Below are 107,919 nucleotides of genomic sequence, written 5' to 3'. Positions count from 1 at the left end.
GTCACATTGCACCGTCACATGTGACCGAGCAACGTCACCCAGCCCGCCACCGGACCCGCCTCGCTCCGTGCCGACCCCGCTCCCGCGCGGCCCGTTCCCACCGTCCCGTCCCGGTCCGTCAGGGGGACCGTTGGCACCACAGTGCGCGCCCCGGGCCCACTCGGCACCTCGGCAGCTCCGCCCGCCCCGCGCTCCGGCCTCTCCCCCACCCCCTGACAGGCGACGCCCAGGGGCCCTCCGGCTGCCCGGAAAGGGACCTTCGGCAGTCATTCCACCCGTTTTGCGCTGCCTATATTCGGGCCATGACCCAGTCCACGGGGTGGCGGCCGTCCGGCCGGTCCGATCCCGAAGCAGCCCGCCGCGTGCCGGCCATGGAGTCGCGGGAGCGGCTCCTCGCCCTCCTCGCGCGGGCCGAGGAGCCGGTACCGGCCGAGCGGCTGGCCACAGAGACGGGATTCGCGGTGACCACCGTACGGAACCAGCTCGCCGCTCTGCGGGCAGCCGGGCTGGTCCGTGCCGAGCGGGCTCCCGGGCAGGGACGCGGCAGACCCCGACTCCTCCACGCCCTCGCTCCGGCAGCGGCGCACGACACTCCTGCCACATCCCCCGCCCTCGCCACACCCCCCACCCCCGACGCCCCTCCCGATCTCGCTGCCGAACGCCTCCGAGGACTGACGGCCGCGCTCATCGAGGCCGTGGGCGGGGACAGCGATCGGGCCCGGAGGGCAGGCACGGCCTGGGGACGCCGCCTCGCCGCAGCGGGCGATGACAACGGCAAGGGCAAGGGCATTGACGACGCCTTCGCCCTGATCACCGCACACGCGGCACGGATGGGCTTCGCCCCGCACCCCGTGGCCGCGGATCCACCCGAACAGGACGGACCACAAAGGCTGTTGCTCACCCACTGCCCGTACCGGGAGCTGGCCGCGGCCAACCCGCTCGTGGTCTGCACCCTCCACCAAGGCGTCCTGGACGGGCTCCTCGACGGCGCGGCCGTCCGCGCGGTCATCCGCCCCTTCGCCTCCCCGCCCGCCTGCGAGGCGGAACTCCGCCCCACGACGGCCCGAGCCACTGCCTGAGCGGCGGCTTGGACCGCGACCTGGGAGAACCCCGTCCCCCACTGCCATGTGACCCACCACCCCACCACTCCACTCCGCCCCATCCCAGCAGCACCCACACCCCTTCAGGAGACCCTCGTGTTCGGCATGACCATCGACACCACGCACGCCACCACCACCGCCACGAGTACCGGTACCGACGCCGCGACCGGCAGCGGCCCCGTGCTCCGGCTCGACCCGCAGGGCGGGCCGTTCCGGGCGCTGGCGGCCGTGCGCATCCAGGTGCCCGCCGGCGGCACCATCCCCGCGCACGGTCACGGCGCCTCCGAGCTGCTGCTCACCGGAATCGCCGGAACCGTCGAGGCGTCGTGCGGCTGCGGGGCGAAGACGGTCACCGCCGGCACCTTCGCGATGCTTCCGGCGGGCAAGGAGATCACCCTCATCAACCACGGAACCGAGGACGCGACCCTCCTCGCGGTTTTCTCCCAGAGCGAGTTCACCGACAGCCTGCCCCGCGCGGGCGCTCCCGGCTGCGGCTGCAAGCACTGAGCCCCCTCGCCTGCCCGAGAGCCGGGGCTGTGCGTCGACCGTTCCGCACCCCGCTTTCCGCATTCCGCTCTCCGTTCCGCCCCTGTCTCCCCCTTCCGGTGGAGGCGGGGGCGGTCGGGCGCCGGTGGCCTCTGCCTTTTGGTAGAGGGCGGGTCGGTCTCGGGGTCCATGTCCGGGCCCGAAGCGGGATCGATACTGGTCAGCGTGCCAGGTTCCGCTTCCGCTCCCCCACCGCCGCCGGACCCGGCGCGTCCGCCGGGCTCGGCCCGGCCTTCGCGCCCGGGGCCGGGCGTCGGCTCCCGTCCCGACGGGCTCCCGCCGCCGCATCCCCTCTCCGACCTGCTGCGCGGTGCGCTCCGCCGGCCCGCGACCCGGGGCGCGGTGGAAGCCGCCGGAGCGCTGCTCGCCGGGCTGGTCACCTTCACCGTGGCCCAGTACCTGTGGGGGCTGCCGCACCCAGGGTTCCGCTTCCTGCTGCTCTGGCTGGGTGCGGCGATCTTCCCGTTCCACCGGCGGTATCCCGTGCCGGTGCTGCTGGCCCTGGCCGCGCTCACCGGGCTCGCCCCGGAACTGGGTCCGGCCACGGCCGCGGCCTCGTACGCCACGGCCCGGCGGACCGGCGAGCCGCGTCCGCGGGTCCGGCTGCTGACCGCCGCCGGGGTGCTGGTGACCCTGACGGCCACGGCCGCCGGGCCGCGGATCGGACCGGGCTCCCTGTCGTACGGGCTGGCGCTCGGGGCGGTGCTCGTGGCGACCGCGGTGGTCGTCCCCGGGCTGGCCGGTACCGCGCACGGGCAGCAGGTACGGCTGCTGCGGGCGTTGCGCGAGCGCGGGGACGCGGCCGAGCGGGCCCGCCGGTCGGCGGAGACGGAGGCCCGTACCCACGAGCGGTCCCGGATCGCCGCCGAGATGCACGACCTGGTCGGGCACCGGCTCAGCCTGATCTCCCTCCACGCGGGCGGACTCGAAATGGCCCTGGAGCACTCCGCTCCGGAGCTGCGCGAGGAAGCCGTGCTCGTGCGGCGCACCACGCGCGACGCCATGCGTGAACTCCGGCAGGCCCTCGGGGTACTGGGCCCCCTCGGCCGCGACACCGGTACCGACGCCCTCACCGATGCCACGGGCACCCGCCCCGACATCGAGGGCCTGGTCGCGGAGTCCCGGAGCGGGGGCATCCCGGTCCGACTGGACTGGACCGGCCCGGACCTGGACACTCTGCCCGCGGCCGTGCGGCGGGCGGTGCACCGGGTGGTGCGGGAGTCGCTGACGAACGTGCACCGGTACGCGGCCGCCGCGCACGTCACGGTGATCGTGGCGCACGGGGCGGAGGACGTGCTCGTCACCGTCCGCAACGGCGCCCCTGCCCGGCCGCCCGGCGTCGCCGGCGGCCGCGCTCACGGCGCACACGCCGTCGCGTCCACCGCCGGTCCCGGTGATCCGACCGCCACGAACGGACCGGGTCGCTCGGGATCCGGGTCGGAATCCGGGTCCGGAACCGGAACCGGATCCGAGGTCCGTACCGCCACCGCGTCCGGCGCTGCCACCGGTGCGACGGGCGCGACGGGTGCGACGGGTGCGACGGGTGGGACAGGGGCAACGGATACGGCTCCTGCGCCCGGGGCGGCCGACGGGCCGGGCACCGGTCGGGGCCTGACCGGGCTCCGCGAGCGGGTGGAGGTGCTGGGCGGCAGCTTCGCCGCCGGCCCGGTCCCCGGCGGCGGCTTCCGCGTGGACGCGGCACTCCCCTCCGACCCTCCGGAACCGGCTCCGCCCACCGCGACCCGTACGCTCACGCCCCTTAAGCCCGCGGCCCATACGCCCGCGGCCTGGGCACCGCCGCCACCCTCTGGAACCGCGGCCGGAACTGCCGCACCGGCGCCCTCCCCCTCCCGACCGGCTACGGCAGCCGCGCTGATCTTCGTGGCGGCCGCGGGAGCCCTGTGGCTGACGATGCTGATGGGAATCGGCTTCGTGTACGTGGCCCAACCCGACGGCCACAGCAGCGGTCCCGCTCCCGCACCCCGCGTCGGCATGACGTACGAGGAGATGGCCGGGCGCGGCATGGTGGACAACCCTGCCGTACGGGCCGCTGCCGCCGGTCACGAGCCGCCCCGCCCGGCGGACGCGGCGGGCTGCACCTTCCCCATCGCGGGCACGGATCCCGCACCCGGCGGGCTCACGGTCACCCGCTACTGCTTCGACGGGGACCGACGCCTGACCTCCATCACCCCGTTCACCGTCCCGACCGTCCACGACGGCCCGCCCTGGGAGACCCCGTGACCGACTCCGCCCCTCCCCGCGCTCCGCGCCCCACTCCTCCACCCGCCGCTTCCGCTCCCCCGGTGCGCGTCCTGCTGGCGGACGACGAGACGATGATCCGGCACGGGGTGCGGCTGATCCTGCGGTACGCCGAAGGGATCGAGGTGGTGGCCGAGGCCGCCGACGGGCTCCAGGCCGTGGAACTGGCCGCCGTCCACCGACCCGATGTGGTGCTCCTGGACGTCCGGATGCCCGTCCGGGACGGCCTCGCGGCCATCGCCCCGCTGCTCGCGCTCGATCCTGCGCCCCGGGTGGTGATGCTGACGACCTTCGGGGACGAGGAGAACGTGCTGCGCGCCCTGGCCGCGGGCGCCACCGGCTTCCTGCTCAAGGACGAGGGCCCGCAGGAGCTGATCCGTGCGGTGCACGCGGCCGCCGCCGGCGACGCGGTGCTCTCGCCCGGGGTCACGGGTACGGTCATCGCCCGCATGCTCAGCGGCGGCATCGGTATCGGTATCGGTGGTACTGGTGGTGCCGATGGTGCCGGTGGTGCCAGTGGTGCGGGCCGAACGGTCACAGGGATCGGTGTCACTACCGGTTTCGGTACCGGTTTGGGTACCGGTTTCGGTGCCCCGGGCGGCGGCTCCGATGAGGGTTCGGGCCCGATCGCGCTGATCGCCCGGCTGACGACCCGGGAGCGGGAGGTGTTGGGCATGCTCGGCGAAGGGCTGTCCAACCAACACATCGCGGACCGGCTCGGTATCGGGCTCGGCACGGTGAAGACGCACGTGGGCGCCGTGCTGGAGAAGACGGGCACGTCGAGCCGGGTGCAGGCGGCCCTCCTCGCGCACCGGGCCGGCCTGGCGAACTGAGGTCCCCGCGCCTCCCTCTGTCCTTCGGCAGAGGGGGGCCGTCCGGGCATCGGCCGGAAGACAGGGGACAGGGGCCCCGAACCCCTCTTCGGACAGAGCTGCGAGCCCTCCCGCGGGCTGATGTTTCCGCAGGTCAGCGGCGTGAGGATGGGATGCGTCCCCGGCCCGGCAGAGCTTCGGCGGGCCGTCCCCTCCTCCGGAAGTCCCCACCATGTCGCAGTCGTTTCCTCCGTCCTCCGCACACCCGTCGTCCATGCATCGGTCCTCCGTACACCCGTCCTCCGTGCATCCGTCGTCAGTAACCCCGTACTCCGGGACCCCGTCGCCCGTCGCCCCTTGCGCCCCGCTGCCGCCTGCCGCCGCCCGCGCCACCGGTCTGACGAAGGTGTACGGGCGGGGCGAGACGCGGGTGACGGCCCTGGACGCGGTGGACGTGGAGTTCCACCGGGGCCGTTTCACCGCGGTGATGGGGCCGTCCGGCTCCGGCAAGTCCACGCTGATGCACTGCCTGGCCGGATTGGACAAGGTCACCTCGGGTTCGGCGCGCATCGGGGAGACCGAGCTGTCCGCGCTGACGGAGCGGCAGCTCACGGCCCTGCGGCGGGACAAGGTCGGGTTCGTCTTCCAGGGCTTCAACCTGCTGCCGACGCTCACCGCCCTGGAGAACATCACCCTTCCCCTGCGGATCGCAGGACGCGCCCCCGAACCGGCCTGGCTGGAGGCCGTGGTGGCCACGGTGGGTCTCGGCGGACGGCTGGACCACCGGCCGGCGGAGCTGTCCGGGGGCCAGCAGCAGCGGGTGGCGGTGGCACGCGCCCTGGTCTCGCGCCCCGAAATCGTCTTCGCGGACGAACCCACCGGAAACCTCGACTCGCGCGCGGGCGCGGAGATCCTCGGCTTCCTGCGCGACTCGGTACGGGAGTTGGGCCAGACGGTGGTGATGGTCACCCATGACCCGGTGGCCGCCGCGCACGCGGACCGGGTGGTGTTCCTCGCCGACGGACGCGTGGTGGACGAGCTGTACGAGCCCACCGCGCCGGCCGTCCTGGACCGGATGCTCCGCTTCGAGACCGCGGACTCCGCCCCGACCCCAGGCTGACCCACCCCCCACCCCCACCCCGCACCCGCCACAGCTCTCCGAAAGCACCCCCTCACCCCATGCTGCGAACAGCCCTGCGCAACGTCTTCGCGCACAAGGCCCGTCTGGCCGTGACCGTCCTCGCGGTCTGTCTCGGTGTCGCCTTCGTCTCCGGCACCCTCGTCTTCGCCGACTCCACCGCCGCCGCCTACCGCGCCGCCGCCTCCAAGAACTTCGCGGACATCGACGTCACCGTCACCCCGAAGGAAGCCCCCGAGGGCAACCGGCGGGGACCGGAGGACCAGCAGGACCGGGGCAACGTCCTCGACGACGCGCTCGTCCGCGAGCTCGCGGCCGTCCCCGGCGTCGCCTCCGTCCGGCCCTCCGCCGACGGCTCGGCCACCCTCACCGGTTCCGACGGCTCCCCGCTGCGCGCCGGGAAGTCCTGGGCGAACCTGGGCGCCGGATACGTACCCGGCCCCGACGGGACCGACAGCCGGTACCCGCTCGCCGAGGGCCGGGCACCCCGTGGTTCCGGGGAGGTGGCCGTGGACCGCGGCACCGCGAAGGCCGGCGGCTTCACGATCGGCGACACCCTCACGCTCGCCACCGACGGGCCCGTCCTGCACAAGAAGCTCGTCGGGATCGTGGACACCCGCGACAGCCGCGTGACGGCGGGCGGCACGCTCGTCCTCTTCGACAAGGCCACCGCCCAGCAGCTGTACGCCACACCCGGCCACTACGGCTCCATCGACCTCACCGCCACCCCCGGCACCAGCCAGCCGGAACTCGCCGCACGCGCGGCGGCCGTGCTCCCCACCGACCGGGCCGACACCACCACCGGCCGCGCGCAGGCCGATCAGCAGGGCATCTACGTGAACACGATGACCCGCGGCTACGCGAAGCTGCCGCTGGTCTTCGCCGGGGTCTCCCTCTTCATCGGCTCCTTCCTGATCGTCAACACCTTCACCATGCTGGTGTCGCGGCGGACCCGGGAGATCGCCCTGCTCCGGGCGGTCGGCGCCTCGCGCCGTCAGGTCACCACCTCGGTGCTCGCCGAGGCCGCTCTGACCGGACTCATCGCCTCCGTGGCCGGGTTCGCCCTGGGACTGGCCATCGCCACCGGACTTCCCGGCCTCCTCGGCACCGCCGGCGACGCCCTGCCCGAAGGCCCCCTGGAGATCGGCCCGCTGCCGGTCCTGGCCGCGTTCGCGGTGGGCGTCGGCGTGACCGTCCTGTCCGCCTGGCTGCCCTCCCGGCGGGCCGCCCGGATCGCCCCGGTGGAGGCCATGCGGTCCGCGGAGGAACAGCGTCCGGCCCCGGGCGCCTCGCGCGTCCGGGCCGCCGTCGGCCTGGCGTTCCTGCTGTTCGCCGCCGCGCTGCTCCTCCCCCTCGGCGACGCCCGGGACGCCTCCGAGGCCAACCTGCAGAACGCCCTCTTCGGCTGCGCCGGCCTCGCCGCCGCCCTCATCACCCTGGCCCCGCTCCTGGCCGGACCGGTGATCCGACTGACGGGACGGCTGACGGAACGGCTGACGGGAGCACTGACCGCGACACTGGCCGGAGCGGCGACAAAGCGGCACGCGCGAACGTTCCCGGACCGCCGCGCACAGGGGACGACCCCCGAACCGGCGGGCTCCGGCTTGGCCGGCCGGCTGGCCCGCGAGAACGCCCTCCGCGACCCGCGCCGCACCGCGGCCACCGCCTCCGCCCTGATGATCAGTACCGCCCTCGTCGCCGGACTCGCCGTCATCGGCCACTCCGGCTCCCAGGCCCTGGACCGGCAGGCCACCGCCGGACTCGGCGCCGACTACGTCATCGGCACCCGCACCCCGACCACCGGCATCGCCCCGGCCGCCGCGGAACGCGTGGCCGAGGTGCCGGGCGTGCGCACCGCCGTCGCGGTCTCCGACGCCACCTTCTTCACCGGCGGCGGGGTCCGCACCATCGCGGGCGTCGACCCGGCCGCCGTGGACCAGGTCATGAGGCTCCACTACCTCTCCGGCTCCGCCGACAAGCTCGGTCCGGGCCGGATCCTCCTCTCCGCCACCCTCGCCCGCGCCCAGGGCCTCACCACCGGCGGCCACCTCAACGCCCGCCTCGGCCTCGGCGGCGAGAAGGACTTCGAGAAGTACGAGGTCGTCGGCGTCTACCAGGACAACCCGGTCGCCGGAGACGCCCTCGGCGCCCGCGCCGAGGTCCAGGCCGCCACCTTCCTCCCCGGCACCGCCCAACGCATCCTGGTCCGCACCGACGACGGCACCGTCTCCGCCGCCCTCGCCACCCGGCTCCGCACTGCCGTCGGCGACAACCCCCTCCTCCGCGTCCAGGACCGCGAACAGATCGTCCGCGAGGCCGCGGGCACCGTCGGCGACCTCCTCACCCTGATGTACGGGCTGCTCGGGCTCGGCGTCGTGATCAGCGCCCTCGGCATCGTGAACACCCTGGCCGTGTCGGTGGCCGAACGCACCCGCGAGATCGGCGTCCTGCGGGCCCTCGGCATGGACCGGTCCACGGTCCGCCGGATGATCCGACGCGAAGCCGTCACCGTGGCCGGCTTCGGCACCGCCTTCGGCCTCGCCGGCGGCCTCACCGGAGCCTGGGCCGTGGGCTCCCTCGCCCACGGCGCCATCGCCACCTACACCTTCAGCCTCCCCTGGGGCACCCTGCTCCTCGTCTGCGCCCTCTCCCTGACCGCCGGCGCCGCCGCCTCCGTCCTCCCCGCCCACCGAGCCGCGTCCCTGAGCCCCCTGGAAGCAGTGGGCCGCGGCTAGCCCACCGCCCGAACTCCTTCCACGATCCGCCGTCCCGGTCCGGAGAACTGCCACATCGTCAACCCGCCCAACGGGTATGAAGGACGTGGCCGTCCTCACGGCCGGGACGACGGCGGTCGGGGGGCGGCGGCATGGCGGGCAGGGGCGGAAACACGGACCGCTGGATCACCGGTGTCACGGGGACGGGCGCCGCTGTCGCCGTCGCCACCGCGGTGAACACTCTGACGGTCGAGAAGGTGGCGACCACGCCCGCCGCCATCGTCGTGTTCTTCGCCGTGTCAGCGGTCAGCGCGTTGCTACTGCATCTCGCCCTCCGGGGCTACACCCGGAGGAGCAACCACGAGTTCGACTATCTGTCGCACATCCAGGAACGGTCCCTCCCGTTCGGCCCCGGTGGTGAGACCCTCGGGCCCGAGCACTCCCCGCGCAGCGAACCGCTGCCCCCCATGAACGTCGCCGAGGCCGGACGGGCAGGGCATCGGCCGCTGACGTACTACCTGCGAGCCCCCGAGCCAGTGGTTCTGACGCTGGTCGGCGGACCTGGCACGGGCAAGACCTCGGTACTCAAGCAGCTCGCTGCGGAGACCACACGGAATCCCTCCCGCGGCCTGCCCGTCCTGCTGCGCCTGCCGGACTGCGGGACGGCCATCACCGCCGAACCCCGGTCCACGCTCGTGGACATCGTCCGGATCTCCGTGAGCGAGGACGGGGACAAGGGCCGCTCCTGGGACAGATGGTTCGAACGGCGGCTCCGGAAGGGGCGGTGCCTGGTGCTCCTGGACGCCCTCGACGAGGTCGACCCCGCCCGACAGCCGCTCGTGTCGGCCTGGATCACGGCCCAGGTGAGGCACTACCCGCGCAACGACTTCCTCATCACCTCCAGAAGCCTGCCCACCCCGTGGCCACGGGACTTCGGCGGCGCGATCCTGACCGTACGCCCTCCCACGGACGCGCAGCTCAGCGCCTATCTGGAGCGGCGCCTGCCCGATGTGGACCAGCGGGCCCTACTCGCCCGCTGGAGCCTTTCGGAGCTGGCGGACAATCGCACGTTGCTCAGCGCCCTGCTGCGGAACTACGACAAGAGCCGACGGATCCCAGGCAGCCCTGCGGTCCTGTACGGGGAGCTCCTCCAACGCCTCCTCGACGATGCCCAGCGGGCCCAGGGTCCCTCCTTCGGGTCGTCACCCACGGGAAAGCTGCGCGTCATCCGGGTCCTGGCCCTGGAGATGGCGGAACTGGATGTCGACCGGGCTCCCGAAGCGGTGTGCGTCCGGTTGATCGAGCAGATCCTGCGCAAGACCGTCCCGCTGCGCCCGGGTGAATTCCTGCGGCTGTTGGTCGAAGACGGCATCCTCGTCGAGCGACTCCCCGGTGAGTTCGCCTTCGCCTACCGCGGCTTCCGGGACTACCTGGCCGCCGAGCAGATCCGCTCGCAGGGATCCGTCCGCCTGCTCGTCGACCACATGAGGGATCCCGGGTGGCGCGACATCATCCTCGCCTGGGCCGCCTCCACGGACGCGAGCCCCTTCATCGAGGCCTGCCTCAGGCACAGCCGCGAGGACGTGCTCCGGCTGGCACGCGAGTGTGCCGAGGTCAGTCCCCAGGTCGAGCCGGAGCTGCGCGCGCAGCTGTCGAGGTCGTTCCGGCAGGCACGTCCGGGCCCCGGGCCCGGCCCCTCGGTGCCGGTGGACGCGCTCACCGCTTATGTGGAGAAGCTCCACTCCGTCCCCGCGCGTAGGCTCCTCCAGCGTGCCCGACGCGAGGACCGCCCCGTCAGCCGCGAGGAGGCCACCTCGCTCCTGGTGCGGGCGCGATCCCGTGCCGTCCACGAATCCACCGGAGCGGACGCCGACGCCTTCTTCTCCGCCGCCGTCCTCGCCACCGAACGCGCCGACCACCGTGCGGCGCAGACCTACCGCTTCCAGGGTCTGGCCGCCCTCTCCCATGCCGTGCGCGGCGAGAGTCTGGCGTCCTCCCGGGACCTGGCCATCGCCGCCCTGCGCCTCCTCGACCCGGACGAACCCGACCCCACCCACCTGCGGACGGCCTGCCTGGCCTACCTCGGCTCCCCCGCCGACCCCAGAAGTCCCGACGCGTTCAAGGCCGCCGTCTGGTCCGCCTGCCGGGAGGCCGAGGGCCACGCCTGCAAGCTGCTGGTGCCCTTGATCGCCACGCACCGTCGGGCCGCGCAGTTGGTGATCGGCACCCTGAGCGGGGACACGGACCTACTCCACGCCGTGGCGGACGTCCTCGGCACGGACCCGCCCGGGGCGGGGAGCGTCACCGGCTGGGACACGGCCGTCGACTCCTGGCTCCGGACACGCCGGGATCTCGTGTACGAGCTGGGCGCGCTGGCCCACCTGGAGGCGAAGCCCGAACCGCTCCGGGACGCCCGCGAGCTGGTCGCCGATCGACTCAAGGACCCGGGGCCCCCGGTGGCGGGTCTGGACGGACTGGGCCGGGCGTTGGACCGCCTCGCCGACTACGTACGGCTCGCACGCTTCGACGCACGCGATGCGGCCTTGCGCGCGGCGGCGCGACAAGCGGAGCTGGTGCGGGCCACCGTACGCGCGGCCCCCACCGAACTCGCCGTCGAACTATCCGAGCCCACGGCCGTACGCATCGAGGAGCTGGTCCAAGAAGCCCAGCTCGGGCTCGTCCGGGACTTCCCGCCGCGCCCTCTCATCGGGTTGACCCTGCCGGCCGCCCGGATCGTGGGCCGGACCGTGACCGTGCTCGTGGAACTGGAGAACGAGGACGAGCACAGCGCCCCTCTCGAAGGCGCGGCACTCACCGCGTCGGGGGATCCGGCCGTCGTCGTGCCCGCCGCGGACGCGTGGACGGAGCCAGCCGCATCCCTCCCCGGCGGAACGGCGACGACGGTCCCGCTGCGACTGGAACTCGCCGGAGTAGCCGAAGAGCCCGGCGAGTTCGAGGTGCGGGTGACACTCCGGTACCGTCCGCGGAACACCACAGAGCCGGTCCTCCGGCAGGCATCGTTGACCGTAGCCTTGGACAGGTCGCACCGCCCCATCGATCCCAACCCCTACGCCGGCGGCAACACCGGGCGGCCACTCCGAGAGCCGGACATGCTCTTCGGCCGGGACGAACTGATCGAGAAGATGCGCGAGACCCTGCGCGTCGCGTCCACCCCCGGCACGGGCATCGCGTTGTTCGGCCAGCAGCGCACCGGTAAGTCGTCCATCGGCGTGGAGCTGGCCCGACAATTGGGCACGAGCGACGGGCTCCCGGTCGTGTACATCGAGAACCTCGGCGCGCTGGCTCCGCGAAGGCGCTCCGGCGCCGACCAGGCGGAAGTGTTGGGCACCCTCCTCTGGCGGATCGTCGAAGGGGCGCAGGAGACGGCCCCGGCCGGGACGCGTCTGGTGCCCGAGGGGTTCGACCGCAAAACGCTGATCGAAAGCCCGGACCCGGTCGGAGACTGTGCGCGCATCTTCAGGACGTACCGGGCAGCGGTGCCCGAGAGCCCACCCTGGGTCGTCATCATCGATGAATTCCAGTACATGGACGTGTGGACCCGGCAAGGGCGCGTCCTGGCGTCCTTCATGCAGACCTTCAAGGCCATCATCGAGTGCCGGCTCTTCCACATGGTGCTCCTCGGGCAGAGCCGGGTCGAACGGCTCGTCGAGGAGGACCCGAACGCCTTCGGCGTCTTCGGTCTCGAACGGGTCACCTGTCTCGCCGAAGCCGACGCGCGGGCGCTCATCGTGGAGCCGATCCTCCTCAAGACCCCGCACGGCCCCGTCAGCAGACACCACGAGCGGGCCGTCACCGAAATCATCCGGCTCACCGGCGGGAACCCGTTCTATACCCAGAAGATCTGCTACGAGCTCGTCCGACACCTGAACCGGGAGAGGGCCACCACGGCCACGGACTCCGATGTCCGCCACGTGACACAGCTGCTGCTCGCCAACCCAGGGCGCAACTTCTTCCACGGACTGGAGTCACCCGACGCCGGGGACGAACGATGGACGGCGGCTCAACTCAAGTCCGCTACGCGCGCGGTGGCCTGGGCATGCGCCGGCGGATCCGCGTCGCCGGAACGCATCCACCACTGCCACGAGGGCGAGCTCCCGCCCGGGATCCTGGACCACCTGGTCTCCCGGGAGACTCTCCGGCACGTCGGTGACCGGTACGAGTTCGTCGTCGGCCTGTTCGAGGAGTAGCTGCGGCGGTACTGCCCGGCCCCGGAAGGAAGCCAGTGAGCCCTGCGAATCCCTATGACGACACGAGCGGAACACCGGCCGGCAGGGTGGGCGGCAACGGCTTCGTCGATCGGACCGAACTGATCGAAGCGATCGAGGAGGTGTGGAAGGACGGCGGATGCCCGGGGAACCTGAGCGTCCTGGGCCAGATCCGGTACGGCAAGGCCACGGTGATCGAGCAGGCGCTCCGCGGAATCGATCGGGCCGCCCGTGCCGACCTGGCGATCGTCCGGATCTCCGTGGACCATCACGACTCGGTCTTCCGGCTGTTCCGCGCCCTCACCGATGAGGTCACCTCGCAGTTCCCGGGCTTACCGGAGCTGGAACGGCTGGAGGCCACCGTGCGGAACGCACACGGCTGGTACGACCTGCAGAGCGCCGTGACCAGCTACTTCGCGGCAGTGCGGACGGCCGGTCTGCACGTGCTGCTCATCCTGGACAAGTTCGACAGCGCGCCCCGAGTGCTGGCCGACCTCTCCGGGTACCAACTCCTGCGGTCGCTCGTCAGCGAGCCGCGCTACTCCATGGGCCTGGTGACGATCTCCGCCCGTGCGGTCTTCGACATCGAGGTGGACGCGGCCGGGGGATCACAGCTCGACGGCGTCATGCCCGCGCGCTGCACCGTCGGCCTGTTGGAGGCCGACGAGGTCTCCGCTCTGCTCGCCCTGGCGACGGCCGCGGGCGTCAACCTTCAGAAGGTGAGGCCCGAACTCCTCGCCCGGGCCGGCAACCACCCGTACCTCCTGAGGATCCTGTGCCGACGCGTGGTGCGGGAGTACCTGGAATCGGGCTCCGTCGACGTACCGAAGGCCCACGAGCTGGAAAGGAACGCCTTCCGGACGTACTTCGACCAACTCGTCGAGGAGGTCGACCTCGCCCTCTCCGGAAGAGGCTCGAACCTACTCGAGACGGTGGCCGGCGGCGGGGAGGTCCCCGCCGACTCCGCCGCGGACGTACAGGACCTCGTCAACAAGGGGGTTCTCCTCCGCGAGGGCGAGTCGGTCCGGCTCTTCTCGGACGCCTTCGCCTCCTACTTCAGCGAACCGGCACCCGATCCGGCCCCCCGGGAGCAGGAGGCTGCCGCGCCTCGGTGCACGGCCCTGGTCGTCGCCACCGAATGGGGGTCCGCGCAGGGCGGCCTCAGCACCTTCAACCGGGAGTTCTGCCTCGCCCTCGCCCGCCAGGGGGTACGCGTCCTGTGCCTGGTCGTGCGGGCGGAACAGCGCGAGGTCGATGCGGCGAAGGCCGCGGGAGTGACGGTCCTGCGCTGTGAGCTCGTGCCCGGAACCGACGAAATGGGCAGCATGATGGCCCCGGCCGACCTGCCCGAGGGCGTGGTACCCCAGCTGGTGATCGGACACGGCCGGATCACCGGGCCCGTCGCCCAGGTCCAGGCGAAGGTCTTCCGAGAGACCAAGCCGAAGACGCTGCACTTCGTGCACATGGACCCGGACGAGATCGAGTGGCTCAAGCTGGACAGGCAGGACGACGCCATGGAGTCAGCCGACAACCGCAAACAGATCGAAGTGACCCTCGGCCGTGCCGCCGACCGGCTCGTCGCCGTCGGCCCCCGTCTGAGGGGCGCCTTCGCCGGGTACTTCACCAAGCGCGGACAGGTCGAACCCTTCCAGTTCGACCCCGGTTTCGACCTCACCGACCTCGACGTGCGCACGGCTCCGGACGGGGACCCGCTGACCATCCTGCTCATGGGCCGCGCCGAGGACTCGCACATCAAGGGACTCGACATCGCCGCCGCGGCCTGCGGTCTGGTGGCAGGTTGGCGTCGCGACAGGAAACAACGGGACATCGAACTCGTGGTGCGCGGAGTACCCAAGGGCATCGCTGACACTCAGAAGGCCGAGATGGAGGAGTGGGCGGACAATGGACGGTTGCGCATCGTCCTGCGCCCCTACAGCATGCGCCCCGAGGATCTGGAGGACGACCTCTTCCGGTCGAGCCTCCTCATCATGCCCTCCCGGGCCGAAGGGTTCGGGCTCGTGGGACAGGAGGCCATCAAGGCGGGCACGCCCGTGCTCGTGAGCGACCGCAGCGGGCTCGGCACCCTGCTGCAGGACGTGCTCGAGGAACGGGCCGCGTCATGGGTGGTGCCGATGCAGGGGAACAAGGAAGTGGACATCCAGACCTGGGCCAGGATGATCGACGGCATGCTCACTGACAGCGCGGCCAGGTTCGAAGCGGCCGAGAAGCTCCGCGTCGAGCTGGCGGAGAAGAAGCCGTGGTCGGACGCCGTCGAGAAGCTGCTCACCGCGATGGGATTCTGAGGCGGGGCGGGCGGGGACCCGCTAAGCGGAGTCGCGGGCGGGGCGGGCTGTCGTGCGGACGGCGCCCGTCGTCGCGGCGACGATCAGGGCGATGGCGGCGCACTGCCGGAGCGTGAGCGACTGGTCGAGGACGAGGTACCCGGCGAGGGCCGCGAGTGCGGGGGCCAGGCTCGTCAGCACCGCGAAGGTGGCCGCGGGCAGCCGGCGCAGGGCCAGCAGCTCCAGGGTGTACGGCACTCCGGAGCTCAGGACCGCGACCGCCAATCCCAGTGCCAGGACACCGGGTTCGAGCAGGGCGGCACCCGCGGAACCGATGCCGAGCGGCAGGCTGACGAGGGCGGCGACGGCCATGGCGATCGCGAGGCCGTCCAGCCGCGCGAAGCGGGCGCCCGCCCGGGCCCCCTGCACGATGTACGCGGCCCACATCGCGCCCGCCCCCAGCGCGAAGGCCACCCCCGCCGGGTCCAGCCCACCGAGCCGCCCACCGCCCAGCAGCCAGACCCCGGCCAGGGCCAGCGCCGCCCACACCAGGCTGACCGCCCGGCGGGCCGCGTACACGGACAGCAGGAGCGGGCCGACCACCTCGAAGGCGACCGCCGGACCCAGCGGGATGCGGTCGATGGCCTGGTAGAAGAGGAGGTTCATGCCGCCCAGCGCCAGGCCGTAGGCCACCGCGACCGACCAGTCCGCCCGGCTCCGGCCGCGCAGCCGGGGCCGGGCCACGGCCAGCAGCAGGAGGGCGGCGAACCCGACCCGGAGCGCGACCGTGCCCAGGGCCCCGGCGCGCGGGAACAGCAGCGCGGCCAGCGCCGAACCGAACTGCACGGTGACCGCCCCGACCAGAACCAACCCGACCCCACCGAACGTCCCGCGCCCGGGCGCGTGCCGGAGCACCGGGGGTGTGGGGGTGGACACGGCCACGGACGGCTGGGCGGGGGCGGTGGGAGTAGCGACGGGCGTGGCAGGAGGCGTGGGAGCAGGGGTGGGGACGGGGGCCTGGGCGCGCGGCGGATGCGTCATGAGTCACACGCTAGGAAGCTGCTGACCTGCTGTGAAATGCCACTTCCCGCTTGGTTATGCTCCTGAGGCATGACCATCGAGTTGCGGCACCTCAGGGCCTTCCTCGTGATCGCCGAGGAAGGGAACCTCACCCGGGCCGCCGCGCGCCTGCGCATCACGCAGCCCGCGCTCTCCCGCACCCTGCTCCGCCTGGAGGGGCACCTCGGCGCCCGGCTCGCCGACCGGTCCACGCACCATTTCGTCCTGACCCCTGAAGGCCGCGTCTTCCGCGACAAGGCGGCCCTGGCGGTGGCCGCCGTCGAGACCGCCCTCGATCCGGCGGGGCTCCGGTCCTGGCCGCTCCGTCTGGGTCACACCTGGGCGGCCCTCGGAGACCGGACGGTCGCGCTGCTGCGCCGCTGGGACGAGACCCGCCCCGGTACGCCCCTGGAGCTGCTGCGCGTCGACGACCCGACCGCCGGGCTGACCCGGGGCCGGGTGGACGCGGCCCTGTTGCGCGGCCCGGTGACCGCGCCGGGGCTCCGTACGGAGGTGTTGGCCTGGGAGGACCGGGTGGTGGTCGTACCGGCCGACAGTCCGCTGGCGGCCCTGCCCCGGGTGACCCTGGCCGATCTCGCCGCCCACCCCATCGCCCTGAACACGGTCTCCGGGACGACGACCCTCGACCTGTGGCCGCCCTCGGCCCGCCCCACGGTCACCCTTGAGGTGACCAACACCGACGAGTGGCTGATGACCGTGGCAGCGGGCCGCGCGGTCGGGGTCACCACCTCGGCCACCCAGGGCAACCACACCCACCCCGCCCTGGTCTACCGCCCGCTGAGCGACGCCCCGCCCGTTCCGGTGTCCCTGGCCTGGCGCGAGGGCCCGACCCACCCCGCGCTTCCCGCCCTCCTGGCCCTCGCCCACGAGGTCCTCACCCAGAGGGGCCCGGCGCACGAGACCCAGGCGCACGAGATCCAGGCGCACGAGGTCCCCGAGGGGCCCGTGTGACCCCTTCAGCAGATCGGCCGTAGGGGCCCGCCGGTCGGACTCCCCCGTCCGACCGGCAGCCCGGAATCCGGGTCAGGCCCCCACGTACTCCGCCAGGTGCTGGGCGGTGAGGGTGGAGCGGTCGGCGACCAGGTCGGTGGGGGTGCCTTCGAAGACGACGCGGCCGCCGTCGTGGCCCGCGCCGGGGCCGAGGTCGATGATCCAGTCGGCGTGGGCCATGACGGCCTGGTGGTGCTCGATGACGATCACCGACTTGCCGGAGTCCACGAGCCGGTCGAGGAGGCCGAGGAGCTGCTCGACGTCGGCGAGGTGGAGGCCGGTGGTGGGCTCGTCGAGGACGTACGTGCCGCCCTTGTCGGCCATGTGCGTGGCCAGCTTGAGGCGCTGGCGCTCGCCACCGGAGAGGGTGGTGAGCTGCTGGCCGAGGCTGAGGTAGCCGAGGCCGACGTCGGAGAGGCGGGTCAGGATGGCGTGGGCGGCGGGGATGCGGGCCTCGCCCTCGGCGAAGAAGCGTTCGGCCTCGTCCACCGGCATGGCGAGGACCTCGCTGATGTCCCGACCGCCGAGCTTGTACTCGAGGACGGCGGCCTGGTAGCGCTTGCCCTCGCACTCCTCGCAGGGGGTGGCGACTCCGGCCATCATCGCGAGGTCGGTGTAGATGACCCCGGCGCCGTTGCAGTTCGGGCAGGCGCCTTCGGAGTTGGCGCTGAAGAGGGCGGGCTTGACGCCGTTGGCCTTGGCGAAGGCCTTGCGGATCGGTTCGAGCAGGCCGGTGTACGTGGCCGGGTTGCTGCGGCGGGAGCCGCGGATGGGGCTCTGGTCCACGGAGACCACGCCGACGCCGGGCGGGATGGAGCCGTGCACCAGGGAGCTCTTGCCGGATCCGGCGACGCCGGTGATGACGGTGAGCACGCCGAGCGGGATGTCGACGTCGACCTTGCGGAGGTTGTTCGCGGTGGCCCCGCGGACTTCCAGGACGCCGTCGGGCTCGCGGACGCTGTCCTTGAGGCTCGCGCGGTCGCCGAGGTGGCGGCCGGTGAGGGTGTCCCCCTTCCGGAGCTCGTCGACGGTGCCCTCGAAGCAGACGGTGCCGCCCGCGGTGCCGGCGCCGGGGCCGAGGTCCACGACGTGGTCGGCGATGGCGATGGTCTCGGGCTTGTGCTCGACGACGAGGACGGTGTTGCCCTTGTCCCGCAGCCGCAGCAGGAGGTCGTTCATCCGCTGGATGTCGTGCGGGTGCAGGCCGGCGGTGGGCTCGTCGAAGACGTAGGTGACGTCGGTGAGGGAGGAGCCGAGGTGCCGGATCATCTTGACGCGCTGGGCCTCGCCGCCGGAAAGGGTGCCCGCGGGGCGGTCGAGGGCGAGGTAGCCGAGGCCGATCTCCACGAAGGAGTCGAGGGTGGCGCCGAGGGCGGTGAGCAGCGGGGCCACCGCGGGCGCCTTCAGCCCGCGGACCCATACGGCGAGGTCGCTGATCTGCATGGCGCAGGCGTCGGCGATGCTGATGCCCTTGATCTTGCAGGAGCGGGCGCCCTCGCTGAGGCGGGTGCCGTCGCACTCGGGGCAGGTGGCGAAGGTGACGGCCCGCTCCACGAAGGCGCGGATGTGCGGCTGCATGGCCTCCTTGTCCTTGGACAGGAAGGACTTCTGGATCTTGGGGATGAGGCCCTCGTAGGTGAGGTTGATGCCCTCGACCTTGACCTTGGTGGGCTCCCGGTAGAGGAAGTCCTGCATCTCCTTCTTGGTGTACTTGCGGATCGGCTTGTCCGGGTCGAGGAAGCCGGATTCGGCGTAGAGCCGGACCGTCCACCAGCTGTCGGACTTCCAGCCGGGGATGGTGAAGGCGCCCTCGGAGATGGACTTCGTGTCGTCGTAGAGCTGGGTGAGGTCGATGTCGGAGACCTTGCCGCGGCCCTCGCAGTGCGGACACATGCCGCCGGTGCGGGAGAAGGTGGCCTTCTGGGCCTTCTGGTTGTTCCCGCGCTCCACGGTGATGGCGCCGCTGGCCTTCACCGAGGGGACGTTGAAGGCGAAGGCGCCGGGCCCGCCGATGTGCGGCTTGCCGAGGCGGCTGAAGAGGATCCGCAGCATGGCGTTGACGTCGGTGGCGGTGCCGACGGTGGAGCGCGGGTCGGCGCCCATCCGCTGCTGGTCCACGATGATCGCGGTGGTGAGGCCGTCGAGGACGTCCACCTCGGGGCGGGCGAGGTTGGGCATGAAGCCTTGGACGAAGGCGCTGTAGGTCTCGTTGATCAACCGCTGGGACTCGGCGGCGATGGTGTCGAAGACGAGGGAGCTCTTCCCGGAGCCGGAGACCCCGGTGAACACCGTCAGGCGGCGCTTCGGGATCTCGATGCTCACGTCCTTGAGGTTGTTCTCCCGGGCGCCGTGCACCCGGATCAGGTCGTGGCTGTCGGCGGCGTGCTGCGCAGGCGACTGCGGTCCCGGCTTGCTGGCCCTGCTCATCCTGACTGCCTCCATCGGTCGGGCGGGCCGCACGCGGTCCCGCCGGTGTCGCCTGGCGCGCTTCACGCTACCGGCCCCCACTGACAACGGGCGCGTCGGCGGGCGGATCGGTGCGCACCAGCGGGCGGACCGGGTGGGGGGATCGGTGCGGACCGGGTGGGGGGCAGATCAGGGCGGACCAGGTGGGGCGACTACTCCGCGGCCACGATCCGCTCGACGGCCGCCCGGACGAGCACGTCCCGTTCCTCCTCGGTGAGCACCTCGGGGAGGGTCAGCTGCTCGACGATGAGCCAGTTCAGGGCCAGGTAGAGGAGTTTGACGGCGGTGGCGTCACCGGGGAGGCCGGAGGCCAGGTGGTAGGAGACGTTCGCCTCGACGTCGGCGCGGACCCGTTCGGTGAGGACTTCGCGCAGGGCGGGCCGGCGGGTGGCCTCCAGGCGGAGTTCGAGGAGGGCGAGGTAGCCGGTGCGGAAGGAGGAGACCCGGCCGACCAGTTCGCGCATCAGCTCGACGTAGGTCTCGCGGTCGCGGCGGGCCTCGCGATGACGGGTGATCGTCGCCTCGTCGGGCTGGAGGCGTTCGTAGACGCGGGCCCCGGCCTGGGTGAGGAGGTCGTCGCGGTTGGCGAAGTAGTTGGAGGCGGTGCCGTTGGGGACGGCCCCCTCGGTGTCCACCGCGCGGAAGGTGAGCCCGCGGGCGCCCTCCCGGGCCAGGACCTCGATCGCCGCGTCCACGAGGGCCGCGCGCCGCTGATCGTTCCTTCTCGCCATTGACACCACTCCGTCTGTAGTACTACGTTCACACCACTACAGTCAGAGTACTACGCAGGGAGACCCCAAGAGTGCGCAAGCTCGTCTACTACGTCGCGATCACCCTCGACGGCCGCATCGCCGGCCCCTCCGGCGAGTACGACTTCTTCCCGATGGGCGACGAACAACAGGCCGCCGCCTACTCCGGCTGGACCAACACGATCTACCCCGACACGGTCCCCACCCCCGCCCGCCCCCACGCCGGCCTCGCGGACGCCCCCAACCGGCACTTCGACACCGTCGTGATGGGCCTCGGCACCTACCGCCCGGCCCTGGACGCCGGCATCACCAGCCCGTACGCGCACCTGCGCCAGTACGTCGTCTCCAGCACGCTCAAGCCGGACACCGACCCGGCCGTCACGGTGGTCCCCGGCGACCCGCGCGCCCTCGTCCGCGAGCTCAAGGCGGAGGACTCCCCCCTCGACATCTGGCTCTGCGGCGGCGGCAAGCTCGCCGGAGCCCTGCTCCCCGACCTCGACGAACTCGTCGTGAAGAGCTACCCGGTGGTCGCCGGCGCCGGCATCCCCGCCTTCGACGGCACCTTCGACCCCACGGTCTTCGCCGTAGCGGAACGCACCACCTTCCCCAACGGCATCACCCTCACCCACCTCACGAGGCGGTAGCGGAGCCGCGCAGGAATGCGACCTCAGGGGAGACCGCAACGGAGGGCACGAAGCCGGCCCCGCATACGCGGGGAGCAGCCGCCGCATCCGCCTGGATCTCTGCACACGCGGGGAGCAGTGCCGGGACTCCGCCCGGTCGGTCACGATCCGGGGACCATCCCCGCGTGCGCGGGGAGCAGAGGACCCCAGCCCCCGGGACACCTACCTGACGAGGACCATCCCCGCGTGCGCGGGGAGCAGCGATACGCGAAGTTCCCCGCACGCGCGGGGAGCAGCCGCCGCATCATTGCGCCGAGCTCGGCGTGGAGGGACCATCCCCGCGTGCGCGGGGAGCAGCTCGGCGCCGTCACGTCCCTCCTCGCCTGCCTGGGACCATCCCCGCGTGCGCGGGGAGCAGAGGAGTTGAGCTGGGAGTTTAGACGGCGCCAGGCTCGTTCTTGACCAGTTTCATCGAATCCCACATTCAAGACTTTCAGCTGATACAGCCCGAAATCGGGCAATCGGTCTGCCCCCTGGGGACCGCGTGGGCCGCTACTCCCACCGCCCTCAGGGCCTCGGCCAGTTCGGCTGCCTCCGGGAGGGTCGCCTCGTGGTGGCCGGACTCGATCTCCGCGAGGAGGGCTCGTGCCCCGGCCAGGTCGAGGCCCAGGCGGGCACGGAAGACCTTCATCGCGACCACCGACCGCCCCGAACCCCCCTCCCCCGTCAGCACCAAGCGTGCCGGGCTCAGCTCTCCCTCCGCGAGGAGCCGTTCCCGCAACCAGGACGGTGTCTCCCCGCGCCCGCACGTGACCGTCCGGCGGCCGCACCCGCCGCAGCGGATCTCCTCGCTCCACTCCAGCCGGCCGAAGACCAGCCCCTGCCCGCCCACGGCCTCGGCCGTCCCGGCGCACCCCTGGCACGGCACGCGGAACCGCACGGACTCCCAGACGATCCCGTTCCCCTCGCTCACCCGTCCGCCACTCCGATCCCCAACTCCCTCGCCACGCCCGCCCATCAGGGTAGGCGGATGCACGAGTCCACGTTGCCGATGCCCGTCGCGCCGGACCTGTTGGATGGGCTCATGACACCGGATCCCACGGACCTCCGCCCGCCCTCCGCCTCCGCTGCCCCATCCCCCGGCACGGCCGCCGTCCCGCCCCCCAGCACGACCCCTGTCCCAACCCCTGTCCCGACCCCGGCGCCTCCCCTCGACCTCATCGTCATCGGCGGCGGCCCCGCAGGCTGCGCGGCGGCGCGGATGGCGGCGAGCGTCGGGATGCGGACCGTGCTCGTGGAGCCCGAGCGGCCGTGCCACCACCTCCACCGGATCCCGGCGCTGGACAACGTGCTCGGCGGGCACCACGGCGGCCCCGCCCTCGCCGCCGCCGTCACCGCCGAGCTGGCGGCCACCCCGCTCTGCCGCCTCCTCCTCGGGCGGCGCGCCGAGGGCATCCGCACCCACGCGGACCACGTGACGGTAGCCCTGGACGACGGGACCCTGCTCACGGCTCCCCACGTCATCGTCGCCACGGGTACGGCTCCTCTCCGGCCCGCCGACGCGCCATGGATCTCCGCACCCGATGACCTCCTCCCGTCACCCCTCTGGGAGGCCGATCCCGGATCCGCCGAGGGCCGCACCCTGCTGGTTCTCGGCGGCGACCGGCCCATCGGCACCTTCCTCCGATCCCATCCGCACCTGCGCACAAGGCTGTTGGTGGCCCACCCGGCGGCCGACGCCTACAAGACCGAAGAGGTGCGGAACGACCCTCGCGTGACCCTTCTCCCGGTCACCCACCTGAGCTTCGCCACGACTCCCGGCCTCCACCCGGTCACGGCCGAGTGGACCGACTCCGACGGCAACCTGCACCCCCTCACCGCCGACTCGGTGCACCTCAGCCTCGGGAACGCGCCCGTGGCACCGCCCGGCGACCTGGTACGGGATCACGACGGCCACTGCCCACCCGCCGCCCAACACTCCCGCGTCCTCATCGCGGGCGACCTCCGCTCCGCCCGCTACCAACGCGTCATGACGGCCCTCGGCTCCGGCGCGGAAGCCGCCCTCACCGCCTACTACGCGGCCCAGGACCTGCCCGGCTGACCACAGGCACGCGGGCGCCGACCGCGACAGGCAAGCCCCCACTCAGGCGACCCGCCCCCGTTCGAGCGAGTTCGGCGGACGCCGGCCCACGCCCCAAGCCCGAGAGCCCGCCAAGGAACACGCGTACGGCCCTACCGGCCGGACAATCACCCGTTCGGCCGTAACGCGAACCCTCCCGAGCGCGTTTGGGAGCACCAGTGCTGCTCCAGGACCCGTTCGGAGGACGCCATGAATCCCGTACCCGCGCCCCGCCGGAAACGCCCCTCGTTCGAACAGACCCCGCCCTCCTCCCCTACCCCAGGACGCCCCCGCACCCGACGACACGCACTCACCCGACCACCCCGACGACACCGGTCACCCCACGGACCGCCCCCGGACCGACACCTCCGCCTCTGGGCACTTACTCTTCGGCGGCCCCCTCGCCTACGACGTCGGCTAGGACCAACACGAGGGCGCCTGGCTCCGCCTCGGACTGTGGCGCATGGCCCTCGGTCTGCCCGAACTCGTCGGCACCGCCCTGAGCCTGGCCCGGCAGGCCAAGGCGGAGCCAGGCGCCTCCGAACCGTCCTCGGCGCCGAGCTCGAGCAGGGTTCCGTCCAGGCCGCCGGACTCATCGCCGTGAGCTCCGTCCTTGGACACACCTCCTCTCCCCCGACCCGACCACCGAACGGCTCACTTCCGCGCTGCCCACCCTGGCCGCCGTGGCCGGGACCACTGTCACCGGTTCGCTCCTCCCGTCGGCCTGCACGGCCGCGACCGGCGCCCTGGAACCGAAGGTCCAGCGGCTCGCCACCGAGCAGCACCTGGGGCACGTCCACCGCGTGGAGCTCGCCGCCATCGGGGACGACGAGTTCCAGCGCCTCCTCGACGCCGCCCGCTACGGCGCCGACTCCGCCCGCCGGATGATCCGCTACTGCACCAACGTCCTCAACTCCTTCATCTCGCTGGCCGCGGCGGCGGGCGTACTGACCGTCCTCCCCCCTCCTCGTCCTCCCCAGTGCCTGGGCGCCCTCGTCATCAGCCGCCAGCGGTACGTCTCCTTCCGCACCTTCCTCCAACACGCGCGCGCCGGGCATCTCCTGGGCCAGCTCCTCACCGAGCAACAGGCCGCCGCGGAGGTCCGCGTACACGGCGTCGGCCCGTTCCTCCTCGACCACTTCCGAGGCATGGCCGAGACCAGCGAACGCGAGCAGACCCGCGTGGCCCGGCGAGCCGCCCGTACCGGCCTCGTCGCGGACGGCGGTTCCGGCCTGGCCGCCCTCGCCACGTACGGGGCGCTCGGGCTGCTGCTGTGGTCCGGCCGGATGGAGCTGGCGGTGGCCGGTACGGCCGTCCTGGCGACCCGTACAGGCGCCTCCAGCCTGGACGGCCTGGTCCTCCAGGTCACCGACTTGTACCAGGAGTTCCTGGGACCATCCCCGCGTGCGCGGGGAGCAGTGGGGGCCCTTTCCGGGCTTCCCGGCCCCGGTGGGACCATCCCCGCGTGCGCGGGGAGCAGGCGTCGGCCTGGTACCAGCAGTACCGGAACACGGGACCATCCCCGCGTGCGCGGGGAGCAGAGGGCGCGACCTGCGGGTTTGTCAGGCGGAGGGGCTGGTTCTGACCACTTTGCAAGAGTCTGGCATTTCGGGATAGTTGCGATGAAACCCTCGAATCACCTCTACCTCCCCCCGAAGCGGCGCCGCTTCGCGGCCTTGCTCCAGCCCTGGGTGGGTGGGGTGGGGGGCCGGGGCGGGGCGGACGGGGACGTCGTACCGGGTCGTCGGAGCAGCGTGAGGCCCTCGTGGTCGGTGGGGTGCCAGGCGTGGTCGTACGTCTCGAACGCGAAGCCTTGCTCGGTGTCGGACTGGTAGGCCAGGAGGGCCCGGCCCCGGTCCGCGTACTGGCGGACCTCGTTCCACAGTTGCTCGCGGATGCGGGCGCTCGGAGCACCGAGGAAGACGCCCGGTGAGATCTCCAGAAGCCAGCGCGTGAGGAATCCCCGGAGGCCGGGCGGGCAGTTGGCCAGGACGATGACGGTCACCAGAGGGGCTCGTCCCCATGGTTGCGGCCTCCGGCGACGTGCTCGTCGCCGTCGGACTGCAAGGTGACCCGGTCCTCGCCTACGTCGCCTACGTCGCTTCCATCACTTCCACCACCGGCATCGCCGCCGTCGCCGGTGTTCCGCGTGCCGTCGTATCCGAGGACGGATTTGATGTCGTCGACACACCGATCCAGCAGGCGGGTGCGCTTGATCCGGTCGCGCAGGGCCCGTCTGGTCCGGGAGGCGATGTCCTCCGTTCCGTCGACCGCCGCGTCGAAGGCGGCGGGAATGCCGACCTCGGTCTTGTAGAAGTCCGCCACGTCCATGACGAAGGAACGTGCGTTGCCCGAGTGGACGAATCCGAGAGCCGGCGAGAGCCCGAGCGCGGCGACGACGGCATGCGTGATGCCGTACATGCACTGCGCCGCGGCGGTGACCGCCTGGTTCGGGGCGTCGCCGGCCGTGAAGTCGTTTCGGTTGTACTCCCGCCGCTTCCACGGCACACCGGTGCGCACCGACTCGCTCCGGTAGCAGTCCTTGAGTCTCTGGCCCTCCATCTGGAGGAGCTTCCGCCGCGTGCAGCCGGACGGGTCCTCGTCGGGGAACCGCAGCCGGTACATCGCGCGGGCCACCTCCAAGCGGCTTCTGCGGCCGGCCCAGGCTTCGGCCTGTGCCTCCGCGAGCCCTGAGGAGCGGGTCAGGGCCCGGCCGCCCGCGTAGTAGCGCACGCCCTGCTCGCCGACCCACACCACACCCGCTCCGCTGTCCCCCAGGACGGACATCGCCTGATGGGTGATCTTCGTGCCCGGCCCGAGCAGCAGTGCCCCGATGGTCGCGGACGGAATGTGGACGACGCCCTCCGCATCCGTGGCCGTGATCGCGTTGTCGGAACGGTGGACGGTGCACCGCTCCAGGTAGACGAAGGAGATGCGGTCGCCCACCCGACTGAGTTCGCTCGGGGTGGAAGCCCGCCGTTTGCCCACCGTGCTCACGGGTCACCTCACCGGAGCCAGGGTCATCAGCCCGCATCCGTAGGCCTTCGCCTTGCCCAGACCCTGGGTCAGGGTCCGGCGGAAGGAGGGCAGGTCCGTGATGCGCAGCAGCCCGTCGTACGTGACCCGGGTGATGCTGACCTGCCGCCGCGGTCCGCCTTCGCTGCGCTTGCCGAACTGCTGTGGAGTCCGGTCGTGCAGGACGATCTGGTATTCGTCGTCGTACTCGGTGTGCTGCCGTTCGGCGGGCTTGCGCACCACCTCGAAGCCTGCCTGTTCTTGCTTCTTCAACAGCCATCCGAGCTGGTGGCGCGGCGTGACATGAGCGGTGCGCTTGGTCTCCGCGCCCTTCGGGTCGTCGGCCTTGCGCACGTAGTGGACGGGGTTCGCGGTGAGCCGGAAGCCCCAGGTGTCACCCTCGGCGAGCCCGTCGAGGAATTCCCCGTACGCGAAGGTGGTCCAGCCGGGCTCTTCCAGCGTGGGCCAGCCGGCCTGTTCCACGAGGTGGGTGAGGTCGGGTCGGGTGGGGCTGACGATGAACAAGTCGGTGCGGCCGGCGGCGTTCACATCGGTGCGCCACAGCACGCGTGGTCCCTGCCCGTCCCGAGCGGGGGCCTCGGGGAAGGACATGCACACGGCCCCGTGCATGCGGTGAGGTGAGCCGAGGAGCCTTCTCGCATCGGCCCGGGCGGAGTTGAGTGGCAAGCGGGTCAGGTACATCAGCGGTTCCCGTGGGGGTCTTCGGCGGACCGCGTCCGGGCGGCGGGCGGGGCCGGACGGAGTCCTGCGGTGGGGTCGTGCCCGGGCACCGGCGCTGCCGCCGCCGCGGTGGAGGGTACGGGGACGTGCTCGGTGCGCACGCCGCGGAGTCCGTACTGACGGTGCTCCGGGGCAAAGCTGAGCGGCTGGTCCCGGAACTGCAGGTGGGGGATCTCGGACGGCAGGCAATCGATCATGAGGTCCAGGTCTTCCGGTGCGCGCCGGCTCCCGGTCCGCCGCGCTGCCCGATCCTGCTCCCGGACGTACCAGGGCGAGGCCTGCCAGGCGGCGGAGGACAGCGCCTCTTCGAGGGTGGCGTCCTCGATGGGGTCACCCATGCGGATCGGCCGGGACGGCGGGCAGGACCTGCGCCCCAGGTACGGCAGGTAGTACGGCCGTGTGAGAGCCAGGTCGAGCCTCATGATCAGGCCCCGGTCCCCCTCGACCGCGGCCACGAACACGGCGTCGGTCAGGTAGAAGCGCTCGGACAGGGGCATGGCCTTGCCGGAATCGGCGTGGTGGGCGGTCTGGAAGTCGCGTAGCCGGCTGCCGGGCTGGTCGATGCGCACACCGAAGCGGAGGGCGGCGAGGTCGGAGAGGTCCGCTCCCCTCGGCCGCCCCTCGGCCGCGGCGAGGAGGCCCAGCACGCCGCTCTTGGTGGGCGCGTTCTCGGTGCTGCGGCGGGCGAACCGCGCGGCCGAACCCCAGGACTGCAGCGGGCCCGCGAGCCTCAGCAGCAGGACGGTCACGCCCGGCCTCCGAGCCGGGCAGCGAGGGTCTCCTGTACCTGGGTGAGCATGGTGGCGAGGGGAACCCTGGTACCGAGCGGGGCGAGCGCCCGGGTGTCCTCACCGACACGGACCACCCAGCAGGGGTCGCCCGACGTCAGCCCGTACTGCTGCTCCAGGTCTTCCACGAACTCCGCAAGTTCCTCGCAGGCGCCCTGGAGGAACCCGCCTTCGCTCACCTTGGCGACTGGCTTCTCGAAGGCACCCACGAAGCTGACCGGCCAACGGTCGCGGACCTTCACGATGACCGCGGAGGGCAGGGTGTGGTTGCCGAAGGTGTTGATCTTCCCGGTGGGGAGCGAGGTCACGAACGCCTGGAGGAAGGCCGCCGCCGCCCTCGCCGCCGGAGTACTGGGCTCCTCGTCCTCACGGAGACCGAGGCCCAGGTTGCGCTGGAGGGCATCGACGTCCACGGAGGCGTACCGGTACAGGGTCGCCGAGTTGAAGTCGATGCTGCCGATCATTCCGGCTCCGGACTCGTCTTCGCGGTTCCGATCGTCCACGGCGGTGAAGTAGTCGGACTCGATGTCGGCCCGGTGCACGCTGAGGGCGTGCGCCACCTGCGTGGCGGCGTCCACGTTGAGGTCGGCGGAGTCCGCGACCATCCGGCCGAACAGCGCGATGTCCACGGAGTGACGGGTGTCCACGGCCTGTCGGGCACGCGCCTTGGTGTTCTTGTCCTTGAGGTGATCCTTCAGTACCGCGAGGTCACCACCTCCGCTCCCTTCGAGGGCGAGGGCGGCCAACGCGTCGAGTTGACGCACGCTGAGGAACATCAGGTACTTGGAAACGGGGGACGCAGAAGCGGCGTCGGCTTCACCCGCCTTGGAACGGCCCCGTGTCGGGGCCTCGATGGCGGACCCGGTGGCCGCCTTCAGCACCTCCGCCGCGAGGGCGACCGCAGTGGACTCCGCGAGCGACTTGTCCTGGAGCAGGATCCGCTCGGCCAATGCTTCGGCGACTTTCTTGGTGCGGACCCCGAGCTCCTCGGCGGGCAGGATCTCACCGAAGGCACTCCGGGTCGCCCGCTTCCACGACTGGCTGGAGACCCTGGCCCGTCGGACCCCTCCGAAGAAAGCGGACTTGGGGCTTCCGGTGTCGTCGCGGTTCAGATTGCTCGGCGGAACCGTCTGCAGGACGTGGATGTCGAGGATGGTGCGGGGGTTGCGCGTGGTCACCGTCGGTTCCGTTCTTTCGTGTCGTCGTTCGTGCGGGTCGGGAGGCGTTGCGGGCGTTGCAGAGCTTCGATGGTGCGGAGCTTCGATACGGACGTTCGACCGGGTGGCCCCGTGAGGAGGACCAACCGGAGCCCTGGTCCTGGAGCCCCGGTCCTGGAGCGGGCTAGTCCGCCCCGTACACGTCGAGGTCGGCCTCCAGGGGCATCTGCTGGGACGACCGCTCCGGGTCCGGCGCGGCCTCCTCTTCCCCGTCGGCATCCCGGACGTACGGGCGGTAGGTCCGGTGGAACTCCTTGCCCCAGGCCCGCGTGACCTCATCCCTGCGGTTCTCGTCCTGCCAGATGACCAGCTGATCGGCCAGCAGGCCGTAGTCCAACGGAATCCGCGCCGCCCGGAGGAGGAGCACCACTTCGCGCAGTCGACCCGCGAGGACCTCGACGTCCGTGGAGGCCGCGACCCGCACGAAGCGCTTGCGGATCGTCCTGCGGGCCTCCTCCACGGGCTCTTCGGACGGGGCAGGCACTTCGTGTGCCTCCTCGACCCGTGCCGGGGACGGGGCCGCTGCTTCCGCCGCGACGGCGGACGGCGGGAGATCGGTCGTGCCGGTCCTCCCGTGCGCGAGGCGCCGCACCGCCCGACCGAGCGGCCAGCCGGGAAGGCACATGCCCTCATCGCGAATCGACTGCTGGTGCAGGGCCCACAGCGTGAGCGCCAGGTGCACCGCGACATCCTCGCGTTCCTCCTGAGCCCGCGACCGCTGCCAGGCTCTGGACCTGTACATGCCGGCACTGTCGGCAGCACGGGCGCGTCCGTTCGCGGCACCCTCCTGTTCCTCTGCCACCCGCCGCTCTTCGCGGGCGTCGCGGAGCGCCTCCAGGTGGTCGGCTCCCCAACTCTCGGTCGCCGTGTAGGGGTCACCGCCCGCCGAGCGGCGAAGCCGCGCAACGGAGGCGACAGCGCCCGGGGCATCGTCCCGGTACCCGGCGTAGAGCCGTGCGATGGTCCGAATCGTCACTTGGCGGGGAAAGGTGAAGCTCTGGGGGATGCGTCCGCGGTGTGCCGGCGCACCCGCCCCTCCGGTCGGACCGGAGGCCGTGCCGAGGGTCATGGTCTTCTCTCCTCATCGGATGGACATGCTGTCCGCTCCACGTTCGTCGGAAGCATGTGTCGGCCCGGAAGTCGGGCGCTCTGCGGGGTGGCGAAGGCAGAGGCGGCCGAAAGAAGGTCAGCCGTTCCCGCGCCCGGTGCCGACCGCGGCCACCGGGCCGAGAACCTTCTCCAGGCGGGCGAGGAACCACTGCTCCGCCCGGCCCGCGTCCATCAGCACGACGCCCAGGCCGGGAAGTTCGACGGTTCTGCCCTCGATCGCTGCCGGGCCGGCGGACACGATCAGCTGCCGGCCGAGCCGGAGGACCGTCCGGCGGACGGTGTCCCTCCACGCCTGCCGTGCGGCTTCCGTCCCCTCGTGTTCCAGCAGCCCGCGCAGCCAGCTCCGGTACGGACCGTCCAGGGCACCGAAGCCGAGATCGCGCGCCTCGTCCGCCGGTCCGGTCGACTCCGAGCCGGTGGCTCTGGCCAGGTGCCCGGCCAGGTGTCCCAGCGCCGAGACAGCCAGTTCCGCGTCGGAGACGGCGTCCACCGCCACCGCTCCGTACTCCGGATTGCCTGCGTGCAACGTGATCACGGGCAGGACCACCGCATCGTCCATGACCTCGTCGATCACGGACTGCTGGGTTCCGTACGAGACGCCGGTCAGTCGCAGACGGACCAGCCTGTCGGGCCGGAACTCCGTCTCCGTCACCACCTGAGTGAACCAGCGGGAGACGCCGGAGCGGATCCGATTCGGCGGCTCCGCTTTGCCACCCTGTTCACCCGGCTGCGCCCGGGAGGGGAGCAGGGCGCCCAGCCCTCGCCAGGCGGCCCTGCTGGGATCGTGGCGGGACGACCCGTACACCGGGGCACGCCCCTGCTTCTTTTCGAGGGCGGCACTCCGGCGCCAGGCCGACATCGGTTCGAGAGTGTGGGGGGACGGAAGGACGAGGGGGTCCCCGTACCCGAGGACGACCCCGGTGACGACGCCGTCCCTGGCGTGGAGCCGGATCCGACGCGATTGCCACGTGTACAGGTCACGCAATCCGTCGGGGAGCGGTCCTGCGTCGCGGGGCCCGGCTCCGAGGGGGGTTCGGCGCCATACCGGCAGGTCGGCCCCGCGCCGTGCTGCATCGGTGTAGGCCTCTTCGAACGGGATCAGATTGAGCAGCAGGGTGTCGCGAAGGTTGTCGCCCTCGGCACAGACGCCGCCCAGGCCCCCGACGGAGCCCACCCCGAGCGGGTAGACCTTGCCCGCCTTGGCCCGCCCTTCGTCCCCCACCATGGCCGACTTGATACCCGAGGTGTCGTAGGCGTGGGCGTGCACGAGCCAGCGGGCGGCTTCGGCGTAGGAGAGGTTCTCGGCTCCGCGGAGCCTCATGGTGAAGAACGGGGATCCGGTCGGGACGTCGGCCACGATCCGACCAAGCGGGAAGACCTCGTCCTTCGCTGTCCGTAGGCCCGCGACCTGGTAGAAGGGCCGCTCGGGGTGGAGGAGGTCGAAGGCGGGGCGGTGCTCCGCGAGGTACTGCTCCACGGCGTCGAACGGCGTGGGCGAGTTCCAGAGGTCTTCCCAGTCCTCCATCTCCCGCGGCCCGTCCAGCGCGTCGTACAGGATCGCGAGGAGGAGGCGTAGCAGGGCGAAGTCCTGGGTGGGCACGTCACCCACGGTGCGGCGGAGCGTGGCGGCCTCGGCGAAGAGGCCGCGGAGCGAAACTTCGGTGGCCGTCCCGTCGTGACGTTGCACGGGGATCCAGGGACGTGAGACGAGGTCGAAGGACGAGGGTTCCTGCTGCGCCGCGGGAAGGATCGGATCGGCGACGGGCTCCGCCGGACGCGCCGTCACCGTGGCCGTCCCGCTGTGCGGGCCGTCGTCTCGCACATGGCCGTGGTCAGTAATGGCCGGGTGGCCGGCCCCCTCCTCGGATCCACCTGAGTGGGCAGGCCCGGTAAGTGCCTCGCCCTTGCCGTCTTCACCGTTCTCGTTCTCCCTCCCCCGGTCCTCCGGTGCGGCGTCGGCCCGACGCCGCGCCCAGGGGGCGGGCATGCCGGGGGAAGCCACACGGAGACCGTCGGCCTTGCTGTAGTACAGATCGAACCCTGCCAGACGGGTCTGACAGTCGGGGTCCAGAACGAGGAACAGCTCTCCGGCCAGCCAGGGGCATTCCTTCACCTGCCAGGCCGGAACGAGGAATCTCTCCAGGTCAGCGATGGTGCGATCGGCCATCCACGGGGTGCTGAACATGCGGGGCAGGGTCAGGGCGCTCGCGGCGACGGCTTCGGCGGCCCACCGCCCGGGTGGGAAGTCCTCAGAGAGGGGCAGGCGGGCCCGCGGTCGCCTGTCGCCGTGCCGGTCCGGGGGGCCGTCGGTGAGCCAGGGCACGGTGGTGAGGGTGCCGTCGGCCTGCCGCTGGACGACGAGGACCTCGATGGTCTCCTCACTGTCACGGACCTGGGCACGGCCCGCCGGACTGTCGTCGCTGTCCCCCGCGTCGGCTTCGAGCCACCCGTACAGGGGGCGTCCCGGGCGCCGTACGGGTCCGAGGAGGAAGTCTTCCGCCTTCTCTTCCTTCATCCGGGTCAGGTTGTTGTGCTCCACCTGGGCCGCCGCGAACGCCTCGGCCCAGTCGTCCGGGCCGACCGGGTCGGATCCGTATGCGGCCTGCACCAGGGGGCTGATGTCGGTGGGCAGTCGGAGAGGTCGTCCGTCGAGGTGCGGAACGAGCACGGCGAGGGCCCTGAGGAGGGTGAAGCGGCCCGGATACACCGCGCTCGTGCCGGAAACGGGCGTGGGAGGGGCGGCCTGCCAGTCCGTGCCGGTCACGAGGCAGCGGGCCTGCCGCAGTCGGTGTGGCAAGGGCCGGGGGTGCCGGTGCAGACGCCCCATGCGCTGCAGCATGAGGTCGACGGGGGCCAGGTCCGTGACCATCAGGTCGAAGGAGACGTCCAGGGAGCTCTCGACCACCTGGCTCGCGACGACGATGTGCCGGCCTGGCCTCCGCGTTCCCACCGGACCGAATCGGTCCAGGAGGTCCGCGTCGTTGGCCGCCCGGTCGGCTGCGAGAAAGCGGGAGTGGGTGACCGTCACGTGCTCGTCGCCGAAACGGGCGCGGAGGAGTTCCGCGGCTTCCACGACACGGGCGACGGTGTTGCGGATGACGAGAGCACAGCCTCCGTCGGCGAGTTCGCGTTCGAGTCGGTCCGCGAGTAGTTCGAGGTCGTCATCGAGTCGTTCGACGATGACGGAGGTGTTCCGGCCGGATGCGGCCTCGGGCTGTGCGGTGCGTATGGCTCCGTCAGGCGCTGCCGCTGTGATCAGGGGGTACGCGGCCGCGTTCTTCACCAGCCCACGGACGGCATCCGGTGAGATCCCCGCGTACGCGGCCGCGAGGGCTTCGCGGCGGTCGGCCGGGAGGGTCGCGGACAGCAGGACGACCGGAACACGGTAGGCCGCGAGCCACTCCAGTACCCGCTCCAGGTACCGGCTCATGTACGCGTCGTAGGCGTGCACCTCGTCGATGACGACGACCTTGCCGACGAGTGCGAGGTGGCGGAGTGCGAGGTGGCGGGTCTTCAGTGCCGCGAACAGCACCTGGTCCACCGTGCCCACGGCGAAGGAAGACAGGAGCTGCTTCTTCCGGCCCCGCAGCCACTGGTGGGCGTGGAGCCCCGTCGGATTGCGGACCGTCCGGGGGCCCGGGGTCTGGGTCGACCTGATGTCCTCGCAGTCCTCCCCGCAGTCGGTGTCCACGGCGGCCAGGACCCTGCGTCCTTCGGCGAGGAACCCTGACCAGGTGTCGTTGAGGGCGGCCTTGGCGTGGGCGAGGGTCACGGAATGCGACCCGTCGAGGGACGGGTCGAGGACCTGGTCGAGCCAGTCGAGCAACCGGGGAAACATGGCGTCGGCCGTCGCCCTGGTGGGCAGCGCGAACAGGATCCCGCCCGCGCCGGTGCCTGCTGCGAGCACCTCTGCTGCGGCGAGGGCCGCCTCGGTCTTCCCCTCCCCCATCGGTGCCTCGATCATCAGCAGCCCGCCCTCGGGCAAGCCGCGGGCCATCCTCACCGCTTCGGCCTGGACCGGGCGGATGCCGCTGTGCACCAGGGTGGGGAACCTCTCCGCGAAGAACTCCTCCGGTGACCCTTCGGGCTTTCGCGGCTCCCAGCGATTCGGCAGGTCGACGCCCGCCCAGGCCGCCCGAAGACGACGACGTTCGGACGAGGGACCCGTAGGCAGCCACGACTCGGGTGCGTACGGGAACAGTTCGGAGGCGCTGGCCAGCCAGTCGGCCATGATCACGACACCGGTCAGCACCACCTGCGCGGGCTGCGAGAGCCTGACGCCCACCCAATGCGGAAGCCTGTCGGTCACAGCCGCGAGTTCGGCACAACCGTCGATGAGTTCGTGCTGGACCTGCCGCCACAGGGGTGCGCTGGGACCTTCGGTGCGGAGCAGGCGCGGTCGTAGTTGAAGGTCGTGGATCTGCTGGGAATCGGGCGGTGTCCCGTGGTGGCCCCCGACAACGACGGCGAACTGCCCGGCCGAGCGGGCGTCGAACCCGTAGCGCTCCTTGAGCCATTCCTGGAGGAGCAACTGCCCGGCGAGACCGTGAGGGGCCATCCGTCGATCGGACCCGTACTCCTTGCGGGTCGGCATCTCCAGACCGAGGTCCCGCATCCGGTCCGCGAGCTCCGGTACCTGGCAGGCGAACGGGCCGGTGCTCTTGCCGCAGTCGTGCACGGCGGCAAGGAACCCGACGAGCAGCGCAGCGTCCTCGGCCCCACCGGGCAGTACCTCCGCGACCAGCCTCCGCGCCGACAACGGGACCCAGTGCTCCCACAACATCCCCGCGACAGCGTGGCTGTCGGCCATGTGCCGCCACAGCGGCATGAAGCTGTCGCTCTTCCGATCGTGCTTGGCCCAGGCGGTCCGGGCCTCGGACGAGAGCCTTCCCAACAGCTTCTCTATCCCATCTTGATTCCCCGGTGGTATCGGCCCTGAGGACATCCCTACTCCTATCCCTCGGGTACGAATGCACACCCGGATCGACGGCGTCGTGCGAACCGGCCGGGGTGCGCAGGTAGGGACACTCTGCGCACCCGCTCAGCCACAGGATCAGGCGAGGTCAGATGCCTCGGCGGCCATCACATGATGAACCGGTCCTGGAGGAAGCGAACGGCTCCGCCGAGCAGCTTGCACGCCTTCGACGTCCCCATGCAGGACAGAGGGTCACGACGAGCACAAGCACGAGAACAAGCGCAACACCCAGGACCTCATCAGGCACAGATCCCTTCAGAGACGAGATCGATGCAATGACGCCGATACCGGACAAAAGCACCTCGCCTGGTAAGGCGGTAGGTGCAATGCGCAATCTTCTGATAGACATGAAGCTCCCCTTCCAAGGGTTGACGGCCGACTCCTCCTCCGTTGCAGCGGAGGTACACAGGAGTTGGCCGTCGTCGTCTCTGTCGACGACTGACTGCCCCCGACTGTAGGGCAATTTCCTTGCCTCGTACGCCAGTTGAAGAACATGACCTTGAGGCGCCATCTAGTAACCTGCTTACAGCAGGAGATGCACTGTTAGGGCTTCCTGTGAAAGCTCTGGTGACGGCGGACTCGCCTGGCCGGGCCAAGTCTTGCGGGGGCTCCGCGGGGGCGAGCGCACCGTGGAGTCGGCGCTGAGGTCGCAGACATATGACGCCATTCACCTCTGCCAGCGACTCGAACCGAGTCAGGTTCCCCTAGCAGGCAGCGTTCCGCTGGGACCGGCACAGCTCACTGCTCGTTCGTGAGGCCCCCGCCATGAATCTTGATCATTCACAACCCAAGATCCATTTGCGACACGCGGCCTGGTGACACACTCGATTACGGAAAGGCAGCCAGAAACTCAACCCCGCATGCGTGGGGAACAAGAGCTCTCAGTAACTGCAGCTGAGGAAGCACTGGGATCAACCCCGGTAGCGGGGAGCTCCCGAGGGAGCAACGACGACACCCTATCCAAGGCCACTCCTGGCAAGGCCACCTTCAGACGATCCTGCAAGCGGCGGGGACGGGTGGTGGGCTGAGGTGTGGTGGCCGGATGTGGGTGGTGGGTGGTGGCCGTGAGGGCTTCCGGTGGTTCGGGCTCTGGGGGTGTGTCGGAGGTTGGGTCGCTTGGGTCGCTTCCGTCGCTGGGGGTGTGCACGGGAGAGGGAGTCGGTCGCTTCGGGGTTGACGGTTCAGTCGCTGCGAACTCCTTCAGTCGCTCCCGTCGCTGCACCTCAGAGGCGTAGCGACTGAACCGCGAGCGACCCAAATGGTTCAGTCGCTGGTTCAGTCGCTCGGAGTTTGTGCAGGTCAGAGGGGTATTGATGGATGCATAGCGACCGAAGCGACCGAAGTTCCTGCATATGAAGACATTCGCGTGTGCGTGTGCGTGTCATAGATGGGACCCTTCAGTCGCTTCGGTCGCTTTTTGAGGGTCCGGATGGGCTCTGAGCTGGGAAGATGAGGTAGCGACCGAAGCAGCGACTGAAAATCCTCAGTCGCTGCCCCCCTCGGTTCGGTCGCTGAAGGGGAGCGTGGGGTGGGCGGTGCCCCGGGAGGGGGCGAGGGAGCCTGAGGAAGGTTCGGTGGGTGGGGTCCGGGAGACGGGGTGGACGGTGCGGAGGCGGGTGGTCCGGAGAGCGTGTCGTTGTCACCCGAACGCCACACCGACACGCTCCCGTCCCCATGGGTGATCGTCCGCTAGTGTGTCCTTGCCCCATTGTTGAGTTTCAGTCGCTTCGGTCGCTGTTGGAGTCGCACATGCCCCCTGAGCTGCAGTTTTTGTGCAGCGACCGAAGGGCCGGCTCAGTCGCTGACATACGGGAAGCCCCGTGAACCGCCGCGCCGCAGGATTCGACATGCCCGAGAGCCGCACCGTCGCGCGGTGGTGTGCCGAGCGGGGTTGGCCGGTGCACCCCCTGGCGGCGGGACAGAAGACTCCGCCCAAGAACTGCATGCTCTGCCAGGGCCACAGTCACCAGCCGGCCGAATGCGCCTGCATCCCGGCCGGACGTTGGTGTCACGGGTTCCACGCCGCCACCACCGATCCCGCGAGGATCGACATGTGGTGGGGCGGCCAGCCGAACCTCGGTGTCGGAGTCGCGACCGGAGCCGCGGGTCTCGTCGTGATCGACATCGACGCCCATGGTGGTGAGGTTCCCGCGCGGAACCGCATCCTCCCCGGCATCGAGATCGGTGACTACGTCGACCTGACCGGACTCGCCAGCGGCTACCACACCCTCGGCGTGCTGGCCGCGCTGCGCGGAGCGCAGGACCCGGCCTGGGACGAGGACACCCTGCGGGTCCGGACGCCTTCGGGCGGATTGCACCTTTGGTACCGGGCCGGAGAGGGACGACAGTGGCAGTGTTCCTCCGGTTCGAGCCGGACGCGTGCACTCGCCTGGCAGGTGGACGTACGAGCTGTGGGAGGGTATGTGGTGGCACCGGGGACGGTGACGAAGGCCGGGGCCTATGAGGTGCTCGGTACTTGTCGCACGCCCGCGGAGCTACCGGAGTGGCTGGCGGGGGAACTGGTGCGTACGGGACACCTGATGGAGAGCGGCGAGGCCGAGCCTCGTGCTGCGGTCAGGCGGACGAAGGCTGTTGGGACGGGTACGAGCCCCGTCGGACGGCCTTCTCGGCGGAGCGTAGGGGCGTTGACGCCCCTGGAGGCCCCTCTGGGCGCTTCAGGGGGGTCGGTCGGCGCCGGAGGGCCCAGTGCGCCCCGAGGGCGTCAGAGGGGCCCTGTGGGGCCGCAGAAGGCTGCTGTGGCGGCGCTGTCCACCGTGCTCGCGGAAGTCGCGGCGTGCGGGACCCAGAGCCACGGCACCGGTTTCTCCGAGAAGTTGAACCGGGCTGCTTATACGGTCGGCGGTCTCGTGGCCGCCGGACACATCGAGGAGGCGGCCGGCGCCGAGGCGTTGCGCGTCGCCGCCGAGCACGCGCGCCCCGGTCAGGAAGCCCGTGCCCGTCAGATCATCGTGAGCGGCATGAACGCGGGCCGGATGAAGCCCCTGTACGCCGGAGGCCGTTCATGACGCCGCCGAACGGCAGCGGCGACTTCGACCCGGTCGCCGTGGCACGCCAGATCCTCCAGGGTGCGCCCGTCCAGCTGGAGTTCCCCAACCAAACGGCACAAAAGGCGCAGAACGCCCACAACGGATACGACGGGTACGAAGACGAAGGACTCTTCGACGAGGACCAGGAGCAGGACGAGCACGGAGACGGCGTACCGGCCGACGGAGCCCAGGAGTTCCTGCCGGTCCCCGCCCCCGCCCGCTCCTCCTCCCCCGCACCCGCCCGCCAGGCAGCCAACGGCCTCATGCCCGACAGCCTCACCGACCGCGGCAACGCCAAGCTGTTCGTGAGGCTCTACGGGCGCGAGTACCGGCACGTCCCCGGGCTCGGCTGGTACCGCTGGATCGGACACCGCTGGGAGCTCGACGAGGACGACACCGTCATGTGGGCCGCCGGCGAAATGGCCGAACAGCTCACGGAACACGACCCCGAGGGCCTGTACACCACGACGAACCTCCGCCAGCACCGCCGCCGCGCCCTCTCCACCTCGGGCATGAAGGCCATGCTGATGCAGGCCAAGTCCGCACCCGGCATGGTCCTCAGCGCCACCCAGCTCGACGCCGACCCGTACGCCCTGTGCACCCCCGGCGGAGTCGTCGACCTGCGCACCGGAATCGTCAGCGCCCCCGACCCGGGCAAGCATTACCACTCGCGCGCCACCTCCGTGGCGCCCGAGGACATCCCCACCCCCCGCTGGCACATGTTCCTCCAGGACACCTTCGGGGAGGACGCCGACGGCGAGCAGGTCATCAGCTTCCTGCACCTGCTCCTCGGCTACTCCATCACCGGCGACGTCGGCGCGCAGATCATGCCCTTCCTCTACGGCATGGGCAAGAACGGCAAGTCCGTCCTCCTGGACGTCATGGTGAAGCTCCTCGGGGACTACGCCGACGCCGCTCCCCCCGGCTTCCTCATGGCCAAGCCCTTCGAGGGCCACCCCACCGACCTGGCCGAGCTCCACGGCCGCCGCGTCATCGTCTGCTCCGAGCTCAAGCCCGGGGACCGCTTCGACGAGGCCCGCGTCAAGCTCCTCACCGGTGGCGACCGCATCAAGGCCCGGCGGATGCGCCAGGACTTCTTCAGCTTCGACCCGACCCACAAGCTGTGGCTGCTCGGCAACCACCGCCCCGAGGTCGGCACCGGCGGCTTCGCCTTCTGGCGTCGCATGCGGCTCATTCCGTTCGAACGCGTCGTACCCGACAGCCGGAAGGTCGACAATCTGGCCGACGCCCTCGTCAACGAGGAGGGACCGGGCATTCTGGCCTGGCTCATCGCGGGTGCTCGGCGCTACCTTGGCGGGGAGAAGGACCTCACCGGTCCCGACAAGGTCCGCATCGCCACCACCGCGTACGCCGAGACCGAGGACCACATGGGCCGCTTCATTAGCGAGGCCTGCGTCCAGGAGATGGGTCTGCGCGCCGAACAGACCCGGATGTACCAGGCATACCGCCAGTGGTGTGCCGACGAAGGAGCCAACCCCGTGACCTCGCGTGCATTTGCCGCCCGCGTCCGGGAAACCCTGGGAATGAGCAGTCCCAAGGGCATGCTCACGTCCAATCAGAGGAAGTACTACCCGGGAATCGGCCTGCTCGCCGACCCGATAGAGGAGGAGGGAACGTGAGCGCGCTTATCGAACCCCAGCAGATCGCTCACGAATCCGAGATCGTGTGGCTGGAGTCGATCGACGGTCTCGACTACGTACGGCAGAGCCTGGACCGGCTGCAGAACCGCCGCGGCCGGCCGCCCTACCACCGTGACGGCCGCATGGTCGGCTACGCCACCCTGGCGTCGAGCGCCCGCGCCTCCCGCGCCTCCGGCACCTTCCTGCGCCGCGTCTTCTGGCTGCTCCCCCACGACCGGGACCAGCAGCCCGAGGGCAGCTACGCCTCCAGCTCGCCTTCGGAGGCGATCGACCCGCGGACGATCTCGCCGAAGGTCACCGGCCACAAGACGCAGCGCTCGGCGGGCCCCCCGAGCCCGGCCATGCGCGAGCTGGGAATAACGCTCCCCGAGGGCTAGGCACGTCGGCCCGGGATCTCGGCTCCCGGATCGGCTCCTGGAACTCCCGGACCTCGGCGCACGCCCCCGCACGGTGACCCTCACCATGCGGGGGCGTCGTCGTGTGAGGGCGTCGTCGGGTGGGGTGGCCGTGGCCGGCCGACCGGCTGGGTGCGGGCAGGGCGGGGACCCTGTTGCGGCGTCGGCCGGAATTCCTTCGACCGGTGGGTGGAGTGCGGGCTAGCCTCGGGAGGCATGAGTGACGTGCAGACGATCCAAGGCGTACCCGTGATGATCTGGCCCGAGGACGGCCCCCTCATCGGCGGTGAATCCGATGCCATGGATTACGTGGGGAACGCCATGTACGGCGGAGCCGCCTGGGCCGTGATCCCCGCGGGCCGGTTCGCCGAGGACTTCTTCCGGCTCCGGACCCGGATCGCGGGGGACATCGTCCAGAAGTTCGTGAACTACCGGGTCGGGCTCGTGGTGCTCGGGGACATCTCCGCGCACGTGGCGGAGAGCACCGCCCTACGGGACTTCGTCCGGGAGTGCAACCGGGGGCGCCAGACCTGGTTCCTGACCGACTTCGACGAGCTGGAGGCGAAGCTCGGCACAGGCTGAGCGGCGGGCGGACCACGCGGCCGACCCGGGGTCGAATCGGGCTCGACGCGAAGTCGGTCCGAGGGTGAACTGGGCTGTGGGAAGGCCCGGTTTCAAAACCGGGTTTTGAAAGCAGGGCTCCTGGAGGGGCGTTGTCGCGTGCCGAGACCGATCGGCGCGGGGCGGCGCCCCTTTCCGCGTGCGGGTACGAAGCGCGGTGGGGGCGGTGGGTGGGGGTCAGCGCCACTCGGGCGGGATCTTGGCCAGCTGGCGGAGCAGGTCCCAACCGCGCTGCTTCTGCGCCCGCTCTTCCGTGGGGTCCCACCACGGGGCGCCGTTGCCCACCCAGTAGCCGCGGTACCCGCGGACGCCCATGACGCTGGCGTCGCCGATGTCGGACTCGTTGCCGCAGCAGGGGCAGATGGCCTCGGTGGGCCAGCCGTCCTTCCAGAAGACCTCTTCGTCGTATCCGCAGACCCTGCAGATGCTCTCGGTGTCGTCGTCTCGTGCTCGGTCCGTGCTCATCTCGGACTCAGCCTAATGGCCGCGCTCAGGGGGTGGGCGGCGCGGCTTCGTGGGTGCGGCGGCGCCGGGTGAGGGCGAGGTGGGCCGTACCGAGGGCCGTCACGACGGCCGTGGCGGCCCCGAGGTACAGGGCTGTCCTGTTGGGCTCCGAGCCTTCCCCGGGGTTCGGAGTGCTGCCGTCGGAGTCTTCCTGAGTTCCCTCCGGCTGTTCGAGGAGCAGTCCGGGGACCGTGAGAGGGGCTGCCCTTCGTGCCGTCGCCGGGGCGGCGGATGCGAAGGCAACGCCTGCGGCGGTGGCCGGGGTGGCGGGTGTCAGGGGGCCGAGGGCCGTGAAGCCGGCCAGGACGGCGCTGATGGTCAGTCGGAACGCAGGGGACTTCATGCTTGGTTCGACCGCTGGGGGCGGGGCGAAGTTGCCCCTTCGACGATCAAGATCAGGCCAAGGCTTCCGGATCGGCATCCTCCGGGGAGGCGCTGCGGGGGTGGATTTCAAAACCCGGTTTTGAAGCGAGGGGTTGTGGTGCGCCCGGCGACGGCTCCGAGCGGCGTGCGGTCACGCTCCACGGGGGCGCTCCTGAGGGCCCCCGGCGCGTTGGGTCGAGGCTCGGGCGAGTGTCGCAGGGGGGCGATTTCAAAACCGGGTTTTGAAGGAGGGCTCGGAGGTCGACTCCTACTCCCCCGCTCCCCCGGCGTCGGCGGGCTTCCAGAGGAGGACGCCGTCCTCGGTGACGGGCAGCTGTTGCTCGAAGGCACGGCCCTGTTCCAGGGCCTCCGCGTAGTCCGCCAGGAGGTGGCCGAGGGAGGGCCAGTCCGTGAAGGCCGGGAAGTCCTCGTCGACGTACTCCCCGATCTGGCCGTGGTGGGGGCCGGGGAGGCAGGAGAGGAAGAGGCCGTCGGTGGCCTGCCAGCCGATGCCGAGGGTGATCAGCACCCACTGCGGATGCCAGGCCGCTTCCTCTTCGTCCCCCTCTTCGTTCTCTTCCTCGTCTTCCCCATCGCTCTCGGGGCTGCCTTCGGGGTCGGTGCCTCGGGTGGCGAGGGTCGTCTGGACGAGCTCGGAGAGTGGGGCGAGGGGACCGAAGTAGGAGAGCTCGGGTGTGCCGTCGGCCTGCTCGACTCCGTCGTGGCGGAGCAGGGAGGCGATGAGATCGGGGTGGAAGCGGAGGCCGAGGGTCTGCTCGGCGGCGGATATGTCCTCGGGGCGAGCGGGTGGGCGCAGTCGAGTACGGCTGAGAGGAGCGTGCTCGGAGAGCCAGTTCTCGATGCGGGTCCAGGACTCTTCAATGGTGGCGGGACGCATGATCGGACCGTAGAACGAGGCACTGACAGTGGCCTCGGGCGGGGCGCGGTCGTCCCGCTCGGGGTGCCCCGTGTGCCGGCTCTGACGGTGGGTGCCGCCACTCCCCCGCCCCTTTCGGCTGCCGTCGTGGGCCTGTCGGGCCGGCCGGCTGAGGGGTCTTCGGGGTGCGGGTTCAAAACCCGGTTTTGAAGGAGGGGCTTTGAGGGCGGTCCGGCAGGGGTGGCGGCGGGTCCGTGGAGGGTCGCGAGGGCTCGGTTTCAAAACCGGGTTTTGAAGATCCGAGCCCTCGGGGGTCAGCGGCAGAGCTTCTGGATGACGTCCTCGAAGTCGGGGAACTCCGTCACCGCCGCTGCGTGGACGGCGATCGCCGAGCGGCGGGCCTGGGGCGCGAAGCGTTCCGCGAGGGCGGTCAGCTCGCGGTTCGGTTCGCTCTCGTGAGCCCCGTACTCGACGACCTCCATCGGGCCGAGGCCGCCCGCGAGGAGCCAGAGGAAGGAGGCGAGGTCGGGGGCGACCGGTCCCGTGGCGCCCTCGGAGCCGAGGAAGACAACGGGCTGTTCCTCCACGGGACGGCCCTCGCGGACCATCCAGAAGGCGGCGTAGCCTCCGGTGCCGTCCTGGCCGAAGACCCTGAACCGGTCCCCGTCGAGTTCGTCGTTCCCGGTCCAGGAGCGGATCCAGTCGGTGGTGTCCTCTGCGGAGAGGAAGGCGTCGTGGGGTTCGTAGTCGATGTTGCTCTCGTCCTCGCCGTACGGGAACTCGACGGCGGCGATGGCGGTCAGGGCGGCCGGGAAGGCGCGGTCTTCAGGGTGATCGGTCACGGGTGCAGGCTAGCCACGGGCTCTGACAGGGCGTGGTGCGGGGCGCGCGGGCGGGGTGTGAGGGTGGCTGGGGGGCCTGTTTTCAAAACCCGGTTTTGAAAGCGGAGCATCTGACTCCCCCTCTGTTGCCCGAACTGCCCGGGATTTCCTTGAAAGTACCGAGCTCTGCGGCGGTGTGAGATTCCTGAGGAGGGGGTTGACGTGCAATGCTGTCCCCGTCCGCAGTACCGGCCGGACGGCTGGGAAGCACACGGAACCTGATGGAGAAACACCCATGGCACGGATCACTGCCGTCATCAACCGCAAGGGTGGGGTCGGCAAATCGACCCTCACCGTGAACGTGGCCGCCGTCGCGGCCGAGGTCCTCGGCGAAGCGCCGCAGGGCGAGCCCGACTACGTGGTCGCCGTCTCGAGCGACCCCCAGGGCTCCGCCACCTGGTGGTCCGAGCGGGTGGGGAACGACCTTCCCTTCTCGTTCATCCAGACCAAGTCGCGCAAGGACCTGACCTACTTCCCCGAACTCAAGAAGACCCGCAAGGTCAAGCACGCCTTCATCGACACCCCCGGCTGGATGGACCTGCCGGATGACGAGGTGCAGCAGGCGGGCGACCCGTTCGGCGACAGCGCGGCGGCCGACGCCATGCGCGCCGTACTGGCCAACGCCGACGACCTGATCATCCCGGTGGAGCCGGAACCGCTCGGCTTCATCCCGACCCAGACCACCATCGAGGAAGTCGTCAAGCCGCTCGGCCTGCCGTACTGGGTGGTCATCAACAACTGGGATCCCCGGGACGGCATCGCCGACCTGGAGGACACCCGCGCCTTCATCGAGGGCAGCGGCTGGAACCTCGCCAACACCGTGATCCGGCACTACAAGGTGCACGCACGGGCCGCGGTCGAGGGCACGGTCGTCACCCGCTACAAGAAGAACCGCGTGGCCATGGAGGCCCGTGAGGACTTCTACAAGCTGGCCCTCGAGATCGGAGCGGGAGCCAAGCGCCGATGAGCAAACGCACCAACTTCGCCAGTCTGATCGGTGAGAAGGCTGCCGCTGCGACGGCCGGCGGGGCGGAGCCCGAGAAGAAGCTCCCGCCGCACTCGGCGCTGATGCACACCCTCGTCGGCAACCCCGACAACCCGCGGGGGGAGGGGGAGTACAGCCCCGACGACCCCGGGTTCGACGAGCTGATGACCACCCTGAAGGAGGTCGGTCAGCTCCAGCCCGTGGCCGTGGTCTCCCGCGAGGTGTTCCTCCGGCTCAAGCCGCACCACGCCAAGACCATCGGTACGGCGGACTGGGTGGTCGTCAACGGCAACCGGCGGCACGCCGCGGCCCGACAGCTCGGCTGGACCCGGATCGACATCAAGGTCCAGGACCATCTCGGTGACGGCAAGGGCCTCCTCGACGAGGCCGTCATCATCGAGAACATCCACCGCAAGGACATCGAGCCCTGCAAGGAAGCCGCCTTCCTCCAGGTGCTGGTGGAGAAGTACGGGTCCCAGGAGAAGGTGGCGCAGCGCATCGGCAAGTCGCAGATGTACGTGTCCCACCGGTTGTCCCTGCTCCGTCTGGCTCCTGAGCTCCAACGCCGGGTGGACGCCGGTACGTTCAAGCTGAAGGCGGCCCGGGAGCTGGCGGCCCGGACGGCGGACCACGAGGAGCAACTGGCTCAGTTCGCGGAGCAGTTGCGACAGGCCCAGCTTCCCAAGCCGAAGCCGGCCCCGGTGGCTCCGGTGGCCGCTCCGGCTGTTCCGGTGGCGGCGGCTCCGGTGGCCGCTCCCGCTCCGGTGGCTGCTCCGGCCGTGGCTCCCGCGCCGGTGGTCGAGTCGGCCCCTGTGGTCGAGTCGGCTCCGGTGGCCGCGCCGCAGGCCGCTGTCCCCGCTCCGGCGGGGGAGGCGACCGTGACTCCGGCCGCTCCGGCGGTGTCTCCCGTCACGCCTCCTGCGTCGGCATCGGTTCCCGCTCCGGCAGCCGTTCCCGAGGCGACTCCCGTGCCCGAAGCGGCAGTCGTACCGGTGGTCGTACCGGAACAGGTGGCGCCGGTGGCTCCCGTCGCGGCGGTCCAGGAGGCGGGGGTCAACTCCCTGCCCCTGCTCGGTGCCGTATTGGAAGCGGCGGACGGACCGGAGGATCTGGTGCGCGGACTGCGCGAGTTGACGGACGACTCGTACCGTCAGCGGCTCGCGGAACTCCTCCTGGAACAGTTGTAGACGGCACGGAGTTCAAAACCGGGTTTTGAAACCCGGGCGACCAAGGGTCCGTTCCTCATCGGGGAGCGGACCCTTCTGCGTGGGGTGGGGGAGGGGTTCGGGCGTCGGCAGGTGCGTTTCGGGCGTCATGGGGTGCTCGGAAGCCGCTGGAGAGGGGCGAAAACGGCTGTAGGGCCGCCTAGCGGCCTATCGTGCCCCGGGTGACCCAATCCCACCGGGGCCCCTCCGAAAGGGGCTCTGAGACCCCATTCTGTCGGTCGCTTTTCAGGCGATTTGCCGCCTTCTTTTGTTTTGACCGAAACTACTGACGAGTCAGGTCAATCGCAGGGGTATGTCGCCGGAGGGCGGAATGTCAGTGGGGTTGCTTAGGGTGACGAAGGTCCCCGTCCCGCACCCGAGGAGGAAGCGTCCGTGATCGTCGAGAGAATGCGCGTCCACCGGGAGATGCTCAGCCCGGAGCAGCTCTCTCGGTGGCCGTGGACCGTGCCCTGTGTCGAGGAGCTGTTCGGAGCCGGTATCGGTCTCGGTGCTCCGGTCACCTTTCTCGTGGGCGAGAACGGCTCCGGGAAGTCCACGCTCGCGGAGGCGCTGGCGGAAGCCTTCGGGGTGGACTCGTACGGCGGACGGGCCGGATCCCGCTACGCCTCCCACCGGGAGCGCAGCGTGCTGGGGGAGTACCTGCGGCTCGGCTACACCCCGCGCGGGCAGCGCATGGCCACCGGGCCCCGGGAGAAGCGCCGCGGATTCTTCCTCCGGGCCGAGAGCGCCATGCAGATGATGGAGGAGAAGCAGGGCGCGTACGGCTACTGGAGCGAGCGCACCGACCTGATGAGTCACGGCGAGGGCTTCCTCACCGTCTTCGAGTCCATGTTCCAGGAGCCCGGCCTGTACGTGCTGGACGAGCCGGAAGCCGCGTTGTCCTTCACCTCCACGCTCCGGCTGGTCGGCCTGCTCGATCAACTCGCCGCCACGGGCGCCCAGGTGGTGTGCGCCACGCACTCCCCGATCCTGGCGGCCCTGCCCGGCGCGGCCGTTCTGGAGGTGGGGGAGCACGGCATCCGGCCCACGAAGTGGGAGGATCTCGCCCTCGTCGACCACTGGCGGCGCTATCTGGAACGCCCCGAGGCGTACCTCCGGCACATCATTGATTAGGGGGTGGGCAGGCGCGGGTGCGGCCTGGGGCATAGGCTGCGGGAATGGACTTGCAGGCCATGGAAGATGCCCGGCAGTGGCTCGCGCAGGAGGGGGTCACGCAGGTCGGTGAGGACGAGTGGACCGACGGCGGTTCTCCGCCCGGACGACTGACCTCCAGCGAGGTGGCCGTCGCCTGGGCCGACCAGGTGTTCGCCGACGAGCGCCTCGACGACGCCGGGTCGCTGCGGCTCGCCTTCGGCCTGCTGGACCTCCTCGACGCCTACGGGGTGACCGTTCCGATCGGATTCGCCCTGCGGGACCCCGAGTTCGGCGTGCCCATCGCCGAGTTCTGGGAGGCGTACCGGGGACGGCTGGAGGCGCCGGAGGCCTGTCAGGCCGTCACCTACTCGCTGTGGGTGGACTGGTTCGAGGATCCGACGACCTCGGCCGGTGCCTTCATCGAGGTGTTGGGCAACGACGCCGAGCTGCTGTGCGCGGACGCCCCGGTGGCGCTGCTGCGCCGGGCGGAGCGGGTGTTGGAGAACTCGGGCCCCGTGCGCTGGTCCGTGAAGGAGCGCGCCTACCGGGCCGCCGCGGAGGTCCCCGCGCTGCATCCGGCTGTCTTCGCCGCGCTGCTGCACAGCTACCACGACATCTACGGGGACCTGGAGCCGGAGCCCGCGCTGGTCCTCCTGGAAGGGCTGGACCTGCGCCCGGACACGGAACACCTGGCCGTCCTGCGGACCGTTCTCGCGGCCGGCCACCGCAACCACTACAGCAGCCCGGACGCGTGGACGGCCGACGCGGTCACGGGAGGGGGAGCGGGAGCCGGTGCCGGAGCCGGGGGAGCGGGTGAGGGTGTTCGGGACGGTGGTGCGGGTGGTGGCCCGGGGTCGGGTGACGACATCGGAGGGGTCGGGCTCGGCGCCGGGGGTTTCGGTGCCGAGGACCGTTCCGTCTTCGTGCGGTTGAGGGCCTTCCGCAGGCGGGCGTTGGGTTCCTTCCTCAAGCCGTCAGGGCGTTGACGACCAGATCGGCGAGGAGGGCGCCCGCGGTGCCCCGCGGGTCGAGGTCGGGGTCGTAGATGGTGACGTTGAGGCCCACGCATCGGGGTGAGCCGAGCAGGACCCGCAGCAGTTCGGCGAGTTCGTCGGGCAGCAGCCCGCCCGGGTCGGGGCTGTCGACGGCGGGCATCACGCTCGGGTCGAGCACGTCCGCGTCCAAGTGCACCCAGAAGCCGGCGGTGGCGTGCGGGTGCGGGTCGTGGAGCGCGGTACGGGCCAGGGCCTCCGCCCCCCGGCTCCGGATCTCGCCCACCGTGGCGGTGAAGATGCCCGCGGTGCGCAGCTCGGGCAGGTCCTCGTCCCCGTCCCGCAGGCCGAAGAGGCGTACGTCCTCTTCGCGCAGGTAGGGGCCGAGGCCCTCCAGGTCGGTGAGGTCGGACTGCCCGCGGCCGGTGGCGAGGGCCAGTTCCTCGCCGCCCGCGGCCCCGACGGGCCCGTTGACCCGCTCGTTCCCCGGGTGTCGGAAGTCGGCGGAGCCGTCGATCGCGGCGAGGCCGTAGCGGCCGATCCGGCGCATCGCGAGGGAGGCGCCGAGCTGGATCGAGCAGTCCCCGCCGAGGACCACCGGGAACTCGCCGTCCCTGAGGTGCCCTTCGATGCGGTCGGCGAGGGTGCGGGTGTAGGCGGCGAGGGGAGCGGCGTGGAAGACGCCGTCGCCCTCCCGCCAGTCCCCGCGGTCGTAGCGGGGCGGTACGACCACTCCGCCCTCGCGTGCCCCGAGGCGTTGCAGGATCCCCTGCTCGCGCAGGGCGCCCGCCAGCTTGTACACCCCGGGCACGGTGCCGGGAGCGGGCGGGCGCAGACCCAGGTTGGACGGAGCGTCGAGGAGTACCAGGCGTCGCATGGGTCCATCCTGCGCCAACGACGCGGCGGGGACCACGGAATTGCCGGGCTCGGGGGGACGGGTCGGCGGGTCCACGGGTGTGTGGGCCCACGGGTGGGGGAGTGGGGTCGGTCAGGGGGTGCGGGGGCGGGAGAAGCGGATCTGGTTGCCGGAGGGGTCGCGGAAGGCGCAGTCGCGGACCCCGTAGGGCTGGTCCACCGGCTCCTGGAGCACTTCGCCGCCCGCCGCGCGGATCGTCTCGAAGGTGGCGTCCACGTCGTCGGTCCGGAAGATCACCCCGCGGAGCATGCCCTTGGCGAGGAGGTCCGCCGCGGCCTGGCGGTCGGCGGGGTCGGCGTGGGGGTCGGCGACCGGGGGTTCGAGCACGATCTCCACGTCGGGCTGGGTGGGGGAGCCGAGGGTGACCCACCGCATTCCCGCGTAGCCGACGTCGTTGCGCACCTCCAGCCCGAGGGCGTCGCGGTAGAAGGTGAGCGCCTTGTCGTGGTCGTCGACGGCGATGAAGCACTGGGAGAGGTTGATGTCCATGTGTACGACGCTAGGAGCCCCGGGCGGATTCCGCTTCTCCGATCCTGATCGATCGGTGGGGGGAGCGAGGCGGAGGAGGAGGAGGGGTGGCTGTCCGGCCTTCGGTGCTAGCCGAGCTCGGTGGCGGGGGTGACGGCGGTGTTCTTGCTGGGGCGGGTGTGGACCTTCGCCACGCAGGCGGGTACGGCGGCACCCGCTTCGTGGGACCGGGCCCGATAGGCGCTGGGCGTCTCGCCGACCAGCTCGGTGAAGCGGGAGCTGAAGGAGCCCAGGGACGTACAGCCGACCTCGAAGCAGACCTCCGTGACGCTGAGGTCGCCGCGGCGGAGCAGGGCCTTGGCCCGTTCGACCCGGCGGGTCATGAGGTAGCTGTACGGGGTCTCCCCGTAGGCGGCGCGGAAGCTGCGGGAGAAGTGCCCGGCGGACATCAGGGCGAGCCCGGCCAGGGCCGTCACGTCCAGGGGCTGGGCGTAGTCGCGGTCCATGGCGTCGCGGGCGCGGCGCAGCCGTTTGAGGTCCTCGATGTCCATGTTCCTCAGGATGGCACGGCGGGCGCGGTCGGCGGCCGGTCCTCCGGGGGCAGGGGGAGGGACTGGGAGTGGGCAGGGGGAGGGATCAGTGGTCGGTGCCCCAGCGCCAGAGGAGGGTTCCGCCGGGCGGGAGGGCGGTCCAGCGGGCGGCTGCCGCGTCCAGGGGTGCGGTGGTGCGGGCCAGGGCCTCCTCCGTGAGGGGCGACCGGCCGACGCCACGGCCTTCGGTGGGGAGTCCGCACCAGGCGCGGTAGGCCCAGTTCACGGACAGTTCGGCGGCGAGGACGGCGTCTCCGCCGCGGCGCAGCACCTTGAGCCCGGAGCGGCGGTGGCGACCCGTTTCGATCGGTTCGAAGCCCTGGAAGGTGGCTCCGCGGGCCGTCGCGCCCCAGAAGCCGTCCTCGATTCCGAGAGCCGTCTCGACGACCGCGTGCACCAGGTCGTGCGGCATCGTGGGGCCGGTGGGCTGCGCGGTCAGCCGGACCTCGGGGCCCTTGCGGGCCCGTACCAGTATCTCGTGCCGCTGGTCCGGCAGCTTGCGGAAGTGGATGTCCATCGGGTCCGACGGTAGGGGGTGGCACGGTCGGTCCACAACGGATTTGAGGGGAGGGGAGGGGAGGGGAGCCGGCGTCGGGGGAGCCGGCATCGGGGGTGTGGGTGGGGGTGGGATCGGGCGGGGGAGGGCGGTCGGTCGGGCGGGTGTTCGGGGCCAGAGCGCCGAGCGGCGGCCCTGACCCCCGCGCGGCGACCGCACGCGACCACAAGGGGGCTCAGCGGCGGCCGCCGCATTCCCAGGGGTGGATCTCGACGGCGGCGTAGCGTTCCACGGGCAGGACGCGTCCTGCCGCGGCCGCGTCGGGGGCTCTGACCAGGGCGACCGTGCCGAGCCAGGCCGTCGCGTCGTCCGAGAGCAGGGGCCCGTAGGCGAGCAGGTCCTCCCGCAGGGCGGGCGGCGGGCCGTCGGGGATCGCGGAGGGGCCCACGGCGGGGGCGAGGCCGAGCACCAGGTAGCGGTCCTCGCCGGTGAGGCCGCCGGGGAACTCCCACATGGTGCGGCCCAGCAGGTCGCGCCAGCGGTGCAGGAGGACGTCCCGGTAGACGCCCGCCTGCTGGCCCGGCTCCTCGAAGGCGAAGGCGCGGGCCGCTGCTGCGTCCGGGAGCGAGGCGATGTGCACGCTGCCGCTGGGTGTCCCGTCGGCGGCGAAGGTCGGGCCGCGGGCGATCAGTTCCTTCTCGTACTGGTCCATGTACGACCAGTGCTCCTCCAGCAGGGCGCGGCGCAGCGGGAGGGAGCCGGGGCGGTCGCGGTGGTAGCAGAAGTACGCGGGCGAGGTGGGTGCGACGGGTGCGGGGGCGGGGTCGGCGGGGCTGGGAGAGCCGGGTGACGTGGGCGATGGTGTCATGATCACGGACTCTCTCCCAGGTGGGGCGGGATGGCAACGGTCGGGAGCCCGCGGCACCCCTCGGGAGGGGCGCCGCGGGGTGCCGGTGGGGCCGCTCCCGAGAGGGGCGGACCCCACGGCCGGCAGTCGGTGGTCAGCGGTCGGCGGAGAGGCGGAGGAGTTCGGCGAAGGTGCCGTCGGGGCGGTGGGCCAGGTCCTCGTACGAGCCCTGTTCCTTGATGCGGCCCCGGTCCAGGACGATGATGCGGTCGGCCAGGCGGCAGTTCTCCATGCGATGGGTGACGATCATGGTGATGCGGTCGTCCTTGGTGTCGCGGAGCCCGGAGAAGACCATGTGCTCGCCGCGCGGATCCATCGCGGAGGTGGGCTCGTCCATCACCAGGAGGCCCGGCTTCCGGTGGAAGGCGCGGCCGCAGGCGAGGCGTTGCCACTGGCCGCCGGAGGGCTCGTGGCCGCCCCAAAGGGAGCGGGCCAGGAGGGTGTCGAGGCCGTTCGGGAAGCCTTCGACGGTCTCCTTCATGCCGACGGCGCCCAAGGCCTCCCACACGGCTTCCTCACCGCGCGGATCGGGGCGGCCGAGGGTGATGTTCTCGCGGGCGGAGAACGGCCAGTGCCCGTAGGACTGCGTGACCAGCCCGACGTGCTCCCAGGCCGAACGCTGATCGGACTCGGCCGTCGGGACGCCGTCCCAGGAGACCGTGCCGGAGGTCGGGGCGGTGAGGGAGGTGAGCAGGCGGATGAGGGTGGACTTGCCCGCCCCGTTCTCGCCGATCAAGGCGATGACCTCGCCGCGGCGCAGGGTCAGGTCCACCGGGCCGAGCGCCGGGGTGTCCTTGCCCGGGTAGGTGTACGTCGCTCCCTCGAAGCGGATCTCGGCGGGTGCGTCGAGCCGCTGGGGGCCGCGGGGGCCGGAGCGTTCGGCGGCCTCGGCGACGAAGGCCGTGTAGTCGCCGAGGTACAGCGCGTGCTGGAACATGGCCGCCCCGTACACGACCAGTTGGGAGAGGGCCGCCGTCGAGGTGCGCATGGCGATGATGGCCGTACCCGCTGCCCCGAGGGCCATGTACCCGCCCATGACCAGCCCCGCGAGGGCCAGCCAGGTCGTGACGGTCAGGAGGCCCGAGATGACGGCGGCCGTCAGGTACACGGTCAGGTAGCGGGGCGCGGAGCCGACCATCCGGGCGTCGATCCGCGCGCACACGGCGGCGTACCAGTGGTGCGCGTACGGCCGCATGCCGTTGCCGCGCAGCTCGTCCGCGAGCTTGGGGGTGGTGAGGTGCCAGCGCATCATGTGGCGGATGTTCCGAGAGGCCATGGTGGCGTTGTGGAGGCGGTAGTCGAGGCGGGCCGCCAGCACCGAACCGATGCCGCGCGGCAGTACGGACAGCAGGAGCAGCGGCAGGAGGACCGGGTGCACCACCGACAGCACGGACGCCACCGCCACCATGTCGATCAGCCCGCTCGTGAAGCCGAGGGCGTCCTGGAGCAGCATGCCCGAGCGCGCCGAACCGATCTCCGCCGCCTCCGAGCGCTCCGTGAAGTCCGGTGCGTCGTAGGCGGCCAGCTCCACGTCCATGTGGGCGTCGACCATGGCCAGGTCGGCGATCGTGGACATGCCCGGGTTCAGCCGGCGCGCCGCGCTGCCCGCGACGATCGAGGCCACCGTCCCCACCGCCGTCATGGTCGCCGCGAGGGCGAGGGGCCAGGCGGCCGAGGAGACGCGCTGTTCCACGGTGCCCGTGGCGAGCAGCGGGCCCATCGCGCGGGCCACGGCTGCCAGCGCGCCGGCCGTGCACACCCCGCCGAGCACCTGTGCGGTGACGAGGACCAGGAAGGCGGCGCGGTTGACGGCCCAGGCCAGGCGGGCGGTGTGCGCCAGGGCGGCGGGCACCCGCCGCGCCATCCGCAGCAGCGACAGCTGCTCCATCGCGGTGCTGTGCTGACCCCAGGTGTACGTGAACTCGGGTGGCGGAGGCGGCAGTTCGGCTGGAGTGGGGATGGCGCTCGGATCGGGTGCGGGGGCCGAGGGGTGGGGTGGGGCGCCGGGGGCCGGGATGGGTGCCCCCGTGGAGGCGGAGGCGGAGGCGGAGGTGGAGCTGGCTGCGGGTGTGGCTGCGGGTGTGGAGCCTGGCGCGGTGGGGTCGGTGGGGTCTGTCGGGGGTGGGGACTGTTCGGCTCGCTGCTGTGACACGGGTGTTCCTTCCACTCGGGGTTCGGGTGGTGTCCGTGCTTCTCCGCCGGGGCGGCGAGGCGGTGGGGTGGGTCCGGTCCGCCGCCCGTCCTCCGGGCCGTCCGTCGGTGGGTCCTCGCGGCTCCGGGCAGGAGTGGTGCCGGGCATGGCGAGGAGACCCGCCCGCAGGCTGCGGGGACGGGGCGGAGCGGTGGGTGGGAGGAGAACCGGAAGCAGCGAGTAGACACCCGTCGGGAACCCGGAGCAGCCGGAACTGGCCTTCCTCGTCGGGCTGTCGGGGCCGGAACGGCCACTGATCGTTCTCGGTCGGGGCCCGGTTCCGGGGGCGGAGCGGAGGCCAGGATGGCCGGAAGCGATGGGTGCGGGGAGGGCGTGCGAGGAATTCGGTTGCGGGGGTGGTTTGGCCTCCGGCGGTCCCTCGGCCTCGGCCCTCTCCGGCTCTCCCGCGGCCTCGTCCCCTCCGCGTGACCTGCGGTTCCGGTCCCTACGCGTGGCCGTGGTGGCGGGGCGCAGGGCCGGGAGTCCGCCTCGGTGCCCGGGCGCTGTCCTGCGGATGTCCGGTTGGGGAGATCCGGTGACGGAGGGGCGGCCGAGGGCCGGGAGGAGGTCGGGGTGGCGGAGATCGTGGCAGGGTGGGCACGTGACCATCGAAGTGCGCCCCGCGACCGTCTTCGAGGACGTGCGCGCCGTGATCGGGCCCAAGTCGCCGACGGCGAACGTCTGCTGGTGCCTCAGCTACCGGATCCCGTCCAAGCTCAACAACGAACTCCGCGGTCCCGAGCGCGGCGAGTTCGTGGCCGAACTGTGCAAGGGCGATCCGCCGCCGGGAGTCCTGGCGTACGAGGGGGACGAGCCGGTCGGCTGGGCGGCGGTGGCCCCGCGCACGGAGACCTCCTTCGCCCGCAGCCGGAAGATCCCCTTGCTGGACGACCTGCCGGTATGGGCGCTGTGGTGCGTGCGGGTCCGGCCCGGCCACCGAGGGCAGGGCATCACGCACCCGCTGATCACGGGCGCGGTGGAGTTCGCCCGCTCTCAAGGAGCCCCGGTGGTCGAGGCGTACCCGTTGGACAGCGGGGACGCCAAGGTCGACCTGACGATGGCCTACGCGGGCATCCGCAAGAACTTCGAACGGGCCGGGTTCGTCCATGCCGCCGATACGACCTCCGTGCTGGCGGGTCACCCCCGGGTCCTGATGCGACTCGACCTGCGGTGAGGGGTTGGGGCTGGGGCTGGGGCTGGGGCTGGGACTGAGGTTGGGGCTGGGACTGAGGCTGGGGCTGGGGTCATCGTCGGCGAGGGAAGAGTGGGGCCAGGATGAGCGGGGGAGTGGAGTGAGCGGGTTGCGGGTGCCGTTCGGGGAGGCGTTGCGGGCCGAGTGGGGGGCGCCCGGGCGGTCGAGGCTGCTGGAGAGCAGTCCCCGCTCGCGGGTGTGGCGCGTCGAGTTGCCGGGGGAGCGGCCCACGGTCGTGGTGAAGCAACTGGTCGGCGGGACCGACGCCGACGAGCGGTACGCCCGGGAGGTGGCCGCTCTGCGGATCGGCTCGCGCGCCGCGAGTCCCGTCGTGCCCGGGCTGCTGGCCGTGGATCCGGGTGAGCGGGTCCTGCTGCTGGAGTACCTGGAGCACCGGCGCCCGGCGGGCGACTGGATCGTCGACTACGCGACGGCCCTGGCCCGCCTGCACTCCGCCGCCGGCCCGGAGGACGCCGGAACGCTGCCGCGGTGGCGGGGGCCCACCGCCGCCGACATCGCCTCCTTCCTCGGGTTGGCCGAGGCTCTGGGGGTGCCCGTCCCGCCTGGGGTGAGGGGCGAACTGGAGGGCCTGGTGGAGCGGCTGGGCCGGGCTCCCGGGCACGCGCTGCTCCACGGGGACCCCTGCCCCGGGAACGACCTGCACACCAGTGCCGGGATCCGCTTCGTCGACTTCGAGCAGGCATGCCTGGGCAGCGGCCTCATGGAGCTCGCGTACCTGCGCATCGGCTTTCCGACCTGCTGGTGCGTCACTTCGGCGCCGGAGGCCCTGCTGGAGCGGGCGGAGCGCGCCTACCGCGAGGAGTGGCGCACCCTGACCGGCGCCGGAGTCCCCTTCGGCGCTTCCGCCCCGGGAGGCTCCTCCGGCTCCGAAGGCTCCGCGGGCTCCTCGGGCTCCTCGGGCTCCGAAGCCCCCTCCGGCCCGGCCGAGGGCGCGCTCGTCGACGCGTGTGCGGGATGGCTCGTGCGCGGGGACGCGTTGGTCCAGCGGGCCCACCGGGACGGGACGGACCACCTGGCCCGGATCCCGCGGCGGGACTGGACCTGGGGCACCGCGAGCGCCCGGGAGCGACTCCTCCACCGGCTCGGTGTCGTCGGTCGGATGACGGTCGGACACGAGGCACTCGGCGAGCTGGGACTCCTCTGCACGGCCCTGCGCGGCCGCATGCTCCCCCGCTGGCCCACTCTGCGGCCGGTCCCGAGGGAGCGACCGGAGGAGTAGGGGAGCGGCCGGAGTGGTGCGAGCGGCGGAGGCGGTTCGAGCGGCGGGACGGGCGGAGCGGGCGGGTGCGGAGGTTCGGTGGGGGGTGGGGAGGTGGGCGGGCACGGTGGGTGGTCGGGCCGGCATGATCCCGTCATGGACATAGAGAACGGGCCCGGACTGCGCCGTCAGCTCGTCGCGGCGGTGGGCCTGCTGGCCACGCACGCAGCCCCGCAGGCCGAGTGGGTGGCACGGTACGGGGTGCACTACGACGAGATCGCCCTCAACTTCGACGACGCCGCCATCATGGCCCCGCAACTGGCCGAGGCCGACCTGATCGACCCCGTGGTCCTCGAAGGACTCGCGCGGATCGACGCCCTCTTCTTCCGCCTCGCGGAGGACGGTGACGACGACGTGTGGACGGCCGAAGCCCTCGACACCGACCCCCTGTGGGAGGAGATCCGGCAGGAGGCGCGGAGCGTCCTCAAGGACCTCGGGGCCGAGGCACCGGACGAGGGGGACGGGGAGGGTGCCGGGGGCCTCGACGGCGTCGGGGGCGGTGGTGTGCCGCGGCCCGACATCATCGTCATCCCCGGCTGACCTGCTCGTACCCGCCCTCCGCGCGCACCGCTGATACGTGGTCGACACGAATCCGCGCGGCGGGGGATGCACGGCCATGAACGGCCGGATGCGAGCCCCGCCGAGGGTGGACGACGTACGCGGAACCCCGCGTACGTCGGTCTGCTGCGGGAGGTGGCGTCGGTGAACGGGCGGAACGAGGAAGGAACGCCGCGGGGAGAGTCCTCGCGGAAGGGGGAAGCGTCGCCGCGAGAGGTTTCGCGGGGAGAAGCGCCGCGAAGGGGAACGTCCCAGGGCGGCAGCGCGGGGTGGGGCGGGCTCTCGCCGCAGGGCGGGGCGGTCGGGCGCGGGGTGGCGGGGCTGGGCTCGTACCCGGCCTGGGTCCGGGGGCGGGCCGGGTTCGCGGCCGTCGTGGCCGTCGGGCTGCTGGTCACCGGGGTCGGCGGTTGGGCCGCCCTCGCGGGGAGCCGGAACGGGGACGGGAGCGGCGGCGCAGAGAGCGGGACCGGGGGCGGGCTGTCCGCCGCCGCGCGGTCCGAGCTCGCGGAGCGGCTCCACCTGCCCTGGCCCGACGAGGGCCAGACCAGCATCGAGGTGGAGGGCATCGGCAGTCTCGGCAGCCGGGGCGGGAACCGGCCGGTGCCGATCGCCAGCGTGGCGAAGGTGATGACCGCCTACGTGGTCCTCGCCTCGCACCCGCTCCCCGACGGCCGGCCGGGCCCGGAGATCACCGTGGACGCGGCCGCCGCGAACGAGGCGCTGTCGCGTTCCGAGTCCACCGCACCCGTGCGTGAGGGCCAGCGGCTCACCCAGCGGCAGCTGCTGGAACTGCTCCTGCTGCCCTCGGGCAACAACATCGCCCGGCTGTTGGCCCGTTGGGACGCCGGCAGTGAGGAGGCGTTCACCCGCAAGATGAACCGGGCCGCCGAGGAACTCGGCATGACCCGGACCCGGTACACGGGCGCCAGCGGCATCGAGACCGACACCGTCAGCACGGCCGAGGACCAGGTCAAGCTGGCCCGCGCGGCCCTCAAGGAGCCGGTGCTGCGGAAGGTGGCCGGGCTGCGCAGCACGGAGGTACCGGGCGTACCGGGGCCCGTGGTCAACACGAACCGGCTGCTCGACAAACCGGGGGTGCTCGGACTGAAGACCGGCTCCAGCACCCCGGCGGGCGGCAACCTGATGTGGGCCGCCGAGACCGATGAGGCGGGTGGGGCCGGCAGGACCGATGGATCGGGTGAGTCGGGTGGCAGTAGTGCACAGGGCAGTGGTGCGGACGGCGGCGGAGGCGGCGAGGGTGGTGGTAACGGCGCGGGAGCCGCCAAGCGTTTGGTGATCGGGGTGGTGCTCGGTCAACGGGCCCGCACGACGCCCATGGAGGGCCTCGAAGCGGTCTTCCGGCGCACGGGGGCGCTCATCGACGCCCTGCAGCGCGAACTTCCCACGGCACTGGCCCCGACTTCCCCCTCCCGCTCCGGTTCTGGTTCTGGTTCCGGTTCTGGTTCCGGTTCCGCCTTGGGGCCCGCTCCCCTCGCCCCGCGCACCGCCTCTGCCCTTGCCCCTCGCGCCCTTGCCCCTCGTGCCCTTCCCGGTGCCGTGCGGCCGACGGCGCACCTGATCGGAGGCCGTTCATGACGGCGCCCGCGCTCCCGACGCCGCCTCCCGCACCACCGGCATCTCCGACGCCTCCTGCGCATCCGACGCGGGAGATCGCCTCGGGCGAGCCCTCCACGGGTCCTCTCCGTCGCGCCTGGCGGTTCCGTGGCCGCCGCGGGTGGATCCTCGCGGTCGTGGCCTTCCTGCTCGCCCTGTTGATGCTCGTGCCCGATCTCGTCCCGAACGGGTTCGGACACCTCGGGAGCCTCCTGCAGACCGTGGTGCCGTGGCTGGGGCTCGGGGTTCCGGCGGTGCTGCTGCTCGCGGCGGTGCGGCGGGCACCGGTCGCGGCGGTGGCGGCCCTGGTCCCCACCCTCGTGTGGTGTTCGCTGTTCGGGGGCACGGTCCTCGGCGATCGGACGGGCGGCGGAGGCGACCTCACCGTGGTCAGCCACAACGTCCACGACGCCAATCCCGACCCCACCGGCACGGCCCGCGCCCTCGCCGCCTCCGGTGCCCACGTCCTCGCGCTGGAGGAGCTCGGCCCCCGTACGGCTCCCGTGTACGAGCGGGCGCTCGCGGGCTCGTACCCGTACCACGCGGTGGAGGGCACGGTCGGGATCTGGAGCAAGTACCCGCTGCGGGAGGTCAGGCCGGTGGAGATCATGCCGTGGACCCGGGCCCTGCGCGCCACCGCGGACACCCCGCAGGGCGAACTCGCCGTCTACGTGGCCCACTTGGCTTCCGTACGGGTCAGCCCCGGCGCAGGATTCCTCGTGGAGCGCCGCAACGAGTCCGCCGCCAGGCTCGCCGAGGCCGTACGGGCCGAACCCCTGCCCCGTGTCCTCCTCCTCGGCGACTTCAACGGGGCCACCGGCGACTCCGCCCTCGCCCCGCTGACCGACCGGTTCCGCTCGGCGCAGGACGAGGCCGGTGACGGCTTCGGCTTCACCTGGCCCGCGGCCTTCCCCCTGGTCCGGATCGACCAGGTCCTCGTCCGGGGCGTCGAGCCCGCCTCCGCCTGGACCCTGCCGCGCACCGGCAGCGACCACCTGCCGGTGGCCGCGTCCCTGCGGCTGTGATCGGGCCGCCCGGTACGGTCGGTTCCGTACGGCACCGCGGCCCCGTCCTCACCCGTACCCACCCGTACCCCGCAGGTCCCACACCCCGTAGTCCCCGAATCCAGGCGAAGCAGATGACTGATACAGCACCCGCCCCCGTCCGCATCCTCCTCGTGGAGGACGACGAGGCGATCCGACGTTCGGTGGGGATGGCCCTGGAGAGGTACGGGTACGAGGTGGAGTCCGCCCCGGACGGGCTCTCGGGACTGGAGGCGTTCCGGGCGGCCGGGCAGCCCCCGCAGCCCGGCCCGGACTCGGGCACCGGCACGGCAGGGCGGCCGTACGACCTGTTGATCCTGGACGTGATGCTGCCCCACCTGGACGGCATCGGGCTGTGCCACCGAGTCCGTGAAAGCAGTCAGGTGCCGGTGTTGATGATGTCGGCGCGCGGTGACGCGCTGGACGTGGTCGCCGGATTGGAGGCCGGCGCGGACGACTACGTGGTCAAGCCGGTGGAGACCAACGTGCTCGTCGCCAGGATCCGTACCCTCCTGCGGCGGGCCGTGTTCACCGCGCGGCCCGGGTCTTCCGGGACGGACGGCCGGGGCGGCGCGGGCGGCGGCGGAACGGGTGGCGGCGGAACGGGCGGCGCGGACGGGAGCGGGAGGACGCTCGTCTTCCGGGATCTGACCGTGGACACCCTCGGGCTGGAGGTCCGCAGCGGCGGCGAGCCGGTCGCGCTCACCCCGACCGAGCTGCGGCTGCTCCTGGAGTTCGTCGCGGAACCCGGAATCGCCCTGGACCGGCAGAACCTGCTGCGGAAGGTCTGGGACTACGGCTGGGACGGCGACAGCCGAGTCGTGGACCTGACCGTGCAGCGACTGCGCAAGAAGATCGGCGCGGACCACATCGAGACCGTGCGCGGCTTCGGCTACCGGTTCCGGCGCTGACGTGGCGGGCGAGGGCGAGGGAAAAGGCAAAGGCACCGGCAAGGGCAAGGGCAAGGACAAGGGCAAGGGCAAGGACAAGGGCAAGGACAAGGGCGAAGGAATGGGTGAGGGCGCGGGCGAGCGCGGAGGCGAGTTCGGCACTCCTGGGGATGACGGGCGCGCGTCCGGTGCGCCTGCCGCCGGGCGGGCGTGGCTGCGACTGGTCGATCCCCGGTCCCTGCGGTGGAAGATCGCGGCGGGGGTCGCGGCGGCGGCCTGCGCGATGGCCCTCGGGATGGGCCTGCTCGTGCACCGGACGACCGAGGACCGCTCGATGGGCGTCGGAAGAGCCGCGGCCCTGGAGGAACTGGCCGCTGCGGAGCGGGAGTTCCGGGGCGAGGAGCCGGCGATGCGGCCGCAGTCCCCGATTCGGGAGTCCCCGACCCGGGAGTCCCCGTCCCTCCAGCCCCCGTCCTCTGAGCCCCCGTCCCGGGAGCCTGCGTACCTGACCGGCCAGGAGCTCCCCGAGGAGTTGCTGGAGCTCCTCGGATCCGGTGACGGGCCCGTGACCTGGTACGACACCCGGCGTCCGGCGCAGGGGCCGTTCATGTGGGCTGCGGCGCGGGTGGACGGCACACCCGTCGCGGTCCGGAACTCCATGCTCGGAGACTTCTTCGCCCGACAGGCCCTGGACCGGCACATGCGGTACGCGGCCCTGGCCACGCTCGCCGTGGTCGTACCGCTCACCCTGCTGGGCGCCGAACTGGTGCTGCGCCGCCTGCGCCGGGTCGCGGGTACGGCCCGGGCGATCCGGGGCGGCGATCTGGAGGCCCGTACGGGCGGCCGCGGCCATGACGAGATCAGCGAGATCTCCGCGGCCGTGGATCACATGGCCGACGCGCTCCGGGACCGGCTCCGCAGTGAGCAGCGCTTCACCGCCGATGTGGCCCATGAGCTGCGCACGCCGCTGACGGCACTGGTGAGCGCGGCCTCCGTGCTGCCCGAGAGTGAGGCCACGGATCTGGTGCGGGACCGGGTGCGGGTGCTGCGCGGACTGGTGGACGACCTGCTGGAGATCTCCCGGCTGGACGCGGGCGCCGAGCGCAGCGAGACCCGACCGGTGCCCTTGGGAGACCTGGTCGAGGACTGCGTGCGCCGGGCCGGGGTGGAGGGCGTGCGGGTCACCGTCGTCGGGCGCCCCGTGGCCGATACCGATCCGCGGCGCCTGGACCGGATCCTCACGAACCTGCTGGTCAACGCCCAGCGGCATGGTCGTCCGCCGGTGGAGGTCACGGTGGAGGAGGAAGCCGGGGGCGCGGGGAAGCCCGCCGGCGCCGACACCGCTGCTGGTGCTGGTGCTGGTGCTGGTGGCGGTACCGGTGCCCGGATCCGGGTCCGTGACCACGGGCCGGGTTATCCGGCGGAGCTGTTGGCGGCGGGGCCGCAGCGGTTCCGTACGGGAGCGGCCGAGCGGGGACACGGACACGGCCTGGGGCTCACGATCGCGCTGGGCCAGGCCCGGGTGATCGGCGCCCGTCTGACCTTCGGCGAGGCGGAACCGGACGGGTCGCGGGGACGGGATGCGTCGCGGTCGCCGGAGGAGGTCGGAGGGCCGCAGGGAGCCGAGGGAGCGGAGGGAGGGCAATGCCCCGGGAGGGCCCGGGGTGCGGTGGCCACGCTGGAACTGCCCCCGCCCCCGCCCCCGACCGCAGGCCCTTGAGGGCCGGGCGGGGGAGCGGGGCGGTCATCGGCAGTCGGGCACCGGTGGTGAGTCGACGGCCGGCACGTGGTGCCGAAGCGTGCGCCGGCGGGGCCTCAGTCCGTGGCGAAGTAGCGCTCGCGCAGCTCTTCCAGGGTGCCCGAGAGGATTCGGGAGACCTGCATCTGCGACAGGCCGACCTCGCGGCCGATCTGCGCCTGGGTCATCTCCTCGCCGAAGCGGAGCTGGAGGATGCGGGTGCGCCGCTCGTCCAGTCCGGCCAGCAGCGGGGCCAGGGTCTGGAGGTCCTCCACCGTCTCCATGGCCGGGTCCTCGGCGCCCATGACGTCCGCGAGGGTGGGCGAGGCCGCCGAGACCGCCGAGGCGGCGGGACCGGAGGCCCCGGCGTCCGGCGGGGTGTCCAGGGAGCGGGCCGTGTAGCCGTTCGCGGCGACCAGGCCCTCGCGGACCTCTTCCTCCTCGATGCCCAGGTGGGCGGCCAGCTCGGCGGGGCTGGGGGCGTGGTCGAGGAGGGAGGACAGCTCCTCGGTGGCCTTGGCGAGGTCGGTGCGCAGTTCCTGGAGGCGTCGCGGGACGCGGACCGCCCAGGAGGTGTCACGGAAGTGCCGCTTGATCTCGCCCGTGATGTAGGGGAGGGCGAGCGTGGTGAAGCGGGTGTTGCGGTCCGGGTCGTACCGGTCGATGGCCTTGATCAGGCCGACCGTGCCGACCTGGATCAGGTCCTCCTTCTCGGGGCCCCCGGGGCGGGCGCGGAAGGGGCGCACCGCGTAGTGGACCAGCGAGATGTTCATCTCGATCAGGGCGTTGCGTACGTACTGGTACTCGCGGGTGCCCTCTTCCAGCGCGTGGAGCCGGTCGAAGAAGACCTGGCTGATCTCACGGGCCTCGCGGGCGGACAGCTCGCGGGGGCAGGCGACCTCCGGCAGGCCCAGTCGCCGGGCCATGCTCCGGGGTGCGGGCACGCCGGGGAACCCGAGGGGGTCCGAGAGGGACGCCGGACGCGTCGGCTCGCTCGGGTACGGGTACGCGGGCAGGGACGGGTCCTGGTCGGCTGCCGGACGCGGTCGGACCAGCGCGGTGGGCTGGGCACGATCGGTCGGCAGGTCGGTCAGGGCGGTCGAAGTCATCGTCTTCGCTCCTTGGGCACGGATGCTTGCGGCGCGTTGTTCGAAAGCTGGTGGGTGCGGAAACGCGGCTCCGCATGGTGAGAACCATGCCCGTCCGAGTGACACACGTCAAGTAATACCGGAAATTCGATTCTGGATTTGTCTTTCGCGGTTCTCCGGCCAGAATGGATCCGTGGAGACTGAGCACGCGGGTACCCGCCGTACGAACTGGACTTTCCTGACCAATCACGCACGGGTCCTGGTCGCCATCGCGCGCGACCCGGGCGTCCGGCTGCGCGATCTGGCCACGCTCTGCGATCTCACGGAACGCACCGTGCAGACGATCGTGACGGACCTCCAGGCGGGCGGGTACCTGACGCGCGTCCGCGACGGCCGCCGCAACCGCTACGAGATCGCCCCCGGTGCCCGCTTCCGGCACCCGGCGGAAGCGGACCGAGAGATCGCCGGGCTCCTCGCCTACCTCGCGACCCCCATGCCGCTCCCCGAGGTCCCGACCCTGCCGGGGTTCGACATGACCACCGGAGAGCCGGCCGCTCCCTCGGGCGCTTCCGGCCCCTCGGGTACGTCCGGCCCCTCCGTTACTCCCGGTCCCTCGGGCGCGTAGCGGGTCCTCCGCTGTCGCCTGGATCTTTCGCCGTCGGGCGGATCCTCGGGCGGCGGACAGCCCAACGAGTGCTCGCCGCCTCCGTGTTGTTCCGTTTCCTCCGCCGTACCGGGTTTCGGTCCCCGGATCCTGAGCAGGCGCGCCCGTGTCACCGGATGAACCCGGACGACGGAACGGACGCGCGCCACCTCCGGCGGACCGCCCCTCGCGGCGGCCGCGCCGGCGCACACGTGGAGACGCGGACTCGCGGAGACGCGGGGGACGCGGGGCGTGTGGGAGTGCGGAAGTGCGGAATGTAGGGGCACGGCGGTCCACGCACCGCCCGAGCCCCGTCCGCGCCATGCCTCACGCACGGCCCGCACACCGCCGACCCGCACGGCCCGGTGGACGCGCGGCGGAGAGCGAGTACGAGGAGGGGTACCCCCATGGCCGACCTGTCGAGGCTTCCCGGCCGGGCGGAACACGAGTGGCAGTGGCAACTGCGGGCGGCCTGCCGGGAGGTGGGACCGGGCCGGTTCTTCCACCCCGAAGGCGAACGCGGCGAGGACCGCAGCGCCCGCGACCACGCGGCCAAGAAGGTCTGCGCCGCCTGCCCCGTCCGCGCCCAGTGCCTGCGGCACGCGCTCCGGGTCCAGGAGCCGTACGGGGTGTGGGGCGGGCTGACCGAGGAGGAGCGGCGGGCGGTGTTGGTCCCGCACCGGGTCACCGCCTGAGACGGGCCCTGACAGGGGCCCCGGGAGGGGCGGGGTGGGGAAGAGGCGTGGCCCTGAGGGGCTGTTCCTCTCCCCGCCCCTTCTCCCGTTCCCGGGGGCCGGGGCGAGCCCCGTGGGCCCGGAGGAGTGGGCCCGTGGTCCGGGGCCCCGCCCCTCGGGGCGGGGCCCCATATCTAACGGAGGGCGCTCGGCTCAGTCCTCCTCGCCCGCCGACGCCGACGGGACGACGGCAGCCGTGATGCGGGGCAGCGCGTCGGGGTGCTGTTCGGCCAGCCACGTGACCAGTCGCTCGCGGACCGCGCAGCGCAGGGTCCACAGGTCGTCCGGGTCCTTGGCCGTGACGATGGCCCGTACGACCACGGTGCTCGGCGTGGTGTCGGTGACGGCGAGGTCCCAGGCCCGCCGGTCCCAGGCCGGGCAGTCGTCCAGGATCTGCTTGAGCCGGGCACGCATCGCCTCGACGGGGACGGTGTGGTGGCAGTGGAGGAAGACGGTGCCGGTCATCTGGATCCCGCCGCGGGACCAGTTCTCGAACGGGCGGCCCGTGAAGTAGGAGACGGGCATGGTGATGCGGCGTTCGTCCCAGGTCCGGACCGTGAGGAAGGTCAGGGTGACCTCCTCGACGGTGCCCCACTCCCCGTCCACCACCACGGTGTCGCCGATCCTCACCAGGTCACCGAAGGCGATCTGGAACCCCGCGAACAGGTTGCCGAGGGTGGACTGCGCCGCCACACCCGCGACGATGCCGATGATGCCCGCCGAGGCCAGCAGAGAGGTGCCGACGGTCCGCAGGGCCGGGAAGGTCAGCAGCATCGCCGCCGCGGCGATCACGATGACGACCGCCGTCACGATCCGCATGATCAGCGTGACCTGCGTCCGCAGGCGTCGGAGCCGGGAGGGATCGCGCCGCCCGCCCCGACCGCCGTTGGCGTAGCGGGCGTACGAGGACTCGACCACGGCTCTCGACACCCGGATCACGCACCAGGCGCTCGCCCCGATCACCAGCAGCGTCAGGCCCCGCCCGACCACCGAGACGGCCGTGGCGTGGTCACGGAACTCCGGCCAGGTCAGCTGCCGGTACGTGGCGCGCAACAGGATCGCCAGGAACAGGACCTGGAGGGAGGGACGACAGCGGTGCAGCAGCCCCCACAGGGGCGTTTCCGGATGCCGGGACGACGCCCGGTTCAGGAGCAGCTCGGTGAGCCGCCCGAGGGCCAGTGTGAGCAGGGTCGCGCCGCCGAAGACGATGAGCAGGCGCAGCAGACTGTTGATCATGGAGTGGGTTTCCTCGCGGTTCCTCTGGTGGGTTGCCCGGGGCCTCGGGGCTCGTCCGGGTTCCTCGTTCCTCGGGTTCCTCGTCGTTCTCGTTCGTTCCCCGGGCCTGTGCCCTTCGCCGCTCGTCCTTGAGCGCGGGCGCACCGGCAGAAGGGCCTACGGGGCGCGGGGACAGGGGCATCCGGGACGCGGGCGTCCGGGATACGGGCATACGGGCATACGGGATAAGGGCATACGGGCATGCCGGGTGCCGCGAGGGCGGCCCCGGCATGCTCCGCTTCCTGGGGGGAAGTCGCGCTACCCGCCCGGTGTCGCGGCGGGGACGAGCACGGGCGCGGGCATCGTCGCCCGGCCCGGGGCGGGATCGAATCCGGCGGTGCCGGGTGATCAGATCCGGCCGTGTCGGGTTTCGTCGACGACCGGCAGGGCGGCCGCGCGACGACGGCGGAGCACGCTCGCGTAGACGCCGAGGCCGATGAGGCCCGCGGCCATCATGATGAGGCCGACCGCGTCCAGGTTCACGCTCTCCATCTTCCAGTCGCTCGCGAAGGTGAGGATCGCCCCCACCACGATCAGTGCGATGCAACCACCTATGCCACCCATGTGAGTTGCCTCCTTCGGGCAAGGGCCATCGGGTCGTTGCTGCGCGGCTACCCCGGCCCTCCGATCGGAAACGGTGGGGAAGTGGCGGGGGCGTCGGGCCGGGCGAAGCGGGCGCGGGCGTCGGGCCCGGTCGTCGTGCCCGGGCGGGTCAGTCCCGTCGGGGCAGCGCGCGCAGCAGGTAGGTCACGAAGCCGAAGGACTCGCGGTACGTGCCCAGCCAGTCGCGGCGGTGCTCGGCCGCCGTGTCCAGGAGCGCGGGAGCATCGGGGTGTTCGGGGTGGTCGAGGGCCCAGTCGGCGAGGGAACCGGTCCAGGACCATTCGTAGGCGTCGAGCTCGGCGCGGCTGCTGGTGTGGGCCGCCACCGGGGCCCAGCCGTCCGAGACGACCTGCTCGGTCGTGGCCGCCAGGTCGTGGAGCTCGCCGAGGAGGTCGGTGGCCGCGGGGGAGGGCTCCCGCTCCCAGTAGCCCTCGCCGATCAGGACCAGACCGCCCGGCGCGAGGTGGCGGCGGGCGGCGGCGAGGGCGGGGAGCAGCCCGCCGAAGGCGTGACCGGATCCCACGCACAGCACCAGGTCGAAGAGGTGCGGGCCGGTGAACAGCGCCGCGTCCTGCCGGTGCAGCAGCAGCCGGTCCCCGACCCCGAGCCGCTCCGCGGCCTCGCGGGCGTACCCCAGCCCGGGTTCCGCCGTGTCCACGCCCTCGGCCCGCACGTCCGGGCGCAGGCTCAGCGCCCGCAGCAGCCACTCGGCCCGACCGCACGCCAGGTCGAGCACGCGCGGGCTGCCCGGGGTCCGGGCGCCGTCCGGACCGACGTCCGGCGAGGTGGCGGTGATGGGGAGGGCCCGCTCCAACAGTTCCCGGACGGATCCGTCCGAGAGGGGCGCGGCGATCGGGTGGCGGACATGGGCGAGGTACGAGATCTCTTCACGCTTCACCGCGCGGATCCTGACACGCCCCCCACCCCACCCGCACCCGAATTCCGCCCCGCACCCGCGTTCCACCCGTGCCCGTGCCCCTGCCCGTGCCCCTGCCCGTGCCGAGGGCGAGGACACGGACACTGCCTCCGGCGGGAGCGGGTCAGGGTTCGGGGGTCAGGGCGGTCGTCACCCGGGATTGGGATGTGGGGGAGAGGGCGGCGGGATGGGTGGGGTTGCGGGGGGAGTGGTCGCCGTTGTTGACCTTGGGGCCCTGCGGGGTCGTCGTCCAGTGGACCGGGCCGGGGGCTCCCTGGCCTTCCAGGAGGACGACGGCCAGCGCCTGCGGGTCCTCCACCCCGGTCAGGGCGCGCAGGGCTTCCGCCAGGCGGTCCGGGGCGTCCTCGGGCACCTCGTCGTCGCCGAAGGCGGGGAGGAGGAGCAGCAGGCGGGCGTGGGCGTCGGTGGTGCTGCCGCCGGGGAGGGCGCCGTCGGCGGCCCCGACGAGCTCGGACCAGGACAGGGCCGGACCTCTGAAGTGTCCGTCGTCGCAGGCCAGGAGCTCGGCGCGGTCCCAGTCGGGATGGTGCAGGAGGTAGTCGACGCCGGCGTCGTCCTCGAAGGTGCGGTAGACGACGTGGAGGCGGTGACCGGCCGGCAGGGGAAGGGTGAAGGCGGGCCACTCGGCCTTCTCCCACAGCTCCCCTTGGAACTCGTCGGCCGCGTCGTAGTCCGCGCCGAACAGCAGCTCCGCGTCCTCCTCGCCGTGGACGCACGAGGCGAGGTGCCCCAGCCAGAACAGCGGCTCCTCCAGCAGCTCGGGCCGGTGCGTGAGGGGGCCGCCCTCGTAGCCCGGAATCCGGGTGGGGTGCGGGTCTGGGCTGTTCGTCACGAGGACATCATGCCGCCCCGCCGGCCCGGCGCCCCCTCACGCCCGGCCCCTCATGCCCGGCCCCGTACCCCCAGGGCGGCCGCGGCCTCCGTGCGGCGCGGGCTGTTGAGGGCCGTGAGCGAGGCGTGGGCGGTGGACAGGGCCTCCAGTGCCTCCGCCTCCCGGCCCAGCGCGCGCAGGACGAGCCCGAGGTCCAGACGGGCCGGTTCGCACCAGGCGGGCATCCGCGCCTCCTCGAAGTACTCCACCGACAGCCGCAGCACCGTCTCCGCCTCCTCCGTACGACCCAGCGCGGCCAGGTCGTTCCCGATCTGGTGCCGGGCACTCGCCAGGTACATGCCCGCGATATCGGGCTGCTGCCCCGGGATCCCCGCCCGACAGACCGCCGCCACCCGCCGGTGCGTCGCCAGGGCCTCCTCCGCCCGGCCGTACAGGCGCAGGTTCTGCCCCATCGCGATGAGGACGGTCAGCTCGGCCAGCCTGGCCTCCGCCGAAGGCTCCGCACCGAACCGCGCCGCCGCCTCCCGGAACCGCGCCACCGACTCCTCCGTACGCCCCAACCGGTGCAGCGCCCCCGCCCCGTAGCCCAGCGCCCATCCGGTCTGGAGGCCGTCACCCAGCTCGCGCGCCACCGCCAGCGCCTCGTCGGCCACGGCGACCGCCCCCGGATAGTCGTACAGGCACATGCTGTGCGCCCAGGCCAGGTAGTTCAGGTGGACGGCCTCCTCCCGGCGGCTGCCCAGCGCGCGGGCCGCCCCGACCGACAGCCGGAACACCTCCGCCCACTCCTCCCAGTGCTGGGCCAGGTCCGAGAACCAGTGCATGGCCTGCGCCGCGTCGACGACCTGCCGGTGCCTGCCCGTCGCCGCGGCCCGGCGCAGAGCGGCCAGCCACTGGTCGCGCTCCGACTCCAGCCAGACCCGCGCCGCGGGCCGGTCCGCGGGCGCCGTCGCCGGATCGGGATCGGTGTCCGTCCCCTCCGCGTGCCGGGCGGCGTCGAAGCGGAGCGCGGCCGCGGTGGCCCGGCCCAGCAGCCACGCGGCCGTCCGGTCCAGGGCCGCCGACCGCTCCGCCTCCGTGTCCTCCGCACGCGACCGCTCCCCGGCGAACAGCCGCAACAGGTCGTGGAACCGGTACCGCTCCGCGGCCGGCTCGGGCTGGAACAGCCCGGCGTCCGCCAACTCCTCGGCCGCCGCGCGGGCCGCCCCGGTGGACACCCCGGCCAGCAGCCCCACCGTCTCCGGACCGAACCCCGGCCCCGAGGCCAGCGCGGCCCGCCGGAACACCCGCCGCACCTCCGGCTCCAGACGCCCGTACGACAGGGCGAACGCCGCCCGCACCTCCAGCCCGCCCGCCCGTAGCCCGTCGAGACGCTCCTCCTCGGCCGCCAACCGGGCCGCGAGCTTCCCCAGCCGCTCGCCGGGGCGCGCCGCCAGCCGCTGACCGGCGATCCGGACCGCGAGCGGCAGGTACCCGCACAGCTCGGCCAGATCCCGGGCCGCCTGCGCCTCGGCCGCGACCCGCTCCGGCCCCAGGATCCGCACCAGCAGTTCCACCGCTTCCTCCCGGCGCAGCGGCGGCAGCTCCGTCCGGTGCACGGCGGGCAGCCCGGCCAACGCCTGCCGGCTGGTGACCAGGGTGAGGGAGCGCCCCGTGCCCGGCAGCAGCGGCCGTACCTGCTCCTCGTCCGCGGCGTTGTCGAGCAGCAGCAGGACCCGCCGCTCCGCCAGCACCGAGCGCAGCAGCCCGGCCCGTTCCTCCGTTTCGGGCGGCAGTTGCGTTCCGGTCGGACCGAGGGCGCGCAGGAGCCTGGCCAGGGCCTCCCGGGGCGCCACCGGCTCGGGGTCCATGCCGCGCAGGTCGAGGACGTACCGGCCGTCGGGGAAGTACGGGGCGAGCTCGTGCGCGGCGTGCACGGCGAAGGCGGTCTTGCCGAGCCCGGGCTGTCCCGTCACCACGCTGACCGGCGGTCGCGCCGGATCGATGCCTTCGGCGAGCGCGCGCAGCGCGTCGAGCGCGGGACGGCGGGCGGTGAAGTCCCCGAGGTCGCGGGGGAGGGCGAGGGGATTGAGGGGCGGGAGGGGCCGGTGGGAGGGGAGGGGAGGGAGGGAGGAGGCGACGGGCGGGGGCGGTGAAGTGCCTTCCGGCGGGGGAGTGGGCTCCGGGGCGGAGCTGACCGGGAATGGGGTCGGGGTCGGGGACGGGGACGGGGGTGAGGGCGGGGGTGGGGGAGTGAGGGTGGCTCGGGGGCGGGTGCGGCCGGGGCGGGCCGCCGCTTCGAGGGCTGCCGAGTCCGCCGCGTCCAGGCGGAGGGCGTCGGCCAGGGCGCGTACGGTCCGGCGCTGCGGGCCGCGGGTACGGGACCGCTCCATGTCCGTGAGCGCCCGGACGCTCACGCCCGAGCGGTGCGACAGCTCCTCCTGGGTGAGCTCGGCACGGGTGCGCAGCTCTCGGAGGAGGCTGCCGAAGTGGCCGGCTGCGGTGCCGGTGCCGGTGCCGGTGCCGTCCGGCTCTGTGTTGGTGCCTGTGCCGGCGCGGACGGCTCCGGCCCCGGCCCCGGCCTCGGCCTCGGTTTCGGAGTCTCCCGAGTCGGGTCCCGGCGGGCCGGCGGTGGGCGGTGTCCGCCGCCCCCGATGCCCGGGTACGTCGGGCTCCCCGATCCCCTCCACCACCGGATCCGTGCTGTCCGCGGTCATGGCGCTGTCTCCCCCGTCGGCGTGGTGCGGCGAAGCGGGGCCGCTACCGGCAGAAGTATGACGCTCGGTACTTCTGCCGGTGAAACCGCCTGGAACGGACAGCTCGACGGGTGGTCCACTCGTCCCGGCGGAGGGGCCTTCCGGACGGGGGAGTCCGGGCAGGAAGCCGACCGGTTCATCCCGGGCGGGCCGGATCCCGGGGGCCCGCTCCGCTGCCTGCCCGACCCCCCGTACGGGCAAGGGGTGACGGGCACCTGGACCGGGTGCCCGTCACCGCGTGGCAGGCAGCGCACCGACCATGTCGAGGGGAACCCACGTGAGCAGTACCGACCACACCACTCCCGAGAACCGCATCGCCGCCGCCCTTTCGCGGCGCAGCGTGCTGGCCGCCGGAGCGTTCACCGCGGCCGCCGTCGCCGCGCAGAGCACGCTGGGCGGTTCCCGGGCCGCCGCGGCCGCCGCGCCCGCCATCTTCTACTCCCCCCACCAGGACGACGAGGCCATCGGCATGGTCGGCTCGATCCTGGAGCACAAGGCCGCCGGTCGCCCGGTGTACCTGGTCCTCGTCAGCCGGGGCGAGAACGACGCCCTGGCCCGGCGCATGAACGTCGGCGCCTGCGCGGAACTCGGGAACCGCTGCCCCGCCCCGGACCACTGGCACGACCTCAAGTGGCCCACGGACGGCGCCACCAAGATCGTGGAGTGCCGCACCGCCGAGTTCATGGCCTCGGCCAAGGCCATCGGCGTGGACAAGGTCATCAACTTCGACCTGAAGGACAGCGCGCACAACGAGTCCACGTACGGCGGGTTCGTCGACCAGGTGACCTCGAAGGTGAAGGCCCTCGCCAAGAAGTACCCCGGTTCCTCGCACAAGTTCTCGGCGGGCTGGCTGGACGTCACCGCCACGCACAAGGCGTGCAGCGACGCCGCCTACCGCCTCCTGAACGACGGGGTCATCACCGACGCCCGCTTCCACCACATCTACGCCTACGACCGCCCGTACGGGGACCGGCACCGGGGCGCCTCGTACGTCCTGAACATCCCGTCGGCCCACATGCAGAAGAAGCGGAACTCCATCTACTGCTACAACACCTGGGACCCGAGCCGGAAGCTGTACGCCCTCGGCTACCACAGCGCCCACGAGAAGCTGGAGCCCGCGCACGACGACCCCCGCGAGTTCGTCTACACGCTGCCGTCCAACTACCGGCCCGGCATGATCAAGTCGTGACGCCGTAGGGGCATCGAGGGCCCTGGGGTTCGGGGGTTCGGGGCTCTGGGGCCGTGCGGTGCACGGTGACGTGTGATCGCGCACAGTGACATGTGACCCACTGGGGTGACATGTCACCGTGCGGCAGGAGAAGTTATCGTGTGATCTTCGGTCGGCGGAAAGTCGTCCGGAGTACCCCGAGGTTGTGCCGACCGATGATTCCTGCCGGAGTTCCCGAAGGCCGCGAGACGCCCGACGTCGCGACGGCCCGCGCCCGCGCCCGTCTCGACCGGGCCCTGGACCACCTGTCCGCCGTCTTCGCCGGGATGACGGCCCGCCAGGACGAGGCGCAGTGCACCTGCCACTGGGGCAGCGAGGAGGACCTGGCCCTCCTCAAGCTCCCCGACCGCGAGCTGGCACCGGCTCTCCTGCACCGCACCTGGACCACGGTCGACTGGACCGACCACGGCGCCGTGCTGCGCCGGATCCTCCCCCAGTTCGCCCGGGCGCTCGTCGCCGGACAGGTGACGGTCTCCTCCGGCATGGGCGAGGTGGGACGGTCCTTCGCCCGCGGCCGCTGGGAGCGCTGGCCCGCCCCGCAGAGCGCGGCGGTCTCCGAGTTCCTGCACGCCTGGTGGGCCCGTACCCTCACCGACCCGGAACCCGTCCTCCCCGCCCACGCGGTCCTCCCCGTCTGCGCGGAGGCCACCGGCAGGCTGGGCCCCTGGCTCGTCGCCTGGGAATCCCTCCGTCACCCCCACGCCGACCGACACCTCACCCGCTCGGTCGCGCACTGGGAGTACGACCTGCTCGGCGACGAACTGCCCTGGGACACCTGGGACACCTGGGAGGACGAGGACGCCCTGCGCACCGAACTGGTCGCCTGGCTCGTCCGCCACGCCCCGGGCCGGCTCCGTTCTGCCGGCCGGGAGGGCGCGGAGCACCGGGAGCTGCTGCACCGGGTGCGGCTGATGGGCGTCACCGGGCCGGCCCGGTGGGAGGATCCGCACTGGCCCGGCCACCACTACTGAGCCGCCGGACCGGCGAGCAGGACTCGACGACACCGGCGCTGACGTTCACGTCTGCGTCTGCGTCTGCGTCTACGGTGCGGTGGACGCCGGGGCCGCTCCGGCGACTCCTTCCAGTCCCCTCACCAGGAGGTCCAGTCCGAAGCGGAACTCCTCCTCGGGCGGTACGGAGGTCAGGGCCTCGGCCGCCGCGATGAGGGTGGGATGACCGGCCGGGTCCAGGCGACGGTAGAAGGCGGCGAGTTCGGGCCCGTTACCGGGCGCGGCCGCCGGGCCGTGCTGCTGGGCCACGAAGCCGATGGCGTAGTGCGCGACGGCCGTGAAGGCGCGGGCGGCGAGTCCTGCCTCCAGTCCGCCGGCCACCAGGGCGTGGAGGACCCGCTCGCGCTGGGCGAGCCCGTTGGGTCCGACCGGTACCTGGGCCATGAGGGGCCCCACGACGTGGGGGTGCGCGCGCAGGACGGCGTACAGCCCGAGGCCCGTCCCGCGCAGTGCCTCCTGCCAAGAAGGTGTGCCGGTGTCGGTGCTGGGTTGGCTGCTGCTGCTGCTGCTGCGGGCGGCGGCGGGGTCGGCTTCGCCGAGGACGCGGTCGACGACGAGGGCGAGGATCTCGTCCTTGGCGGCGAAGTGCCGGTACAGCGTGGCCGTGCCGGAGCCGAGGGCTTCGGCGAGCATCCGCAGGGAGAAGGCGTGGGTGCCGTGCGCGTCCACGAGCCGGAGGGCGGTCGCGACGATCAGGTCGGTGTCCAGGGCCGGCCGACCGCGGCCCCGTCGGGTCGTGGCGGACGCCGAGCCGAGGTCGTGGCTTCCGCCGGCCCGGGCCGCGCGCGCGGCCCGAGCCGCCCACCAGGCCGGGCTGCCCGCGACCGGATCGTCCGTCGTGCCCCCGGCCGCGTCGCCGGTCCTCGTGTTCCCGGTTGTCGCGTCGCCGGTTCTCGTGTCGTCGATCGGGCCGTCCGGAGGGGTTCCGGGGGCGTCGGGGGTCATGGAGGGTGTCCGTCCTCGGGTCGTCCGGCGTCCGGGGTCGGCTGCCTCCGGACGCGTGCTCGTCCGCCACCGTACCGGGGCGGGGGAGGGGGCGGTGAGGGCCGGGTGGAGGTGCGCTCAGAGGGGCGGCGTCATCGCGCGGAGAGCCTCGGGAAGCGCGGTGGCGGTGGTGGCCGCGGAGCCGACCGTGGCAGGCGTGGTGGTCGGGGGCGCTCCCGGGGCGGTGTCTATGTGGGCGAGGTGGCCGTCGGGGCGGAGGATGAGCAAGGTGTCACACGTGATGCCGTAATGCCACATCAGACGCTCTTCCCGCTCCGCGCGCAGGCGTCGCGTGGCGCGCGGGGGTGCAGGAGCCTTTCCGCCGTTCGTCGGCGTCGGGGTGAGGAGGGCGTGGCGGTGCAGTGGTGCGCCGTGGGTGGGCCAGGGGAGCCGGTCCAGGGCAGCGCGGGCCCGGGGGCCGAAGGCCAGGGCGGTGAAGTGCGGTCCCCTGGTCAGGTCGAAGAGGCGGTCGCGGCCGGGGAGCACGCCCTGGGTGAGTCCGTCCGGGCAGAGTTCGGCCTCCTGGAGTCCGTAGGGGAGTGCGGCGTCCGGTGCCCGGTCCCCGGGGCGCAGGGTGTTCGTGCGGTGCCGGGCGCGGTCCGTGCCGGGCGGCGGGGGCGGGGCGAGGGGGCCGCCGGCGTACGAGAGGTGCAGTTGGTGCTCCTCCCGGCCCCGGGTCAGGGCGCCGGGCCGGCCCCGCCGCATCCCTTCGTAGAGCTCGGTGGAGCGCCCCAGCACGCGCGCCGCGATCGGACGCCGTTCCCCCTCGTAGCTGTCGAGCAGGGCGTCCGGGGCTCCGGCGAGCACCTGTCGGAGCTTCCAGCCGAGGTTGTACGCGTCCTGGACACCGGTGTTGAGTCCTTGGGCCCCGGCCGGGGTGTAGACGTGCGCCGCGTCCCCGCAGAGCAGGACGCGGCCGCGGCGGTAGCGGTCGGCGAGGCGGACGTTCGGTCGGAACACCGAGGTCCAGCCGAGTGCGCGGAGGGTGAGGGAGCCGTTCCCGGTGCGGTGGCGCAGTCGGTCCCGTAGCGCCTCCTCGGTGAGCTCGGCCGGGCCGGCGGGCTCGTCCGGGGCGAGCTTGAACATGAGTTGGAAGCGGTCGCCGCCGGGGAGCGGGCAGGCGCCGGTGACGCGTCCCCCGGGCCGTGGCCAGACGTGCCAACGGTCGCGGGTCAGGCCGTCCACCACGGCATCGGCGAGGATCATGCGGTCCGCGTCGTCGGTGTGGCCGGGGAAGGGGATGCCGGCGGCCCGGCGCACGGTGCTGCCGCCGCCGTCCGCGCCGACCACGTACCGGCCCCGCAGCGTCCGGCCGTCGGAGAGGCGCACGGAGGCGGTCTCCGCGTCCTGGTCCACGTCCTCGACGGTGATCCCGAACTCGACCCGCACCTTCCGCCCCGCGGGCCCGTCCACCACCGCCCGGTGCAGCAGCGCGGTCAGGGCGTACTGGGGGAGCAGGAGGAGGTCCGGGTACGGCGAGCCGAGCGCGACGGCCGCGGGCCGTTGGAGCCGCCAGGAGGCGGTGAAGGGGCCCAGGTGCACGCCCATCCGCGGATACGGTCCGCCGGCGGCGCGGGCCTCCGCCGCGAGGCCGAGGTCGTCCAGCACCTCCAGGGTGCGCGGCTGGAGGCCCTTGGCGCGGGAGCCCTCGAAGGTGCCGGCGGACCGCTCCAGCACCCGTACGGTCAGTCCGCGCCGGGCCAGGTCGAGCGCGAGCGTCAGGCCGACGGGACCGGCGCCGACGACCAGCACGTGGGCGTCGGTGTTGGTACCGGGGCCGGGGCCGGGGCCGGGGCCGGTGGCATGCGTGGGTGCGGGTGTGTGAGGGAGGGGGTGGGGGTGGCTTCGGGGGTCGGGCATGGAGGGGTCCTCCGCTCGGGCGCTTTTAATGGCGACACTGTATCCGTAAATAGGGTGCGGACGGAATGCTCCGAGGGCGGTGGGGTGGGTGCGGTGCGGTTCGGCGCAGGGTGGCCGTCCGTCCGGCCAGCCGGACAGGCGGGCAGGCGGGTCGATCGGCCCGGGCGGGGCGGTCAGTGGCTGCCGGAGTCGCCCCGGGGCTCCGCCTCTCGCCCCGTCAGGGTCGCCAGGTAGTCGTCCAGCAGTGCGGTCTGGCGCGCGGGCGGGTAGGTCGTCGGGTCGAACAACGCCTGTACCACCAGCCCCAGCGCGAACGCCTGCGCTCCCGAGGCGATCCGTTCCGGATCGCCGGCGGGCAGCTCGCCCCGCTCCTGCGCCCCGGCGACCAGAGCCGTCAACCGCTCCCGCCCGCGGCCGTACTTGCGCCCGTAGTCCTCGGTGAGGTCCGGGTCGGCGAGGGCGGTGTCCCAGGAGGAGACCCAGATCCGGTTCACGGCGGCGGCCTCGGCGGTCAGCGGCAGGATGCCCAGCAGGGCCGAGCGCACGGCCTCCAGCCCGGGAGTGCCGGGAGCGCGGCGGCCGACCGCCGTGCGCTCCTCCAGGAGGTCGAGCGCGTACGCGACCAGGTCCCGCTTGGCGGGGAAGTAGTGGGTGAGCAGGCCGGTGGTGGCGCCGAGCTCCGCCGCGACGGCGCGCAGCGTCAGCCCGCCGAACCCACGCGCGGCCAGCACGCGCCAGACGGCTTCGGACACCTCGCGGCGTCGGCTCTCGTGATCTCCCTTGGTACGTGGCACGGGTGCTACGGTACATAGTCATAACAAGTGTTGTGTGAATCCTGCGCCGCCGCCCGGGCGCGGTCCGAAGCGGTCCGAAGCGGTTCGGCGGGGCCGGCCGGGCGTACCGGCGGACCGCGCGCGGGTTCCGTGCCGTCCGATCCGAAGGTGTGTCCGTCATGTTCTCCCTGACCCTGCGGGACGATGCCCGCCTGCGCCCGCTGGAGCCCCATCACGCGGAGGAGTTCGCCGCGCACATGGACCGCGCGCGCGAGACCATCCGACCGTGGGTGGGCGCCTCGTTCGTGACCGAGGGGTCGGACGGGGCCCGGGGGACGCTGACCCGCTACGCCGAGCGGCAGGCCGCGGACGGCGCTCGGCTGTACGGCATCTGGCGCGCGGGCACGCTGGTGGGCGGGGTGATGTTCACGTCCTTCGACGCCGCGTCCGGCTCCTGCGAGCTGGGCTGCTGGCTGGAGCCGGACGGTGAGGGGCACGGCCTGGTCACGGCCGCCTGTGAGGCCTTGTTGGACTGGGCGTTCGACGAGCGCGGGCTGCACCGCGCCACCTGGCACTGCCGCGCCGACAACGAGCGCAGCGCCGCCGTGGCCCGTCGGCTCGGCATGACCCTGGAGGGTACGGAGCGCGAGTCCTGGCTCTTCGGCGGGCAGCGCTACGACACCCAGATCTGGGCGGTCCTGGCTCCGGAGCGGGCGAACGGGGCGCGGCGCGACTGAGCCGCGGGGCCGGGGTCGGCGTCCGGCCCGGGGCGGGTCAGACGGTCTCGGGGGCCCGGGTGCTGTCCAAGGGCAGGGTGAGGCGGGTGAACGGGGCCGTCGGCGTGAAGTGGGTGATCTCCAGCAGTCGGCCGTACTGGTCGTGGGTGTGGCGCCGGACCTCGACCGTCGGGGCCGGTTCGGCGGCGGGAGCATCGCTGCCGGTGCCGGTGCCGGTGCCCGTCGCCGCGAAGGGGCCGTCCTGCTGAACGCCCCGGGTGACATCGGTCCCGGTACTCATGGCCGTACCCGTGTCTGCGCGCGTGGCCGTGCCGGTCCACGAGCGGCTTGCGGCCGGGCTGGGGCGGTCGGGTCGGGAGAGGGTGAGCGTCTCCCGGACCCCCGGGTGCAGCCCCTCGCGGCGCATCCACTCGTACAGCAGGGACAGGTCGGGCTGGTGGGGCCGCAGGGCGCGGGCGTACCGGCCTAGCTCCCCGACGGCGGCGACGGCCGTGGGGGTGAAGTAGGTGGTCGCCGCCTGGAGGGTGCGTCCGGAGGCGTCGGTGGCCCGGTGGTGGTGGATCAGGGTGCGTTCCCCCGGGGCCAGGCCCAGTTCGGCCGCCAGGGACGGCGGCACGCTGGCCAGGGAGAGCCAGGCGGCGGTGCGTTGGGCTCCGGCCGTGAAGGGGCCACCGGGGAACCGGACCGCGCCCGGTGCCGGCAGGTGTGCGGCGGGCGGCGGGGGCGCCGCCGTCCCGACCGCTCCCGTCGCGGTCACCGTCGAGGTCGCCGCCGCCGCGGAAGTGCGGGCGGTGGTGGCGCGGGACGGGGCCGGCGGGCCGGAGGTCGACGGGACGGCCGGCCCCGGGGTCGGGACACCGCCTGCCGGTGAGGCCCACGTGGGAGGGTGCGCGGGCATCGTCACGATGCTGCCGCGCTTGCCGGTGGCGATCAGCCGTTCGCGCCGCAAGAGGTCCAGGGCGGCGCGTACGGTCTGCCGGTTGACGCCGAACCGCGCCGCGAGGGTGCGTTCCGCGGGCAGGGTCCCGCCGGGGACGAGGCGCCCGGCGCGGATGTCGGTCCGCAGGCTCTCGGCGATGGCGCCGTAAGCGAACTGCGGCCGCAGGGCAGGGGAAGGGAGGGTGGTCACGGCGGGGCACTCCGTTCAGGGGAGAGAAGGGCTACGTCCGTGGATGCGGCTCACCTTAGCAATGGTCTAGACCTCTCGGCAGAGGTGTGCGCAGCATGGCTGAAAAGAGCTGGTGGAGAGGGTGTGCCGGCCGCTAGGGGTATGCCGGAATATGCCCGAGGTGCCTGCCGGGGAGGGGTGGAAGGCCCGGATTCGCCTCAGTGGGAACCGGTACGGGACCGCTCTTCGGCCGCGCCCGACACGAGGGTGCGGACAGGTCCGGGCGGCGTGTTCGACCATTTGCATTCCGGACATCGCCGGGCTCGGGGGCCGGAGGATGTCGTACGCGGAACCGGAGCGGTCGCTTCCCTGGGGCGTGGACCATGACGTGGCCAGCTCGGGATCGGTCGACGGGGCGTCGATCGCCCTGCCGGGGTGGTCGCTCACCCGCTCGCGCGGGTCACCCCGTCCGGCGGCGGTGTCTCAGTTCGGTGAGCCAGGTGCGGAGTTGTTCTTCGTCGTGGAGGTAGCGGCCGTCGGGGCCCGCGGGCAGGTCGACGCCGTGGAGCGGGTTCAGCGCCCACCAGGAGGTGTCGTCCCAGTCGAGCCCCTCGGCGGCCGTCCGCCGGGCGGCCCAGCGGTCGGCCTCGTCCCGGGAGAGCCGTCCCTCGATCAGCGCGACGAAGCGCTCCTCGATCTCCGCGACCTCTTCGGGCGTCGGGCGGCGTACGGCGTCCATGCGCGGACCGTACTCGTGGCCGTGGCCGCCGTCGTTCAGGGGCACGGCCGGTGGGAACGAGCTCACGGCCGGGGCACCTCGCCGAGATGGAGGCGGCGGTGTTCCCGGTCGAGTGCGGCGATGACCACGGTGAGCTCGTCGCCCACGGCGGGGGTGGTCGGGGTGCCTGTCGGGTCCCGGTGGGGGAGCAGCCCCTCCACGCCGTCCGCGACGCGGACGAAGGCTCCGAACGGGGCCAGTTTCGTGACCCGCCCGCGCAGGACCCGTCCCGGCCGGGCGCTGTCCGCGAACGCCTGGAAGGGGTCGGGCCGTGTGGCCCGCAGGGACAGTCGGGCCTCCCCGTTGGTCGTGTCGAACTGCAGGAACTCGCAGGTCACGCGTTCGTCGACCCGGACGACATCCGTGGCCGCGTCGAAGGGGGACCAGGCCAGTTCCGGGTAGGTGATGAACCCGACGCCGGGGAAGAGCGGGTGCTCCGGGCCCTCGTCCAGCGCCACGAACACCCCGAACCGCTCGATCGACGCGATCCGACCCGACAGCGGCACCCCCGGCCTGAGTGAGCTCAGGAAGGCCCAGAGCTCGGGGCTGTCCGTGGCCGCCTTGGACAACCACACCCGGCCCCGCCCCTGATCCACCGAGGTGACCTCGGCGGTGATCCGGTCGCCGACGCGCACGTCCGACGCGGTCGCGCGGGGGAGCCAGGTCAGGTCCAGCGTTCCGACGAAGCCCAGGGGGTGGGTCGGGAAGCCGTCCAGGACCACGGCGAGGCCCTGGCGCGAGACCTCCGCGACGGTCCCGCTCCGGCGCTCACCGACGCGGACACCGGCGACGAACTCCCGCGCGCCCCGGGTACCGGATGCGCCGCCGCCTTCCGGCCTGTCCCGGCAGTCCCCGTTCTGCCCCCTCTCCCCGCTGTCCCGCCCTCCGGCCGCCGTCCCGCCCGCTCCCGCCACCTCGTCCGCCCTCCCCCACGTGCCGCCCAGCTTCCCCCAAAAACCGCCGACCGCGGATCCGACCTGGTCGTTTCGTGAACGTGAGCCATTCGCCGGGGCTTGGCAGGGGCAGCCGGCGCTCGTTGCGGCGTGCGGCCCGGACCGCCGTCGGGAAGGTTTGTCCGGGAGCCGGAAGGGGGCTCATGATCCAGGTATGAGAGCAGAAGTTCTGACCTTCGTCGCCGATGGCCCCCTCCCCGACTGGGAGGCCGAGGACGATGAGCTGGACCGGCGGGTCCCCCAGCTCGAAGCGATCTCGAAGCCGGTGACGGGAGAGGAAGCGGCCGCCCTGGTCGACTGCTTCGGCCCCGACGACTGCTACGGGGTCGCCTGGACGCTCCTGCACCTCATCGAGACCGGGCCCGCCCCCGTACTGACCGCCAAGCCGGGCCCGGGGGCCAACGAGTGGCACCACCGGCTCTACGAACGTGCCGCGACGGAGGGCCCCATCGCGGCAGGCTGACCTGCTGTGGTCCGGGCGTCGTCCGGCCGCGCGTGCTCCCGTTCCTGGGGGGCTCCCGGCTCCGGGCCGCCCGGCTCGCTCCGTGGTGCATCCGGGGAGGGGGCGGGGGCGGAAGGGAGGGCGGTACGTCGGCTGTGGCCTTCTCGTCGGTCGTGGCGGGCTCGGTCGTGTCGCCGGATTCGGCGGTGTGGTCGGCCGGTGTGGTCGGTCGTCGAGTGTCGGTGCGCGGCGTGAGGTCACAGTGCACTGTCACGTGTGAAAGTGCACTGTGACGGCGTGCCGCACGCAGGCAGTGCAGCGGGCACCAGCGGGTTTCCCGGGCACCGACCACCAGGAGTGGGAGCCATGAACGTCTCGGTCGTCCTGTACAGCTCGGACCTGCGCGTCCATGATCACCCGCCGCTGCGGGCCGCGCTGGAGGCCACCCGGGAAGTGGTCCCCCTCTTCGTCCGGGACCCGGCCGTGGACCGTACCGGATTCGCCGCCCCGAACCGCCTCGCCTTCCTCGCCGACTGCCTCACCGACCTGGACGCGGCCCTCCGCGACCGCGGCGGCCGGCTCGTCGTCCGACACGGCGACACCGTCGCCGAGACCGCCGCCCTCGCCCGCGAGGTCGAAGCCGACGAGGTCCACATGGCCGCCGGCTACAGCGCCTTCGCCCAGGCCCGCGAGGAACGCCTGCGCCGCGCCCTGGAAGCGGACGGCCGCCGCCTCTACGTCCACGAGGGCGTGATCACCGCCGTCCCCGCCGGCGAGGTCACCCCGCAGGGCTCCGACCACTTCGCCGTGTTCACCCCCTACCACCGCCGCTGGGCCGACACCCCGCTCCGCTCCCCGGCCGGGGCCCCGCGCACGGTACGGGTCCCGGCCGGTCCGCGTTCGGAGCCGGTCCCCTCCCGCGCGGAGGTCGAGGGGGTCTCGGAGGGCCTGGCCGCGGGCGGCGAGTCCGAGGCCCGCAAGCGGCTCACCGCCTGGCTGTCGCGGCACGCCGACTCCTATACGGAGGGCCACGACGACCTCGGCGGCGACGTCACCTCCCGCCTCTCCCCGCACCTGCACTTCGGCTCCCTCTCCGCGAACGAGGCCGTGCACCGGGCCCGTTCCCGCGGCGGGGAGGGCGCCGAGGGCTTCGTACGACAGCTGTGCTGGCGGGACTTCAACCACCAGCTGCTCAGCGCCCGCCCCCACACCTCCTGGCAGGACTACCGCCCCCGGCAGGACCAGTGGCGCACCGGCAAGCAGGCGGACGCCGACCTGCTCGCCTGGCAGGAGGGACGCACCGGCTACCCGGCGGTCGACGCGGCCATGCGCCAACTCGGCCACGAGGGCTGGATGCACAACCGGGGCCGGCTCCTCACCGCCTCCTTCCTCACCAAAACCCTCTACCTGGACTGGCGGATCGGCGCCCGCCACTTCCTGGACCTGCTCGTCGACGGAGACCTCGCCAACAACCAGCTGAACTGGCAGTGGGTGGCCGGTACCGGCACCGACACCCGCCCGAACCGCGTCCTGAACCCCGTCCTGCAGGGCAAGAAGTACGACCCGGACGGCCGGTACGTCCGGCGCTGGGTCCCCGAACTGGCCGAGGTCCCGGCCCGCGCGGTCCACGAGCCGTGGAAGCTGACCGGCCCCGAGCGCGCGGCCTGCCCGTACCCGGAACCGATCGTCAGCCTCGCCGACGGCCTCGCCCGCTTCCGCCACGCCCGCGGCCGGGACTGACACCCGGGACTGACACCCGGGACGGAGACCGGAGCTGAACCCGTGATCGAGGCCGGGACTGAACCCCGGGACCGAGGCCGGGACGGCCGCCGTGCTCCGGCCTCCTACCCTGTTCGCATGAGTGAGCGTGTCATGCAGGAGCTGGGCCTGCTGGTCCTGACGGCCCTGGCCAACGCCCCGCGCCACGGCTACGCCATCGCGCAGGAGGTCAAGGCCATCACGGACGGCCGGGTGGTGCCGCGCACCGGCGCCCTCTACGGAGCGCTGGACCGGATGCTGGCGGACGGGTTGATCGAGGTGGAGCGCGAGGAGATCGTGGACAGCCGGGTGCGGCGGGTCTTCGCGCTGTCCGAGGCGGGCCGGGAGCGGCTGGTCCTGGAGACCGAACGGCTGGCCGTGACCGTCCGCGAGGCCCGCAGACGCCTCGGCATGGACGGGACGGCGCCGGTCACGTGACAGGCGGTCGGGTGAAGGGCGGTCGCGTGCGGGGGCGGGACGGCAGCGGTCACCTGGAGGGGGGCGCGTGAAGAGGGACCGTGTGGGGCGTGACCGTGTGGGGCGGACGGGGCTGTTGTTGCGGCTGTATCCGCCCCGCTACCGCCGGGCGCACGGGGACGAGATCGCCGACGTGCACGCCGAGATGACGGCCGGTCTGTCCCGCGTCGCCCGGCTGCGGGCGGACGCGGACCTGGCCGCGCACGCGGTACGCCTCCGTACCGGCCTGCACGGGGCGGCCCCCGCGGGCCGACTCTTCGCTGTGGCGGCGCCGCTGGCGCTCGGCACCGCTGCGGTGGTCCACGGGCTGTGGCTGACCTCCTGGTACGCCGGACTGGTGCGCTCGCCCGCCCCCATCGGCCTCCAACTCGCCACCACCGAGCCGGAGTACGGGCTCGCGCTGCTGTGCTGTCTGATCGTGTGCGTCGGCACGGTGGTGGCGCTGTGCGGCCGGTGGGCGGCCGGGGCGGCGGCGGCCGTGACGGGGCTCCTGGGCTCGGCGCTGCTCGGCGCGCCGGCGGCGGGCGGTGACGAGGGAACCGCCGCGGTGACGGCCCTGCTGACGGTCGCGGTGGTGGCGGCCTGCCCGCCGGACCGCCGTTCCGATCCCCTGCTCCACGCCACCGCCGGGGCCATGGCGGGTTGCGCCTGGCTGCCGGTCGTGGCCGTGGACACCCGGGCCTTCGGGGTCAGCACGGAGTACGGGGCCTGGCCGGTGCTCGCCCTGGCGGCGGCGGGCGCCGTCCTCGCCCTGCGCGAGCGGTCCCACGGGGTTCGGGAGGCGGCCGCGGTGGCACTGGCCGCTCCGCCGCTGATCGCGTACGCCTGCGCGGCCTGGGGCGAGACCTGGCCGATCCTCGCCGCCCTCCCGGTCCTGGCCCTGACCACCGCCGTACCGGCCGTCCACCGAGTGGTCCGCCGGGTGGCCCGCGCGAGGCGCTGACCGGGGGACGGGGCTGCTGACTGCCACGGTCCCGGAACCTACGTCCCCGCAAAGCTCCGTTGAGCTGAATAGTCATGTGCGCGTAGTATCCGGTGTCGTCTGCGGGACGGTTGATGGCCGGGGCCGGGGCCGGGTGCGTTTCGGTGGCCTCGGCCGTGCCGTGGCTGTGCCGCATCAGTGCCGCAGCCGTGCCGTGGCGATCAGAAGACCGGGAGACCGTCGTGCCGTTCACCCTCGCCCACCCCGCCGCCGTGCTCCCGCTGTTGGGGCGGGGCCCGCTGGTCCCGGCCGCGCTGGTCGCGGGGTCCATGGCGCCCGACGTGTCCTACTTCCTGGGCGCCCTCGGGCTCACGGCCACCCATCGCACCTGGTACGAGCCGTTCACCAACGCCTCCACCTCGCACGCGCCCGCCGGGGTGCTCGGCGTCGGCCTCGCTTTCACTCTCGTCCTGCTCGCCCTCCACCGGCTGCTCAGGGCTCCGCTGTCAGCCCTCCTCGGCCCGGCATGGGGCACCGCACCGGGTACGCCCCCACGCCCCGTCCACGGGGCTTCGGCCCTCGCCCGCGTGCGGGGCGTGCTGTGGCTGTTGCCGTCCGCGCTGATCGGTCTGGCCACCCATCTGCTCTGGGACGCCCTCACCGAGCCCGGATTGCTCCCGGACGCCCTCTCCAGGCCGGTGCAGTACGGGAGTTCGGCACTGGGTCTGGTCGCCCTGGGGGCGTACCTGTACCTGCACGTGTACCTCGACCGCCACGGGGACCGGGACGGGGATCGGCACCGGGATCGGGGTCGGGTGCCGCGTGGAGGCCGTGGCCCGCTCGCGAGCGCCTCACCGACTGCGCGGGCCGCCGGTCTTTCGCCCCGCCTGCGTCGTGCCGTGGCGGCGGCCTGCGGCCTGACCGCGCTCGGCGGGGGCGTGAGCATGTTGCGGAGTGTGGACGCGTACCGCCTCCGCACCGCGACCGACTACGACAGTCCGATCACCACGGCCCTCCCCGGCGGGGGCAGCGAGACCTCCTACCCGACGCGAACCGTGCCGGCGCCCTGGAGCGACACCGCGGAAGCCCTCCTCTACGACCTGGCCAAGGGTGCGGGCGCCGGACTGCTCCTGGCCCTGCTGGCGTACGGCGCGGCCTGGCACCTGGCCCGTCGCGTGGGACCCGTGGCGCGCGGGAGGGCCGTGGAAGAGGCGCCCTGAACGGGACGCCCCCTCGGCCCTCGGCCCTCGGCCCTCGGCCCTCGGCCCTTCGGCCCGCTCAGCCCCGCCCGTCCCGCTTCGCCTTCGCCCGGGCCCGCTCCCGCAGCCGGACGACGTACGACTCGTCCTCACCCTCGACCGCGTCTTCGTCCAGGCCGAGGTCCTCGCAGATGTCGGCCACCATCGTGGCCTCGTCCGCGGTCCCGCCGAGCCCGGCCCGGACCAGCGCCCCGAGGCCCTCCCGTACCCGGTCGGCGCAGGCTTCGCCGATGCCGGCCATGCCGGGTCGGGGGTCCTCGTCCCCGGCTCCCGCGGCCACGTACCACAGCGTCTGCAGGAGCACTTGGCGGGCGAGCGGGGAGATGGGCTCCGCCAGCGCGGCCATGATCACACCCACGGCGGGAGGGGTGCAGGGGAAGGCCACGGTGCTGTTCTCGACGTGACCCTCCAGGGTCCGGCCGATCATGTCCCGGGGCGTCCCGGCGGTGAGGATCGCCTCGAACCTGCCGGGCAGGTGCTCCGCGGAACGGCCGCAACCGCACGCCAGGGAGGCCCAGTCGGTCCCCGTCAGCTCGGCCCGCACGAGCGGCCCCACGCCCCTACCGCCCCCGGCCCCGATCGTGTCCCCGGACCCGGTCACAGGGGGAGCACCGGGCGGGTGGAGAAGTCCTCGTAGAGGCCGTCGCCGTCGGGGCCGTGGAGGAATTCGGCCATGCCCGGGTTGCGGTGGGCGGTGGCCAGGGGCAGCCAGCCCAGCAGGGCCCCGTACCCGCCGCACACCGACTCGCCGCCGTCGCCGCCGTGCACGGCGCCCGGATCGCTGGTCAACTCCGCGCGGTAGGTGTCGTAGGCGATGCGGAGCCCGAAGGCGTTGGGAGCGTTCTGCGGGCCGGAGCGGTCGCCGTACGGGATCCGATCGAGGGGGCAGTCGTCGCCCCAGCGGAACAGGGTGTCGGCTCCGGCACCGCAGGCGTGCTCCCACTCGTCGGGGCTGGGCAGCCGCAGGCCGCCGAGTGCGGCCAGAACGGCCGGCATCTCCTCCGGCGGGGCGGTGAGTTCCTCGGCCTCCAGGGCCATCAGCAGGGTGGGTACCCGGACGGAGCGGCGCGGGCTCAGCACGGCCGCCAGGTGCGCCCGCAGGTCGTCCCCGTACCCGAAGCCCTGCGCCACGCTCGCGGCGTAGTCGGCCTCCTGCCCCGGGGCGGGCCGCCAGGACGCGGGGTCGAAGCCCAGGTCCACCCGGCCGCCGGGTATCAGGGCGAACTCCCGTACGTCCCGTCCGCCGAGCCCGTCCCGTCCGTCGGGTCCTTCGGGTCCGCCCTTCCCGGCCCGCTCGATGTGCGCCCGGTGCAGCGGCGATCCGAGGTGGTCGACGGTCGAGAAGCCGCTGACGCGACCCCCGACGAGCAGGGCGGCCTCCTCGGCGACGCGGCGGGCGGCGGGCGCGTCGAGGGAGAGCCAATCGGTCAGGGTCAGGTCGGCGAGGGAGCGCATGGTACGCAGTCTGGCAGCGGGGTCCGACAGCGCCGTACCGAGGGCTGGTTCACCCTGCGGGGGCCCCGGCCGCCGGCCCGGGGGAGGCGGCCGCGCGCCGTGTGTCGTCGGGCGGCGTCTCCGAGGTCCGGATGCCGAGCCACTGCTCGGCGTCCCAAGCGCGGAAGCGCTCCACCCCGCCCGACCAGCCGCTCCGTGTCCTGATCGAGGTGCTTCCCCTCATGGTGCTTCCTCATCGGCGCGATGTGCGCGGTGTGCGCGGTGTGCGCGATGCCGCGCGCCAATACGACGCACAACCGATGCATGGTGATTCCGCGGGGTGATCCGAAGGAGGGTGGGGGAGCCGGAGGTATCGCTTCCGGCGGCGGCCGCCGTTCCACGGCGGGCGCGCCTACTGCCGTCCGGCCGAGGCCGGGCAGGGGGAGCAGCTGCCATGACCGTGATCCGCACCGCCCACGCGCCGGAACACCGGCCCGCCCCGGCCCCCGAGCCCGCGTTCCGGCCCGCAGAAGCCGGTGACGACAGCCTGAGCGAAAGCCACAGCCACAGCCGCAGCCGCAGCCGGGGCAACAGGACGAGCGGGCGCGGAGACGGCGGGAGCGCGGACGGCGCCCCCGGAAGCGACGCGGGCAGCGGTCGGGGTCGGAACCGGCAGGAGAACGGCCCGCCGGCTGCCGCCCCGTCCATCCTGCCTGTCGCGCCTGTCCCGCCCGCCTCACCCGTCCTGCCCACCTCACCCGTCCCGCCCGACCCGCCCGCCGGGTTCGCCCCGGCCGGGCCCGCCGACGAGGAGATCGCCGCCGGGCTGGTACGGGGGGACGCGTACTGCCTGGCCCTCGCCTATCGGCGCTGGGGTCACCTGGTCCAAGCCCTGGCCGCCCGCACGACGGGCGACCCCCGCGAGGCGGAGGACATCACCCAGCAGGTGTTCCTCGCGGCGTGGCGCGGTCGGGCCGGATACCGCCCGGAGCGCGGTCCGCTGCCCGCCTGGCTGCTCGGGATCGCCCGGCGCAAGACGGCCGACGCGCTCACCTCCCGGACCCGCCGCCTCCGGCTCGTCGCCGCGGCGGGCGAGACCCTGCCCCGCGAGGAGCACGACCCCGTCCACGCCCTCGACGGCGTCGTGGACCGGATCGTCGTCGGCGGGGAGCTGGCGCGGCTGCCCGGCCCCCAGCGCGAGGTGCTGACGCTGGCCTACTACGGCGACCTGACGCAGGTGCAGATCGCGGAGGGAACGGGGCTGCCGCTGGGCACCGTCAAGAGCCACGCCCGGCGCGGTCTCCAGAGGCTGCGCGGCCGCCTCGCTCCCTACTACGAGCCCCCGGCCCAAGGCGCCGGGGCCCGACGCACGGGTGCCCAACGGCCCGTTTCCCAGTCGTCCGCTGTCGCCGCGATCCCGTCCGATGTCGGACCCAGCCGGATGACGTCCGGCTCCGAAGTACCCGGGGGAGGGACCCAAGGGCCTTCCGCGTCCCTCCCGCACGGCGAGGACGACCGCGACGACCACGCCGGCACCACCCACGGCACGCACAGCACGCGCAACAAGAACAGCAAGAACAGCAAGAACAGCAAGAACGGCAACAACAGCACGAGTGACGACAGCCGGGACGAGCGGCTGGTCCGGAAGGCGAGGGGGACCGCATGAGCGAGCAGGAGGAGCCGGACACCGTGGCCGGAGGCAAGGGCGACGGCGTGGGCGACCGCCTGGGCGACGGCGCGGACGGTGGCCGGGCCCGGGTGGCCGTGATCGGTGCCGGAGTGGCCGGGCTGACGGCCGCGTACGTCCTCTCCCGTGCCTACGACGTGGTCCTGTACGAGGCCGAGGACCGGCTCGGCGGGCACGCCCACACCCACCGGCTGCCCGCCGCGCGCGGCGGGACGCTCGCCGTCGACAGCGGCTTCATCGTCCACAACGAACGCACCTACCCGCACCTGCTGCGCCTCTTCCGCGAGCTGGGGGTGCGCACGCAGGACGCGGAGATGAGCATGTCCGTGGAGTGCGAGGGCTGCGGGCTGGCCTACGCGGGCGCCCGGGGCCCCCGCGCCCTCCTCGGCGGCGGAAACCTGCGCCGCGGCCGCTACCTCCGCATGCTCGCCGAGGTGCCCCGCTTCCACCGGGCCGCCCGCCGAGTCCTGGACGGCGCGCTCCGCACCGACGGCACGACCTCCTCCGCACCCCCGCGCGCCGCCGCCTCCCCGCAGCCCACCGAGGCCCGACACCCCGCCGAACTCCCCGAGACCCTGGGCGACTTCCTGCGGCGCGAACGCTTCTCGCCCTACTTCACCGCCCACTTCGCCCTGCCGCTCGTCGCGGCCGTCTGGTCCTGCCCGCCGGACACCGCCCTCCGCTACCCGGCCGCCTACCTCTTCCGCTTCCTCGCCCACCACGGCCTGCTGTCCGTCACCGGCTCCCCGCAGTGGAAGACGGTCACCGGAGGCTCCGCCGTGTACGTGGCCGAGGCCGCCAAGCGCCTCGCGGCGGTCCGTACGGGCACCCCGGTCCGGTCCGTCGCCCGCGCCGACGCCCCGACGGACGCGTCGACCGCTGTCACCGGCGGGGAAGGCGCCGGGACCCGGGGCGTCCGGGCCTACGTCACCACCGAGGACGGGGACACCGCCGCCTACGCCGCCGTGGTCCTCGCCACCCACCCCGACCGGGCCCTCCGCCTCCTCGCGGATCCGACCCCCGACGAACGACGCGTCCTGGGCGCTTTCACGTACACCGGCAATCCGACCGTCCTGCACCGGGACACGAGCCTGCTGCCCCGCGCGCCCCACGCCCGCGCCTCCTGGAACTACCGGCTGCCCTCCTGCACGGCCCGCCCCGGATCCGTACAGGTCAGCTACGACATGAACCGGCTCCAGCGACTCCCGGCGGACGAGCCGTACGTGGTCACCCTGAACGCCGAGGGGCTCGTCCACGACAGCGCGGTCATCGCCCGGATGGTGTACGAACACCCGGTGTACACCCCGGCCTCCGTGGCCGCCCAGCGCGAACTGCCCCTCCTCAACACCTCCGTGACCGCCTTCGCCGGGGCCTACCACGGCTGGGGCTTCCACGAGGACGGCTGCCGCTCCGGCGTCGAAGCGGCCCGCGCCCTGGGGGTGACCTGGTGAAACCCCGACCCGCGGCCCTCGTGGCCCCCGCCGCATCCGCACCGCCGGCCTCCCCGGCCGCCTCCTCCGGGGCCGCCGCCCCCGTCACGGATTCCGCTCCCCACCCCGAGCCGGTACCGGTGGCCGGCCCCGCGTCGGCACCCGCCCTCTACGCCTGCGAGGTCGCGCACACCCGGACCGGGCCCGTCCGGTACCGGCTGGGGATGCGCACGTACCTCTGGTTCGTCGACCTCGACGCGCTCCCGCGACTGCCCCGCGTGCTGCGCCCGCTGGCCCGGTTCGACCCCCGCGACCACTTCGGCGGCGGCGCCCCCACCCTCCGCGCCGGACTCGACGCCTTCCTCGCCGCGCACGGCGTGACCGGGGCCGACGGAAGGGTCCTGATGCTCGGTCACGCCCGCGTCCTCGGGTACGTCTTCAACCCGATCACCCTCTACTGGTGCCACGACCGCGAGGGCCGCCCCGTCTGCGTGGTCGCCGAGGTCCACAACACCTACGGCGACCGGCACTGCTACCTCCTCCGCCCGGGCCCCGACGGCACCGCGGACACCCCCAAGGAGCTGTACGTCTCCCCGTACTTCGGTACCGACGGCGCCTACCGGATGCGCCTGCCGCTGCCCGGCGAACGCCTCGACCTGACCGTGCAGCTCCGGCACGGGGACGGCACCCGTCCGCTGACCGCGACCGTCCGCGGCGTACGGCGCCCGGCCGGGCCGCGCGCCCTTCTCGCCGCCGCGCTCCGGCACCCCTGGTCCACGCTCGCGGTCAGCGCCGCGATCCGGTGGCACGGGGTCCGCCTGCGCCTCAAGGGGCTGCCGGTGCGCCCCCGCCCGACCGCACGACCGACGCAGGAAGGCATGCTGTGACCGTCTCCGTACCGCCCTCGCTCCCCCACCCGGACCCGCGCCCGCACCCGGCCACCGGCGGCTTCCCGTACGAGCCCGTGGCCGTGACCGTGGCCGAGGCCGGGCTCGTGTCCGAGTCCGGGCCCGTGCCCGGGACGGAGCCCGCGCCGGAGCACGGGCACGGGCAGGGCCACGGCCCTGAGCGCGGCCTCGGCCACGGTCACGGGCCCGAGCACGCCGGTGCGGCGGGCCACGGCCGGGAGGCCGTGGACCCGGAGCGCTGGCCGGACGTGGCCCGGCTCCCCAGGGCCTCCGCACTCCGCACGGCCATCGCCCGCCGCATCGTCGAGGCCGCCGTGGACCGGCTCCCGCTCCGCCTCGCCGGACCCGGACACCCCGAGGCACCCGCCGCGGACCGCACCCCCGCCCCCACGGGCCCGACCCCGGCAGGTGCCACCCCTCCGGCCCCCCTCCCCGCCCTCACCCTCCCCGCCCTCACCCTCCACGACCCGGCCGCCTTCCACCGCCGCATCGGCGCGGACGGGCTCATCGGCTTCGGCGAGTCCTACATGGCGGGGGAGTGGGACGCGGAGGACCTGGTCGGGGTGCTCACCGTCTTCGCCGAGCACATCGACGCGCTCGTCCCCGCCCCGCTGCGCCGCCTCCGCGGGGCCTGGGCGCACCGCCGACCCGAACGCGACCTCAACACCCCGGGCGGCTCCCGCGACAACATCCGTCGCCACTACGACCTCTCCAACGACCTCTTCGCGCTCTTCCTCGACCCCACCCTCAGCTACTCCTCCGCCGTCTTCGACGCCCTGCCCGCCGCCCCGTCCCCGGTGCTCCCCGTCACCCCGACGCCGGCGGAGTTCGCCGCGGCCCAGCAGCACAAGATCGACCTGCTGCTGGACCTGGCCCGGGTCGGCCCCGACACCCGGCTCCTGGAGATCGGCACCGGCTGGGGCGAACTGGCCCTGCGCGCGGCGGCCCGCGGGGCCCGGGTCCGTACGGTGACCCTCTCCCGCGAGCAGCGGGACCTGGCCCGGCGCCGCATCGCGGAGGCCGGGCACGCGGACCGGGTCAGCGTGGAGCTGTGCGACTACCGCGAGGTCCGAGGGCAGTACGACGCGATCGTCAGCGTGGAGATGATCGAGGCGGTCGGCGCGGCCTACTGGCCCGTCTACTTCGGCGCCCTGCGCGCTCTGCTGGCGCCCGGCGGGAGCGTGGCCCTCCAGGCCATCACCATGCCGGACGCCGGGATGCGCGCCACCGCCCGCACCCACACCTGGATCAGCAAGTACGTCTTCCCCGGCGGCCTCATCCCCTCCCGCGAGGCCATCGAGGCCGAGAGCGCCGCCGCCGGGCTCGCGGTGCGCGCCGACCACGGCTACGGGGCGCACTACGCGGAGACGCTCCGGCTCTGGCGCGAATCGTTCCTCCGCAACGAGGAGGCGGTCGCGGAACTCGGCTTCGACCGGGTCTTCCGCCGGATGTGGGAGCTGTACCTGGCCTACTCCGAAGCGGGCTTCCGCGCCGGCTACCTGGACGTCCGGCAGATCCGTCTGACGGCGGCCGACGAGGACCCCGCCTCGCCCCCCGCCGCCTCCGCTCCCGTCGCGGCTTCCGCCCCCGTCCCCGCCCGCACGACGGAGGACCGGGCATGAGCGCCGTCACCCTCACTTCCGCCTCCCTGACCGCCTCGGCCTCGGCCTCCTTCGACCTCGGCGGCTTCGGACGGAACCTGGCGGCGGCGGCCGGTGCCGCGCTCGCCGTCATGCTCGTCGCCTTCGCCGTGGGCCTCGCCAAGGGCGTCCACCGGATCGTCGACGTGGCCTGGGGCATCGCCTTCGCGGCGGTGGCGGTGACGAGCTGGTTCCTGTCCGAGGGCCACGGCGACGCCACGCGGCGGCTCGCCGTCACCCTCGCCACCTGCCTGTGGGGGCTGCGCCTCGCCGCGCACATCGCCCGCCGGGGCCGCGGTCACGGCGAGGACCCGCGCTACGCCCGGATGCTGGCCCGGGCCCCCGGCAGCCCCGCCCTGTACGCGCTGCGGAAGGTGTACCTGCTCCAGGGCGCGCTGGTGTGGCTGGTCTCCCTGCCGGTGCAGGCGGCCTGTTACCTGGGGGAGGGCGTGGAGCCGCTGCTCGTCCTCGGGCTGGCGGTGTGGGCCGCCGGGGTGGCCTTCGAGGCGATCGGCGACCACCAGTTGGCCGCCTTCAAGTCGGATCCGGCCAACCGGGGACGGGTGATGGACCGCGGGCTGTGGTCCTGGACCCGGCACCCCAACTACTTCGGGGACTTCCTGGTCTGGTGGGGCCTGTACCTGACCGCCTGCGCGAGCCTTCCCTCCGCCGCCCTGACCGTGGTCTCACCACTGGTGATGAGCGGCCTGCTGATCTGGGGCAGCGGCAAACGCCTCCTGGAGGCCCACATGGCCGACCGCCCCGGCTTCGCCGCCTACCGCGCCCGCACCAGCGGCTTCTTCCCCCGCCCCCCGAAACCGGCCCCGGACCCGGACCCTTCCGGGACGGGCGCCGGCCGCTAGCATCGCCGGCCCGGAGGGATTCCTCCGGGCCGGACCGCTCGATCCCGGCTCGGCCCGGCCCACGACGCCCGTTCGTGTCGTTACTCCGTCGTACTCCGTCGCGGTCAGAGCGGGCGGGGGGTCCCGATGAGGGGGGTGCGGACGGGGGTGGCGAGGCCGACGAAGAGGACGAGTTGGCGGCCGCCCGGGTTGGTCTGGAGCGGGACGAGCTCCCAGTTGTTGGTCAGCCACACGTTGCCGGACGGGTCGATCTGCACGGCCGTGTTGCGGACCAGGCCGTCGCTCCCGTAGCCGGCGCTCGCGGGGGAGATGGGCTGCCCCGTGCCGTGGCCGGGCGGGCAGGACTCCGGCCGGGCCCCGCACAGCCGGGTGACGCGCTGTCCGGAGAAGTCGGCCACCCACACCGTGTCCGAGCCGTCCACGGCGATCCCCCAGGGCAGCGTCAGGCTGCCCGTGGTGAACGGGACCGGAGCCGAGGTGCCGTCGCGGCGGATCAGGGTCACCGAGGCGCCGGGGGCCTGGGTCCGACCGGCCGGACCCGCGGCGGTGGCCAGCTCGTCGGTGGTGCCGTCCTCGCAGGGGAGCGGGATGACACCGCTGTTGGCCACCCACTGGTTGCCCGCGCTGTCGGAGGCGATGCCGATCGGGTTCGCCAGTCCGCCGCCGGTCACCGTCCGCTCCAGCGTTCCGTTCGGCGCGAACACGGCCACGCTGTCGCTGCCGTTGCCCGTCACCCAGGCCCGGCCGCGCCCGTCCAGCGACACCCCGAACGGCTTGACCAGGGCCCCGCCCGCGACCGGCAGGTTCCGGGCCTGCTCCGGACGCCCGGTCGGGACCCGGGTCACGCTGCGGCTGCCGCAGTTCGCCACCCACAGGACGCCGTTCCGGTCCGCCAGCGCGCCCTGCGGCTGGACGAAACCGCCCTGCCGCCAACCCTGCGCCGGGGAGAGCGCGCGACCGCGGTGGTCGAACTGCGAGACGCTCCGGAACAGCGGGCTCGGGTCGAGGCCGCACCCACGGCCCTGGAAGCCGAAGTTCGCCGCCCACACGTCACCGTCGGGCGCGATCGCCACCCCGTACCCGGCCCCGTACAGGCCACCGCCGGTGTAGGGAGCGCCGGCCGCGTCCCGTCCGTCCGGGCGCAGCCGGAGGAGCTGGCGGCCGCCGCACACCGGGTCGCGCGGGTCGGCGCCGTAGGTGTAGTTGTTCACGACCCAGGCGTCACCGGCCCGGTCGAAGGCGATGTTGCCGGGACCGTCGAGCTCCCGGCCGTTGCCTTGGTAGCGGAGGGCGAGGGTCCAGGCGGCCGGTGCCGAGGTGAGGGCGGGCTGGTGCACCGGCTTGCGCTCGGACAGCTGGAAGACGCGGCGCGGGGCGGTCTCGGGGGCCCGGGCGATGTCCGCGACGGCCTGGAGGGTGTCGCGCGGGCGGTCCTCGCCCGACGGACGGGCCGCGTCGAAGAGGTCCGGGCAGTTGCGCGCGTTCGTGGTGCAGGCGGCGACCGCGTCCGCCAGGGAGTTGAAGGCGCGCAGGGTGGAGGTCTGCGTTCCGTTGGGCGGGGCCGCGAGGAAGGGCGAGACACCGCCCGTGATCACGTCGGCCAGATTGTGCGACACGGACGCGGCGTTGCGGGGGCCGGGCCACGGGCCGGCGACGCCGCCGTTCCGCGTGAACTGGGCCAGGGCGAAACCGGCCGCGACGGTGGTCCGTTCGGTGATCGTGAGGTCCGGCGTGCGGGCCCGGCCGGAGGGGGCCCCGCCGCCGTCCCCGGGCGCTCCGGTGAGGACCGCGGCGAGCCGGACGGGAAGGGAGGACGTGGGGCGGCCCACCCGATCGGTGGCGGGCGCGCGGTCTCCCGCGCGCTGGTCGGTGGGTGTGGCGGGGGTGCCCGGTGCGGCGGGCGCGGTGCGGCGCAGGGTGGGCTCGGGGGCCGGTTCGGCGGCCCGGGCGTCGGCCGTCAGGTACACGACGGAGCCGGCGTCCTCGGGCAGGTCGTACGTGACCCGGAAGCGCCCCTGACGGTCCGTCCGGGTGCTGCCGAGCCGTCTCGGACGGTCCCCGAAGCGCGAGCCCGACTCGAACACCGTGACCACGGCGTCCCGGAGAGCACCGTCGGCACCCCGGACGACCCCGGCCCGGGTCACCTCGCCACCGCCGCGCGCCGCCCCGCCGCCGGTCCCGGCACCCGCCGAGGCCACCGCCGGCACGGCCGCCCCCGTGAGGGCCAGCAGGGAGGCCAGCAGCACGGCCCGGTCGTACCCACGTCGCACCCGCACGCCTACTCCTCCGGATCACGGTCGGGCCCGCGGACGCGGGCACCGTCGTCACGGAATCCGGGGGCCGCGGTCCGGGCCCCGGCTCACGGACCGGCCCAGCTCACACCGTGGAGCTCACCGGGGCGGCGTTCCGCCCCGCGACGGACGGCGGCTTCGCCCGGACGGCCGGGGGCGGGTCACCCGTCTGGTGGCCGGAGACCGGGCGGGTGAGGACGCGGGCGGCGGATCGGCCGGGAGATCCGGCGGGTGGCGATGGCAGCGGGGGCGGGGGCGGGAGCCAGGGGCAGGGGGCCGGGGTGCCGCCGGAGCGGAGGCGTCACGGGCCGACCGGAGCGCCCCGCTCCTCCCTTACCCTCCAGTAATGATCAACTCGGCAGCGGAACAAGTCGGTTCGGGGCGCGATGCGGACGCGGAGGGCGTAGCGGCCGTGGAGGACGGAGCGGTCGTGCAGGACGCGGCGGTCGTGGAGGGTGTGGGGGAGCGGGCCGAGCGGGGGCCGGAGGGGGACCTTGAGGTGGCGGCGGCCGCAGCACGCGCGGGGGCGGAGGTCGTATGGGACCTGTACGGGCGGCAGCTCGCCCGGGTCGACAAGGGCGCCGGGGACTTCGCCACCGAGGCCGATCTCGCGGCCGAGGAGGCCATGCTCGCCGTGATCCGGGCGGCCCGGCCCGGTGACTCCGTACTCGGTGAGGAACACGGGGCGCAGGGCGCGACCGGAGCAGCCCGACAGTGGCTGCTCGACCCCCTGTGCGGCACCCTCAACTACGCCGTGGGCAACCTGCTCGTCGCCGTGAACGTGGCACTGCGCGGCGCGGGCCCCGGACGGGAAGTCGCCGCCGTCGCCGACCCCTTCGGCGCCGAGACCTACCTCACCGACGGCCGCACGGCCCTGGTCCGACAGCACGTGGCGCCCGCCGGCGCGTCGGAGTCGACCTTGCGCCCCTCCTCCGCCTCCCGCCTCGTGGACGTCAACCTCGACCCGCCCTTCCCCGGCGCACCCGGCTTCCGGGCCGTGGACCTGCTCGCCCACCCCGACTTCGTCGCGGAGTTCCGGCCCCGCGTGGTCTCCACGACCCTCGCCCTGGCCTGGGTGGCGGCGGGCAAACGGGCCGCGTACGTGACGGACGGCGGCGACCTCACCGGCAGCGTCCACTTCGCGGCGGGCATCGCCCTGTGCCGTGCCGCGGGCTGCGTCCTGACCGGAATCGACGGCACCCCGATCGGAGATCCCTCGGCCCGCGGCCTGGTCGTGGCCGCCGACGAACCCACCCACACCCGCCTGATGGAACTGATCCGGCGTTCGGCCCCGCGCCCGGACGCGCACGGAGCCTGACCGGGTCCAGGCCGGCCCCCCCGTCCAGCCCTTGTCGCCCACTGTCCCCCCTGCCCCTCTCGGGCGCCTCGTCGCCCGGGGGTTCCGAGCCTCCCGGCCGCGGGTACCCACGGGGTACGCGTCGGGGGGCCGGCGACCGGGGGGCTGGGGCCGGGGAACCGGGAAGCGGGAAGCGGAAGGGCTGGGGGGGCTCATGACGGCACGGGCGGTGCGTGGGGCGGCTACGGCGGTGACGTTCCTGGCGGTTCTCTCCGCCACCTACGGCGCGACCTGGTTCTGCTGGATCGGCCCGTGGGTGTGGACGGTGCCCGTGGGTTTCGGGCTCATGCTCCTGAGCTGGGTGATCGCGGTGACGTTCCTGAAGTCGGGGAACGACCGCGCGGCAGGCGTGGGCGCCTTCGCGATGGTGTTCCTGGGCTCGCTGTGGGGAGTCGAGATGTGGCTGGCGGGGGACGCGCGCGACGACCGCGCCCTGCACGATCGCGGGGTGACCGAGACGGCCGAGGTGGTGGAGCTGATCCGCACCTCGGACCCCATGGCCGGCATCGAGGACAAGGTCACGGCGGTCGTCGTCCGACTGCCGTCGGGAGCGCGTCCCCGCATGCAACTGGAGGGACGTCCGGCACCGGAGCGCGGAGCCGCCGTGACGGTCACCCGCGACCCGGAGCGGCAGGCCCCGATGCGCTTCGGCCCCCGCCCGGAGGCCCCCGACACCACCTGGCGCACCACCCTCCTCGCCCTGTCCCTCCTCCTCGCCCTCCCCCCGTCCACCGCCGCCGCCCAAGCCACCCACACCCACCTGACCTGACCCCGCCCCCCTGCTCCCGAGGGGACGGTGCGTGCGCCGATGCGGGGCCGATCAGGGCCAGGCCGTCAGCCAGGTGGAGAGGGACGTGGTGACCTCGGGCGGCAGGTGGGTCAGGGCCCAACTCGTGGTCCGTTCGCCGATTACCGTGCCGACCCCCTTGGCCAGCCCGTAGAGGAGGCCGGCCCCGATCAGCGCACCGGCCGAGGCCGAGCGGCGTCGTCGGTGCGGCCGGCGCACCTCTGTGTCGGGTCCGGGATCGCCCGGTGGCCGCGGCCCGATCGTGGCGGCGGCCGGGTGCCCCGTACCGTCCGGCGTGGTCCCCATCCTCATGCCCCCCGTCGCGTCGGCGCGATCGCTGACGCCGTCGTGGTTCCGGCCGTGACTGTGGCCGTGGCCGTGGCCGTGGCCGTGGCCGTCCGGCGTCGCTCGGCGCGCATCAGCCAGTAGTAGGCCGTCGCCGACCTCGCGAGTCGAGCGTTCCGGTGGGGCTCGCCGACCGCCGCCCAGGCCGCCTCCCAAGCCCCCACGGCCGTCGGCCCCGCCCCACAGGCGCGCACCACGGCGAGGACGGTCTCACGCGATGCGCTGCGCTCTCCCCGGAGGAGGGCCCCCAGTGTGGAACGCCGCAGCAGGCCACTCGCGTCGCGGTCCACCAGCCCCCGCTGGGACACCCGCTCCAGGCCACGAGCCCGCGCAGGGCGCGGAGCAACTCGGGATAGTCGGCCAGGCCGTCGGGTGGCGCGCCCTCCCGACGACAGGCCAAGCCCTGGCGCCTGATCGTGTCCGCGGTCGACCAGAGGTCCATGACCGTCGACAGGTCCGCCCCCGAGCGCCGCGCGAGGTCCTCGATCAGGGGGCGGGGCGGGACGGAGCGGCCCGACAACGCCCGGGAGATCTGGGAGCGGTGCCGACCGACCAACACCGCCACCTGCCCCTGGCTGAGGCCCCTGCGGTCCAACTGCCTCCGCAGGATCGCCGTCATCTCGCGTATCGCCGGTTCCCAGCGCTCCGCCGTTCCGTACGAACTCACCACGCCCCGTTCCTCGGTCCCCGTCGTCCCTCCGGTCGGTACTGCCCGCCGTGTCGGCAGCGTGCCCGCCCCGCGGCGACCTCGTCCACCTCCCTTGACCCCACCTGTGCGCGCGTGGCCACACACCACCGTTCCAAGGGGTGATGTCCGCGCATGAGGCCAGGTCAGCGCGGTGCGAAGGGGGGTGGTGCCAACTTCGGCGTCGGCGGGCGGTGGCCCCGCAGCGGGGGAGCCGGCGGGTCAGGCGTCGGTCGGGGTGGGGAGGGCGGCGACGGGGGAGGTGGGGGGCGGGGTGTGGAGGAGGGCCAGGGCTTCTCGGAGGCCGCCCGGGCGGAGCATGCCGGGGCCCACCGGCCGGCCGGCCCAGCCGGGGCCGGCGAGGAGCACCACCGGGTGGGTGCGGGCGCCCTTGACGCCGAAGGCGGTGTCGGCGACGTGCCGGGCCAGGGCGTGGCTGGCGGTGGAACGCGATTGGGACCACAGGACCACGGCCGCCGGTCCCAGCCGGCGCACGGCCGCGTCCAGGGCCTCGGCGGGCACCGCCGCGCCGAACATCCGGGTGGCCACGCCCCGTTCGGCGAGCCCGGCCGCGAGGGCCTCCAGGGAGAGGGTGTGTTGTTCGCCGGGTGCGCACGCCAGCAGGACGGGAGACGTGCCGGCCTCGCGCGGCCGGGCCGCGCTGACGAGCTGGCGCAGGGCCGTGGACACGTGCCAGGACAGCAGGTGTTCCACCTCCACGTACCGGTCGTCGGAGGACTCCCAACGCCGGCCGGCCGCGTGCAGGGCGGGCATGATCACCTGCTCCCAGGAGGCGACCAGCCCGTGCACGGTCAGCAGAGCGCGCAACTGGGCGTCCAGGGCCGGGCTGTCCAGCCGTACGGCGGCCCGCGCCAGGCCCCGGAGTTCGCGTTGGGCGTCCACCGGCGCGTGCGGTCCGGCACCGGGCGCGGCGGGGCCGGGGGTGGTGCCGTCGGTACCGCTTCCCCTGTCACCCGCACGCGTACGCGCACTCGTGCCGCCGGTTCCCGCGCCCGCGCCGGTGCCGTCGGTGCCCGTCCCCGTGGGGCGGGGACCGGGATCAGGGGCCGTCGACCGTCCGGTGGATGCCGCGGCGGCCGTGGCACCGGGGCCGCCCACCGTGCCCTCCCCGCCCGCGCGGGCGGCCCGGGCGGCTTCGGCGGGAGCCACCCCGGAGGCCGTCAGGCGGCACATCTCCTCCAGTACCGCCACGTCGGCCGGGGCCCAGCGCCGGTGCCGTCCGTCCTCGCGCACCGCGGGCCCGATCCCGTACCGCTGGTCCCAGGACCGCAGCGTCGTGGGGGACACCCCGAGGCGCCGGGCCACCGCCCCCGTGGTCATCCCGTGCGCGTTCTCCGCCATTCCCCCACCATACGACGCACGAACGACGCGCGCCGGGGAGTCCTCGATCGTCTCAGTCGCCTCAGTCGAGGCAGAACTCGTTGCCCTCGACGTCCTGGAGGGTGATGCAGGACTCGTTCTCCTCGTCGGCGTGCTGGACCAGGACCACGCTCGCGCCGAGCGCGACGAGCCGGGCCGCCTCGGCCTCCAGGACCGCCAGCCGCTCCGCGCCCACCAGGCCCGTACCGGCCCGGACGTCGAGGTGCACGCGGTTCTTGGCCGTCTTGCCCTCGGGGACCCGCTGGAAGTACAGGCGGGGACCCGCGCCGGTGGGGTCGGAGGCCGCCGACCAGGAGTCGCGGTCCGCGGCGGGCCGGCTCTCCTCGTACGCCTCCCACGTGTCGAATCCGCTCGGGGGCGGGGAGACGTAGCCGAGCACCTCGCACCAGAAGCGGGCGACCCGTCCGGGCTCCGCGCAGTCGAACGTGACCTGGACCTTCTTGATCGCTGACATCGGGCCACCGTAACAGCGGCTCTCGGGGCGTTCATTCCCTTTATTCGGGCTCTCCGGCGGGCGGGCGGCAGGCGGGGTCGGATGGCGGGTGGGAGACGTGTGAACGACCTACGGACGAGGCATGAACGACGCACGAACGATGCGGATGGCCGGAGTGGTGTGCGTGCGGCAAGCTGATCGGGGCAGGAGCCACCTCGACGAGTCGGCCCGGTGACGCAACGGCCCCGTGCCGCCGCGCTCGCCCGAGCGGGAAGGGATCGCCCCATGCACGACCGGCAAGAGCCCGAGGCCCACGGGCCGCACGACTCGGACGAGCCGCGATCGCCGCAGGACGGACAGCGGAAGGATCGTCCCGACGACGGCCCGAGCGACAGCCCGGGCGACACCCCCACCCCGGCCGACAGCCCTACCGGTACCCGTGCTGACGCGGTCCCCGGAGGCGGGGGCGCCGGGGGCGAGCTGGGCCCCGGATCCGGAGCCTTGTGCCTGGTCACCGGGGCCAGTGGCTACATCGGGGGCCGGCTCGTGCCCGAGCTGCTCGCCGCCGGGTACCGCGTGCGCTGCCTGGCCCGTACCCCCTCCCACCTGCGGGACCATCCCTGGGCCGGGCAGGTGGAGGTGGTCCGCGGGGACGTCACCGACGCCGAGAGCGTGAAGGCCGCGCTGGAGGGCGTGGCCGTCGCCTACTACCTCGTGCACTCGATGAACTCGGGCCCCGCCTTCGAACGCACCGACCGCGAGGCCGCCCGCACCTTCGCGGCCGGGGCCGAGGCGGCCGGGGTGCGGCGCCTGGTCTACCTGGGCGGGCTGACCCCCACCGACCGCCCCGAGGCGGAACTCTCCACCCACCTGCGCTCGCGCGCCGAGGTCGGCCGCATCCTGCTCGCCTCCGGGGTGCCGACCACCGTCCTGAGGGCCGCCGTGGTGATCGGCTCCGGTTCGGCCTCCTTCGAAATGCTCCGGTACCTCACCGAACGGCTGCCCGTGATGGTCACCCCGAGCTGGGTGGCCACGCGCGTGCAGCCCATCGCGGTCCGCGACGTCCTGCGGTACCTCGTGGGCAGCGCCGCCATGCCCGCGGAGGTCAGCCGCACCTTCGACATCGGCGGCCCCGACGTCCTCAACTACCGCGAGATGATGTTCCGTTACGCGGAAGTGGCCGGGCTGCGCAAGAGGCTGATCCTGCCCGTGCCGATGCTCAGCCCCGGCCTGTCCAGCCACTGGATCGGCCTGGTCACGCCCGTACCGCCGAGTCTGGCCCGGCCCCTCGCCGAGTCCCTGCGCCACGAGGTGGTGTGCGGCGAGCACGACATCGCGCGGTACGTCCCCGATCCGCCCGGGGCGCCGCTGCCCTTCGACCGGGCCCTGTCGCTGGCCCTGCGCCGGGTCCGCGAGGCGGACGTGGCCACCCGTTGGTCCTCCGCCTCCACCCCGTCCGTCCCCAGCGACCCGCTGCCCACCGACCCGGACTGGGCGGGCGGCAGCCTCTACGAGGACCAGCGGGAGCGGGCCGTGGACGCCGCGGCACCCGCCCTGTGGCAGGTCGTCGAGGGCATCGGCGGGGAGAACGGCTGGTACTCCTTCCCCCTCGCCTGGGCGGTGCGCGGCCGTCTGGACCGGCTGGTCGGCGGGGTCGGACTGCGCCGGGGACGGCGCGACGCGGCCCGGCTCAGGGTCGGGGACTCCCTGGACTTCTGGCGGGTCGAGGAGATCGAACCGGGCCGGTTGCTGCGGCTCCGCGCCGAGATGCGGCTGCCCGGCCTCGCCTGGCTGGAGATGTACGCCGAACCGGACGGCGAGGGCCGCTCCCGCTACCGGCAGCGCGCCCTCTTCCACCCGCGCGGCCTCGCCGGGCACCTGTACTGGTGGAGCGTGGCCCCCTTCCACGCCGTCGTCTTCGGCGGCATGGCCCGCACCATCGCCCGCACGGCGGAGGCCGCGGAGCGGAAGGCGGCAGAGGCGAGCGCGGGGACTGTCGGGGGACCCGGCGCCGCCGAGACGGGCGGGAGCGCCGAGACGGGCGGGGGCGTCGGGACAGGTGAGGTCAAGAGTGCTTCCGGTGCCGGTGGAGGGACCGGTACGGATGGAGGAACCGGTATCGGTGGGGTGGCGGGCGGGGCCTTGAAGCCCTCGTGAATCCTTTTGCCGGGGCCGTGCCTCTTATCCGTGTCCCGGTGATCCGCCGGGACGGACGAGGACGAGGTACGCGAGGACCCGGCGACACCGCCGGGCCGGAGGGAGGGCTCCATGGCCACGGGATGGGCGATCGGCGTCGGGGTGGTGGCGGTACTGCTGTGCACGTGCGTGTTCTTCGTACGGCGCGGACGGGGATCGGGACGTGGGCGGGGCGGGTCGCGTGGCTGAGACGACCTGGCCCGGGGAGCGGCTCATCGCCGCCGCCCAGGGCGGCGACCCGGGATCGCTCAGCGAGCTGGTCTCGGGCTCGCACCCGAACGTCCAGCGTTTCGCCCGCTCCCTGTGCGCCTCTCCCGAGGACGCCCAGGACGCGGCGCAGGAAGCGTTGATCATCCTCTACCGCAGGATCGGCACGCTGCGGGCCTCCGGGGCGCTGGCCTCGTGGATGTTCCGCATCGTCCGCAACGAGTGCCTGCGGCGGGCCCGCGGCTCGCTGGCACGGGGCCGTGTCACGGGGGTGGGAGCGGGGGCCGGCCCCGAGGTGGGGGCGGGTGGTCCCCCGCACGACTCGGGCCGTTCCCACCTCGCCGTGGACTCGGCGGAGGAGGAGGCCCTGCGCGGACTGGAGGCGGAGCGGGTGGCCGCGGCCGTCGCCGCCCTGCCGCCCGACCAGAGACGGGTGCTGGTGATGCGGGACATCGAGGGACGCGCCGGCCGCGAGGTGGCCGCCGCCCTGGGGCTCAGCACGGCCGCGATGAAGTCCCGCCTGCACCGGGCCCGCGCCACCCTCCGCGAGTCCCTGGCGGGCACGGGGGACGGCCGGTGAAGGCGGGAGGGAAGGGGCCGGGCGCGGGGTTCGGCAGTCGGTCGTTGTCGCGGCACGTGGCCCGGGGGCTGCTCGGGTTCGGCTTCCTGGGCGGCGGGGTCGCCCTCGCCCTGACGTACGGGCCGATCGGACTGCTCCTGGTGCCGCTGGGACTGGTGGCGCTGAAGGGCTGCCCGATGTGTTGGACGGCCGGTCTGATCGAGCACCTGTCCCGGGGCCGGTACCACCGGACCTGCACGCAGGACGGCTGCACCCTCACGGCCCGGGAGGGTGCGGCACCGGCGGGGAGCCGGGTGCCGGGGGCCTGACCCGCGGGGATCCGCAGTGATCCGCGGGGATCCCCGGGGAGGGCGAGGGAGTGCGGGGTGCGAGCCGTACGAGCCCCTGCCCCCGCCCCGCCCTCCCCGGTCCGGTGTCGACGGGCCGTCAGGCCAGGTAGGGGAGGGGCAGCGGCTTACCGGTCTCCAGGTAGGTCTTGAGGCCGGACAGCACTGCCGGCCAGCCGCCCGAGATCTGCCGGGTCTCCTTCTCGTCGCGCAGGTTCTCGTGGGTGACGGTGAGCTGGACGAGGTCGCCGACCGACTTCAGCTGGAAGGTGACCGTGGACGGTCCGGCGGGCCGCTCCTCGCCGGGCTCCGCCCAGGTGAGCACCAGCCGCTTCGGCGGCTCGGACTCCACGATCGTGCCCACGACGTCGGAGACCCCGGATCCGTCCACGCGGACGTGCTCCCAGGGGGAGCCGGGCCGCCAGTCGGAGACGTTGTGGTGGCCCCAGTAGGCGGCGGTGGCCTCCTCCTCGGTCAGGGCCTCCCAGACCTTCTCGGGGGTGGCCTCGATGTAGGTGGTGTAGACGAACTCCGGCTTCGCGGACATGGCTTTCTCGGCTTTCTTCTTCAGTGCGCTCAACGCCTCCAAGCGGGGGCGCTCGAAGGCTGAGATCCACCGTTCCTGGATCTCGTGGAGCGGTACGGGGTTGAGGTAGTGGAGCTTCTCCCTGCCCCTGCGGACGGAGCTGACGAGGTTCGCGGCCTCCAGGACGCCGAGGTGCTGGGCGGTGGCCTGGCGCGACATCGCGAGGCCGGCGCACAGCTCACCGAGGGTCTGGCCGTTGTCCTCGCGCAGCCGGTCCAACAGTCGCCGACGGGTTGCGTCGGCGAGGGCTTTGAAGACCTGGTCCATCTCATCGCTCACACCAACAGTTACGCAAGCATTTACTTGCATGTCAAGCGGAGGGGTGGGGTGAGCGGAGGTGGTGAGGGGGCTGCAAGTGGCTTGAACAGCAGAAACGAATCTGCTGGGCGGCGGTCGAGGAGGGAGGTGACGGGTGTCGAGCGCGGGGGCCGGGACATCTGCGATCTCACATGCGATCACGTACCGTCACATATCCCATTGCAATGTCACGCTTGCCATGTGACCGCCCGCCCCTCCCCCCCCGGATGCGGCCGGAGGCCCACGTCACGCGGACGGGTGGCGGAATTCCCCCGCAGGAACGGCGTGGCGGACCCCGAGGGAGTGCTTCGCGGCGGGCCCCCGTGCCGCGACACCGCGACGCGGGGTTGGGCGGGCGTGAGTACCGCGAGCCATAGTCCGATACTGACCGCCTCCGCCGCCCCCTCGGGCCCCCTACCGTCGGCCCCCGCCGCGCCCCGCGCGCTTCGGGACCGCTCGACGGGGGCCGTACGGGTCACGGCGGGGACCGCCCCTGGTGCCGCCGCCCTGCGCGGTTCGGCACCACCCACCGAGTGCGGAGAGGAGCGGGCCGGGGAGGTCGCGTGACCTTCGGGCTGCTCGTCCTCGTGCCCTGCCTGCTGGCCGTCCTGTTGCTGCCGAAGGACCGCCCCCGTGCCGCGCCGCGCACCGCGCCCCGTACCGCTTCACGTGCAGTGCCGCGTACCGCGCCCCGGCCGGTCCGCGGCGGACGCCCCGGTCCGCACCAGCGCGCGCACGCGCGACCGGCACCGGAGCCCCTTCCGGGACGGCGACTCGCCGTGAACGAGCTTCCGATCGGGTGGAGGTGAGGCCGGAACCCGGTGGCTCGTCGAGCCGCCGTAGCCGTCCCGTCCGCCCCTGATCCCATCCCGACCCGGCCCCGTGCCCACGCCCGCGCCCCGCACGATCACCGCCGTGACCGTGCGGGGCGCGGGCGCGCGTGGAGCAGGCGTAGGCGGGTCGGGCGTACGTGGTCCGGATCAGGAGGGTGAGGGGCCGGGGGTGGGCGGGGGGTCGGTGGCGCCGGCCGGGACGGCGAGGGACTGGGGGCCGCACCGCAGCGGCCAGCCCTGGGTGTCGCCCGCTTCGTGGACGCGCACCACCACGCGGTCCGGGGGTGCGTCCCCGAGGGTGGTGGCGTGGGCGACCGTGCAGACGATCTGGCTGAGCGCCGTGATGTCGAGCTCGCCCGCGGCCACGGACAGGGGCAGCCTTACCGTCACCGAGTTCAGGCCGGCCGTGGCCACCGGGGTGCGGGGCAGGAGTGGGATGCGGGTGGTGAGGCCGCGGGCCCGCTCGCTCTCCGTGGGCCCTTGGAGGAGCAGTTCGAGGGCCCGTTGGGGGCTGGGGGTTCCGGAGGAGGGGCGGGCGGCGGAGCGCATCCCGTACGGGCTGGCGAAGTACAGGCGGGTGCCGCGCGCCTCGCCGGGGTACAGCGGTGCCCCGGACGCGGGGCCTCCGGCGTCCACCGGACCGGTGGGGGAGATCCCGCACGCGGAGAGCGCCAGGGCGAGCGAGAGCGGGAGCAGGAGGCCGAACGGGACCGCTCGCGTGACCCGTCGAGCCCGTGCGCGCCGCCCGATACGTGAAGCCGGGCGGGTGGTCGAGCCCGTGGTCATGACGGGTCCTCCGGTGCGGGGGTGCCGGCCCGGTCCTCGGCCTCGGTCTCGTCTGTGTTCCCATCGCCGCCCCCATCCCCGCCCGCGGTTTCGCCCGCGGTTTCGTCCTCGGCTTCGAAGAGGGGCAGGCCGAGGGTGAACAGCGCGCCGCCGTAGGGGCCGTTGGTGGCGGTGAGGGTGCCGCCGTGGAGGCGTACGTTCTCGGCGGCGATGGCGAGGCCGAGGCCGCTTCCCTCGGACCGGGTCCGTGCGCTGTCGGCTTTGTAGAAGCGGTCGAAGACGTGCGGGAGGGCGTCTTCGGGAATGCCCGGACCCGTGTCGGAGACGGTGAGGACGGCGTACCGTCCCTCCGCCCGGGCCCGTACGGTCACCGGGGGGCCGCCGTGCCGGAGGGCGTTGCCGATCAGGTTCGCGAGGACCACGTCGATGCGGCGGGTGTCGGCGTGCACGGGCAGTGGGACGGCGGGCAGGTCGAGGAGGATCCGCGGGTTACCGGTCCAGCCGCGCAGGCGCAGTGTGGTGGCGAGGAGCGTGAGGAGGTCCGTTTCCTCGTCGCGCAGCGGGGCGCGGCCGGCGTCGAACCGGGCGATCTCCATCAGGTCCTCGACCATGCGGGTCAGTTTGCGGGTCTCGTCGGCGACGAGCGTGACGGCCTCGGCGGTGTCCGGGGGCAGTTGCCCGGAGGCGGCGTCCTCGTCGAGTACCCCCGTCACGGCGCTCATCGCGGCCAGTGGGGTGCGGAGTTCGTGGGCCACGTCGGCGGCGAAGCGTCGGGCGTTGCCCTCCAGGCGGCGGAGTTCCGCGTCGTCGCGTTGGAGGGTGGCCGCCATCTCGTTGAACGTGGCGGTGAGCGCGGCGAGTTCGTCGCTTCCCCGGACGTCGAGGCGGGTGTCCAACTCGCCCGCGGTGACGCGCTCGGCCCCGTGCTGGAGACGGCGTACGGGCAGCAGGACGCGGCGCGCGGCCAGCAGGGCCGGGATCACGGCGAGGAGCAGTGCGGGTACGACGCCCACCTCTGCGGCGCGGACCAGGGCGCTGATGTCGGCGGCCTCCTTGTCCAGGGGGAAGACGGCGTAGACGGTGATCCCGGTGGGCGCGGCCGGTGCGGCCGCCCGCTCCGTCGGGGGCGGGGTTTCGTGTGGCGTGCCGTCGACGTCGTCCTCGGGGGTGCCGTCGCCGGGGTCCGTGCGGGCGCCGGCGGTCGGGTCCGGGCCGTGGACCAGGGGCATGGCGAGGGCCAGCCAGGCCCGGCCCGCCCGGTCGAGGCGCTGGTAGGCGGCGCGGTCCCCGTCGGCGACGGCCTCGCGCAGCGCGCGCGGTACCTCGGGAGTGTCCGGCGCGGCCGTCGCGGAGACCGGGGCGGCGTCCCCGTACACGGCGGTCGTGTGCCAGCCCCGCGAGCCGCCCGCCAGGTCGAGCTGGAGGGTGAGGTTGCGGAGGTCCTGGTCGCTGGGCGGCACCGGGAGGTCGGGGGCGAGGGAGTCGAGCTGGGTGCGCAGGTCGCGGACGGCGGCGCTCTGGGTCCGGTCCAGGGTGGCCTCGCGGGCCTGACGGAAGGTCAGGACGACGGTCAGCAGGGAGCCGAAGGCGGTGGCCAGCAGGAAGGCCACGACGAACCGGGCCCGCAGCCCGCGCCCCCAGGTGGCGCGCCTCATGCGGGGAGCGGCCCGAAGCGGTAGCCGAAGCCGCGGACGGTCTGGACGTAGCGCGGGGCCCGCGGGTCGTCCTCGATCCGGCCGCGCAGCCGCATCACGCAGGCGTCCACCAGGCGCACGTCGCCGTGGAAGGTGTACTCCCAGACGCGTTCGAGGAGTTCCTGCCGGGTGTACACCTGGCCGGGGGAGGCGGTGAGGAAGAGGAAGAGCTTGAGTTCGGCCGGGGCGAGGACGAGCTCCGTGCCGTGCTTGAACACCATCAGGGCGGTGCGGTCCACGGTCAGGTCGCCGTGCGTCTCCGGACCCGATCCGCCGCCGGGGCCCGTCCCGTGGCCCCCGTGGCCGTCCTGGGAGGGGGCGACCCGGCGCAGCACGGCGCGCATGCGGGCCTCCAGCAGTTCGCTGCCGGCGGGTTTGACGAGGTAGTCGTCCGCGCCCGCTTCCAAGCCGATGATCATGTCGAGTTCCTCGCCGCGCGCGGACAGGATCACGATCGGCCGGTGCCTGGGCCGGGATCCTGACCGGATGCGGGGCCGGA

At 73.2% G+C, this 107,919-nt stretch carries 89 protein-coding genes and 1 pseudogene (1 of these 90 cut by a window edge); 46 read left to right on the top strand and 44 right to left on the bottom strand.

Annotated features, from left to right (window positions below; genetic code table 11):
* The first annotated feature begins 302 nt into the window (after positions 1-302).
* The 8 genes from ABTZ17_RS00655 to ABTZ17_RS00620 all read left to right on the top strand — a co-directional run bounded on the left by ABTZ17_RS00655 (position 303) and on the right by ABTZ17_RS00620 (position 15,098).
* Positions 303-1,079: a helix-turn-helix transcriptional regulator gene (locus ABTZ17_RS00655; protein WP_352193298.1), complete on the top strand. Its 777-nt coding sequence runs from the start codon at positions 303-305 to the stop codon at positions 1,077-1,079.
* A gap of 126 nt (positions 1,080-1,205) precedes the next feature.
* Entirely contained in the window at positions 1,206-1,607 is a 402-nt protein-coding gene (locus ABTZ17_RS00650) for a cupin domain-containing protein (RefSeq protein ID WP_352193316.1), read from the top strand.
* 381 nt (positions 1,608-1,988) lie between these two features.
* Positions 1,989-3,887 carry a sensor histidine kinase gene (locus ABTZ17_RS00645; RefSeq protein ID WP_502994565.1) on the top strand — a complete coding sequence of 633 codons (1,899 nt, stop codon included), beginning with the start codon at positions 1,989-1,991 and terminating at the stop codon, positions 3,885-3,887.
* 62 nt (positions 3,888-3,949) lie between these two features.
* On the top strand, positions 3,950-4,738 hold the full coding sequence (locus tag ABTZ17_RS00640) for a response regulator (protein WP_352193297.1): 789 nt from the start codon (positions 3,950-3,952) through the stop codon (positions 4,736-4,738).
* Positions 4,739-4,991: 253 nt separating this feature from the next.
* Entirely contained in the window at positions 4,992-5,837 is an 846-nt protein-coding gene (locus tag ABTZ17_RS00635) for an ABC transporter ATP-binding protein (protein ID WP_352193296.1), read from the top strand.
* 59 nt (positions 5,838-5,896) lie between these two features.
* The gene (locus ABTZ17_RS00630) at positions 5,897-8,590 is read left to right on the top strand and encodes an ABC transporter permease (protein WP_352193295.1); all 2,694 of its coding nucleotides are present in this window, start codon (positions 5,897-5,899) and stop codon (positions 8,588-8,590) included.
* A gap of 131 nt (positions 8,591-8,721) precedes the next feature.
* Positions 8,722-12,777 carry a hypothetical protein gene (locus ABTZ17_RS00625; RefSeq protein WP_352193294.1) on the top strand — a complete coding sequence of 1,352 codons (4,056 nt, stop codon included), beginning with the start codon at positions 8,722-8,724 and terminating at the stop codon, positions 12,775-12,777.
* Between the two features lie 35 nt (positions 12,778-12,812).
* Positions 12,813-15,098, top strand: a complete 2,286-nt coding sequence (locus ABTZ17_RS00620; RefSeq protein ID WP_352193293.1) for a glycosyltransferase family 4 protein — start codon at positions 12,813-12,815, stop codon at positions 15,096-15,098.
* Between the two features lie 21 nt (positions 15,099-15,119).
* On the opposite strand, the gene ABTZ17_RS00615 is transcribed toward ABTZ17_RS00620, so the two are convergent.
* Positions 15,120-16,118, bottom strand: a complete 999-nt coding sequence (locus ABTZ17_RS00615; RefSeq protein WP_352193292.1) for an EamA family transporter — start codon at positions 16,116-16,118, stop codon at positions 15,120-15,122.
* Between the two features lie 69 nt (positions 16,119-16,187).
* Here ABTZ17_RS00615 and ABTZ17_RS00610 point away from each other — a divergent pair, with 69 nt between their 5' ends.
* Positions 16,188-17,108, top strand: coding sequence for a LysR family transcriptional regulator (locus ABTZ17_RS00610; RefSeq protein WP_352193291.1), 921 nt, complete (start codon positions 16,188-16,190; stop codon positions 17,106-17,108).
* A gap of 72 nt (positions 17,109-17,180) precedes the next feature.
* Here ABTZ17_RS00610 and ABTZ17_RS00605 read toward each other — a convergent pair whose 3' ends face one another.
* Positions 17,181-19,574 (bottom strand): ATP-binding cassette domain-containing protein, encoded by a 2,394-nt coding sequence (locus ABTZ17_RS00605; protein ID WP_352193290.1) that lies wholly within the window; start codon positions 19,572-19,574, stop codon positions 17,181-17,183.
* Positions 19,575-19,765: 191 nt separating this feature from the next.
* A complete protein-coding gene (locus ABTZ17_RS00600; RefSeq protein WP_352193289.1) occupies positions 19,766-20,344 on the bottom strand; it encodes a TetR/AcrR family transcriptional regulator in 579 nt (192 codons plus the stop codon).
* 71 nt (positions 20,345-20,415) lie between these two features.
* Here ABTZ17_RS00600 and ABTZ17_RS00595 point away from each other — a divergent pair, with 71 nt between their 5' ends.
* Positions 20,416-21,006: a dihydrofolate reductase family protein gene (locus tag ABTZ17_RS00595; RefSeq protein WP_352193288.1), complete on the top strand. Its 591-nt coding sequence runs from the start codon at positions 20,416-20,418 to the stop codon at positions 21,004-21,006.
* A 472-nt stretch (positions 21,007-21,478) separates the two neighbouring features.
* Here ABTZ17_RS00595 and ABTZ17_RS00590 read toward each other — a convergent pair whose 3' ends face one another.
* Positions 21,479-21,958, bottom strand: a complete 480-nt coding sequence (locus tag ABTZ17_RS00590) for a hypothetical protein (RefSeq protein ID WP_352193287.1) — start codon at positions 21,956-21,958, stop codon at positions 21,479-21,481.
* Positions 21,959-22,204: 246 nt separating this feature from the next.
* Between ABTZ17_RS00590 and ABTZ17_RS00585 the strand changes: the two genes are divergently transcribed.
* Positions 22,205-23,086, top strand: a complete 882-nt coding sequence (locus ABTZ17_RS00585) for an FAD-dependent oxidoreductase (RefSeq protein WP_352193314.1) — start codon at positions 22,205-22,207, stop codon at positions 23,084-23,086.
* A gap of 1,660 nt (positions 23,087-24,746) precedes the next feature.
* Here the strand turns inward: ABTZ17_RS00585 and cas2e are convergent.
* The 7 genes from cas2e to casA all read right to left on the bottom strand — a co-directional run bounded on the left by cas2e (position 24,747) and on the right by casA (position 34,869).
* Positions 24,747-25,109 (bottom strand): type I-E CRISPR-associated endoribonuclease Cas2e, encoded by a 363-nt coding sequence (gene cas2e, locus ABTZ17_RS00580; RefSeq protein ID WP_352193286.1) that lies wholly within the window; start codon positions 25,107-25,109, stop codon positions 24,747-24,749.
* Positions 25,106-26,101: a type I-E CRISPR-associated endonuclease Cas1e gene (gene cas1e / locus ABTZ17_RS00575; RefSeq protein ID WP_352193285.1), complete on the bottom strand. Its 996-nt coding sequence runs from the start codon at positions 26,099-26,101 to the stop codon at positions 25,106-25,108. The genes cas2e and cas1e overlap by 4 nt, the downstream gene beginning before the upstream one ends.
* 3 nt (positions 26,102-26,104) lie before the next feature.
* Positions 26,105-26,821, bottom strand: coding sequence for a type I-E CRISPR-associated protein Cas6/Cse3/CasE (gene cas6e / locus ABTZ17_RS00570; RefSeq protein ID WP_352193284.1), 717 nt, complete (start codon positions 26,819-26,821; stop codon positions 26,105-26,107).
* Positions 26,821-27,609 carry a type I-E CRISPR-associated protein Cas5/CasD gene (gene cas5e / locus ABTZ17_RS00565; RefSeq protein WP_352193283.1) on the bottom strand — a complete coding sequence of 263 codons (789 nt, stop codon included), beginning with the start codon at positions 27,607-27,609 and terminating at the stop codon, positions 26,821-26,823. The genes cas6e and cas5e overlap by 1 nt, the downstream gene beginning before the upstream one ends.
* Entirely contained in the window at positions 27,606-28,826 is a 1,221-nt protein-coding gene (gene cas7e, locus ABTZ17_RS00560; protein ID WP_352193282.1) for a type I-E CRISPR-associated protein Cas7/Cse4/CasC, read from the bottom strand. The genes cas5e and cas7e overlap by 4 nt, the downstream gene beginning before the upstream one ends.
* Positions 28,827-28,989: 163 nt before the next feature.
* Complete coding sequence (gene casB, locus ABTZ17_RS00555) at positions 28,990-29,934, bottom strand: type I-E CRISPR-associated protein Cse2/CasB (RefSeq protein WP_352193281.1); 945 nt, start codon at positions 29,932-29,934, stop codon at positions 28,990-28,992.
* A gap of 117 nt (positions 29,935-30,051) precedes the next feature.
* A complete protein-coding gene (gene casA / locus ABTZ17_RS00550; protein ID WP_502994564.1) occupies positions 30,052-34,869 on the bottom strand; it encodes a type I-E CRISPR-associated protein Cse1/CasA in 4,818 nt (1,605 codons plus the stop codon).
* A 1,928-nt stretch (positions 34,870-36,797) separates the two neighbouring features.
* Here casA and ABTZ17_RS00545 point away from each other — a divergent pair.
* From ABTZ17_RS00545 to ABTZ17_RS00530, 4 genes are all read left to right on the top strand, one after another.
* Positions 36,798-37,976 carry a bifunctional DNA primase/polymerase gene (locus ABTZ17_RS00545; RefSeq protein WP_352193279.1) on the top strand — a complete coding sequence of 393 codons (1,179 nt, stop codon included), beginning with the start codon at positions 36,798-36,800 and terminating at the stop codon, positions 37,974-37,976.
* 284 nt (positions 37,977-38,260) lie between these two features.
* Positions 38,261-39,637 (top strand): DNA primase family protein, encoded by a 1,377-nt coding sequence (locus ABTZ17_RS00540; protein ID WP_352193313.1) that lies wholly within the window; start codon positions 38,261-38,263, stop codon positions 39,635-39,637.
* A complete protein-coding gene (locus ABTZ17_RS00535) occupies positions 39,634-40,035 on the top strand; it encodes a DUF6009 family protein (protein WP_352193278.1) in 402 nt (133 codons plus the stop codon). Before ABTZ17_RS00540 ends, ABTZ17_RS00535 begins: the two co-directional genes overlap by 4 nt.
* 234 nt (positions 40,036-40,269) lie before the next feature.
* The gene (locus ABTZ17_RS00530; protein WP_352193277.1) at positions 40,270-40,635 is read left to right on the top strand and encodes a DUF4180 domain-containing protein; all 366 of its coding nucleotides are present in this window, start codon (positions 40,270-40,272) and stop codon (positions 40,633-40,635) included.
* Between the two features lie 216 nt (positions 40,636-40,851).
* Here the strand turns inward: ABTZ17_RS00530 and ABTZ17_RS00525 are convergent, their stop codons facing one another.
* The 4 genes from ABTZ17_RS00525 to ABTZ17_RS00510 all read right to left on the bottom strand — a co-directional run bounded on the left by ABTZ17_RS00525 (position 40,852) and on the right by ABTZ17_RS00510 (position 43,260).
* Complete coding sequence (locus ABTZ17_RS00525) at positions 40,852-41,139, bottom strand: hypothetical protein (protein ID WP_352193276.1); 288 nt, start codon at positions 41,137-41,139, stop codon at positions 40,852-40,854.
* Positions 41,140-41,164: 25 nt separating this feature from the next.
* Positions 41,165-41,521 carry a hypothetical protein gene (locus tag ABTZ17_RS00520; RefSeq protein ID WP_352193275.1) on the bottom strand — a complete coding sequence of 119 codons (357 nt, stop codon included), beginning with the start codon at positions 41,519-41,521 and terminating at the stop codon, positions 41,165-41,167.
* A 288-nt stretch (positions 41,522-41,809) separates the two neighbouring features.
* Positions 41,810-42,439, bottom strand: a complete 630-nt coding sequence (locus ABTZ17_RS00515; protein ID WP_352193274.1) for an SMI1/KNR4 family protein — start codon at positions 42,437-42,439, stop codon at positions 41,810-41,812.
* Positions 42,440-42,732: 293 nt separating this feature from the next.
* Positions 42,733-43,260: an SMI1/KNR4 family protein gene (locus ABTZ17_RS00510; RefSeq protein WP_352193273.1), complete on the bottom strand. Its 528-nt coding sequence runs from the start codon at positions 43,258-43,260 to the stop codon at positions 42,733-42,735.
* A 274-nt stretch (positions 43,261-43,534) separates the two neighbouring features.
* On the opposite strand from ABTZ17_RS00510, the gene ABTZ17_RS00505 reads away from it, so the two are divergent.
* The 4 genes from ABTZ17_RS00505 (at position 43,535) to ABTZ17_RS00490 (ending at position 47,630) form a co-directional block, all read left to right on the top strand.
* On the top strand, positions 43,535-44,266 hold the full coding sequence (locus tag ABTZ17_RS00505; protein ID WP_352193272.1) for a nucleotide-binding protein: 732 nt from the start codon (positions 43,535-43,537) through the stop codon (positions 44,264-44,266).
* On the top strand, positions 44,263-45,471 hold the full coding sequence (locus tag ABTZ17_RS00500) for a ParB/RepB/Spo0J family partition protein (protein WP_352193271.1): 1,209 nt from the start codon (positions 44,263-44,265) through the stop codon (positions 45,469-45,471). Before ABTZ17_RS00505 ends, ABTZ17_RS00500 begins: the two co-directional genes overlap by 4 nt.
* Before the next feature lie 411 nt (positions 45,472-45,882).
* Positions 45,883-46,623, top strand: a complete 741-nt coding sequence (locus ABTZ17_RS00495; protein WP_352193270.1) for an AAA family ATPase — start codon at positions 45,883-45,885, stop codon at positions 46,621-46,623.
* A gap of 44 nt (positions 46,624-46,667) precedes the next feature.
* Entirely contained in the window at positions 46,668-47,630 is a 963-nt protein-coding gene (locus ABTZ17_RS00490; protein ID WP_352193269.1) for a hypothetical protein, read from the top strand.
* Here the strand turns inward: ABTZ17_RS00490 and ABTZ17_RS00485 are convergent.
* From ABTZ17_RS00485 to ABTZ17_RS00460, 6 genes are all read right to left on the bottom strand, one after another.
* Entirely contained in the window at positions 47,611-48,513 is a 903-nt protein-coding gene (locus ABTZ17_RS00485) for an arginase family protein (protein ID WP_352193268.1), read from the bottom strand. The two genes, ABTZ17_RS00490 and ABTZ17_RS00485, sit on opposite strands and share 20 nt — an antisense overlap.
* 111 nt (positions 48,514-48,624) lie before the next feature.
* A complete protein-coding gene (locus tag ABTZ17_RS00480; protein ID WP_352193267.1) occupies positions 48,625-49,041 on the bottom strand; it encodes a VOC family protein in 417 nt (138 codons plus the stop codon).
* 107 nt (positions 49,042-49,148) lie between these two features.
* Positions 49,149-49,571 (bottom strand): helix-turn-helix transcriptional regulator, encoded by a 423-nt coding sequence (locus ABTZ17_RS00475; RefSeq protein ID WP_352193266.1) that lies wholly within the window; start codon positions 49,569-49,571, stop codon positions 49,149-49,151.
* An 85-nt stretch (positions 49,572-49,656) separates the two neighbouring features.
* Positions 49,657-50,127: a hypothetical protein gene (locus ABTZ17_RS00470; protein ID WP_352193265.1), complete on the bottom strand. Its 471-nt coding sequence runs from the start codon at positions 50,125-50,127 to the stop codon at positions 49,657-49,659.
* A 214-nt stretch (positions 50,128-50,341) separates the two neighbouring features.
* Positions 50,342-50,974 carry a YciI family protein gene (locus tag ABTZ17_RS00465; RefSeq protein WP_352193264.1) on the bottom strand — a complete coding sequence of 211 codons (633 nt, stop codon included), beginning with the start codon at positions 50,972-50,974 and terminating at the stop codon, positions 50,342-50,344.
* Positions 50,975-51,107: 133 nt separating this feature from the next.
* A complete protein-coding gene (locus ABTZ17_RS00460; RefSeq protein ID WP_352193263.1) occupies positions 51,108-53,165 on the bottom strand; it encodes an ATP-binding cassette domain-containing protein in 2,058 nt (685 codons plus the stop codon).
* Positions 53,166-53,805: 640 nt separating this feature from the next.
* On the opposite strand from ABTZ17_RS00460, the gene ABTZ17_RS00455 reads away from it, so the two are divergent.
* The 7 genes from ABTZ17_RS00455 (at position 53,806) to ABTZ17_RS00425 (ending at position 61,500) form a co-directional block, all read left to right on the top strand.
* On the top strand, positions 53,806-54,378 hold the full coding sequence (locus ABTZ17_RS00455) for a GNAT family N-acetyltransferase (protein WP_352193262.1): 573 nt from the start codon (positions 53,806-53,808) through the stop codon (positions 54,376-54,378).
* 118 nt (positions 54,379-54,496) lie between these two features.
* Positions 54,497-55,636: a phosphotransferase gene (locus ABTZ17_RS00450; protein ID WP_352193261.1), complete on the top strand. Its 1,140-nt coding sequence runs from the start codon at positions 54,497-54,499 to the stop codon at positions 55,634-55,636.
* 135 nt (positions 55,637-55,771) lie between these two features.
* Complete coding sequence (locus tag ABTZ17_RS00445) at positions 55,772-56,215, top strand: hypothetical protein (RefSeq protein ID WP_352193260.1); 444 nt, start codon at positions 55,772-55,774, stop codon at positions 56,213-56,215.
* A 330-nt stretch (positions 56,216-56,545) separates the two neighbouring features.
* Entirely contained in the window at positions 56,546-57,829 is a 1,284-nt protein-coding gene (locus ABTZ17_RS00440) for a D-alanyl-D-alanine carboxypeptidase family protein (protein ID WP_352193259.1), read from the top strand.
* Complete coding sequence (locus tag ABTZ17_RS00435; RefSeq protein ID WP_502994563.1) at positions 57,826-58,872, top strand: endonuclease/exonuclease/phosphatase family protein; 1,047 nt, start codon at positions 57,826-57,828, stop codon at positions 58,870-58,872. The genes ABTZ17_RS00440 and ABTZ17_RS00435 overlap by 4 nt, the downstream gene beginning before the upstream one ends.
* A 113-nt stretch (positions 58,873-58,985) precedes the next feature.
* Positions 58,986-59,801, top strand: coding sequence for a response regulator transcription factor (locus ABTZ17_RS00430; RefSeq protein WP_352193257.1), 816 nt, complete (start codon positions 58,986-58,988; stop codon positions 59,799-59,801).
* Between the two features lie 262 nt (positions 59,802-60,063).
* Positions 60,064-61,500, top strand: coding sequence for a sensor histidine kinase (locus ABTZ17_RS00425; RefSeq protein WP_352193312.1), 1,437 nt, complete (start codon positions 60,064-60,066; stop codon positions 61,498-61,500).
* Between the two features lie 95 nt (positions 61,501-61,595).
* On the opposite strand, the gene ABTZ17_RS00420 is transcribed toward ABTZ17_RS00425, so the two are convergent.
* The gene (locus tag ABTZ17_RS00420; protein WP_352193311.1) at positions 61,596-62,444 is read right to left on the bottom strand and encodes a SigB/SigF/SigG family RNA polymerase sigma factor; all 849 of its coding nucleotides are present in this window, start codon (positions 62,442-62,444) and stop codon (positions 61,596-61,598) included.
* Positions 62,445-62,799: 355 nt separating this feature from the next.
* On the opposite strand from ABTZ17_RS00420, the gene ABTZ17_RS00415 reads away from it, so the two are divergent.
* Complete coding sequence (locus ABTZ17_RS00415; RefSeq protein WP_352193256.1) at positions 62,800-63,231, top strand: helix-turn-helix transcriptional regulator; 432 nt, start codon at positions 62,800-62,802, stop codon at positions 63,229-63,231.
* Between the two features lie 425 nt (positions 63,232-63,656).
* Entirely contained in the window at positions 63,657-63,944 is a 288-nt protein-coding gene (locus ABTZ17_RS00410; protein ID WP_352193255.1) for a WhiB family transcriptional regulator, read from the top strand.
* Between the two features lie 192 nt (positions 63,945-64,136).
* On the opposite strand, the gene ABTZ17_RS00405 is transcribed toward ABTZ17_RS00410, so the two are convergent.
* The 5 genes from ABTZ17_RS00405 to ABTZ17_RS00385 form a co-directional block, all read right to left on the bottom strand.
* Entirely contained in the window at positions 64,137-65,216 is a 1,080-nt protein-coding gene (locus tag ABTZ17_RS00405; protein ID WP_352193310.1) for a mechanosensitive ion channel family protein, read from the bottom strand.
* Between the two features lie 390 nt (positions 65,217-65,606).
* Positions 65,607-65,822 (bottom strand): hypothetical protein, encoded by a 216-nt coding sequence (locus ABTZ17_RS00400; RefSeq protein WP_352193254.1) that lies wholly within the window; start codon positions 65,820-65,822, stop codon positions 65,607-65,609.
* Between the two features lie 148 nt (positions 65,823-65,970).
* On the bottom strand, positions 65,971-66,759 hold the full coding sequence (locus ABTZ17_RS00395; protein WP_352193253.1) for an SAM-dependent methyltransferase: 789 nt from the start codon (positions 66,757-66,759) through the stop codon (positions 65,971-65,973).
* 142 nt (positions 66,760-66,901) lie between these two features.
* Positions 66,902-67,630, bottom strand: coding sequence for a hypothetical protein (locus tag ABTZ17_RS00390; RefSeq protein WP_352193252.1), 729 nt, complete (start codon positions 67,628-67,630; stop codon positions 66,902-66,904).
* A gap of 50 nt (positions 67,631-67,680) precedes the next feature.
* Positions 67,681-70,326 (bottom strand): ATP-binding protein, encoded by a 2,646-nt coding sequence (locus ABTZ17_RS00385; protein WP_352193251.1) that lies wholly within the window; start codon positions 70,324-70,326, stop codon positions 67,681-67,683.
* 316 nt (positions 70,327-70,642) lie between these two features.
* Here ABTZ17_RS00385 and ABTZ17_RS00380 point away from each other — a divergent pair, with 316 nt between their 5' ends.
* Both ABTZ17_RS00380 and ABTZ17_RS00375 read left to right on the top strand, forming a co-directional pair.
* Positions 70,643-71,554 carry a PIG-L deacetylase family protein gene (locus ABTZ17_RS00380; RefSeq protein WP_352193250.1) on the top strand — a complete coding sequence of 304 codons (912 nt, stop codon included), beginning with the start codon at positions 70,643-70,645 and terminating at the stop codon, positions 71,552-71,554.
* A gap of 194 nt (positions 71,555-71,748) precedes the next feature.
* Positions 71,749-72,564: a hypothetical protein gene (locus ABTZ17_RS00375; protein ID WP_352193249.1), complete on the top strand. Its 816-nt coding sequence runs from the start codon at positions 71,749-71,751 to the stop codon at positions 72,562-72,564.
* 69 nt (positions 72,565-72,633) lie between these two features.
* Here ABTZ17_RS00375 and ABTZ17_RS00370 read toward each other — a convergent pair whose 3' ends face one another.
* From ABTZ17_RS00370 to ABTZ17_RS00360, 3 genes are all read right to left on the bottom strand, one after another.
* The gene (locus ABTZ17_RS00370) at positions 72,634-73,548 is read right to left on the bottom strand and encodes a TetR/AcrR family transcriptional regulator (RefSeq protein ID WP_352193248.1); all 915 of its coding nucleotides are present in this window, start codon (positions 73,546-73,548) and stop codon (positions 72,634-72,636) included.
* Positions 73,549-73,665: 117 nt separating this feature from the next.
* Complete coding sequence (locus ABTZ17_RS00365) at positions 73,666-75,447, bottom strand: FAD-dependent oxidoreductase (protein ID WP_352193247.1); 1,782 nt, start codon at positions 75,445-75,447, stop codon at positions 73,666-73,668.
* A gap of 173 nt (positions 75,448-75,620) precedes the next feature.
* Positions 75,621-76,241, bottom strand: coding sequence for a TetR/AcrR family transcriptional regulator (locus ABTZ17_RS00360; protein WP_352193246.1), 621 nt, complete (start codon positions 76,239-76,241; stop codon positions 75,621-75,623).
* Between the two features lie 158 nt (positions 76,242-76,399).
* Here ABTZ17_RS00360 and ABTZ17_RS00355 point away from each other — a divergent pair, with 158 nt between their 5' ends.
* Positions 76,400-76,957 (top strand): GNAT family N-acetyltransferase, encoded by a 558-nt coding sequence (locus ABTZ17_RS00355; protein ID WP_352193245.1) that lies wholly within the window; start codon positions 76,400-76,402, stop codon positions 76,955-76,957.
* A 37-nt stretch (positions 76,958-76,994) separates the two neighbouring features.
* Here the strand turns inward: ABTZ17_RS00355 and ABTZ17_RS00350 are convergent, their stop codons facing one another.
* The 3 genes from ABTZ17_RS00350 to ABTZ17_RS00340 form a co-directional block, all read right to left on the bottom strand.
* The gene (locus tag ABTZ17_RS00350) at positions 76,995-78,086 is read right to left on the bottom strand and encodes a winged helix-turn-helix domain-containing protein (RefSeq protein ID WP_352193244.1); all 1,092 of its coding nucleotides are present in this window, start codon (positions 78,084-78,086) and stop codon (positions 76,995-76,997) included.
* Positions 78,087-78,525: 439 nt separating this feature from the next.
* Positions 78,526-78,870, bottom strand: a complete 345-nt coding sequence (locus tag ABTZ17_RS00345; protein WP_352193243.1) for a YxzC family protein — start codon at positions 78,868-78,870, stop codon at positions 78,526-78,528.
* The gene (locus tag ABTZ17_RS00340) at positions 78,867-79,757 is read right to left on the bottom strand and encodes a S1 RNA-binding domain-containing protein (RefSeq protein ID WP_352193242.1); all 891 of its coding nucleotides are present in this window, start codon (positions 79,755-79,757) and stop codon (positions 78,867-78,869) included. Before ABTZ17_RS00340 ends, ABTZ17_RS00345 begins: the two co-directional genes overlap by 4 nt.
* Before the next feature lie 193 nt (positions 79,758-79,950).
* Between ABTZ17_RS00340 and ABTZ17_RS00335 the strand changes: the two genes are divergently transcribed.
* From ABTZ17_RS00335 to ABTZ17_RS00315, 5 genes are all read left to right on the top strand, one after another.
* Positions 79,951-80,259 carry a hypothetical protein gene (locus ABTZ17_RS00335; RefSeq protein ID WP_352193241.1) on the top strand — a complete coding sequence of 103 codons (309 nt, stop codon included), beginning with the start codon at positions 79,951-79,953 and terminating at the stop codon, positions 80,257-80,259.
* Between the two features lie 345 nt (positions 80,260-80,604).
* Positions 80,605-81,978 (top strand): cryptochrome/photolyase family protein, encoded by a 1,374-nt coding sequence (locus ABTZ17_RS00330; protein WP_352193240.1) that lies wholly within the window; start codon positions 80,605-80,607, stop codon positions 81,976-81,978.
* Positions 81,979-82,095: 117 nt separating this feature from the next.
* A complete protein-coding gene (locus ABTZ17_RS00325; RefSeq protein WP_352193239.1) occupies positions 82,096-82,434 on the top strand; it encodes a PadR family transcriptional regulator in 339 nt (112 codons plus the stop codon).
* Positions 82,435-82,516: 82 nt separating this feature from the next.
* Complete coding sequence (locus ABTZ17_RS00320) at positions 82,517-83,416, top strand: hypothetical protein (protein ID WP_352193238.1); 900 nt, start codon at positions 82,517-82,519, stop codon at positions 83,414-83,416.
* A gap of 221 nt (positions 83,417-83,637) precedes the next feature.
* The gene (locus ABTZ17_RS00315; RefSeq protein ID WP_352193237.1) at positions 83,638-84,615 is read left to right on the top strand and encodes a DUF4184 family protein; all 978 of its coding nucleotides are present in this window, start codon (positions 83,638-83,640) and stop codon (positions 84,613-84,615) included.
* Between the two features lie 58 nt (positions 84,616-84,673).
* Here ABTZ17_RS00315 and ABTZ17_RS00310 read toward each other — a convergent pair whose 3' ends face one another.
* Positions 84,674-85,210: a hypothetical protein gene (locus ABTZ17_RS00310; RefSeq protein WP_352193236.1), complete on the bottom strand. Its 537-nt coding sequence runs from the start codon at positions 85,208-85,210 to the stop codon at positions 84,674-84,676.
* A gap of 41 nt (positions 85,211-85,251) precedes the next feature.
* Positions 85,252-86,109, bottom strand: a complete 858-nt coding sequence (locus ABTZ17_RS00305; RefSeq protein WP_352193235.1) for a hypothetical protein — start codon at positions 86,107-86,109, stop codon at positions 85,252-85,254.
* A 724-nt stretch (positions 86,110-86,833) separates the two neighbouring features.
* Here ABTZ17_RS00305 and ABTZ17_RS00300 point away from each other — a divergent pair.
* The 5 genes and pseudogenes from ABTZ17_RS00300 to ABTZ17_RS00280 all read left to right on the top strand — a co-directional run.
* Positions 86,834-87,412, top strand: a pseudogene (locus tag ABTZ17_RS00300) (sigma-70 family RNA polymerase sigma factor); the annotation flags it as partial.
* Between the two features lie 338 nt (positions 87,413-87,750).
* Positions 87,751-89,226 (top strand): NAD(P)/FAD-dependent oxidoreductase, encoded by a 1,476-nt coding sequence (locus tag ABTZ17_RS00295; protein WP_352193234.1) that lies wholly within the window; start codon positions 87,751-87,753, stop codon positions 89,224-89,226.
* A 119-nt stretch (positions 89,227-89,345) separates the two neighbouring features.
* On the top strand, positions 89,346-90,092 hold the full coding sequence (locus ABTZ17_RS00290; RefSeq protein ID WP_352193309.1) for a DUF1365 domain-containing protein: 747 nt from the start codon (positions 89,346-89,348) through the stop codon (positions 90,090-90,092).
* 245 nt (positions 90,093-90,337) lie between these two features.
* Positions 90,338-91,735 (top strand): class I SAM-dependent methyltransferase, encoded by a 1,398-nt coding sequence (locus tag ABTZ17_RS00285; protein ID WP_352193308.1) that lies wholly within the window; start codon positions 90,338-90,340, stop codon positions 91,733-91,735.
* Positions 91,732-92,616: a DUF1295 domain-containing protein gene (locus tag ABTZ17_RS00280; RefSeq protein WP_352193233.1), complete on the top strand. Its 885-nt coding sequence runs from the start codon at positions 91,732-91,734 to the stop codon at positions 92,614-92,616. Before ABTZ17_RS00285 ends, ABTZ17_RS00280 begins: the two co-directional genes overlap by 4 nt.
* Before the next feature lie 104 nt (positions 92,617-92,720).
* Here the strand turns inward: ABTZ17_RS00280 and ABTZ17_RS00275 are convergent, their stop codons facing one another.
* Positions 92,721-94,892, bottom strand: a complete 2,172-nt coding sequence (locus ABTZ17_RS00275) for an NHL repeat-containing protein (protein WP_352193232.1) — start codon at positions 94,890-94,892, stop codon at positions 92,721-92,723.
* 361 nt (positions 94,893-95,253) lie between these two features.
* Here ABTZ17_RS00275 and ABTZ17_RS00270 point away from each other — a divergent pair, with 361 nt between their 5' ends.
* Positions 95,254-96,225, top strand: a complete 972-nt coding sequence (locus ABTZ17_RS00270) for an inositol monophosphatase family protein (RefSeq protein WP_352193231.1) — start codon at positions 95,254-95,256, stop codon at positions 96,223-96,225.
* Between the two features lie 229 nt (positions 96,226-96,454).
* A complete protein-coding gene (locus ABTZ17_RS00265; protein WP_352193230.1) occupies positions 96,455-97,033 on the top strand; it encodes a hypothetical protein in 579 nt (192 codons plus the stop codon).
* 51 nt (positions 97,034-97,084) lie between these two features.
* Here the strand turns inward: ABTZ17_RS00265 and ABTZ17_RS00260 are convergent, their stop codons facing one another.
* From ABTZ17_RS00260 to ABTZ17_RS00245, 4 genes are all read right to left on the bottom strand, one after another.
* Positions 97,085-97,357 (bottom strand): hypothetical protein, encoded by a 273-nt coding sequence (locus tag ABTZ17_RS00260; protein WP_352193229.1) that lies wholly within the window; start codon positions 97,355-97,357, stop codon positions 97,085-97,087.
* A 112-nt stretch (positions 97,358-97,469) separates the two neighbouring features.
* A complete protein-coding gene (locus ABTZ17_RS00255; RefSeq protein ID WP_352193307.1) occupies positions 97,470-98,015 on the bottom strand; it encodes a helix-turn-helix domain-containing protein in 546 nt (181 codons plus the stop codon).
* A 288-nt stretch (positions 98,016-98,303) separates the two neighbouring features.
* Entirely contained in the window at positions 98,304-99,443 is a 1,140-nt protein-coding gene (locus ABTZ17_RS00250) for a MerR family transcriptional regulator (protein ID WP_352193228.1), read from the bottom strand.
* Between the two features lie 61 nt (positions 99,444-99,504).
* Positions 99,505-99,936: a VOC family protein gene (locus ABTZ17_RS00245; RefSeq protein ID WP_352193227.1), complete on the bottom strand. Its 432-nt coding sequence runs from the start codon at positions 99,934-99,936 to the stop codon at positions 99,505-99,507.
* A gap of 264 nt (positions 99,937-100,200) precedes the next feature.
* Between ABTZ17_RS00245 and ABTZ17_RS00240 the strand changes: the two genes are divergently transcribed.
* The 3 genes from ABTZ17_RS00240 to ABTZ17_RS00230 all read left to right on the top strand — a co-directional run bounded on the left by ABTZ17_RS00240 (position 100,201) and on the right by ABTZ17_RS00230 (position 103,206).
* Entirely contained in the window at positions 100,201-102,072 is a 1,872-nt protein-coding gene (locus tag ABTZ17_RS00240; RefSeq protein ID WP_352193226.1) for an SDR family oxidoreductase, read from the top strand.
* Positions 102,073-102,292: 220 nt separating this feature from the next.
* Entirely contained in the window at positions 102,293-102,898 is a 606-nt protein-coding gene (locus ABTZ17_RS00235) for an RNA polymerase sigma factor (protein WP_352193225.1), read from the top strand.
* A gap of 44 nt (positions 102,899-102,942) precedes the next feature.
* Entirely contained in the window at positions 102,943-103,206 is a 264-nt protein-coding gene (locus ABTZ17_RS00230) for a hypothetical protein (protein ID WP_352193224.1), read from the top strand.
* Positions 103,207-103,324: 118 nt separating this feature from the next.
* On the opposite strand, the gene ABTZ17_RS00225 is transcribed toward ABTZ17_RS00230, so the two are convergent.
* The 4 genes from ABTZ17_RS00225 to ABTZ17_RS00210 all read right to left on the bottom strand — a co-directional run.
* Positions 103,325-104,077, bottom strand: a complete 753-nt coding sequence (locus tag ABTZ17_RS00225; protein WP_352193306.1) for an ArsR/SmtB family transcription factor — start codon at positions 104,075-104,077, stop codon at positions 103,325-103,327.
* 1,010 nt (positions 104,078-105,087) lie between these two features.
* Entirely contained in the window at positions 105,088-105,726 is a 639-nt protein-coding gene (locus ABTZ17_RS00220) for a hypothetical protein (protein ID WP_352193223.1), read from the bottom strand.
* Complete coding sequence (locus tag ABTZ17_RS00215) at positions 105,723-107,381, bottom strand: ATP-binding protein (protein WP_352193222.1); 1,659 nt, start codon at positions 107,379-107,381, stop codon at positions 105,723-105,725. The genes ABTZ17_RS00220 and ABTZ17_RS00215 overlap by 4 nt, the downstream gene beginning before the upstream one ends.
* Positions 107,378-107,919, bottom strand: the 3' portion of a protein-coding gene (locus ABTZ17_RS00210; RefSeq protein ID WP_502994562.1) for a winged helix-turn-helix domain-containing protein. Its footprint extends 187 nt past the window's final position; only the last 542 of its 729 coding nucleotides appear in the window; its start codon lies beyond the right edge, outside the window; it ends in the stop codon at positions 107,378-107,380. Before ABTZ17_RS00210 ends, ABTZ17_RS00215 begins: the two co-directional genes overlap by 4 nt.

Origin of the sequence: Streptomyces sp. NPDC097619, assembly GCF_040302735.1 — a bacterium.
In the GTDB taxonomy this organism is placed as follows: domain Bacteria; phylum Actinomycetota; class Actinomycetes; order Streptomycetales; family Streptomycetaceae; genus Streptomyces.
This window is presented reverse-complemented; position numbering and strand designations above follow the sequence as displayed.

Excerpts from the sequence above, each read along its gene's own strand:
- ABTZ17_RS00505 (WP_352193272.1), top strand. The coding sequence starts at position 43,535 with ATGGCACGGATCACTGCCGTCATCAACCGCAAGGGTGGGGTCGGCAAA.
- ABTZ17_RS00370 (WP_352193248.1), bottom strand. The coding sequence starts at position 73,548 with ATGACCCCCGACGCCCCCGGAACCCCTCCGGACGGCCCGATCGACGAC.
- ABTZ17_RS00240 (WP_352193226.1), top strand. The coding sequence starts at position 100,201 with ATGCACGACCGGCAAGAGCCCGAGGCCCACGGGCCGCACGACTCGGAC.
- ABTZ17_RS00335 (WP_352193241.1), top strand. The coding sequence starts at position 79,951 with ATGAGAGCAGAAGTTCTGACCTTCGTCGCCGATGGCCCCCTCCCCGAC.
- ABTZ17_RS00305 (WP_352193235.1), bottom strand. The coding sequence starts at position 86,109 with ATGCGCTCCCTCGCCGACCTGACCCTGACCGATTGGCTCTCCCTCGAC.
- ABTZ17_RS00425 (WP_352193312.1), top strand. The coding sequence starts at position 60,064 with ATGGCCCTCGGGATGGGCCTGCTCGTGCACCGGACGACCGAGGACCGC.
- ABTZ17_RS00280 (WP_352193233.1), top strand. The coding sequence starts at position 91,732 with ATGAGCGCCGTCACCCTCACTTCCGCCTCCCTGACCGCCTCGGCCTCG.
- ABTZ17_RS00245 (WP_352193227.1), bottom strand. The coding sequence starts at position 99,936 with ATGTCAGCGATCAAGAAGGTCCAGGTCACGTTCGACTGCGCGGAGCCC.
- ABTZ17_RS00400 (WP_352193254.1), bottom strand. The coding sequence starts at position 65,822 with ATGGGTGGCATAGGTGGTTGCATCGCACTGATCGTGGTGGGGGCGATC.
- ABTZ17_RS00630 (WP_352193295.1), top strand. The coding sequence starts at position 5,897 with ATGCTGCGAACAGCCCTGCGCAACGTCTTCGCGCACAAGGCCCGTCTG.
- ABTZ17_RS00385 (WP_352193251.1), bottom strand. The coding sequence starts at position 70,326 with ATGACCGCGGACAGCACGGATCCGGTGGTGGAGGGGATCGGGGAGCCC.
- ABTZ17_RS00215 (WP_352193222.1), bottom strand. The coding sequence starts at position 107,381 with ATGAGGCGCGCCACCTGGGGGCGCGGGCTGCGGGCCCGGTTCGTCGTG.
- ABTZ17_RS00255 (WP_352193307.1), bottom strand. The coding sequence starts at position 98,015 with ATGACGGCGATCCTGCGGAGGCAGTTGGACCGCAGGGGCCTCAGCCAG.
- ABTZ17_RS00465 (WP_352193264.1), bottom strand. The coding sequence starts at position 50,974 with ATGACACCATCGCCCACGTCACCCGGCTCTCCCAGCCCCGCCGACCCC.
- ABTZ17_RS00515 (WP_352193274.1), bottom strand. The coding sequence starts at position 42,439 with ATGCGTCCCGCCACCATTGAAGAGTCCTGGACCCGCATCGAGAACTGG.
- ABTZ17_RS00490 (WP_352193269.1), top strand. The coding sequence starts at position 46,668 with ATGGACTTGCAGGCCATGGAAGATGCCCGGCAGTGGCTCGCGCAGGAG.
- ABTZ17_RS00610 (WP_352193291.1), top strand. The coding sequence starts at position 16,188 with ATGACCATCGAGTTGCGGCACCTCAGGGCCTTCCTCGTGATCGCCGAG.
- ABTZ17_RS00635 (WP_352193296.1), top strand. The coding sequence starts at position 4,992 with ATGCATCGGTCCTCCGTACACCCGTCCTCCGTGCATCCGTCGTCAGTA.
- ABTZ17_RS00420 (WP_352193311.1), bottom strand. The coding sequence starts at position 62,444 with ATGGCCCGGCGACTGGGCCTGCCGGAGGTCGCCTGCCCCCGCGAGCTG.
- ABTZ17_RS00410 (WP_352193255.1), top strand. The coding sequence starts at position 63,657 with ATGGCCGACCTGTCGAGGCTTCCCGGCCGGGCGGAACACGAGTGGCAG.
- ABTZ17_RS00525 (WP_352193276.1), bottom strand. The coding sequence starts at position 41,139 with ATGAGCACGGACCGAGCACGAGACGACGACACCGAGAGCATCTGCAGG.
- ABTZ17_RS00600 (WP_352193289.1), bottom strand. The coding sequence starts at position 20,344 with ATGGCGAGAAGGAACGATCAGCGGCGCGCGGCCCTCGTGGACGCGGCG.
- ABTZ17_RS00225 (WP_352193306.1), bottom strand. The coding sequence starts at position 104,077 with ATGGACCAGGTCTTCAAAGCCCTCGCCGACGCAACCCGTCGGCGACTG.
- ABTZ17_RS00250 (WP_352193228.1), bottom strand. The coding sequence starts at position 99,443 with ATGGCGGAGAACGCGCACGGGATGACCACGGGGGCGGTGGCCCGGCGC.
- ABTZ17_RS00470 (WP_352193265.1), bottom strand. The coding sequence starts at position 50,127 with ATGGACATCCACTTCCGCAAGCTGCCGGACCAGCGGCACGAGATACTG.
- ABTZ17_RS00625 (WP_352193294.1), top strand. The coding sequence starts at position 8,722 with ATGGCGGGCAGGGGCGGAAACACGGACCGCTGGATCACCGGTGTCACG.
- ABTZ17_RS00540 (WP_352193313.1), top strand. The coding sequence starts at position 38,261 with ATGCCCGACAGCCTCACCGACCGCGGCAACGCCAAGCTGTTCGTGAGG.
- ABTZ17_RS00480 (WP_352193267.1), bottom strand. The coding sequence starts at position 49,041 with ATGGACATCAACCTCTCCCAGTGCTTCATCGCCGTCGACGACCACGAC.
- casB (WP_352193281.1), bottom strand. The coding sequence starts at position 29,934 with ATGACCCTCGGCACGGCCTCCGGTCCGACCGGAGGGGCGGGTGCGCCG.
- ABTZ17_RS00270 (WP_352193231.1), top strand. The coding sequence starts at position 95,254 with ATGATCAACTCGGCAGCGGAACAAGTCGGTTCGGGGCGCGATGCGGAC.
- ABTZ17_RS00325 (WP_352193239.1), top strand. The coding sequence starts at position 82,096 with ATGAGTGAGCGTGTCATGCAGGAGCTGGGCCTGCTGGTCCTGACGGCC.
- ABTZ17_RS00430 (WP_352193257.1), top strand. The coding sequence starts at position 58,986 with ATGACTGATACAGCACCCGCCCCCGTCCGCATCCTCCTCGTGGAGGAC.
- ABTZ17_RS00615 (WP_352193292.1), bottom strand. The coding sequence starts at position 16,118 with ATGACGCATCCGCCGCGCGCCCAGGCCCCCGTCCCCACCCCTGCTCCC.
- ABTZ17_RS00650 (WP_352193316.1), top strand. The coding sequence starts at position 1,206 with ATGACCATCGACACCACGCACGCCACCACCACCGCCACGAGTACCGGT.
- ABTZ17_RS00530 (WP_352193277.1), top strand. The coding sequence starts at position 40,270 with ATGAGTGACGTGCAGACGATCCAAGGCGTACCCGTGATGATCTGGCCC.
- ABTZ17_RS00355 (WP_352193245.1), top strand. The coding sequence starts at position 76,400 with ATGTTCTCCCTGACCCTGCGGGACGATGCCCGCCTGCGCCCGCTGGAG.
- ABTZ17_RS00500 (WP_352193271.1), top strand. The coding sequence starts at position 44,263 with ATGAGCAAACGCACCAACTTCGCCAGTCTGATCGGTGAGAAGGCTGCC.
- ABTZ17_RS00485 (WP_352193268.1), bottom strand. The coding sequence starts at position 48,513 with ATGCGACGCCTGGTACTCCTCGACGCTCCGTCCAACCTGGGTCTGCGC.
- ABTZ17_RS00260 (WP_352193229.1), bottom strand. The coding sequence starts at position 97,357 with ATGGGGACCACGCCGGACGGTACGGGGCACCCGGCCGCCGCCACGATC.
- ABTZ17_RS00520 (WP_352193275.1), bottom strand. The coding sequence starts at position 41,521 with ATGAAGTCCCCTGCGTTCCGACTGACCATCAGCGCCGTCCTGGCCGGC.
- ABTZ17_RS00435 (WP_502994563.1), top strand. The coding sequence starts at position 57,826 with ATGACGGCGCCCGCGCTCCCGACGCCGCCTCCCGCACCACCGGCATCT.
- ABTZ17_RS00365 (WP_352193247.1), bottom strand. The coding sequence starts at position 75,447 with ATGCCCGACCCCCGAAGCCACCCCCACCCCCTCCCTCACACACCCGCA.
- ABTZ17_RS00375 (WP_352193249.1), top strand. The coding sequence starts at position 71,749 with ATGATTCCTGCCGGAGTTCCCGAAGGCCGCGAGACGCCCGACGTCGCG.
- ABTZ17_RS00445 (WP_352193260.1), top strand. The coding sequence starts at position 55,772 with ATGGACATAGAGAACGGGCCCGGACTGCGCCGTCAGCTCGTCGCGGCG.
- cas6e (WP_352193284.1), bottom strand. The coding sequence starts at position 26,821 with ATGTACCTGACCCGCTTGCCACTCAACTCCGCCCGGGCCGATGCGAGA.
- ABTZ17_RS00605 (WP_352193290.1), bottom strand. The coding sequence starts at position 19,574 with ATGAGCAGGGCCAGCAAGCCGGGACCGCAGTCGCCTGCGCAGCACGCC.
- ABTZ17_RS00330 (WP_352193240.1), top strand. The coding sequence starts at position 80,605 with ATGAACGTCTCGGTCGTCCTGTACAGCTCGGACCTGCGCGTCCATGAT.
- ABTZ17_RS00655 (WP_352193298.1), top strand. The coding sequence starts at position 303 with ATGACCCAGTCCACGGGGTGGCGGCCGTCCGGCCGGTCCGATCCCGAA.
- ABTZ17_RS00295 (WP_352193234.1), top strand. The coding sequence starts at position 87,751 with ATGAGCGAGCAGGAGGAGCCGGACACCGTGGCCGGAGGCAAGGGCGAC.
- ABTZ17_RS00475 (WP_352193266.1), bottom strand. The coding sequence starts at position 49,571 with ATGGACATCGAGGACCTCAAACGGCTGCGCCGCGCCCGCGACGCCATG.
- ABTZ17_RS00220 (WP_352193223.1), bottom strand. The coding sequence starts at position 105,726 with ATGACCACGGGCTCGACCACCCGCCCGGCTTCACGTATCGGGCGGCGC.
- ABTZ17_RS00545 (WP_352193279.1), top strand. The coding sequence starts at position 36,798 with ATGCCCGAGAGCCGCACCGTCGCGCGGTGGTGTGCCGAGCGGGGTTGG.